110 protein-coding genes and 2 pseudogenes (2 of these 112 only partly in view) are annotated in these 112,945 nt (G+C 67.9%); 47 read left to right on the top strand and 65 right to left on the bottom strand.

The genetic code is table 11. The annotated features are described in order from the left end of the window. Both NFL01S_RS07230 and NFL01S_RS07225 read right to left on the bottom strand, forming a co-directional pair. A protein-coding gene (locus NFL01S_RS07230; RefSeq protein WP_062972817.1) for a hypothetical protein crosses the window boundary here: on the bottom strand, positions 1-369 show its beginning. The gene continues 507 nt to the left of window position 1, outside the view; only the first 369 of its 876 coding nucleotides appear in the window; the start codon lies at positions 367-369; its stop codon lies off the left edge, out of view. Positions 370-645: 276 nt separating this feature from the next. Further along, the gene (locus NFL01S_RS07225; protein WP_157116321.1) at positions 646-1,335 is read right to left on the bottom strand and encodes a TetR/AcrR family transcriptional regulator; all 690 of its coding nucleotides are present in this window, start codon (positions 1,333-1,335) and stop codon (positions 646-648) included. A gap of 109 nt (positions 1,336-1,444) precedes the next feature. Here NFL01S_RS07225 and NFL01S_RS07220 point away from each other — a divergent pair, with 109 nt between their 5' ends. Both NFL01S_RS07220 and NFL01S_RS07215 read left to right on the top strand, forming a co-directional pair. Continuing rightward, positions 1,445-2,128, top strand: a complete 684-nt coding sequence (locus NFL01S_RS07220) for a hypothetical protein (RefSeq protein WP_062972757.1) — start codon at positions 1,445-1,447, stop codon at positions 2,126-2,128. Next, positions 2,125-2,934 carry an SDR family oxidoreductase gene (locus tag NFL01S_RS07215; RefSeq protein ID WP_062972755.1) on the top strand — a complete coding sequence of 270 codons (810 nt, stop codon included), beginning with the start codon at positions 2,125-2,127 and terminating at the stop codon, positions 2,932-2,934. Before NFL01S_RS07220 ends, NFL01S_RS07215 begins: the two co-directional genes overlap by 4 nt. 268 nt (positions 2,935-3,202) lie before the next feature. Here NFL01S_RS07215 and NFL01S_RS07210 read toward each other — a convergent pair whose 3' ends face one another. The 3 genes from NFL01S_RS07210 to NFL01S_RS07200 all read right to left on the bottom strand — a co-directional run bounded on the left by NFL01S_RS07210 (position 3,203) and on the right by NFL01S_RS07200 (position 5,777). Beyond that, entirely contained in the window at positions 3,203-3,922 is a 720-nt protein-coding gene (locus NFL01S_RS07210) for a dienelactone hydrolase family protein (RefSeq protein ID WP_063915881.1), read from the bottom strand. A gap of 589 nt (positions 3,923-4,511) precedes the next feature. Then, positions 4,512-5,264, bottom strand: coding sequence for an SDR family NAD(P)-dependent oxidoreductase (locus tag NFL01S_RS07205; protein WP_062972751.1), 753 nt, complete (start codon positions 5,262-5,264; stop codon positions 4,512-4,514). Between the two features lie 42 nt (positions 5,265-5,306). Continuing rightward, the gene (locus NFL01S_RS07200) at positions 5,307-5,777 is read right to left on the bottom strand and encodes a MarR family winged helix-turn-helix transcriptional regulator (protein WP_062972749.1); all 471 of its coding nucleotides are present in this window, start codon (positions 5,775-5,777) and stop codon (positions 5,307-5,309) included. A gap of 54 nt (positions 5,778-5,831) precedes the next feature. Here NFL01S_RS07200 and NFL01S_RS07195 point away from each other — a divergent pair, with 54 nt between their 5' ends. Further along, complete coding sequence (locus tag NFL01S_RS07195; protein WP_157116319.1) at positions 5,832-7,778, top strand: hypothetical protein; 1,947 nt, start codon at positions 5,832-5,834, stop codon at positions 7,776-7,778. Positions 7,779-7,986: 208 nt separating this feature from the next. Here the strand turns inward: NFL01S_RS07195 and NFL01S_RS07190 are convergent, their stop codons facing one another. The 4 genes from NFL01S_RS07190 to NFL01S_RS07180 all read right to left on the bottom strand — a co-directional run bounded on the left by NFL01S_RS07190 (position 7,987) and on the right by NFL01S_RS07180 (position 10,377). Next, positions 7,987-8,307: a DUF222 domain-containing protein gene (locus NFL01S_RS07190; RefSeq protein ID WP_245670552.1), complete on the bottom strand. Its 321-nt coding sequence runs from the start codon at positions 8,305-8,307 to the stop codon at positions 7,987-7,989. 10 nt (positions 8,308-8,317) lie between these two features. Beyond that, positions 8,318-9,091 (bottom strand): FAD-dependent monooxygenase, encoded by a 774-nt coding sequence (locus NFL01S_RS07185; RefSeq protein WP_210745192.1) that lies wholly within the window; start codon positions 9,089-9,091, stop codon positions 8,318-8,320. Between the two features lie 62 nt (positions 9,092-9,153). Continuing rightward, positions 9,154-9,384 carry an FAD-dependent monooxygenase gene (locus NFL01S_RS36415; protein ID WP_210745193.1) on the bottom strand — a complete coding sequence of 77 codons (231 nt, stop codon included), beginning with the start codon at positions 9,382-9,384 and terminating at the stop codon, positions 9,154-9,156. A 33-nt stretch (positions 9,385-9,417) separates the two neighbouring features. Further along, the gene (locus tag NFL01S_RS07180) at positions 9,418-10,377 is read right to left on the bottom strand and encodes a zinc-binding alcohol dehydrogenase family protein (RefSeq protein ID WP_062972743.1); all 960 of its coding nucleotides are present in this window, start codon (positions 10,375-10,377) and stop codon (positions 9,418-9,420) included. Between the two features lie 70 nt (positions 10,378-10,447). On the opposite strand from NFL01S_RS07180, the gene NFL01S_RS07175 reads away from it, so the two are divergent. Then, entirely contained in the window at positions 10,448-11,083 is a 636-nt protein-coding gene (locus tag NFL01S_RS07175; RefSeq protein ID WP_062972741.1) for a TetR/AcrR family transcriptional regulator C-terminal domain-containing protein, read from the top strand. A 343-nt stretch (positions 11,084-11,426) separates the two neighbouring features. Continuing rightward, a complete protein-coding gene (locus NFL01S_RS35260) occupies positions 11,427-11,603 on the top strand; it encodes a hypothetical protein (protein ID WP_157116317.1) in 177 nt (58 codons plus the stop codon). A gap of 36 nt (positions 11,604-11,639) precedes the next feature. On the opposite strand, the gene NFL01S_RS07170 is transcribed toward NFL01S_RS35260, so the two are convergent. Further along, complete coding sequence (locus tag NFL01S_RS07170; protein WP_062972739.1) at positions 11,640-12,275, bottom strand: hypothetical protein; 636 nt, start codon at positions 12,273-12,275, stop codon at positions 11,640-11,642. Next, complete coding sequence (locus tag NFL01S_RS07165; RefSeq protein WP_210745194.1) at positions 12,272-12,676, bottom strand: hypothetical protein; 405 nt, start codon at positions 12,674-12,676, stop codon at positions 12,272-12,274. The genes NFL01S_RS07170 and NFL01S_RS07165 overlap by 4 nt, the downstream gene beginning before the upstream one ends. Before the next feature lie 38 nt (positions 12,677-12,714). Here NFL01S_RS07165 and NFL01S_RS07160 point away from each other — a divergent pair, with 38 nt between their 5' ends. Together NFL01S_RS07160 and NFL01S_RS07155 are read left to right on the top strand one after the other, a co-directional pair. Further along, positions 12,715-13,887 carry a PEP/pyruvate-binding domain-containing protein gene (locus tag NFL01S_RS07160; RefSeq protein ID WP_210745195.1) on the top strand — a complete coding sequence of 391 codons (1,173 nt, stop codon included), beginning with the start codon at positions 12,715-12,717 and terminating at the stop codon, positions 13,885-13,887. A gap of 187 nt (positions 13,888-14,074) precedes the next feature. After that, positions 14,075-14,623 carry a glutaminase gene (locus NFL01S_RS07155; protein ID WP_084492487.1) on the top strand — a complete coding sequence of 183 codons (549 nt, stop codon included), beginning with the start codon at positions 14,075-14,077 and terminating at the stop codon, positions 14,621-14,623. Here NFL01S_RS07155 and NFL01S_RS07150 read toward each other — a convergent pair. Beyond that, entirely contained in the window at positions 14,611-14,790 is a 180-nt protein-coding gene (locus NFL01S_RS07150) for a hypothetical protein (protein WP_033244190.1), read from the bottom strand. The genes NFL01S_RS07155 and NFL01S_RS07150 overlap by 13 nt on opposite strands. Before the next feature lie 447 nt (positions 14,791-15,237). Between NFL01S_RS07150 and NFL01S_RS07145 the strand changes: the two genes are divergently transcribed. Continuing rightward, positions 15,238-15,549 carry a hypothetical protein gene (locus tag NFL01S_RS07145; protein ID WP_062972736.1) on the top strand — a complete coding sequence of 104 codons (312 nt, stop codon included), beginning with the start codon at positions 15,238-15,240 and terminating at the stop codon, positions 15,547-15,549. Between the two features lie 22 nt (positions 15,550-15,571). Here the strand turns inward: NFL01S_RS07145 and NFL01S_RS35255 are convergent, their stop codons facing one another. Continuing rightward, positions 15,572-16,198, bottom strand: a complete 627-nt coding sequence (locus tag NFL01S_RS35255) for a hypothetical protein (RefSeq protein ID WP_245670558.1) — start codon at positions 16,196-16,198, stop codon at positions 15,572-15,574. Between the two features lie 284 nt (positions 16,199-16,482). On the opposite strand from NFL01S_RS35255, the gene NFL01S_RS07130 reads away from it, so the two are divergent. Further along, the gene (locus tag NFL01S_RS07130; RefSeq protein ID WP_245670551.1) at positions 16,483-17,244 is read left to right on the top strand and encodes a helix-turn-helix domain-containing protein; all 762 of its coding nucleotides are present in this window, start codon (positions 16,483-16,485) and stop codon (positions 17,242-17,244) included. Here the strand turns inward: NFL01S_RS07130 and NFL01S_RS07125 are convergent. Next, positions 17,226-17,801, bottom strand: coding sequence for a dihydrofolate reductase family protein (locus tag NFL01S_RS07125; RefSeq protein WP_062972729.1), 576 nt, complete (start codon positions 17,799-17,801; stop codon positions 17,226-17,228). The genes NFL01S_RS07130 and NFL01S_RS07125 overlap by 19 nt on opposite strands. A gap of 112 nt (positions 17,802-17,913) precedes the next feature. Continuing rightward, on the bottom strand, positions 17,914-18,891 hold the full coding sequence (locus NFL01S_RS07120) for a hypothetical protein (RefSeq protein ID WP_062972727.1): 978 nt from the start codon (positions 18,889-18,891) through the stop codon (positions 17,914-17,916). A 568-nt stretch (positions 18,892-19,459) separates the two neighbouring features. On the opposite strand from NFL01S_RS07120, the gene NFL01S_RS07115 reads away from it, so the two are divergent. From NFL01S_RS07115 to NFL01S_RS07095, 5 genes are all read left to right on the top strand, one after another. Next, positions 19,460-19,828, top strand: coding sequence for an ArsR/SmtB family transcription factor (locus NFL01S_RS07115; protein ID WP_062972725.1), 369 nt, complete (start codon positions 19,460-19,462; stop codon positions 19,826-19,828). Beyond that, positions 19,825-20,892 carry an SRPBCC domain-containing protein gene (locus tag NFL01S_RS37450; RefSeq protein WP_062972723.1) on the top strand — a complete coding sequence of 356 codons (1,068 nt, stop codon included), beginning with the start codon at positions 19,825-19,827 and terminating at the stop codon, positions 20,890-20,892. The genes NFL01S_RS07115 and NFL01S_RS37450 overlap by 4 nt, the downstream gene beginning before the upstream one ends. Before the next feature lie 76 nt (positions 20,893-20,968). Then, positions 20,969-21,382 carry a hypothetical protein gene (locus tag NFL01S_RS07105; RefSeq protein WP_062972721.1) on the top strand — a complete coding sequence of 138 codons (414 nt, stop codon included), beginning with the start codon at positions 20,969-20,971 and terminating at the stop codon, positions 21,380-21,382. Then, positions 21,379-21,576 carry a DUF6186 family protein gene (locus NFL01S_RS07100; protein ID WP_062972719.1) on the top strand — a complete coding sequence of 66 codons (198 nt, stop codon included), beginning with the start codon at positions 21,379-21,381 and terminating at the stop codon, positions 21,574-21,576. Before NFL01S_RS07105 ends, NFL01S_RS07100 begins: the two co-directional genes overlap by 4 nt. A 145-nt stretch (positions 21,577-21,721) precedes the next feature. Then, positions 21,722-22,816: a CapA family protein gene (locus tag NFL01S_RS07095; protein ID WP_062972717.1), complete on the top strand. Its 1,095-nt coding sequence runs from the start codon at positions 21,722-21,724 to the stop codon at positions 22,814-22,816. Between the two features lie 185 nt (positions 22,817-23,001). Here the strand turns inward: NFL01S_RS07095 and NFL01S_RS07090 are convergent, their stop codons facing one another. Then, positions 23,002-24,384, bottom strand: a complete 1,383-nt coding sequence (locus NFL01S_RS07090) for an FAD-dependent oxidoreductase (protein ID WP_062972715.1) — start codon at positions 24,382-24,384, stop codon at positions 23,002-23,004. A gap of 353 nt (positions 24,385-24,737) precedes the next feature. Here NFL01S_RS07090 and NFL01S_RS07085 point away from each other — a divergent pair, with 353 nt between their 5' ends. Genes NFL01S_RS07085 through NFL01S_RS07075 form a run of 3 tightly spaced genes read left to right on the top strand, consistent with a single transcriptional unit; the run spans position 24,738 to position 26,065 of the window. Then, entirely contained in the window at positions 24,738-25,484 is a 747-nt protein-coding gene (locus NFL01S_RS07085) for a DsbA family protein (protein WP_062972713.1), read from the top strand. Positions 25,485-25,499: 15 nt separating this feature from the next. Further along, the gene (locus NFL01S_RS07080) at positions 25,500-25,793 is read left to right on the top strand and encodes a type II toxin-antitoxin system Phd/YefM family antitoxin (protein WP_307614850.1); all 294 of its coding nucleotides are present in this window, start codon (positions 25,500-25,502) and stop codon (positions 25,791-25,793) included. Further along, positions 25,793-26,065 (top strand): Txe/YoeB family addiction module toxin, encoded by a 273-nt coding sequence (locus tag NFL01S_RS07075; RefSeq protein ID WP_062972709.1) that lies wholly within the window; start codon positions 25,793-25,795, stop codon positions 26,063-26,065. The genes NFL01S_RS07080 and NFL01S_RS07075 overlap by 1 nt, the downstream gene beginning before the upstream one ends. A 143-nt stretch (positions 26,066-26,208) precedes the next feature. On the opposite strand, the gene NFL01S_RS07070 is transcribed toward NFL01S_RS07075, so the two are convergent. Both NFL01S_RS07070 and NFL01S_RS07065 read right to left on the bottom strand, forming a co-directional pair. Further along, on the bottom strand, positions 26,209-27,660 hold the full coding sequence (locus NFL01S_RS07070; protein ID WP_062972707.1) for a DHA2 family efflux MFS transporter permease subunit: 1,452 nt from the start codon (positions 27,658-27,660) through the stop codon (positions 26,209-26,211). Positions 27,661-27,668: 8 nt separating this feature from the next. Further along, positions 27,669-28,259 (bottom strand): NADPH-dependent FMN reductase, encoded by a 591-nt coding sequence (locus tag NFL01S_RS07065; protein ID WP_062972705.1) that lies wholly within the window; start codon positions 28,257-28,259, stop codon positions 27,669-27,671. Positions 28,260-28,445: 186 nt separating this feature from the next. Here NFL01S_RS07065 and NFL01S_RS36770 point away from each other — a divergent pair. Continuing rightward, positions 28,446-28,577 (top strand): annotated as a pseudogene (locus NFL01S_RS36770) (ABC transporter); the annotation flags it as partial. A 217-nt stretch (positions 28,578-28,794) separates the two neighbouring features. Here the strand turns inward: NFL01S_RS36770 and NFL01S_RS07060 are convergent. Further along, positions 28,795-29,238, bottom strand: a complete 444-nt coding sequence (locus tag NFL01S_RS07060) for a MerR family transcriptional regulator (RefSeq protein WP_062972703.1) — start codon at positions 29,236-29,238, stop codon at positions 28,795-28,797. Positions 29,239-29,298: 60 nt separating this feature from the next. Between NFL01S_RS07060 and NFL01S_RS07055 the strand changes: the two genes are divergently transcribed. Further along, positions 29,299-29,958, top strand: a complete 660-nt coding sequence (locus NFL01S_RS07055; RefSeq protein ID WP_062972701.1) for an SAM-dependent methyltransferase — start codon at positions 29,299-29,301, stop codon at positions 29,956-29,958. Between the two features lie 31 nt (positions 29,959-29,989). Here NFL01S_RS07055 and NFL01S_RS07050 read toward each other — a convergent pair whose 3' ends face one another. The 7 genes and pseudogenes from NFL01S_RS07050 to NFL01S_RS07020 form a co-directional block, all read right to left on the bottom strand. Beyond that, entirely contained in the window at positions 29,990-30,277 is a 288-nt protein-coding gene (locus NFL01S_RS07050; protein WP_051157105.1) for a hypothetical protein, read from the bottom strand. Between the two features lie 78 nt (positions 30,278-30,355). Then, complete coding sequence (locus tag NFL01S_RS07045) at positions 30,356-30,904, bottom strand: hypothetical protein (protein ID WP_062972699.1); 549 nt, start codon at positions 30,902-30,904, stop codon at positions 30,356-30,358. Positions 30,905-31,138: 234 nt separating this feature from the next. Further along, entirely contained in the window at positions 31,139-32,071 is a 933-nt protein-coding gene (locus tag NFL01S_RS07040) for an aldose 1-epimerase family protein (RefSeq protein WP_062972697.1), read from the bottom strand. A gap of 181 nt (positions 32,072-32,252) precedes the next feature. Then, the gene (locus NFL01S_RS07035; protein ID WP_062972695.1) at positions 32,253-32,540 is read right to left on the bottom strand and encodes a DUF1330 domain-containing protein; all 288 of its coding nucleotides are present in this window, start codon (positions 32,538-32,540) and stop codon (positions 32,253-32,255) included. Positions 32,541-32,694: 154 nt separating this feature from the next. Then, positions 32,695-33,699, bottom strand: coding sequence for an adenylate/guanylate cyclase domain-containing protein (locus NFL01S_RS07030; protein ID WP_062972693.1), 1,005 nt, complete (start codon positions 33,697-33,699; stop codon positions 32,695-32,697). Positions 33,700-34,902: 1,203 nt separating this feature from the next. Next, positions 34,903-36,957: pseudogene (locus tag NFL01S_RS07025) on the bottom strand (CocE/NonD family hydrolase); the annotation flags it as partial. A 143-nt stretch (positions 36,958-37,100) separates the two neighbouring features. After that, positions 37,101-37,712 carry a class I SAM-dependent methyltransferase gene (locus NFL01S_RS07020; RefSeq protein WP_062972807.1) on the bottom strand — a complete coding sequence of 204 codons (612 nt, stop codon included), beginning with the start codon at positions 37,710-37,712 and terminating at the stop codon, positions 37,101-37,103. A 91-nt stretch (positions 37,713-37,803) separates the two neighbouring features. Here NFL01S_RS07020 and NFL01S_RS07015 point away from each other — a divergent pair, with 91 nt between their 5' ends. Both NFL01S_RS07015 and NFL01S_RS07010 read left to right on the top strand, forming a co-directional pair. Then, positions 37,804-38,385 carry a helix-turn-helix domain-containing protein gene (locus tag NFL01S_RS07015; RefSeq protein ID WP_033244170.1) on the top strand — a complete coding sequence of 194 codons (582 nt, stop codon included), beginning with the start codon at positions 37,804-37,806 and terminating at the stop codon, positions 38,383-38,385. A gap of 277 nt (positions 38,386-38,662) precedes the next feature. Beyond that, positions 38,663-39,181, top strand: a complete 519-nt coding sequence (locus tag NFL01S_RS07010; RefSeq protein WP_062972692.1) for a C40 family peptidase — start codon at positions 38,663-38,665, stop codon at positions 39,179-39,181. A 121-nt stretch (positions 39,182-39,302) separates the two neighbouring features. On the opposite strand, the gene NFL01S_RS07005 is transcribed toward NFL01S_RS07010, so the two are convergent. The 7 genes from NFL01S_RS07005 to NFL01S_RS06975 all read right to left on the bottom strand — a co-directional run bounded on the left by NFL01S_RS07005 (position 39,303) and on the right by NFL01S_RS06975 (position 49,095). Further along, entirely contained in the window at positions 39,303-40,469 is a 1,167-nt protein-coding gene (locus tag NFL01S_RS07005) for a thiolase family protein (protein WP_062972690.1), read from the bottom strand. Positions 40,470-40,526: 57 nt separating this feature from the next. Then, a complete protein-coding gene (locus NFL01S_RS07000; RefSeq protein ID WP_062972688.1) occupies positions 40,527-40,814 on the bottom strand; it encodes a Fic family protein in 288 nt (95 codons plus the stop codon). 43 nt (positions 40,815-40,857) lie between these two features. After that, positions 40,858-41,619 (bottom strand): respiratory nitrate reductase subunit gamma, encoded by a 762-nt coding sequence (gene narI / locus NFL01S_RS06995; RefSeq protein ID WP_062972686.1) that lies wholly within the window; start codon positions 41,617-41,619, stop codon positions 40,858-40,860. Between the two features lie 63 nt (positions 41,620-41,682). Then, on the bottom strand, positions 41,683-42,354 hold the full coding sequence (narJ, locus tag NFL01S_RS06990; protein ID WP_062972684.1) for a nitrate reductase molybdenum cofactor assembly chaperone: 672 nt from the start codon (positions 42,352-42,354) through the stop codon (positions 41,683-41,685). Then, a complete protein-coding gene (narH, locus tag NFL01S_RS06985) occupies positions 42,354-44,024 on the bottom strand; it encodes a nitrate reductase subunit beta (protein WP_062972682.1) in 1,671 nt (556 codons plus the stop codon). The genes narJ and narH overlap by 1 nt, the downstream gene beginning before the upstream one ends. After that, positions 44,024-47,719 carry a nitrate reductase subunit alpha gene (locus tag NFL01S_RS06980; RefSeq protein WP_062972680.1) on the bottom strand — a complete coding sequence of 1,232 codons (3,696 nt, stop codon included), beginning with the start codon at positions 47,717-47,719 and terminating at the stop codon, positions 44,024-44,026. The genes narH and NFL01S_RS06980 overlap by 1 nt, the downstream gene beginning before the upstream one ends. 140 nt (positions 47,720-47,859) lie before the next feature. Then, entirely contained in the window at positions 47,860-49,095 is a 1,236-nt protein-coding gene (locus tag NFL01S_RS06975; RefSeq protein ID WP_245670550.1) for a nitrate/nitrite transporter, read from the bottom strand. 395 nt (positions 49,096-49,490) lie between these two features. Here NFL01S_RS06975 and NFL01S_RS06970 point away from each other — a divergent pair, with 395 nt between their 5' ends. Together NFL01S_RS06970 and NFL01S_RS06965 are read left to right on the top strand one after the other, a co-directional pair. Next, complete coding sequence (locus tag NFL01S_RS06970) at positions 49,491-50,231, top strand: RluA family pseudouridine synthase (RefSeq protein WP_062972677.1); 741 nt, start codon at positions 49,491-49,493, stop codon at positions 50,229-50,231. Between the two features lie 553 nt (positions 50,232-50,784). Continuing rightward, positions 50,785-51,561: a metallophosphoesterase gene (locus tag NFL01S_RS06965; RefSeq protein ID WP_062972675.1), complete on the top strand. Its 777-nt coding sequence runs from the start codon at positions 50,785-50,787 to the stop codon at positions 51,559-51,561. Between the two features lie 4 nt (positions 51,562-51,565). Here the strand turns inward: NFL01S_RS06965 and NFL01S_RS06960 are convergent, their stop codons facing one another. After that, positions 51,566-52,618 (bottom strand): AraC family transcriptional regulator, encoded by a 1,053-nt coding sequence (locus NFL01S_RS06960; protein WP_062972673.1) that lies wholly within the window; start codon positions 52,616-52,618, stop codon positions 51,566-51,568. 41 nt (positions 52,619-52,659) lie between these two features. Next, positions 52,660-53,574 carry a cation diffusion facilitator family transporter gene (locus tag NFL01S_RS06955; protein ID WP_280508113.1) on the bottom strand — a complete coding sequence of 305 codons (915 nt, stop codon included), beginning with the start codon at positions 53,572-53,574 and terminating at the stop codon, positions 52,660-52,662. A gap of 80 nt (positions 53,575-53,654) precedes the next feature. Between NFL01S_RS06955 and NFL01S_RS06950 the strand changes: the two genes are divergently transcribed. Together NFL01S_RS06950 and NFL01S_RS06945 are read left to right on the top strand one after the other, a co-directional pair. Next, a complete protein-coding gene (locus NFL01S_RS06950; RefSeq protein ID WP_084492478.1) occupies positions 53,655-55,829 on the top strand; it encodes an ABC transporter ATP-binding protein in 2,175 nt (724 codons plus the stop codon). Next, positions 55,826-56,560 (top strand): CbiQ family ECF transporter T component, encoded by a 735-nt coding sequence (locus tag NFL01S_RS06945; protein WP_062972670.1) that lies wholly within the window; start codon positions 55,826-55,828, stop codon positions 56,558-56,560. Before NFL01S_RS06950 ends, NFL01S_RS06945 begins: the two co-directional genes overlap by 4 nt. 109 nt (positions 56,561-56,669) lie before the next feature. Here NFL01S_RS06945 and NFL01S_RS06940 read toward each other — a convergent pair whose 3' ends face one another. The 7 genes from NFL01S_RS06940 to NFL01S_RS06910 all read right to left on the bottom strand — a co-directional run bounded on the left by NFL01S_RS06940 (position 56,670) and on the right by NFL01S_RS06910 (position 63,229). Next, positions 56,670-57,530 carry a CPBP family intramembrane glutamic endopeptidase gene (locus NFL01S_RS06940; RefSeq protein WP_157116312.1) on the bottom strand — a complete coding sequence of 287 codons (861 nt, stop codon included), beginning with the start codon at positions 57,528-57,530 and terminating at the stop codon, positions 56,670-56,672. A gap of 3 nt (positions 57,531-57,533) precedes the next feature. Continuing rightward, a complete protein-coding gene (locus tag NFL01S_RS06935; RefSeq protein WP_062972668.1) occupies positions 57,534-57,716 on the bottom strand; it encodes an antitoxin in 183 nt (60 codons plus the stop codon). Positions 57,717-57,802: 86 nt separating this feature from the next. Next, positions 57,803-60,022, bottom strand: coding sequence for an ATP-dependent DNA ligase (locus tag NFL01S_RS06930; protein ID WP_062972666.1), 2,220 nt, complete (start codon positions 60,020-60,022; stop codon positions 57,803-57,805). Between the two features lie 51 nt (positions 60,023-60,073). Beyond that, the gene (locus NFL01S_RS06925; protein WP_062972664.1) at positions 60,074-60,313 is read right to left on the bottom strand and encodes an antitoxin; all 240 of its coding nucleotides are present in this window, start codon (positions 60,311-60,313) and stop codon (positions 60,074-60,076) included. 34 nt (positions 60,314-60,347) lie between these two features. Next, a complete protein-coding gene (locus tag NFL01S_RS06920) occupies positions 60,348-61,493 on the bottom strand; it encodes an MBL fold metallo-hydrolase (RefSeq protein ID WP_062972662.1) in 1,146 nt (381 codons plus the stop codon). Then, the gene (locus NFL01S_RS06915) at positions 61,493-62,218 is read right to left on the bottom strand and encodes an enoyl-CoA hydratase (RefSeq protein WP_062972660.1); all 726 of its coding nucleotides are present in this window, start codon (positions 62,216-62,218) and stop codon (positions 61,493-61,495) included. The genes NFL01S_RS06920 and NFL01S_RS06915 overlap by 1 nt, the downstream gene beginning before the upstream one ends. A 153-nt stretch (positions 62,219-62,371) precedes the next feature. After that, a complete protein-coding gene (locus tag NFL01S_RS06910) occupies positions 62,372-63,229 on the bottom strand; it encodes an aldo/keto reductase (RefSeq protein ID WP_062972658.1) in 858 nt (285 codons plus the stop codon). A gap of 100 nt (positions 63,230-63,329) precedes the next feature. On the opposite strand from NFL01S_RS06910, the gene NFL01S_RS06905 reads away from it, so the two are divergent. After that, the gene (locus NFL01S_RS06905) at positions 63,330-63,608 is read left to right on the top strand and encodes a helix-turn-helix transcriptional regulator (protein WP_062972656.1); all 279 of its coding nucleotides are present in this window, start codon (positions 63,330-63,332) and stop codon (positions 63,606-63,608) included. Further along, positions 63,605-64,153, top strand: a complete 549-nt coding sequence (locus NFL01S_RS06900; protein ID WP_062972654.1) for a hypothetical protein — start codon at positions 63,605-63,607, stop codon at positions 64,151-64,153. The genes NFL01S_RS06905 and NFL01S_RS06900 overlap by 4 nt, the downstream gene beginning before the upstream one ends. A 118-nt stretch (positions 64,154-64,271) precedes the next feature. Here the strand turns inward: NFL01S_RS06900 and NFL01S_RS06895 are convergent, their stop codons facing one another. From NFL01S_RS06895 to NFL01S_RS06875, 5 genes are all read right to left on the bottom strand, one after another. Continuing rightward, positions 64,272-66,020, bottom strand: a complete 1,749-nt coding sequence (locus tag NFL01S_RS06895) for a carboxyl transferase domain-containing protein (RefSeq protein WP_062972652.1) — start codon at positions 66,018-66,020, stop codon at positions 64,272-64,274. 72 nt (positions 66,021-66,092) lie between these two features. After that, positions 66,093-66,695 carry a GTP-binding protein gene (locus NFL01S_RS06890; RefSeq protein WP_174555654.1) on the bottom strand — a complete coding sequence of 201 codons (603 nt, stop codon included), beginning with the start codon at positions 66,693-66,695 and terminating at the stop codon, positions 66,093-66,095. Further along, positions 66,676-67,050 (bottom strand): DUF742 domain-containing protein, encoded by a 375-nt coding sequence (locus NFL01S_RS06885; protein WP_033244145.1) that lies wholly within the window; start codon positions 67,048-67,050, stop codon positions 66,676-66,678. Before NFL01S_RS06885 ends, NFL01S_RS06890 begins: the two co-directional genes overlap by 20 nt. Before the next feature lie 7 nt (positions 67,051-67,057). Continuing rightward, positions 67,058-67,471, bottom strand: a complete 414-nt coding sequence (locus NFL01S_RS06880) for a roadblock/LC7 domain-containing protein (protein WP_030522784.1) — start codon at positions 67,469-67,471, stop codon at positions 67,058-67,060. After that, positions 67,468-71,295 carry a sensor histidine kinase gene (locus NFL01S_RS06875; protein ID WP_084492475.1) on the bottom strand — a complete coding sequence of 1,276 codons (3,828 nt, stop codon included), beginning with the start codon at positions 71,293-71,295 and terminating at the stop codon, positions 67,468-67,470. The genes NFL01S_RS06880 and NFL01S_RS06875 overlap by 4 nt, the downstream gene beginning before the upstream one ends. A gap of 313 nt (positions 71,296-71,608) precedes the next feature. On the opposite strand from NFL01S_RS06875, the gene NFL01S_RS06870 reads away from it, so the two are divergent. The 4 genes from NFL01S_RS06870 (at position 71,609) to NFL01S_RS06855 (ending at position 76,255) form a co-directional block, all read left to right on the top strand. Then, positions 71,609-73,549 carry an AMP-binding protein gene (locus NFL01S_RS06870; protein WP_062972648.1) on the top strand — a complete coding sequence of 647 codons (1,941 nt, stop codon included), beginning with the start codon at positions 71,609-71,611 and terminating at the stop codon, positions 73,547-73,549. Between the two features lie 92 nt (positions 73,550-73,641). Next, entirely contained in the window at positions 73,642-74,040 is a 399-nt protein-coding gene (locus NFL01S_RS06865; protein WP_062972646.1) for a hemophore-related protein, read from the top strand. Between the two features lie 143 nt (positions 74,041-74,183). Beyond that, positions 74,184-74,888 carry a response regulator transcription factor gene (locus NFL01S_RS06860; protein WP_245670549.1) on the top strand — a complete coding sequence of 235 codons (705 nt, stop codon included), beginning with the start codon at positions 74,184-74,186 and terminating at the stop codon, positions 74,886-74,888. Further along, complete coding sequence (locus tag NFL01S_RS06855) at positions 74,885-76,255, top strand: sensor histidine kinase (RefSeq protein ID WP_084492473.1); 1,371 nt, start codon at positions 74,885-74,887, stop codon at positions 76,253-76,255. The genes NFL01S_RS06860 and NFL01S_RS06855 overlap by 4 nt, the downstream gene beginning before the upstream one ends. 388 nt (positions 76,256-76,643) lie before the next feature. Here NFL01S_RS06855 and NFL01S_RS06850 read toward each other — a convergent pair whose 3' ends face one another. The 3 genes from NFL01S_RS06850 to pdxH all read right to left on the bottom strand — a co-directional run bounded on the left by NFL01S_RS06850 (position 76,644) and on the right by pdxH (position 79,421). After that, complete coding sequence (locus NFL01S_RS06850; protein WP_033244141.1) at positions 76,644-77,003, bottom strand: FKBP-type peptidyl-prolyl cis-trans isomerase; 360 nt, start codon at positions 77,001-77,003, stop codon at positions 76,644-76,646. Between the two features lie 28 nt (positions 77,004-77,031). Continuing rightward, the gene (locus tag NFL01S_RS06845) at positions 77,032-78,330 is read right to left on the bottom strand and encodes a citrate synthase (RefSeq protein WP_084492472.1); all 1,299 of its coding nucleotides are present in this window, start codon (positions 78,328-78,330) and stop codon (positions 77,032-77,034) included. Between the two features lie 371 nt (positions 78,331-78,701). Then, the gene (gene pdxH, locus NFL01S_RS06840; RefSeq protein WP_062972644.1) at positions 78,702-79,421 is read right to left on the bottom strand and encodes a pyridoxamine 5'-phosphate oxidase; all 720 of its coding nucleotides are present in this window, start codon (positions 79,419-79,421) and stop codon (positions 78,702-78,704) included. A gap of 60 nt (positions 79,422-79,481) precedes the next feature. Between pdxH and NFL01S_RS06835 the strand changes: the two genes are divergently transcribed. Then, on the top strand, positions 79,482-80,627 hold the full coding sequence (locus NFL01S_RS06835; protein WP_174555653.1) for a citrate synthase 2: 1,146 nt from the start codon (positions 79,482-79,484) through the stop codon (positions 80,625-80,627). Positions 80,628-81,286: 659 nt separating this feature from the next. Here NFL01S_RS06835 and NFL01S_RS06830 read toward each other — a convergent pair. Further along, complete coding sequence (locus NFL01S_RS06830) at positions 81,287-82,000, bottom strand: hypothetical protein (RefSeq protein ID WP_245670548.1); 714 nt, start codon at positions 81,998-82,000, stop codon at positions 81,287-81,289. A 63-nt stretch (positions 82,001-82,063) separates the two neighbouring features. On the opposite strand from NFL01S_RS06830, the gene serC reads away from it, so the two are divergent. The 3 genes from serC to NFL01S_RS06815 all read left to right on the top strand — a co-directional run bounded on the left by serC (position 82,064) and on the right by NFL01S_RS06815 (position 85,846). Further along, on the top strand, positions 82,064-83,188 hold the full coding sequence (serC, locus tag NFL01S_RS06825; protein ID WP_062972641.1) for a phosphoserine transaminase: 1,125 nt from the start codon (positions 82,064-82,066) through the stop codon (positions 83,186-83,188). 233 nt (positions 83,189-83,421) lie between these two features. Next, complete coding sequence (gene sepH / locus NFL01S_RS36765) at positions 83,422-84,891, top strand: septation protein SepH (RefSeq protein WP_084492471.1); 1,470 nt, start codon at positions 83,422-83,424, stop codon at positions 84,889-84,891. A 166-nt stretch (positions 84,892-85,057) separates the two neighbouring features. Then, positions 85,058-85,846, top strand: coding sequence for a DUF6928 family protein (locus tag NFL01S_RS06815; RefSeq protein ID WP_062972637.1), 789 nt, complete (start codon positions 85,058-85,060; stop codon positions 85,844-85,846). 39 nt (positions 85,847-85,885) lie between these two features. Here the strand turns inward: NFL01S_RS06815 and NFL01S_RS06810 are convergent, their stop codons facing one another. Together NFL01S_RS06810 and NFL01S_RS06805 are read right to left on the bottom strand one after the other, a co-directional pair. After that, positions 85,886-86,191, bottom strand: coding sequence for a DUF2537 domain-containing protein (locus tag NFL01S_RS06810; RefSeq protein WP_062972635.1), 306 nt, complete (start codon positions 86,189-86,191; stop codon positions 85,886-85,888). Then, the gene (locus NFL01S_RS06805; RefSeq protein ID WP_062972633.1) at positions 86,188-86,991 is read right to left on the bottom strand and encodes a TrmH family RNA methyltransferase; all 804 of its coding nucleotides are present in this window, start codon (positions 86,989-86,991) and stop codon (positions 86,188-86,190) included. Before NFL01S_RS06805 ends, NFL01S_RS06810 begins: the two co-directional genes overlap by 4 nt. A 77-nt stretch (positions 86,992-87,068) precedes the next feature. Between NFL01S_RS06805 and NFL01S_RS06800 the strand changes: the two genes are divergently transcribed. Further along, the gene (locus NFL01S_RS06800) at positions 87,069-87,485 is read left to right on the top strand and encodes a YccF domain-containing protein (protein ID WP_062972631.1); all 417 of its coding nucleotides are present in this window, start codon (positions 87,069-87,071) and stop codon (positions 87,483-87,485) included. On the opposite strand, the gene NFL01S_RS06795 is transcribed toward NFL01S_RS06800, so the two are convergent. Next, positions 87,486-87,923, bottom strand: coding sequence for an Rv0880 family HTH-type transcriptional regulator (locus NFL01S_RS06795; protein WP_062972629.1), 438 nt, complete (start codon positions 87,921-87,923; stop codon positions 87,486-87,488). A gap of 60 nt (positions 87,924-87,983) precedes the next feature. Here NFL01S_RS06795 and NFL01S_RS06790 point away from each other — a divergent pair, with 60 nt between their 5' ends. Then, positions 87,984-88,223, top strand: a complete 240-nt coding sequence (locus NFL01S_RS06790) for a DUF2530 domain-containing protein (protein WP_062972627.1) — start codon at positions 87,984-87,986, stop codon at positions 88,221-88,223. A 125-nt stretch (positions 88,224-88,348) separates the two neighbouring features. Then, positions 88,349-88,975, top strand: a complete 627-nt coding sequence (locus tag NFL01S_RS06785) for a TetR/AcrR family transcriptional regulator (RefSeq protein ID WP_063915882.1) — start codon at positions 88,349-88,351, stop codon at positions 88,973-88,975. 18 nt (positions 88,976-88,993) lie between these two features. Here NFL01S_RS06785 and NFL01S_RS06780 read toward each other — a convergent pair whose 3' ends face one another. Continuing rightward, positions 88,994-91,816: a sacsin N-terminal ATP-binding-like domain-containing protein gene (locus tag NFL01S_RS06780; protein WP_062972789.1), complete on the bottom strand. Its 2,823-nt coding sequence runs from the start codon at positions 91,814-91,816 to the stop codon at positions 88,994-88,996. Positions 91,817-92,136: 320 nt separating this feature from the next. Further along, positions 92,137-93,159, bottom strand: coding sequence for a DUF3027 domain-containing protein (locus NFL01S_RS06775; RefSeq protein ID WP_062972625.1), 1,023 nt, complete (start codon positions 93,157-93,159; stop codon positions 92,137-92,139). Between the two features lie 17 nt (positions 93,160-93,176). Here NFL01S_RS06775 and NFL01S_RS06770 point away from each other — a divergent pair, with 17 nt between their 5' ends. The 3 genes from NFL01S_RS06770 to NFL01S_RS06760 all read left to right on the top strand — a co-directional run bounded on the left by NFL01S_RS06770 (position 93,177) and on the right by NFL01S_RS06760 (position 97,158). After that, entirely contained in the window at positions 93,177-93,950 is a 774-nt protein-coding gene (locus NFL01S_RS06770; protein ID WP_062972623.1) for a glutaminyl-peptide cyclotransferase, read from the top strand. A 1,055-nt stretch (positions 93,951-95,005) separates the two neighbouring features. Beyond that, the gene (locus NFL01S_RS06765; protein ID WP_157116325.1) at positions 95,006-96,655 is read left to right on the top strand and encodes an MFS transporter; all 1,650 of its coding nucleotides are present in this window, start codon (positions 95,006-95,008) and stop codon (positions 96,653-96,655) included. Next, positions 96,652-97,158 carry a DUF2771 domain-containing protein gene (locus NFL01S_RS06760; protein WP_062972621.1) on the top strand — a complete coding sequence of 169 codons (507 nt, stop codon included), beginning with the start codon at positions 96,652-96,654 and terminating at the stop codon, positions 97,156-97,158. The genes NFL01S_RS06765 and NFL01S_RS06760 overlap by 4 nt, the downstream gene beginning before the upstream one ends. A 57-nt stretch (positions 97,159-97,215) precedes the next feature. Here the strand turns inward: NFL01S_RS06760 and NFL01S_RS06755 are convergent, their stop codons facing one another. Next, complete coding sequence (locus NFL01S_RS06755) at positions 97,216-97,635, bottom strand: cold-shock protein (RefSeq protein WP_174555657.1); 420 nt, start codon at positions 97,633-97,635, stop codon at positions 97,216-97,218. 206 nt (positions 97,636-97,841) lie between these two features. On the opposite strand from NFL01S_RS06755, the gene NFL01S_RS06750 reads away from it, so the two are divergent. Together NFL01S_RS06750 and NFL01S_RS06745 are read left to right on the top strand one after the other, a co-directional pair. Beyond that, positions 97,842-98,090, top strand: coding sequence for a hypothetical protein (locus NFL01S_RS06750; RefSeq protein WP_062972619.1), 249 nt, complete (start codon positions 97,842-97,844; stop codon positions 98,088-98,090). 378 nt (positions 98,091-98,468) lie between these two features. After that, positions 98,469-99,122, top strand: a complete 654-nt coding sequence (locus tag NFL01S_RS06745) for a transglycosylase family protein (protein ID WP_062972617.1) — start codon at positions 98,469-98,471, stop codon at positions 99,120-99,122. A 73-nt stretch (positions 99,123-99,195) separates the two neighbouring features. On the opposite strand, the gene NFL01S_RS06740 is transcribed toward NFL01S_RS06745, so the two are convergent. Continuing rightward, on the bottom strand, positions 99,196-99,384 hold the full coding sequence (locus NFL01S_RS06740) for a hypothetical protein (protein ID WP_062972615.1): 189 nt from the start codon (positions 99,382-99,384) through the stop codon (positions 99,196-99,198). A 133-nt stretch (positions 99,385-99,517) separates the two neighbouring features. Between NFL01S_RS06740 and NFL01S_RS06735 the strand changes: the two genes are divergently transcribed. Continuing rightward, entirely contained in the window at positions 99,518-101,788 is a 2,271-nt protein-coding gene (locus NFL01S_RS06735; protein ID WP_062972613.1) for a helicase-associated domain-containing protein, read from the top strand. A 10-nt stretch (positions 101,789-101,798) separates the two neighbouring features. Here NFL01S_RS06735 and NFL01S_RS06730 read toward each other — a convergent pair whose 3' ends face one another. From NFL01S_RS06730 to NFL01S_RS06720, 3 genes are all read right to left on the bottom strand, one after another. Further along, positions 101,799-103,202 carry a M1 family metallopeptidase gene (locus NFL01S_RS06730; protein WP_062972611.1) on the bottom strand — a complete coding sequence of 468 codons (1,404 nt, stop codon included), beginning with the start codon at positions 103,200-103,202 and terminating at the stop codon, positions 101,799-101,801. 147 nt (positions 103,203-103,349) lie between these two features. Further along, positions 103,350-104,018, bottom strand: coding sequence for a DUF3239 domain-containing protein (locus tag NFL01S_RS06725; protein ID WP_062972609.1), 669 nt, complete (start codon positions 104,016-104,018; stop codon positions 103,350-103,352). A gap of 39 nt (positions 104,019-104,057) precedes the next feature. Beyond that, positions 104,058-105,728, bottom strand: coding sequence for a DNA repair helicase XPB (locus NFL01S_RS06720; RefSeq protein WP_062972608.1), 1,671 nt, complete (start codon positions 105,726-105,728; stop codon positions 104,058-104,060). 395 nt (positions 105,729-106,123) lie between these two features. Here NFL01S_RS06720 and NFL01S_RS06715 point away from each other — a divergent pair, with 395 nt between their 5' ends. Continuing rightward, positions 106,124-106,768 carry a LysE family translocator gene (locus NFL01S_RS06715; RefSeq protein WP_062972606.1) on the top strand — a complete coding sequence of 215 codons (645 nt, stop codon included), beginning with the start codon at positions 106,124-106,126 and terminating at the stop codon, positions 106,766-106,768. 107 nt (positions 106,769-106,875) lie between these two features. Here the strand turns inward: NFL01S_RS06715 and sigJ are convergent, their stop codons facing one another. After that, positions 106,876-107,805: an RNA polymerase sigma factor SigJ gene (sigJ, locus tag NFL01S_RS06710; RefSeq protein WP_084492470.1), complete on the bottom strand. Its 930-nt coding sequence runs from the start codon at positions 107,803-107,805 to the stop codon at positions 106,876-106,878. A 92-nt stretch (positions 107,806-107,897) separates the two neighbouring features. On the opposite strand from sigJ, the gene NFL01S_RS06705 reads away from it, so the two are divergent. Further along, on the top strand, positions 107,898-108,473 hold the full coding sequence (locus NFL01S_RS06705) for a GNAT family N-acetyltransferase (RefSeq protein ID WP_062972604.1): 576 nt from the start codon (positions 107,898-107,900) through the stop codon (positions 108,471-108,473). A gap of 225 nt (positions 108,474-108,698) precedes the next feature. On the opposite strand, the gene NFL01S_RS06700 is transcribed toward NFL01S_RS06705, so the two are convergent. From NFL01S_RS06700 to NFL01S_RS06690, 3 genes are all read right to left on the bottom strand, one after another. Next, positions 108,699-109,790, bottom strand: a complete 1,092-nt coding sequence (locus tag NFL01S_RS06700) for a 3-deoxy-7-phosphoheptulonate synthase (RefSeq protein ID WP_062972602.1) — start codon at positions 109,788-109,790, stop codon at positions 108,699-108,701. Between the two features lie 256 nt (positions 109,791-110,046). Continuing rightward, complete coding sequence (locus NFL01S_RS06695; RefSeq protein ID WP_062972600.1) at positions 110,047-110,514, bottom strand: carboxymuconolactone decarboxylase family protein; 468 nt, start codon at positions 110,512-110,514, stop codon at positions 110,047-110,049. Positions 110,515-110,615: 101 nt separating this feature from the next. Continuing rightward, positions 110,616-111,494, bottom strand: a complete 879-nt coding sequence (locus tag NFL01S_RS06690; RefSeq protein ID WP_062972598.1) for an oxidoreductase — start codon at positions 111,492-111,494, stop codon at positions 110,616-110,618. A 433-nt stretch (positions 111,495-111,927) separates the two neighbouring features. Here NFL01S_RS06690 and NFL01S_RS06685 point away from each other — a divergent pair, with 433 nt between their 5' ends. Next, positions 111,928-112,945 carry the beginning of a glycerol-3-phosphate 1-O-acyltransferase gene (locus NFL01S_RS06685; protein WP_062972595.1) on the top strand. 1,475 nt of this gene lie beyond the right edge of the window, so 1,018 of the gene's 2,493 nt are visible here — the first part of the coding sequence; its start codon is at positions 111,928-111,930; its stop codon lies beyond the right edge, outside the window.

Below are 112,945 nucleotides of genomic sequence, written 5' to 3'. Positions count from 1 at the left end.
GAGCGCCACCTCCAGCATCGGGATCACCGTTGCCTGATATTCGAACGGGGCTGTGTCCGCAATCTTGTCCATGGTGTCCAGGGAATGGCAGATCATCACCCCCGGAAGGGGGATCTCCCCCTCCTCCAGCAGACCCCATCGCTTCATGAGGGCGAGTTCGGCATTGGCATGCTTCTGTTCCTCGGCATGAAAGTAGCGGTAGATCTCCTTCAATTCCTCGGTGGGCGCGTGCAGAGCCAATCCGGCAAAGGCGCGGGCGCCGACATGCTCGATCCACATCAGATCGGCCATGAACGCCTTCAGATTCGCGCGTTGATCATCGCGGATCAGCTCCGCCCCGGGCGCATCCCAATCGATGTCACTGAGCATCCACTGGCGGTCCTTGATCGTTCTCAGCGTTTCCGTGAGGTCCAGCGTGGTCACTTCTCACTCCATTCGATCGTTGCGAATGCCGCGCCACCGTGAGACGGATTCGTCCGCCCGGACATGTACGGCCGACCATTGTCGAGACAGTGTCATTGATTACTGTGCCAGTTGTCAATGGTAATGTTTGCCGTTGACAACCCTCGGATTCCGAACCCCTCCGACTGGGGCGAGGCCCGGCAGCCACCCCGGGCATCACTGCGACACAACAACTCCCATTGGTCAGTCTCCGGCCGTGGACACCTGCGGTTCTTCGAGCCTCGAGCGGGCGATACCGGCCGCGCTTTCGCCCAACGCCAGCCACAGCGAGGCGATATCCTCGACGAGCCGGCCCCGGTCGACGGCAGCGGTACCGTCCACCCAGGACAGGATGGCCTGTGCCGTGCCACCGATAACGAAGGCCGGCGCGGTCGACGCGAGCGAATCGGCTTCCAATTCGACACCGTGCACGCTGCGGGCATGGCCGACGAGAATGGCAGTGAGCCCCTTCATCGCATCATTGCGCCGCATATGCGCGGCGGGGGTGTCGGCCACGCCGCCGAGTAGTACCAGCGCCTTGCGCGGGTCGGCCCCGAAAACACCGACCACCGCATCGACCGCGGCGCGCGCCTGATCAGCCAGGGTGAGCTCGACCGACCCCAGATAGGCCGCGACAGCGGCGTGACCGACCTCCACCGCGACATCATCGATCACCGCACTCGCCACGGCGTCGAGATCGGTGAAGCTCTCATAGAAGTACCGCTTGTTGAGTTGCGCCTCGGCGCAGAGCCCGGCGACAGTCGCCGACCGCCATCGATTTGCGGCCATCGCCGTCAGAGCGGCATCGATCAGCCGGGAGCGTCGGCGCCGGGCACGTTCCGCCGCGGACTCTCCTCCGTAACTACGTACACCGGCTGAAGACACGCGCGCCATTCTCGCACCTTCCGCTGCGTCCGCTCACCGTTGACAGCCCTGGGCAATTCTGGCACAGTTCCGTACCAGTTGAAAAAGGTACCAACCTGTACCAGATTCTGGAGGCGGAATGACCGCAAATCTGAAAGGCGTCGCCGAGCCCGGCACCGCCGCACCTCCCCCGAACGCCCCGGCGATACTGGCCGAGCTCCGCACACTCGCCGAGCACAGCCCGGTCCGTGCCCGTACCGAAATGTGGTCCTATCTGCGAACACTGGGCAGCCGAGACGACCGCGCCGCATTGTCACAGCTGTTCGGCGCCGGCACCGAGCCACGCAACCTGGACGGCAAGCTAGAGGGACAGATCGTCGGAAAGCTGTTCGGCATCCCCGAAGCCAGGCTCGCCAATCCACTCATGAAAATCGACCCGACGTGGCGGGGCAAAACCTTCGACCTCGCCGCCGGAACCGGCCTGAACCGGCTCTCCCCCATCGCCATGGTGGCGATGCCCGTCATCACCTTCGGCTACCTCGGACTCCGGATGGTCGACGGAGAAGCGGAAGGATTCCATTTCGACCATGCGGTCGACCGCGGCCTCATCGAACCACGAGTGACTGTGCGCGCCCTGGATTACGGCGTGCCGCAGTACAAGAACCCGAGCATCCGCACCTTCCCGATCCGCCGGACCCGCGACGAGATCGTCGAACTGACGCCCGGCGTCTACCTCGGCCGCGCCCTCCTTTTCGAGAAGGCCGACGAGATCCGGCTCATCGCCTACTTCGCACTTCGGCATCCGGTGGGGAGTCCGCTGTGATCGAACTCGACGGAGCGCGGGTCTGCGTAACCGGCGGCGCCCGCGGTATCGGGCGTGCCACAGCCGCGGAGCTGGCCGAACGCGGAGCCACGGTCTGGATCGGCGATCGCGACCTCGCCGCCGCACAGGAGACCGCCGAAGCACTCGGCGTCCACGCCCACCACCTCGACGTCACCGACGAAGCCAGTTTCCGGGACTTCCTCGGGGCGGCGTCCGCGGACGGACCCATCGATATGCTGGTCAACAACGCGGGCATCCAGCTCATGGGCCGCTTCGTCGACCAGGACCTCGGCGCCCTGCAGCGCGAGCTGGCGATCAACCTGGGCGCGGTGCTCACCGGAACCCGTCTGGCGCTGCCCGCCATGCTCCTGCGCCGACGCGGGCACATCGTGAACGTGTCGTCGATGGCGGGCAAGATCACCACGCCCGGGATCGCCACATATTCCGCGTCGAAGTTCGGAGTCGTGGCCTTCTCCCGCGCGCTGCGCGCCGAACTCGCCGGAACCGGCGTCACCGTGACCACGATCATGCCCGCCGCAACCCGAACCGATCTGACCTCCGGGGTCCTGCTACGTCTGCAGCCCACCCTGGAACCCGAAACCGTCGCCGCCGCAATCGCCGACAGCGCCGCCCACGGCCGCGGCGAGGTCACCGTACCGCGTTACCTGGCCCCGATAGGGCTGCTCGAAGAACTGATCCCCGCGCCGCTCATGTGGCAGCTCAAACGATTCGTCGGCGGCGCCGACTACGGTGCCTACGACCCTGCCCAGCGGCAGGCCTACCTCGACAGAACCGGGCCATCCTGAATTCCGGAAAGCCCCGGCGGAGCGAATCGCGCACCGAGCCGATGCGAAAAGCCGGCAGCGGAATCATCTCCGCGAGATCGTCGATCCGCCGATCCCGGCAGACCCCTCGACGGTCTGGCCCACACTCGACCCGTCACCCGCCATCGCCAACGTCGTCGCCACCGCCCGACGCTACGCGGAACACAACAGATGGCTACGCAACCCCAACAGGTAATGCGTCCAACAGGTAATACGTGGAGCTGCGAACCACAGCCTCGATCTCCCCATATCACTGCGCGCCGGCGAGGACCTCCTGCAGCAGCGCGACCGTACCGGCCCAGGACACCGCCGCGGCGACAGGGTCGTAGCCGGTGCCGGGCACCTTCCCGGCACCGGGATCGGTGAAAGCATGCTGGGCGGCGCTGAACACCGTGACCGAGCAGGGCGCCCCCGCCGCCGCCATCTCGCGGCGCAGCGTCTCGATATCCTCCGGCGGTGCGTACGGGTCCCGGCCACCCGCATAGACGGTCACATAAGAGGTGACCGCATCGCGTTCGGCGGGTTGCGCGGTGGTCAGCAATCCGTGGAAGCTCACCACTGCACGCACGTCGGCGCCGGCGCGTGCCAGTTCCAGTACGCATTGCCCGCCGAAGCAGTAGCCGATGGCAACGGTCCTGGTGGCGTCTACCTCGGGTAGCTCCCGCAATGTCCGGAACCAGGCCATGGTCCGGGCACGTATCCGCCCGGGCGCAGCCTGGAGCGCCGCGAAGTCGCCACCGGATTCCCGGGGCTCGGCGAAATAGCGTCCGCCACCGTACATATCCACGGCCAGCGCGGCGTAACCGAGGCGGGCCAGCAACTCCGCGCGCTCGCGTATCCACGCGCCCAAGCCGACGGCGGTGGGCGCGACGAGTACCGCCGGGTGTGGTCCGGGGCCGGGCGGCAGCACCAGTACACCGGCCAGATCCGCGCCCTCGTGCTGCAAGGTCACCGTCCGCGAAGTCGTCATATTTTCCGAGTCCTAGTCCCGTGGAGAATCGCCGGCACGATTGGGGCGGGGTCAGCGCGGCCGGAGGTCACGCCTGGCCGCCCACGCGACGACGCCTACGCGCCGCCGGTGGCGGGTTTGCGGGGCCCGAGGTGCCGCCGAGAGCACGAATCTACCTATATTAGAATCTGATTCTCATTCTCGTGCACGAACACACGAGTTCGCCACAGGTGATTTTCAGACCAGGATCTTGCGCCCAGCCGGCCACCAGCCAGGATTGCGGCGTGCGGGGTCGGCCCGCGGGTGCTCCGTCCGACGGCTGCCGCGAGTGCTTGCCAGCGCCTACCAGGCGAGGCCGGTCAACACATCAGAACGCTCGCCCTCGGGCATGTCCGGAACATGGTCCATGTCCGCGAACTGGTGGGCCATATGATACACAAGGCGCGCCGCGACCTCACCACCGGCGAACTGGACCGGTTGGCGCAACGGGTAGGCGTAATGGTGTAGCGGTTACGTCCCCTTTCGAAGCGCCCCGCCGAGGCGCCGTCCGGACGGCACGAACATCCGAGAAGGGCCTGCTGTCGGGTGCGGCGCAGCGTTTGCCCGGCCATTATCCGGCGGACCAGCCCGCGTCGACGGGGACGATGGCGCCGTTGACGAACGAGGCGGCGTCGGAGGCGAGGAAGACCGCGACGGCGGCCATCTGGTCCGGCTGGGCGAGACGCTGCTGGTTGAGTTCGAGGATGGGGCGCAGCCGGGCAACGCCTTGCGGGTCGAAGTCCGGGGCGATACCGGTCATGGTGGGTCCGGGCAGGATCGCGTTGCAGCGGATGCCGTCGCCGGCGTGGGCCCAGGCGATACTGCGGGTGAGGCCGATGACGCCGTGCTTGGAGGAGGTGTAGGCGATTCCGGCGGCGCCGCCGCGGATACCGGCCTCGGAGGCGGTGTTGACGATGGCGCCGCTGCCGCGGCCGAGCATATGGGGCAGCACGGCTTTGGTGAGCAGGAACGTGCCCGTGAGGTTGATATCGATGACCCGTTTCCACTGATCGACGGTGGTGTCGGCGGGTAACGCCATGCGGTCCATGATCCCGGCATTGTTGCACAACACGTCGATACGGCCGTATGCGTCGATGGTGCGGGTGACCAGCTGTTCCACAGCGTCCGGATCACTGATATCGACGCGGGCGGCGAGCGCGCCGGTGCCGAGTTCGGCGACGGTTTTCGCGGCACTGTCCTCGTCGATATCGACCACCACCACTCGGTTACCGGCCCGGGCGAAGCCATGGGCCATCGCCCGGCCGATACCCGATCCGGCGCCGGTGATCACGGTGACGCGTGAGTCGATGTTCTGGTCGGTCATCGAGAGTCCTTTCGTCGGTCCCCCGGGATGAGTAGGGCGGCGTCACGAGGCCGGGTTCGCCGGGTCGTTTCCGGTCGGGGCGCCCGGCGCTCGCGGTACCGGATCGGTCAGCAGCAGTGCCGCGAGCTTGCCGAGGAGTTCGGCGGCTTCCTCGGCTTTGCCCGGGTCCCCGAGCGCGGCGGCCAGCGTCTCGTCGATGGGCCGCCGGCGCCGTTCGACACCGCGGGTGAGCGGTACATCCGGGTAGACGAGCGTGCGACGGCGATCGGCGGGGTCGGTGTCGGTGCGAAGCAGGCCGCGTTCGACGAGACCGGCCACCAACGCGGAGACGTGACTCTGCACGAATCCCGTGCGTTCGCAGAGCTGGCGGATCGAACACCCCGGGTTCTCCACGACCTCGCCGAGAACCGCGGTCTCCCCCGAGGAGGGAATCCGATCACCCGGATAAGTGCCCGCCACGCGTGCCAGCTCGATCAGCCGCCGACCGAGTCTGTTCAGCTGCCTTCCATCCATGTCTTACATCCTAAACAATACATCGTTTACGATACATCTGGTACAGATGTATCTGTGAGATCGCGAACAACGACACAGCACGGGACCGCGCTCATTCGGCGGTGGGGCGCGGGTTCGGGCGGATTGGCAGCGCTGGTGGCCGTGGTGCTGACGGCCGGCTGCTCGGCGCAACCGGCCGAGCCGGAACCGATACGGAAACCGATCAGCGACAGTGGCGGTGTCCTGACAGTCGACCCGTCGGCCCGGTTGCAGCAGGAGGTCACTCTCGCGCAGCTACCGGCACCACCGACCGCCCCCTCGACAGAAGCCGGCGCCTGCACCACCGAGGTCAATCCCCGGGGAACCGGGTGCGTGGACCCGGGATGGGGCGGGCTCGGGTCCATCGGAACCTACTGGCCCGACAGCGATCACATGCTCGTCGGCGTGAATTTCACCGGTGCACCCGCGACGGGTCCGGGTGCGGCGTACACCGGCCCGCAGGTGCTGCTGGTGAAGACCGACGGGACCACATTCACCAACGGAGACGGGTACAAATGCCTGACCTGCGGGCACCCGGCGCCGACGCCCCCGGCGGGCCCGCACTCCGATTTCGGCAATTCGGTAGCGCTGACCTACCCCATCAACGGTTTCCGTGACGGTAGCCGCGCATTGGCCGGAACCAACATCATCGACTGCGGCGAATATCGATTCGCCGACGACCAGTGCACCCCGGATCGATTGCAGATCTTCCCGCTGGAATGGGACGCCGGCATCGGCCGCGCCGGTATTCTCCGCGAACCCCGCCTGAACCCGGACGACAAGCACATCGGGTTCAGCTATATGGTCGCCCACGACGACAGGTACGAGCAGATCCCGTTCATGGGCGAACTCGTCTTCGATGCCGCGGGCGAGCGCTACACCGTCGAAAATGTGCGGGCGCTGCACAACCCGGATCCGCGATACCAGCCCTATGTGATCGACGGGAACGAACTGCGCTTCAACCCGGCCGGGATGATCGGCGAGTTCCGCGGATGGACCCACGACGGCACCGCGGCCCTGGGTATCCAGCATCATCAGTCCGGCAGTATCGACGCGTGGGCGACCGACAACGCCACCGGACGGTCCCGGGTACTGACCCCGTTCGCCGGATACACCGACCCCATGGCCGCGTCCCCTGACGGCAAGTACTTGCTGGCGGAACAAGTGATCGGTTCCGGGCGGGTCGATTTCCTCGCCGGGATTCCCGGTATCCCGCCGATCGTCGAACAGTTGCCCACCACCGGCCATGTTTCCGGGATCCGCAACAACGGCAAACGCCGTTTCTTCGCCCCGTACCTCGTCGACCTCGAATCCGGAAAGAGCCTGCAGGTCAACGCCGGTGGCGACCCGAACTGGAACGCCGCCGCCGACCCCGCCTGGCTGCCGGACAGCACCGGGGTGGTGTGGGCGGAGAATCTGGTCACCGCGCCCGCCTGCGGCCGCGCGAACCCGCTCCCGTGTCCCGAGTCCGGTGAACCCGGCGGACGACGCAGCCGGCTCATGATCGCCCATTTCGACAACGCGAACCCCACCGCTGCGCAACCGGTCGCACCGGCGCCCGCAGCGACGTGGGGCGTGGAGTACCACCCCGGCGACCCGCTGCCGCCGCGCCCGCATCTGCCCGCCGGCACCTACACCATGCGCGGCGCCGACCAAGGCAGCGCCGAAGTAGTGATCACCGAAAACCCCGACAAGACCATGATCACCGGCATCAGCGTCACGTACACCGATTACAGCGACCGCGACGGCATCGTCGTCGACGGCACCGAAAGTGTGCACCGAAAAGGTGACATCGGCTTCGAACCCCTCACCTGGCACAGCGATCTCACCATTTCCGGCACCTACACCGGCACCCGGCGCACCAGCGAGCCCGGCGGATTCACCCTGCTTCCCGCGACCATCCGCAATGATTTCGAAGCCACCGGCACCATGACCACCACCCTCGACGGGCACACCTACACCCAGCCCGCCAACGGCATGTGACGGCGGCCGATCGCACGCCGTCATCGCGAATGCGGGCCACTTGCTTCAGGAAGACGCACCGGAAACGGTCGCGGCTGCCGTGAACCACTTCATCCGCACCACCCGCTCAGCGTCGCCCGGCCGATAGATCCGTCTCCGGATTCGACGGCGCGTATGGCTGCGCGCGCCGCAGATCCGGTCGATCGTCCGGCTGCCACCGGGCTCGGCCTCAGCTCACCGCCGCCAGCGCCCTCCACGGCTTTCTGGAACGCGATCGAGGCCGCGGAGCGGCGCGTTCGATTCGCCGGTTCGCCTCGGAGGTACTGATCCGCAGCAGATCACTCAACAGTTCCGCTGTGTCCCGGTAGCCGGTGTCGGCGGCGAGACCTCGGCGCTCGGCCTCGGCGACCGCGGCGACCATGGCCGCACCCAGGCGCCGCCGGTGGCGCTCGGTTTCGACCAGAGTGCGCAGCAAATCGACATCGGCCAGGTCCGACCATCGCCGCGTCGGCGCATGCGGTGCCCGTGCAGTCGAATGTTGTGTGTTCACCCCGCCGACCCTACCCCACGCATAGAACATATGTTCGATAACATGGTGTGCCAGCTTGCCGTCGGCAAGGTAAGCGGGGATCGAGCCGACCCGGTCCAGCAACTGCTGAGCATCGGCGGGCACCGGGGTGCGACCGTGGTCCCCGACGGGCGGGACCGGCGCCCATTCCCGAGTACAGGTTCGGGCACCATGCCGCATCGCCGATGAGCACGACCCGTCCTTTGCTCCACCGAGGCATCTTCACTTGGTGCACCGAGTCGAACAGGAAATCCGGTGTCTGTTCCAGAGCGTCCAGGACATGCCGCACCGCAGGGTCGTCCATACCCGAGAAGACTGTGCGCAGCCGCTCGATCCCGGACCCGCGGCGCCGGCCTTCGGTATCCCCGGTGCGGTAGGTCAGCAAGGCGGTCGGGGGCCGGTCGGCGAATCCGAACACCCACACCGCACGGCCCGCGCGGGCACTGATGATGCTGTCCGACCCGGCGAAGGACGGCACCTGCTCCCGGAGCTGGAACGCACACATCATCGCGTTCCAGTCCGTCATGTAGTTCTCGTGCGGGCCGAAGACCAGGCGGCGCACGCCCGACCGCAGTCCGTCGGCGCCGACGACGAGGTCGAAGTTCGCACGGTAGCGAGCGCCGGCGGCCTCGAGTAGCACCCGCACCTGATCGCCGGTGTCGTCGATCTCGACGGGTTTCGTCGCGAACCGTACCTCGATGGGCTCGGCCGTCGCGTCGCCACGAATGCCTTGCCAGAGAGCGGCTTCGATATCGCCGCGGACCACCGCTACGGGGCTGCCCGGCTGATGTAGGAATCCCAGCCCCGGCTCGCGGCCCCCACGCCGGTTCAGCGACCACGCCTCCCGCCGTCGGGTGGATTACGGGTGTGCAGATGGCCGTCGATACCGAGGTCGGCGGCGACTTGCATGCCCGCCGCCGACAGACCGACGAAGTAGCCGCCTTTCCGGCGCTGCGGAGCCCGTTCGACGATCACCGGCTGCCAGCCGGCCTGCCGCAACCCGATGGCCGCGGCCATACCGGCGATCCCGAGCCCGACGACCAGTGCGCGGTTACACATGATGCCGTTCCCCTGCCGCTCCGATCTGCCCGGTCAGTCCGGGACGACCACGGCCCGGCTACGACCCTGATGCGCCCAGGCTTCGCCGATGCGGCCGAGCGGGTACGCGGTGTACGGCGCGTCGAAGGTACCGTCGGCGAACCGGGCGAGAACGGCGGGAAACTCGGCGATCATCTGTTCCTTCGAGACCGAGCCCAGACCACTGCCGCTGATCCGGATCCGGCGACTGCGCAGTAGTGCCGCGGGCAGCGACGCCTCGGTTCCGGCGAGCGAACCGATCTGCACGTAGTCGACCGGCACGCTGTTGCCGGCCGGGCCGGAACTTCCCAATACCGCGAATGCAGCCTCGGCCACGGTGCCCCACACATAGTCGAGGACGAGGGTGGGCTGCGCGTCGGCGACGGCCGCACCGAGGGTGGCCGGCCAGGAAGCGGGTGCGTCCGGTGCGAACGCAACGGTCACTACTCCCGGGCCGCGCAGCCGCTCCAGCGCTGCGTGGTTGCGCCCGGCCGCGACAACCTGTTTCGCGCCGAGGGCCAGCGCGGCCCGCACCGCCAGGCCGCCGGACGCGCCGGTCGCGCCGAGCACGAGCACGGTGCCGAGCTCTCCCTCCTCCTCGCGGCGGCCGACCAGCGGCATCCAGCCGGAGAGGGCGGGGTTCATACCGGCGGCGACGGCGAGCGGATCGGCCCCGGCGGGAAGCTCCGCCTCGAACGGCGTGACCATCCATTCCGCCATGGTCCCCCACGGCGCCCGGGCGAACCCCGTGTAGACCAGCCGCCCGTCCTCGGTCCGGGCCACGGCATCGATGCCCGGTACGAGGGGATGCGCCCGGCCGCCGCCGTAGTGGCGGCCGGAGGCCTGCCCGCGGACTACGTGGTGCAAACCGGCGCCGACCAGCCTCAGCGGCGCTCGTCCGGGGTGCTGTTCCGGATCCGGGAAGTCCGCGCAGACGGGTGTCGCGTCGGGGGCGTTGACGACTGCAGCACGCATGCGATGTCTCCTTAACAAAGTTAATCTCTGATGCCGACAACGGTGCCTTAACTTTGTTAAGGTGTCAACCGTGGCAAAAGGAATCACGCGGGAGCAGATCGTGACGGCGGCACTCGAACTGCTCGACGAGCAGGGCATGGACGCCCTCACCGTCCGCGCGCTCGCCTCCCGGCTCGACGTGAAAGCCCCCGCCCTGTACTGGCACGTCCGCAACAAACAGGAACTTCTCGACGAGATGGCCACATTCGTCATGCGACGCGTCACCGACGCCCTCGCGGCGATCCCGCGCGCCGGCGACTGGCGTGACGACATAGCCGCCTACGCCTGCGTCCTGAGGTCGGAGTATCTGAGGCACCGGGATGGGGCGCGCATCTTCAGCGGCACACGGTTCGCCGACCCCGAAGTGGTGAGGGCGAAACAATCGTGGCTCGAACGCTTGACCACGGCCGGGTTCTCACTGCCCGAGGCGGACGACACCCTCGATCTGGTCACCGCCTTCGTGGTCGGCTTCGTCATCGAAGAGCAGGAGCGCAGCCCGGCCGACGGAACCGGCAGCGCTCGATACTCGCTCGCCGGGCGGGATGCGTGGCTCGGCGACGGCGCCGAACTGGTCAAGGCCGCCGGGCATCTCCGCGACGACGGCGACCCGAGGTTCGAACGGCAGCTCGGCGTTCTCCTCGACGGGCTCGCGACCCGGCTGCACTGACTGCCGGCCGGCCGGACCGCCACAACAGGCGGCCACCAGGGGTCCAGTCCCCGAAGGGGCACCCGCCTCGAGACGGGGCGGCCGATCCCGTGATCGATATCAGTAATCTCGGGCGGCCCCTGCTGCTCACGCTGCTCGTCATCGTGCTCGCCACGGGAGCGACGCAGAGCATGGACCAGCTCCTCGCCCTGATCGCCCCGGTCTCGCACGAGCAGCAGCTCGGCTACGGGCTCGACGCCCAGGACCTGCTGGGGCTGCTGTTCGGGATGCCCGCCGCCGGGGTTGTCGTCGACGGAGTGCTCTCGGGCCGGCTCGCGACCCGGATCCGGACCGGCGGCCACACTTGGCCGTCGCCACGACGGTCGGCGCTACCGGCGCCGCGGGGATGCTCACCGGGGCGTCCTGGCTGCCCGCGTACACCTACATCGCGATCGCGACCGCCACATTGGCGATCGCCGTCGGCTCGTCCCGTCGGCGACCGTCCGAGCTCACCGCCCCCGATGGCCGGCCACGCCCGTGAGGGCGATCGCGGGCCGGACCCGGTGACACAGCGTCGTCATGTTTCGTCTCGTCGATCGATGCCGAGGGTGGCGATGAGGTCTTCGTGGAGTTGGAACCAGACACGATGGCAGGAGTCTCTGTCGGTCTTGTCGATCCAGCCGGACAGTCCGTCTCCGGCGTTCCGCAGTGCCTCGCCGTAACGGGCCGCGTACCCGTCGAATCGCGCGAGGACGCGCGACAGGCGCTCCTCCAGCGGAGCGAGTGCGGCGCCGACCGCCGCGAGCTCGTCGAGGATGCGCTGATCCCGGGCACTGTCGGTGCGATCGTTCGGGGCGAACCTGCCGGCCTCTGCCGGCGCGATCTGCCAGTCGGTGACGGCGCGGAGGAGCCGGGCGTTGAGCGGGAGGAAGTCACGGTGAACGGCCGGGATCACGCCCTCGGGGTCGGCGCTGCTGCGTTCGGCGGCGAGGTGTCGTTCGTTCTCGGCCTTGCCGGCTTCGGTGAGCGACCAGCCGTCTACATCGAAGAACGCTGAATGCTGCACCCAGCCGTTGCGGTCGGCTGCCCGCAGCAGCCGTAGCGTCTCCTCGTGACTCGTATCGAACCGTGCTGCGATCGCGGCACTGCCGGCGAAACCGAGGAGGCGTACCGCGTGCAGTATGAGCAGCTCCGGCGCCGAAATGCGGCTCATCTCTCCTTGTCCTGCCTCGTGGTGAGACGGTTCACGTGCTGTTGACACGCCTGCGGGGAGCGGAAGCCCATCGCGTCGGCGATCTGCGCCCACGTCAGCCCCCCGTTCCGCGCGGCGAATATCAGCCCGGCCTCCACGCCCTCGACCTCTGCCCGTGCCGCCGGGAGCAGCGCCAGCGCGCTCATGATGTCCGCCGGAGCGAGGTGCGCGGAACGGTAGAGCGCGTACTGCGTCAGGTCGACCGCGGTCGGCGGAACCGGGGCGGGCCGCCACGGGCGCGGCTCCAGCCGATCCGCGCCCAGGTTCAGGAGCCGATCCCGGGCGTCGCGCTCGCGCTGCGCCCGCGCGTGGTCGTCCCTCCCGGAGAGGGCGACATCGTGCTTACGTTCCATATCGGCCATCCTGCTAGCATCAACATAATGTTGTCAACATATCGTTGATGGATGGTGTGATGCTGATCCCCCTCTTCTGTGCGACTCGCTCGCACTGCGGCAGCAAGGCCGGGACGCTCGGCGTGCTGCTGCACCACGGGCTTCCGGTCCCCGACGGATTCGTCGTGCCGTCTACTGGTGAGGCCGCGGCCGGGCCGGCGCTCCATTCCGCGGTCGCTCGCGAGCTCGACCTACTGGGCAATCCGGTCCTAGCGGTGCGCTCCTCTGCCGCCACGGAGGACACCGCGGACGCGTCGGCGGCCGGCCAGTACGAGAGTGTCATCGGCGTACAAGGAGTGGACGCTGTCTGCGCGGCGATAACCGCGTGCCGGGCGTCCGCCCACGCCGCAAGAGTCGGCGACTACCGGCGACGGACAAACGGCCATACTGCGGATGCCGCGCACGGAATGGCCGTGCTGGTGCAGCGCGTAGTCGAGGCCGACGTGTCAGGTGTGCTGTTCACACCCACGCAGCCGGGGGACCCGATCCGGGTCGAGGCATCCTGGGGCCTCGGGCTCGCTGTGGTGGACGGGATCGTCACCCCGGACACCTATGAAGTGGCACCGGACGGAAAAGCTACGTGCACGACCGGTAGCAAACAGATCCGCATCGACCTGCACACCGAAACCGCCGGCGTCACCACGAGCGCTGTCGCAGACGAGCGGCAGACCGCGCGGACGCTCGATGACCGCATGGCCACGGTGCTGGCGGGCCTGGGAAACCGGATCGCCGGATTTCTCGGCGGCCCGCAAGACATCGAATGGGCGGTTGCAGACGGCAAAGTATGGATTCTGCAAGCGCGCCCCATCACCGCCGTCCCGCCCGCGTTCGCCGCACCGGCGCCGGACATTCACACCGAGACACTTTCCGGGACACCCGGTTCCCACGGCACAGTGACCGCGACAGCGCGGGTAGTGCACGGCCCGGCGGATTTCGTGGCCGTCCGGCCCGGGGAGGTCGTGGTCTGCCCCTACACCGATCCGGCCTGGACACCGCTGTTCACCATCGCCACCGGTGTCGTCACGGAAACCGGCGGCGCGCTCTCGCACGCCGCGATCGTCGCCCGCGAGTACGGCATACCCGCAGTTCTCGGCGTCGCGAACGCAACGAAACGCATCGAGACCGGCGACCCGATCACCCTCGACGGCACCGCCGGATCCGTCACCATCCTCCCGTCCTGATCCGTATCGGAGCGGTGATCTCCCAGCGGTTCTTCCCGGTTCAGGACCATATTCACCGTTACGCTCGGGCAATCCATGGTTTGACGTACCTGGTCTGCTACGACCGGAAGCCGGTAGCACCGACTGTGCAGCGCCGGGAAATACCGGGCAACCCACGCCGGGCAGGGACGAGGTGGAGGAGGCCACGATGTTCGAGGCGGATGTGCTCGACGTCGCACAACACGCATTCACCGGCGATCTTCCCACCGAACCCCGAGTCGGCGAACTCATCGACGAAGCCCACCGGCGCTATGCCGGCCTGCACGACGGCCGGGTCGCCGACTACATCCCGATCCTGGCCGAAGCCGACCCGAACTGGTTCGGCCTGACGCTGGCCGGGACGAACGACCGTACCCACTCGGCCGGTGACACCGGGCTCGCGTTCTCGATCCGGTCGATTTCGAAGGCCTTCGTATTCGCACTGGTCTACGAGGCATACGGGCACCAGGCCGTACACGAACGCGTCGGCGTGAACAACACGAGGCTGCCGTTCAATTCGGTGATGGCGGTCGAACTCAATGGCGGCAGCCCGATGAATCCGATGGTCAACGCGGGCGCGATAGCGACGACGGCACTGATGCCCGGCGCGACACCGGCGGCCGGCCGGGCGAAATCCCCGCACCCCACTGACGCCGCGACAGGGCGTCGCCCGGGGAACCGGGACGACCATCGATATTCGCGACGTCAGCGGGAGTAATCCCGGAAGGTCATCACGCCGCCCACCAGGAAAACCATCACCGCCAGGATGTAGACGGTGACGCGGAACCACGTCGGCCCGTAGTAGCTGACCGCCATCGCCGCACCCAGCGCCGCGAGAATCAGTACCACCCCGTAGAACGGTGTGCGCTGCTCCCTGTCAACCATTCCTTCAGTGTCCGCCGGTGGCGTCCCGCTAGCAATGAGCATCACGCAGATCGTGACCTGACTGCTGTTCCATGCTGGAGGCCGTCCCTGAACGGATCGTGCGTGTTTGCCGATCAGCCGCGGTTGTGCGGCCAGTACACCGCCCAGACCAACACGAGCACCGGCAGGCCGAGCACCACCAGCCAACCCAGGCCGATCACCGGCCGGCGTTGCACATGCCGAAGGAACAGCCGAGAAGATCGCCGCAGATGTTCGCACAGTGGGCGAGATCGAAACGTATGGAATGCTTCACTTGCAAGCTTCCCTGGTCACCGCAACTCTCGGCGGAGATCCGGTACCGCTCTGAACGAAGCCGCCGAACAAGCGGGAAGGCTGGCGAATGCCGAGCCGGGCACGTCGATACTTCGAAATCCCACATTCGGTCCGGCGAACGTCCAGTTGTGGCGAATGTCGGCAGCCATGGAACGACGCGAACCCGATGAGGTGCTCGCGCCGGCTCCGTCGCTGACCCCAGAAGACCTACCCGCACAGGGCCGCCGCGCACAGTACTTCGTGGAAATCGGCCGGGCCTACGCGCAGCAACGCAACTACCGCGATACACCGCATGCGCTGTTACGTGCCGAACACTCGGCGCCGCAACATGTCCGGAACATGGTCCACGTCCGCGAACTGGTGGGCCACATGATGCGCAAAGCCCGCCGCGACCTCACCACCGGGGAACTGGGCAGGTTGGCCCAACGGGTAGGCGTAGTGGCATAAGGCTCCACGAATTCACTGCTGGTCACAGACGTCCGTGCCGAACCTCCGCAGCCCGGTTTCGCATCCCTGTGTGAGCGGTGCACAGCGAATCCGCTGAGTGTTGATGGGCGTCCCGCGCCACCGTCGGCGGACCGTGTTGCCGAGCCGTTCGGCATGCGGCCCGCTTGCCGCGCAGGCGACAGCTCGTATGGCAACCGGGCGGGGCATTCACCCGCGTGAACAGGCAGCGGACGTGGTCGACAGCATCTGCGCCGACTGGGCCGTCCCCGCTGCCTCGTCGGCCGAGGAGCCCGGGGCGATCGGCAATTGCACCGATTCGGCGGGCGGAGCGGTTACCTCGGTTGCGAGCGGCAGCGGCAGCCCGGTGCCGACACTGTCGTTTTCCCCCAACTCGGGCGGCCCGGGCCGGGCAAGCCGCTTCGGCTATCGCATGACCCCCGTGTGCCCGGTGGAGTAACGGCACCACATGCTGCGGTTCCACACCACCGGCCGAGAAGGTGTCTATCACCTGGAAGGTCGCGGGGTCGATCACCGAGACATCATGGGATCGACTGTTCGGGACATACACCAGTTCGCGATGCTCGGCCACCGCCGGACTCAGCTCCCGGTTGTCCGCGTAGATATCGTCGAACCGCAGCGGCGGGGGCATTCCCGGTAGCAGATTCGCCATATGTGGCGGTGGCGGCGGTGCCGCGCTCGCGGAAGTTTCCGAGGCCCGGCCGGATTCGTCCCACGATACCGCCGCCCCCGAAGAGCAGCCCGTCATCGCAACGAGGACGGCAGCTGCCGCGGTGAGCCGGACCGAATGGTCACGCCGCAGGGTGGTTACTGACACCGATGTCCTTTCGTCCTGCCGAGTGTTCACCAGGTCGAAGGAGATGCCTCGAGTCAGAGTCTCTTCCGGGCACATCGGTGGCAACACTCGAGCGCAATATGAGACAACAGTTCGTGCACGATTTCCGCATCCGGAAGCGTAGTGGAGAAATGGGACTGCTGTTCGAGACACGGGTATCGGATTCGCCGTGGGTGGAGTCGGTGTGGACCTGCCGGAGCGAGCAGGTCGCGGAGATGACATCGGTGGCAACCGAGACCTGGGGTCTGGTGTTCTGGGAACAGGAGGGGCGCCGCCATGCGGCGATCACCGGACCGGAGAGCCGCACGGGTACCGCACCGGTGCCGGAAGGCGCGCAGTTCGTCGGTATCCAATTCGCGGTGGGGACATCACTGCGTAGGACGGCGACATCGGCCTTGGTGGACGGCGGGATCCCTCTGCCCGATGTGACGGGCCGGACCTTCTGGCTCGACGGCGTCCACCGGGAAACCCCGCGGGCCGACGATGCCGAGGCGCTCGTCGACCGGCTGGTCCGCGAGGAAGTCGTGATCCGCGATCCCTTGGTCGCGGCGACACTGGCGGGTGCGCCACCGGCGGTCGCCGAGCGGACTCTGGAACGACGGTTCCGCGCGGCGACCGGGCTCACTCAGGGCGCCGTCCGGCAGATCGGACGTGCCCGCACCGCCGCGCTGCTGCTGACCTCGGGCGAAACGCCCGGCGATGTCGTCGACAAACTCGGGTACTACGACGAACCCCATCTCGCTCGCGCTCTACGCCGGTACGTCGGCCGGACCGCTCAGGAGTTGCGCGCCCGGACAGGTGGCGCGCTCGCCCTCGATCCCGGTCAGTGTGCGACCTCGTAGACGAGTTTGGTCACTCCGTTGGCGTAGGTCGCCGAATCCCGCAACCGCAGCGGCTGTTTATCGCGGTCCGACCGGGCGAACAGGCTCTTCCCCGCCCCCAGCAGGACCGGGAATACCAGCAGGTTGTACCGGTCGATCAGGTCGGCGTCGGCGAGACGGCGGGCCAGTTCGGCACTGCCGTGGATGTAGATCGCGCCGCCGTCGGCCTGTTTCAACTTCGCGACATCGTCGGCCGATCGCAGGATCGTGGTCGGACCCCACCCCTCGATCAGGGAGTCCTCGCTCAGTCCGGCGGAGACGACGTACTTGGGCAGATCCTTGTAGGCGGCATGATCGTCCGAATCTCGCCAGACCGGGGCGAACGCCTCGTAGCTTCGACGGCCGAACAGCAGCGCGGTCGTATCGGCCAGTTCCTCGGCTTTGAGGGAATACGCTTCGGGTACGAACTCGGTATCCATCACCCAGCCGCCGCTGCGGTGCCCCTCGGCCGTACCACCGGGCGAGTCCACGACGCCGTCCAGCGACATGAAACCCGTATAGACCAGTTCGCGTGTCATCAATTCCTCCAGGACATGGGCAGCGGGTTCGGGCTGAATCAGCCTAGGAACAACCGCTGCCGATGTCTTGGACGAAACCGACACCGTCTACCGGGCGACGACGCCGCCGTGTTCACCCGGGGATGAGCCGGCGGCCCGATCGGGGCGACCCACAGTTGCCGGCCGAACGCTTCGCGGAGGCGGCGGCTCCACTGCCGGGCTGCGGTGTGGCGGCGGGCCGGTTGGCGGGGCGAGGCCGGACGCGGCGGGCGGTAGGCCGGTCGCGGCGCACAGGGCCGTCGGTCCGACGGGGCAGTTCGGCACGGGCCAGGAGGCGTTTACCGACTCCGAGGTCGTCGTGATCGGGCCCGGCCGCACCGAGCAGTACGGGCTGGTACGGCAGGGCGATATCGAGCCGGTGTTCGAGGACCGTCACACTCTCGCGAACCGCGAGGCCGGCGTCCGCCGGTAGCTCGGCAGTGCCGGGGCGGGAAACTTCTGCCGGTACCACGGCAGCGCCGGCGCCCGCCCGTATCGAATTCCGCATGCTGAGGGCGAGCACTGCGGCGAGCACCGCGACCAGGCCACAGACGAGTGCCTGGTTCGTCAGCGCCGCGGTGGCCGCCGGTGCCGTATCGGCCCCGGATTCGCTACCGCCCCCGAAGAATTTGCCCAGGAAATCGCCGAGCGCGGTTTTCAGTTCGTCGTGGTGTTCGGTCATCGCGCGCAGCTCCGGCGCTTTGTCGTTGATATGCAGCAGCGCCGCCGGGACGAGTACGGCATTGGCCGCGCCGGCACCGACCATCATCGGCAGTCCGATTCCGAACATCCGGTAGGACCACGCAGCGACCACGGTGATCACCGCGGCTGCGGCAGCCAGGATGCCCCACAGTCCACTGATGGAAACAACGCTCTCGGTGAGGCGTTCACCGACGTTGCGGAGCGCGGGAACGGAGCCGTCGAGCCGGCCGAAAGCGTCCGCCTGCACGTCGCCGTATGGCCCCGAAGCGGTGAGCCAGGGCTGGAACAGCAGGACCAGAGTGAGCAGGCCGAGCGCAGAAATAGCCCAGAATTTCCAATCGGATGGAAATTGCGAACCCGGTCGTTCCATATTTCCGATCCTGGGTTGTGGTGAGTTTTCCGACGTATTTCTGGTCTCGACCCTGTGGTCCACCGTTTCGCCTTACCGCGCGAATGTCAGGGGTGCGGAACCGTATCCGGCCACATCCCCGATGAGCCCTTGCCGCCCATCGACTTTCAACAGTTTAGAACACCACACCCGCAGGTCAAGGGCCATTCGGGCGATAAAGAGAGCTGTGCCACAATACCTTTCGGTAACATAGCGTCACGCCGAGTCGACCATATGCCGGAACATTCTTGTGAAATAGCTTGAAATACGCGATGTTCGGGCGAAATCGCACACCGGGAGGCACCACCACCCTCGCGCGCCCGTTGTGACCGGTTCCACGAACGACAGTCTCTTCGTATTCTGTGAGCCGGCGCACCGCAGCCGGAAATCACCCGGCCGGCCACGGCGAGGCGATAGGTCCAGGGCGGAACTCGCAATCGACCTCGCGCATGCCCGCACCGGACGACGTCTTCGTTGTCAACCAAAGGGTTGACTAAACCTCATCTACCGTCCTAGGTTGTTAATCAACCAGGAAGTTGAGGACGGTCGTATGGACGAATCCGGGGAACGGCTCAACCGCGTGTTCGCGGCACTGGCGGATCCGACCCGGCGCGCACTGGTCGCCCGGCTGGCGGCGGCGGATGCAACGGTGAGCGAACTCGCCGAGCCCTACGAGATGAGCCTGCAGGCCATCTCCAAACATGTGAAAGTCCTCGAGGACGCCGGGCTGGTGACCCGTAGCAGAGACGCCCAGCGGCGGCCGGTGCACCTGGACGCCGAGATATTCGACCTGATGACCACATGGATCGAGCGCTATCGACGCACCGCGGAACAGCGCTACCAGCGCCTGGACGCGGTGCTGGCCCAGCTGGCCGACGACGAACAGCCGCAGGTATTCCCGCCGAAGGAGGCATCATGACCACAACCGGGTACGACACCAGGATCGTCGCGGACGAGAACGTTCCCACGATCGAAATCATCCGCGAGTTCGATGCAGAGCCCGCCCAAGTGTTCCGGGCACATATCGACCCTGCCCTCTACGCGCGGTGGGTCGGCCCGCATTCGCTGAGCACGAAGATCACCCGCTGGGACGCCCGTACGGGCGGCGCGTGGGCATTCGCCAACGAAAGCGACGGCGTGGAGATCGCCGCCTTCTACGGCAGTTTCCACGAGGTACGGCCGTCCGAACGAATCGTATGGACATTCACCTACACCGGCGAACCGGACGGCGTCGCGCTGGAGACGCTGACCTTCGAGCAGGTCGGCGAGCGACGCACCCGGTTGCGGACGTTGAGCGTAGTCGCCGATTTCGCCACCAGGGACGGCATGCTGGCCAGCGGTATGGACACCGGTGTGCGCGAGGGCTACGAAAAACTCGACCAATTGCTGGCACCGGAGTCCGGAACACCCGCGGTGGCGGGCCCTGCGACCCGGCATTTCGAGGACGCGGCCCGGTTCACCGCACTCGTCGAATCCGCCTCCGCCGGGGACTGGACACGTCCCAGCCCGGTCGCGGAGTGGACGGCGCTCGATATCGTGCGACATCTGATCGAATGGTCGCGCGGGTTCCTCGGCGGCGCCGGAATCGAGCTGCCAACCCTGGATATCGCAGGCGACCCGGTGGCGGCATGGAAACGGCACGTCGCCGATATCCAGGATATTCTCGACAATCCCGCCGGACGGGTACACAGCAACCCGCACACCGGGGAACAGCCGGTGGACCAGGCGATCGACACCTCCTACACAGCCGACGTCTGGATGCACACCTGGGATCTGGCCAAGGCGCTGGGCCGCGAACCCGATCTGGGCGAGCAGCGCTGCCGCATCGCGCTGGAGGGTATGGCACCGATGGATCGAATGTTGCGCGAGAGCGGGCAGTACGGACCGGCCGTACCGGTCGGCGAGAACGCCTCGGCACAGGACGAACTGATGGCTTTCATCGGGCGGGATCCGGCCTGGCAGCCGCCCGTCACCACATCCTGAACTGGAAGGCGCCGACGCGACCCCTTTACCCCACACAGCCCCTGGTCCCCGCGGCAGTGGCGGTACGCTCCCGGACATGGCAGCCGAATCGAGCCGGCCGGCCGATGAGGACTCGCTTCCACCGGCGATATGGGTGGGTGCCGCGCTCGTCGTCGCCACGCTCGGCGCCCTGACCCGCCCCTTCGAATGGGCAGCAACAGGTGTGGTCGTGATCGCTGCCGGCGTGGTACTCGTATACGCCGTCCGCCGACCGTCCGAGCCGATTTCGCCGGGGCCCCGCCTGCGCAACGGCCTGTTGCTGTGGACGCTTCTGCTGCTGGCGGTTTCGGGCTGGGAACTGTTCGCATTGTCACGGCAGGAGTCGTGGACCGTACCGGATCAGTCCCATCCCACCCTGTCCACACTGCTGGATCCGGCGCTCGAACAGGGCCCGGGACGTTGGGCCGGCTGGCTGATATGGCTGGCCGCCGGATGGCGGCTGCTGCGATGACCGACCGGGCTCTCGTTCTTCTCGGGTTCGCGGCACTCGCTGTGGCGTGTGTGCTGGCCGAGCTCACGGCACGCCGCACACAGCGCTGCACCGCCTTCGGGGAAACCCTCCGCTCGTTGTTGCGGTCCCGCGTGCTGCGAATTCTCACCATCCTGGTGTGGGCCTGGCTGGGCTGGCATTTCCTGGCCCGGTAAGCGAGCGCCGGATCCACGCGAATAGGCGCTGACCAGGCTCGATCAGGTCAGTGCCCAGTGGTAGCGTTTCTCGTATGGAGCTCGGTGCCCGACCGGCGGGCCGAGCCGGTACGGGTGAACCGATATCGCCGGATCCGGCGCCGCCATGACGGTCACGGTCCTGCTCGGTGGTGATGTCATGCTCGGCCGTGGCGTGGATCAGCTCTTGCCGCACCCGGGGCATCCGGGATTACACGAACCGTGTGTCCGGGACGCCCGGCGCTATGTCGAGCTGGCCGAGCAGGCCAATGGACCGATCCCCCGGCCCTACGGGTTCACCGGCCCCTGGGGGGCGGCGGACCGCCTCCTCGCGGAACTCGCGCCCGATGTGCGGCTGGTCAACCTGGAAACCGCCATCACCACCGACGGTAGTTTCGCGGCCGGCAAAGAGGTCCACTACCGCATGCACCCCGGCAATCTCGCGGCGCTCACCGCATTCCGGCCCGACGCCTGCGCATTGAGCAACAACCATTCCCTCGATTTCGGTATCCGCGGACTGGCCGACACCCGCGCGGCGCTGACCCGCGCCGGTATTCGCGCCGTCGGGGCGGGCGTAAACCTCGCTGCCGCGCAGCGACCGGTGGCGGTACCGGCTCCGGGAGGCCACCGAGTACTGATCGCGTCGGTATCGACCCTGTCCAGCGGCGTTCCCGCAGACTGGGCCGCGGGCCGCGACAGCCCGGGAATCTGGCTGATCGACCGCCCCTCCGTCCGGCACGCCGACGAGGTCGCGGCCCGCCTCGCACCGCTCACCCGCAACGGTGACCGCACCATCGTGTCGGTGCACTGGGGGCCCAACTGGGGCTATGGCACCGGCCTCGGCGAGCAGGAGTTCGCCCACCGGCTGATCGACGCGGGCATCGATATCGTGCACGGCCACTCCGCACACCATCCCCGCGCGATCGAAATCTATCGAGGCAAACCCATCCTGTACGGCTGCGGCGATATCGTCGACGACTACGAGGGGATCGGCGGTCACGAGTCCTACCGGCCGGAACTCCGGCTGCTCTATCTCATCGGCCTCGATCCCGGTGGTCCCGCCGAAGTGCGCATGCTGCCGCTACGCATCCGCCGTATGCGGCTCGAACGGGCCGGGCCCGCCGATACCCGATGGCTGAGAACCACGCTCGGCGAGATCAGCGCCCGGTTCGGCACACGAATCGGCACCGGACCCGACGGCTTACTGACGGCATCCCCGTAGAACGGCCCCTGCACCGCACCGGCACGCAGGGCGGTCGCGAGTTCTTCGGCCGGCTGCCGCCGGGGCAGGCAGGGGGCGGCCGGCGAACCGGTCCGCCGTCGTTGCGATCTCCGTCCAGGCATCTCACCTCCCGGTTCGTCTCGGCCGGTGTCACCGTCCGGACCGGGCGCGCGGTGCGAACACGCTCAACCCGCGTTGTGAATTGTGCTCGGCAGATCGTTCGGGTCGGTCAGAGACGGGTCCGGCTGCCGCCCGGTGGACGCCCATTCGGCGATGGTCTGCCGCACGGCCGGTTCTTGCAGCCCGGAGGGATCCATGTAATAAGCGGCCCGCCGCATAGCCTGAGCGACAGCGGGATCGGTGGTGGCAGCGGCCACGGCGAACGCTTCGCCCGCGGCGGCTTTCGGATCCGGCGGGGTGTAGTTCACGAATTCGGCGCCGGGGAAGAAGGAATCGGTGTCGGCGGCCATGGCGAACGCGTAGTCGGTCCAGGGCGCCAGTTCGGCCGTGAATTTCTCCGCGACCCCGGTGATCGAGCCGTCCGCGGAGGCGAGGACCTGCGCGAGCAGGGCGGCACCGATGGCAGCGATCGTCATCCCCTGGCCGTAGACCGGGTTGAATGCCGCTACCGCGTCACCGATGACGACGAATCCCTCGGGCCGCCGATCCAGCCGCTCCCACAGTCTGCGCTGATTACCCGGCATCCGGTAGGTGCCGGGTTCGACGATCAATTCGGCGGCGCGCACGGCCCGGCCGAGGAGCGGGCTCGGGGCCTCGTCGAGGTAGTCGAGCAGTTCCGTATGCCCGGCCGGCGGGTAGTTCTTCGACATCCCCATGGCCGCCACGACATGCTGACCGTTACCGCAGGGCAGAATGGCTCCGCCTTTGAGATGCCGGGGATTCGGAGTGGCGGCGATTCCGCGGAATCCATCCGGTAGCGCCCCCTCGGGGAAGCGGACCACCATCGTGGCGTAACCGGGGTACGACCGTACATGCTGTTCGGCCGGGGGTGTGTACCCCAGTTCGCCCAACCAGTTCGGCGCCTTGGATCCGCGGCCCGTCGCGTCGATCACGAGATCGGCATCCAGTTTCTCGCCGTCGACCCCGGTCACCGTCACTCCGGTGACGGCGGTACCGTCCGCACCGGCCAGCAGCCCGGTGGCGATACCGCGCACCGCGCGCACATTGGGCAGCGCCAGCACCCGCCGCCGCAGCACCCATTCGAAGGTCGGCCGGAGGAAACCGATGACCTCCATACCACCCGCGACCCGGGCCGCCCAGCCCAGCGGATACAGGACCGCGACATCGCGGTCGATCTCGTAGCGTTCACAGCCCTGTTCGAGAAGCTCGTCGCCGAACCCGGGGAGCAGCTCTTCGATCCGCGTCAACCCGGCCGGCATCAGCTGATGCACTTGGCTGCCCTGTGGCACACCGCGGCGCGTCGCGGTGTCATCGGAGAGCTGATCCCGTTCGACGATCGTGACGGTGTCGAAGCTCTTGCTCGAGGCGGCGGCCGAAAGCAAGCCGGCGACACTCGCGCCGAGTACCACGGCATGGGAAAGGGACATCCGAAGCCTCCGAAACAGATTCGAGATCACGCACACGGCCACTGGTCCGCCGGGACGACCCCGGGGACCTGCCGAGATCATGTTCGGGACCGTACCCGATCCACGCGGACGACGGTATGGAGTCGTGTACTTTCCCTACATAACCTTATTGGAGCGCAATGACATTGAGCGATCCGCGAGCGGGTATTCACGATCGCCGCCGATGCCGCTTCGCTGAGCAGCCGATACGGCGAAACAGCCTGGTTCGTCCGGTGATATTCGGTGTACCGCCGCCGAACCGCCGAGCGCCGCCGGGCCGCATCGCCGCGCACTAGTGTGTCGAGGAGAATGTCCGGCGAGCAGGGAGCGACGATTTGAGCACCTATCCGGGCGGGTGGCCGCCGCCGCAGAACCCGGGGCCGAACCGCCGGCTTCTCGTCGTGCTGCTTCCCCTTGTCGCTGTGCTGCTGGTCGGCGCCGCGGTCGGCGCCGGATTGCTGGCCCGCAACGCGATGGCGGAGACGATCCCCGGTACCGCGGCGGCGGTCGGTAGCGGCTCCGGCCCCGCGAACGTCCTGGCCGACGGCGCGGTCCGGATCGGCGAACCGGACGCCGAGGTGACCGTGCGGGTCGTCATGGATCTGCAGTGCCCGTTCTGCAAAGCCTTCGAGGACGCCAACGGCAAGGTGCTGGAGGACGCCGTGCGCGACGGCACCGCGGCGGTCGAGTACAGCGTCATCTCCTTCCTGGACCGCGCCAGCACTACCGAGTACTCGTCGCGAGCGGGTAACGCGTCGTTCTGTGTCGCGAACTCGGGGCTGGACAGTTACCAGGCCTGGCTGGCGGAAATGTTCGCCGAACAGCCGGCGGAAGGCGGCGCCGGCCTGCCCGACAGCGAGCTGATCGCTATCGCCGAATCCACCGGCTACCCGGATGGCGCGGTGGCGGAGTGCATCACCGACCGCCGGTACGACACCTATCTGCGCACCAAGACAGACGAGGTACTCGCCTCCGGCGTCAACGGCACCCCCACCGTCTACGTCGACGACGAGGAGGTCACCGACTCCGAGGCTCTCCTGGGCCAGGACGGCCTCGCCCCGGTCATAGCCGCCGCCCGCTGAGCGAATCGTCGTACAATAAGTTGTACGACTTCGAGAGGGTGTCGCAATAACCAAAGCGCTACCCATATCCACCGTTGGCCAGACCTCTTCGGGCTGGTACAGCAGGTCAACGACGACCACGACACCGTGACAGTCGTATCCAAGAGCGGCGAGAACGCCGCACTCATGGCCGAAAGCGATTACAACTCGCTGATGGAAACGCTGTATGTCCTGCGTACCCATGGCGGTATGCGATTGCTCCAATCCGCCGAGGATGCACGCGCCGGCCGCACGGAAGCCCATCCGCTCCTCGACCCGGACGACGAGTGATGCCCGGCGAACGGAAACTCACCTTCACAACTCGAGGCTGGAAGTCGTACACGAGCCGGCTCGCTACGGACCGGTCCGTGCTCCGAGGGGCGAACAAAATGATCGACGCCGCCCTGCGCGATCCGTTCGCGGGGATCGGCAAACCCGAACCACTACGGCATCGGCTCGCCGGGCACCGGTCGCGAAGGATCACCCAGGAGCACCGGCTGGTCTACTTCGTCACCGATACAGAAATCGTTGTGGTGCAGGTGGGCTCACATTACGAATGCTGAAACCCGAGGCGACCGGCAAGGCGGACGACCCGGTACGTGCAGCGAGACGGAAGCCGCCACGGGGCTGACGCGTCGGCGGCAGGATGCCCGATAGACCATGCACTGAGCCCCGGGAGTCACTCCCAGGGCTCAGCCGGCCGGCTTCACCGACGCGGCAGGAACAACGCGGGTATCACCGCGAGCGCCATCAGGACCGGCGCGATCAGGTAGACACCCCGGAACGCCTCCGCCAGGGCAGGTGCCAGTGCCGCGTACGCGGCGGGATCGAGCCCATGCAGCGCCTGCAGACCACCGGCGATCGGCAGCAGGGTGGAGAGCACCACCGCCACCACCGCGGTACCGATGGCCATGGCCGTGGTGTTGATCAGGTTCACGGTTGTGCTGCCGCCCGCCTGCTGTTCGGGTGTCAGAGCGCGGGTCGCGGTCGTGATGGCGGGCATCATCGTGCCGCCACCCCCGGCGCCCATCAGGAGCATGGCCGCGCAGAGGCCCCAGTAGGACGAATCGGTATCCAGTTGGGCACGGAAGAGCAGGAACCCCGCTATCCCGACCGCGATCGAGAGGGGGAGGTAGCGGCCCGGCGGGAACCGGTCGATGAGCCGGCCCGCGACCTGCATCGTGATTCCGGAGGCCAGCGCGAACGGGATACCGAGAGCTCCCGCCACCAGCGCCGATTCACCGCGCACCACCTGGAAATACAGGGGTTGCAGCAGCATCGCGCCGAAATAGCCCGCCGCGAACAAGCCGAGCAGCGTCGCGGCGGCGCCGACTTCCCGGCGGCGCAGGATCCGCAGGTCCAGCAGCGGCTCCGGGGCGGTGAACCCGCGGTGCACGAAGACCGCCACCAGGGCCCCGCCGGCTACCAACGGCACCACGACCTGAACGAACGGGAAACCGCCGTATTCGCCCGCGGTGGTGATCCCGTAGATCAGCAGGGCAAGGCCGGGCGACATCAGCGCGACCCCGATCGTATCGATCCGCCGCCGCGGTTGCGGCTCGTCGGCCGGGAAGACCCGCGGGGCGAGGAACAGCACCGCCGCGGCGACCGGGACGTTCACGTAGAACATCCAGCGCCAGGACATCTCGTCGATGAGATAGCCGCCGAGTACCGGGCCCGCGAGCGGCCCCACCAGGATGGCCAGTCCCATCGTGCTCATCGCGCGACCCAACCGCTCCGGACTCGCCGCGCGTAACAGCACGGTCATTCCCACCGGCATGAGCAGCCCACCGCCGAGGCCCTGCAGCACCCGGAAGGCGATCAGGGATTCGATGTTCCAGGCCATGCCGGCCAGCAGCGAACCGACCGCGAATATCGTGACGGCCACCAGGTACAGGTTTTTCGCCCCGAATCGACCCATCGCCCACGCGGCCACGGGGACCACTGCGGCGACTGCGAGCGCATATCCGGTCGACACCCATTGGATAGTCGCCAGCGGCGCGGTGAATTCGGCGGAGAGCCGGTTGATCGCCACGTTGACGATGGTCTGGTCGAGGGTGGCCATGATCGAGCCGGCCACCAGGACCAAGGCAACCGTCATCGGGTTACGGGCCGCCGGTTCCGGCCGGGCCGGGGCCGCCGACACACTGTCTCGCATCACGACCCTCACTGTCCGTAGGGCCGGGCGGCACGGGCCGCGCGTAGCGCCTGGCCCCACCAGACCAGCTGATCCAACAGGGTTTTCGCGGCCGTCTCGGCTTCCTCGGTGGCGATCGGGTCGGCCTGGGCGGCGCCGTCACGCCACGGATTGTGGAAGCTGACGGTATCGCGCACGGTGACCGCATGGAGTTCGGCGAAGACGCCGCGCAGATGTTCTACGGCCCGCAGGCCACCCGAGATCCCGCCGTAGCTGACGAACCCTACGGGTTTCGCCTGCCATTCCCGGCCGTGCGCGTCGATGAGGTTCTTCAGCGCTGCGGGGTAGCTGTGGTTGTACTCGGGTGTGACGATGACGAAAGCGTCCGCGTCGGCGAGCGCGGCCCGGGTTTCGGCGGCTCGGGGGGTGGGGGCGCCGAAGATATGTGGCAGGTCCAGTTCGCCCACGTCGACGATGCGGACGGTGAGGTCCGGTCGCGCGGTCGCCTGTGTGTGGAACCAGCCGGCCACGGTCGGCGCGAAACGTCCCTGCCTGCTGCTGCCGATCACGAGGGTCAGCCGCAGCGGTGCTGCGAGGGTGGTGGTCGATATCGTCGTCATCGGTTTCTCCCCTACTGCGTTCGGCGGCTCCGTCGGCCACCCGCAGACCACCTTGCTTCCTCAACTAATGTTGAGGTCAAGTTCCCGGGCCGAAATCTCCGGTGAACCACGGCCGGACACCCGTATCAGCGCAGATGTCAGCCCGCCGTCAGGCCGATATCAGCCCACGCGGCGACTGTGTGTTCCCTGAGTAGTTCAGCAATCGCGGTCTCGGGGCTGCGGAAGGCGTACGGGGACAAAACCGTCCTCGGCGGTATCGACCTGAATATCGGTGCCGGCACGATTTTCTCCCTGCTCGGCCCCGACGGCGCGGGCAAGGCACACCCGGCGGGGAGCCGGCGACCGACTTCACGCCCCCGAAGGGGCGCCAGGAAGTGTCCTGCGTCAGCTTCTCCGCACTCACCGGTCGGGTGCCGAGATGCCCCAGCGGTCACGACACCAGTGCGAGTCGGCCTTCGGCAATCGCGACTCAGCTCTCAGCCGTTCCGGGCACCGATGCTCGCACCGGCCGCAGCTCTTTTGCGCGCTGCCAGGTCTAAGGCTGAGCACGGTGCGCTGCGAGGCCGACCACGGCCGTGACGATCTCCTCCTGGAAACGGGGGCATTCGGTGAAGTCCTCGTGCCGGCAGGTCAGCACGTGGGTGATCAGCTGTTTCGACGTCTGGATGCGCTCGATCTGCTCGTCGAGAGCGCTCAGTTGGGACTGCAGGATCCGGCGGCGGCCGCGGCCGTCGCAGGCGTCGAGCAGGTCGCGGATCTGCGCCAGGCTCAGACCGATCTCCTTGCTGCGCAGGATCATCGCAACCCGGGCCAAATGTGCCCGGGTATAGCGCCGCCTGCCGCCGGCCCGGGTGGCGGGAGTGAGCAGGCCGACGGATTCCCAATGCCGCAGTACATGCGGCGCGAGGTCGAAATAACCGGCGATCTCACCGATCGAGTATGTCGCGTCGTGCACGCCGCTGGTCGGGCTTGACTTCATGTTCACATTAACTTGCACAGTGGGCTGTGTCGTCAAGATATCGCCACCGAGGAGTGACAGATGGAAATCCGGACACCGGCCGAAGTGTGGAACGAGCGCTATACCGAACCGTTCGCCTCCTACGGCACCGAACCCAACGACTATCTGCACGAAGTCGCGGAGCGGATCCCCGCCGGGCCCGTGCTGTGCTTGGCCGAAGGCGAGGGACGTAACGCCGTCTACCTGGCGGCCCGCGGCCATTCGGTCACCGCGGTGGACCTGTCCGAGGTGGGCTTGGCGAATGCGCGAAAACTGGCTGCCCGGCACGGGGTCACCGTCGATACCGTCGTCGCCGACCTCACCACCTACGACTTCGGCGATAGTCACTGGTCCGGAATCATCTCCATCTGGGCGCATATGCCGTCGGCGGCCCGCCCTGCGCTGCACGCGGCCTGCGCGCGAGCCCTCCGGCCGGGCGGTGTCTTCGTCCTCGAGGCTTATACCCCGCGCCACCTGCATCGACCCGGTGTCGGCGGGCCACCGGTAGTGGACGCACTGCCGACCCCCGCCGAACTGCGTCGCGATCTCGCCGGCCTACAACTGGAACACTGCCGGGAGGTGGATCGCGAGATCACCGAGGGGAAATACCATCATGGTCCGAGCACCACGGTCCAGGTGCTGGCATTCAAACCGCCGGCCGGCGCGGCAGGGCAGGATTCGCGCGACGACCGGCGGTATTGATCGATCGGCGCCCCTTCTCGGGGCGCGGGACTCAGCCCATCCAGCCCTGGGAGAGCATCACGTGCGCGGCCAGGTCTTCGATCGTCATCATTTCCGGATGGCTGTAGTACACCAGCTCGAAGCGGCGCCACCGCCACTGCACCGGGTCCATTCGCCCCTCGTGGCTGGTATCGCACAAGGCTTCCAGCCGGTCCAGGTCGAAGGGCTCCTTACCGCGGGCATGTGCGTCCGCTTTGACCGCGGCCAGCCGTTCCGGCCCGGACAGATCCGGGCGCCGCCATATTGCACCCGCGAACCGACGGGCGCCCTCGACATCCATTCCGTTCCCCTGCCTGCCCGCGGATTCATCCGAACCCGCTGCTGTCGAGGATAGAGCCGTCCGGTCCCGGACCGGCGTTCAGGAGGCAGGGCGATCGGACAAGGCAGGTAGGCATTTTCGCCCGGTGACCAAATCGCGGGCGAGGGCCTCGTAGGCGATGTATTCACGGACGAGCCGCCGGCGGTTCGGCCCTTCGGGCCCGTCGAGCACGAAGCGGTCGAAACTGATCGTATACAGATGTGCCATCCGGCCGAATACCGCGCCGAGCCCCTCGCGGTGTGGCATCGAGTCGGGGCGCGGCGGTCCGAGAATGCGGCGGGCCTCGAGATCTATCGACAGCATATGGCGCTGTACTTCATCGCAGGCACAGGCGAAAGGGTCGGTATCGGAGCCGGTTTCCACTGCCGCCGGCGGCTCCCCGGGGTGGCCCCAGGGCAGCACGATATCGTCCCAGACCGGTCGCGTCGCGGCCATCCTGCGATGCGCCACCACGAGGCCCGCCAGTGATTCGAGCATGGCGCAGCCGAATTCTGCGGCGGCGGACCGATCGAATTCGGCCGCACCGGTGAATACCGCCGAGATGATCCGGCTGCTCGGGAACGGCCCCAATTCATCGGCGTCGCTCACCCCTGTCCCCTTTCGTCCCCCGGCGATGCCACTGAAACGTCGGGCCCCCGGGCATGCTCCGCGGCCGGCTTCCCACTCCCCGGCTCCCCTGGCAGATTGCGGACTACAGACTAGCGAGTTCTGGGCGATCGATAGGGCTGTTCGACAGTTACCGACAATCGAATTACCGCTTGGGACAATGCTTTCCACAAACAACTGATTGCTCGTGGACCACCGTGGCCACGCCCCGGAATATCAGCCGGAATCCGTGCCGCCGGGGACGAACCGCACGATCCAGCGCCCCTCCCACGTCTCCCCCGGCTCCACGCAACGTAAGCCGTCACCGGAATTGAGCGCGTCCGGTGCCGCGGTCATGGGCTCCAGCGCGACCGCGAGCCCGGGCCCCGCCGGTCGCGGAAAATCTTTCGCCGTGAACACCTGGAGATAGCGCCAGTCGTCGTCGAGGACAAGCTCGACCCGCGCCCCGTCCGGCGCGGTGAGCCGGGCGGCGACCCCCGGAACCACTCCACCGAACGGGGTGTCCAGCGTCAGATCCGCCAGCGCGGCCCCGAGCCGCAGATCGTATGGCGTGCCTTCGACAGAATGCTCCGCGACGGGATTCATCCGCGCGTCGACCTCGTAATAGGTGGTCGCGGCGACCGCGAGTTCCAGTCGCTCCACCGCCACCGCGCCGACCCGGAAATACGGATGCGCACCCACCGCATACGGCGCCGGCCGGTCGGAATGATTGACGACCCCGTGAGTCACCGCCAGCCCGTCGGCGCGTAATTCGTAGCGCACCCAGGTATCCAGCAGAAAAGGCCAGCCGTGCTGAGGCGGTATCAGCGCGCCGAGGGTCACCGAATCCGGCGCCTGCGCCCGCACTTCGTAATCGGTGTTGCGCAGCAGGCCGTGGATGGCGTTCGACCGCGAGACCTCGGTGATATCGAGTTGCTGCGGCCGGCCGTCGAGCATCCAGACCGCATCGCGTACGCGATTGGGCCACGGCGCCAGCACGATGCCGGCGGCCATCGGCGGGGCGGTACCGGCGGGAAGTGGTTCGGTCACCGCGATACCGCCGACGGTGAGGCTGCGCAACACGGCGGCCACCGTCCCGATTTCGGCGCGCACCCCCGCCGCTGACAACACGATCGAACGGCCGGTCGCGGAGGGGCGTGATGCGGTCACGACATCAGCCTAGATTCCCGGGGCCCCGGGTGGGCGCCGGCGTGGCCGCGCAACGGCAGCCGATACCCCGATTATCCCGGGTATCCGGTGGGTCCTGTGCGGCAGCGCAAAACAGCCCCGCCACGCTGGGCGATACGGTCTCCGCAACGACCGCCGGCGAATCAGTGCTACTGCGCCGCGGCTACAGGCCGTTGACGATCACCGCATTGCAATCGGCCGCCGCCTGCCGCAGCGGAATCGCGGCCTGGTATTCCTCGGATTCGTACCAGGCACGGGCAGCTTCCGGGGATTCGAACTCCAGTACCACGGTCTGGGTGGCGGGCCATTCCCCTTCGAGGACCTGCGCTTTCGTATCCACCGCGAGGACTTTCACGCCATTGGCCATCGCCTTTGCGGCGGCTTTGCCGTATTCGGCCATCCCCGCCGGATCCTTGATCGACTCGGTCACGATGACATAGCCCTTGGCCATCCCGGAACTCCTCACTCACACACGAGCCGGATACTTCCGGCTCCCCGACGACCATACTCACAACGTGATTTCCGAATGAGGGAATCTCATATGGTGAAACCGGCCGCCGCGCTCTCGACGGCGGGCGTCGCGATCCGGACAGCTTGCCGGATGTTCAGGACTTGCCGTTACGCCGGAGCAGATGCGGACGCAGCCGGTTGAAACCCCGGACCCGGACGCTGCGCAGATGCCGGATGCTGAACTCCGCCTCCCCTTCCAGCTCCGCGGCCGCGCCGTCGTCGACCAGGATCGTGCCCGGGCGGGCGACACCGGTGAGCCGGGCCGCCATATTCACCACCGACCCGTACAGGTCCCCGAAACGTTGCAGCACCGGCCCGTAGGCGATCGCCACCCGCAGTTCCGGAGTGGTACCGACAGTCATGGTGGATTCCTGGATCTCCAGCGCGATCCGGGCCGCGATCAGCGGGGATTCGGCCGCATACATGACCTCGTCCCCGACGTTCTTGATCACCCAGCCCCCGTTTTCGGTGATCGCAGCGGTGGTGGTGGATTCGAACGCCTCCAGCAGCGTGGACAACTCGTCGGGATGCAGATGCCGGGTGAGCCGGGTGTAGCCGACCATATCGGCGAACCCGACGGCCAGTGTCCGGGTGGAGTCCTGGGTCGGCCCGGTCTCCTGCAGATGGCGGATGAGCGCCGCATCCAGATGGCGCCGCCAGGCATAGGACAGCAGGCTTTCCATGAGCTCCACCGTTTCCGCGGTGGCATTGCGGGTGATCTCGTCGGGGTCGGCTCCCGGCCCGGCCGCCGCGACCCGCCGGTCGATCTCCTCGAGTACCAGGTCGACCTGCCATTCGGCCAGCCGCGCCATGGCCTGTCCGATGGTGCGGGCGGTCGCGGCCTGCTGCCGGGTACCGGCAGCGGACAGCACCTCGACCTCCCGGAACCGATGGATGGCCGCGATATCGGAATCGGTGTAATCGGGCGCGCTGTCGTCCTCGCTGGCCGGAAACCCCAGCGATACCCACAATCGGCGCGCCAGCTCGGGTGTCACCCCCGCCTTCTCCGCCACCTCTATGCGGTTGTACCGCCGGCTGCCGGCCAGCAGGCTCGTCTCCGCCGCCGACCGAACCAGTTCGGACCTCTCCTGCGACCCCATGCGCGCCACATTACGACCCACCGCCCGCTCCGCGGGCAAACCGGGCAGATCGACCGGTGATCTGCGTCATGCCACCTGTGGGCACCGGCCGGAATGCGTAGCCGCAAGCGCCCACGGCCCGTCGGATGGGCGCAAAGAGCCGCGGCCGCGGCGAAACCACGCCATCCACCGCGCCGCCTCGCCGGAGAATCCGGCAGCGACAGCGGTACCCGAGCCGACTGCCACAAGTCCGGCGTCGTACCCGTCGGGCGGCGATTCGGGAGGGTACCGGCACCACGGCAGCGGATGAGGTGTCGTGTCGTCGAGTGAGGAGTGCGGCGGCGACCGTGACGAACGCACGAACCACAGCCAACGGGCCCGGCCCCGGTCACGCCCGCCCCGTTGGCGCCGGATGGTCACAACGCCGCACGATCGGAGCGCGGTCGATGGCGCTCCCCTTGGGGAACGATGCCTCCCGGGCGCTGGGGCCCGGCCGAACTCACCGGCCGGAGATTCAGGACGGCCTCGGCACCCGGGCCGCAGGTGCGTATCGCGGCGCCGAACGAAGAGGGCGGTGGCGACCGACACAAGTACGCCGACCACTCCCGTCGGACGTCGGCGGCACACCCACAGCGGTGATGGCGGGCGACGATGACGCCGAGTAACTGCAGCGCCGGGTTATCGGACGGTGGTCGGTGAGATTCCGGGGGCGAGACCGTCCCGCACGATTCCGGCGGCGAGACCGTCCCGGGCGACGGCGGACCCGACCGATTGCGGCGCGGGATGGGTGCCGGGTGGATGCTACGGCTGCGATGTCGCGGATCGCGGTGAGGTGTACTCCGGGACCGGCGCGGGCGATCGGGACGGCGGGAGGGTGGGCTGCGAGCCCGGTTCCGCGGGCGCAGGGGGCGGGGAGTTGCGTACCGCCGGCGGCGGGGGTTGTGTGCTCTCGGCGCCCGGAACTCCGGCGGTCCGGGGTGTTTCCACCGACGGGGCAGCCGGTCGCGGCCCGCCGGGTTCGGTCTGCCCCGCGGTCGGTGCCGGAAGTACCGGGGCGGTGGGAGCGGCAGGGGAAACCGGCGCTCCTGCCGACTCCGGCGCACGTTCCGGGCGCGCGGTCGGCGCCGCCTGCCCGGGCGGAGCGGTGGACGTGCTCGGCGTCGAGGGGCCGGCAGGTTCCACCGCAGGTTGCGGAACAGCGGGCGGGCGGCCCGAAGTATCCGGCAGCGGGCGGTCGGTGGGGAGGTTGACGAAGCTGGGAGCGGCCGGGTCCAGCGCGAGATGCTGCGGTTTGAGTTCGGTGTCGTTGAGCATCGGCCGGAAGGCCAGCGCCTTGGGGGCGTTGGCGGCGAATACGTCGAGGCGCAGGCGGTGGCCGGGTTCGAGCACTGCCTGGGTGGGGATCACCCCGATATCGAGCGCGACCCGCTCGCCCGGCGGGACCGGCTGCACACTGTCGAGAGTGATCGGATTGAACGGGGCGGTGAGGTCGCCGTTGGGCGAGCGGGTGCTGCGGGCTTCGTCGATCGCGCGCAGGGAGGCGGTGAGCTGGCCGGTGCTCAGCACGGTAGAGGTACCGTCAGGCGAGACATCGTTCACCGTAACGCTCCAGTAGCCGTCGGCAGCGTCGTGCACCGTATTGAGATGCACGTTGATCGGGCCGGAAATCACGGTCCGTTCGGTGACTTCGGCGCTGGTGAAGGTGAGGGCACCACGTTCGGCAATCCGGGAATCCTTGGCGCACGCATCGAATACCGCACCGATCCCGGCCGACCCCTGCGCCATATCCCGCGAACAGAATGTGGCCAGGCCCGGCGCCACGGTGAGCTGGGCCTTGTCTCCCGGCCGGCCGATCAGCGATCCGTCGTGCACGCTTTCGGCGCTGGTGCCGCTGGGTGCGCCCGACAGATACACCCGCCGGTGCGCCATTCCGGGTTGCGGGAATTGTTCGAGGAAAACCCAGCCGCCCCCCTGTTCCCAGACGATCACGGGCCCGTAGTCGGCGATCCCGTTGTCGATATCCTTCAGCCAGTGGTCGAACCAGGCCCGCTGCAGGACATCGAGCCGCGGTGGTGCGCCGGGCCGCCCGGTGCCGGCTCCGGGATTGGCGTGATAGGTATCGCCGACGACGAGTTGTTTGTGGCCGGGCGGGAGCTGGATGTCGTTGTAGAGGGTGGTGGCACTGTTGGCGAAAATATCGTGCCAGCCGCCGTAGACGAAGGTCGGGACGGTGATCTTCGACGGATCGCCCATGATGCCCTGCCGGAAGGGGCTGTTCTCGTCCAGCGCCGCGGCCAGCGTGGGAGGCATCTTGTTCAGCGACGGTGTGAGCAGTGCCTGAGCGAGCAGGTCGTAGTTGGTGGCGGGATCGGCCAGCCGGTCGGCGAGCCACTGCCAGTCGAAGGTGCCGTTGAGCATCGACTGCACATCCGGCATGAGTTTGGCCTGATTCACCTGGTTGAGCCACAGTGGCAGAAAGGTCACACCGACACCACCGCCCGGCGCCACGACATCGCGCATGAGATCACTGCCGGGTTCCACCGGGAAGATGGCCTGCAACGGTGCCGGGGCGTTCTCGGCGGCGCGCAATTGGTTGATGCCGGAGTAGGAGCCGCCACTCATCGCGACCCGCCCGTTCGACCACGGTTGCTGCGCCGACCATTCGATCACCTCGCGGGTGTCGAGTTGTTCGCGCGCACCGAGGGTGTCCCACAGACCCTGCGACTGCCCGGTACCGCGTACATCCACCGAGACCACGGTGTATCCGGCGCGTACGAGTTTGCTGTCGAGTCCGAGCACCGTGGCGACGGTGCCGCCGTCGAGGGCGTGCAGCAGATCCTCGAAACCGCTGATCGGAGTACCGGACAGGTTGATCCGGTTCACCAGGTCCATGGTGAACCGCTGCGCCTCGGGGTTGTTCATCGCCGAATCGATGAGCGCGGACATCATTTTCGAGTACGGCGTCATCGTGACGATGGTGGGCAGCGGTTCCGTCTCCACCCGGTCGCCCGCGTGGGCGGGCCGGTACACATCGGCCTTCAGCACGACACCGTCGCTCATGGTGATGTGCACATCTTTGTCGATATGCACCTCGGGGTAGGGCTGCGGGCCGTCGTGGGTGCCGGTCCACTGCTGCGCGAGTTCGGCCGGAGATGCGGCCGGCGCGGTGTCGCGGCTGACCGGATGCCGGGCGGCCTGCACTATCACCAGGACTACGGCGAGGGCGACAACGGTGATCGCCGCTGCGGCCGCGAACCCGTGGATCCGGTACAGCCGCATGAACAACCCTCCACCTCATGGTTCCGGTTTCCGCGCACAGATGCCGCCGACGATAGCAATCAGCTCTCGCCGCAGCGTGTACCGACGCGCGGAGTCCGGATCCGGGTGGTGGTGGCGATATTCCGGCGCAGGCCGCCGCGGCCTCAGTTCGCGCGACGCAACCGGAGGACGAGATCCTTGATCTGATGGCCGGCCGCGGGACGATTACGGTCGCGTCGCTCGTCCACCTGCACCGTCCACCGGTCGTCGAGCAGGCCGAGGATATCGGCGGGCAGGTAGTAGGCGTAGGGGTCGAACCGGGGCCCATGCCCTTCCTGCTCGTGCGAATGTTCGTCCGGTTCGGGGAATTCGGTCGGGTCGTGAGCTACGAACAGCAGCGTGCCACCCGGTGCGACCGAGTCCAGCAGACCGCGCACGGTGGCGTGATCGGGTTCGTGTGCGATCGGGAAGTAGTGCGCCGACACCAGATCGAACGAGCGGGCCGGCAGCGGCGTGACGGTGATATCGGCCTGCCGCCACGAGATCTCCGGATGCCCGGCGGATGCGCGTTCGATCGCCACCTTCGAAATGTCCACCGCGGTGACCTGCCACCCACGCCCGGCCAGCCAGTAGGCGTCGGCTCCTTCACCGCAACCGAGGTCGAGAGCCTGACCGGGTGTCATCCCGGTCACCTCCGTGACCAGAGCGTCATTCGGCAGGCCGCTGAATCTCTGCTCGCTCTCGCCGTACATATCGTCCCAGAACTGCTGGTCCATCCGTATCTCCTGATCTGCTCGGGGCTTGTTCTCCAGCATCCGGAGGTAGCGACATCTTGACAAATAAATTTGCCATAACTGCAATAGAGGCATGGATCCGGAGTTCGGCGATGTCATCGACGCAATCGGCCCACGGCTGCGTGAGCTGCGGCGACGTAACGGCACCACCCTGGCTGCGCTGTCCGAACTCACCGGCATACCGGTGAGCACGCTGTCCCGCCTGGAATCGGGCCAGCGTAAACCCAGCCTCGAACTGCTGCTACCGCTGGCCAAGGCGCATCGCGTCCCGCTGGACGAACTGGTCGCCGCGCCGGAAACCGGCGACCCCCGGGTCAACATCCGCCCGATCACCCGGCACGGCCAGACCCTGATCCCACTCACCCGTAAACCCGGCGGCCTGCAGGCCTACAAGCAGATCCTGTCCGGCCGGTCCTGGGCCGAACCCGATCTGCACACCCATGAGGGATATCACTGGCTCTATGTACTCAACGGCAAGATGCGCCTGATCCTCGGCGACCGGGATATGGTGCTCACCCCCGGTGAGGTCGCCGAATTCGACACCCATCTCCCCCATTGGTTCGGCAATGCCGACGAACATCCCGTCGAATATCTGAGCCTCTTCGGACCGCAGGGCGAACGTTTCCACATCAAGGCGCGGTACCGCCCGTCGTAATTCCGATACGCCTCATACGCTGGACCGATACAAACCGTTACCGTTCCGTTAGCCAACTTGTCCGTGTCGTTTCCGAAGCCTGCGCGACGGACGGCGAAACATGACTCCCCGGGTTTGCAGGACCGACATATAGCTGTGGTGTATTTCCAACGCTGTTCGAGTAGTCGGTGAATTCCTAGCCGCGTAATCGGCGGTGAAAGTCTTTGCGATCCACCGGCTCTCGACCTGAGCACGGAGGACCGCAATTATGGAGTCAGTACCGCTAGTCCGAAAACGTATGGCCGTCATGGCCGTTCTCGCCGCGGCGGCGGCAGGTTCCGTTCTCTGCACCGCCGCACCCGCCGAAGCCCGGCCGGTCACAGTGCCCGGTCTAGGTGTTTTCGAAGTTCCCGACCATATTCCGCTACCGTCCGGGGTCCCCGGTATCACCACCCCGGAACCGGCGCCACAATTCACTCCCGCCCCGGGCGATCTCGCAATCCAGGCGGCGCGCAGCAAACTCGGCGCACCGTATGTCTCCGGCGGCACCGGACCCAACACCTTCGACTGCTCCGGACTGGTGAAATGGGCGTACCAGCAGGCGGGCGTGGATGTCCCCCGCACCAGCTGGTCCCAACTCTCCGCCGGCACACCGGTCCCGCTCGACCAGCTACGTGTCGGTGATGTGATCTCCTACAGCGGCGGCGGGCATTCCGCCCTCTACGCGGGTGACGGGCAGGTCATCCACGCCGCGACCACCACCGTAGAGATCTCGCCCATGTCGTATTCGCCCGTGGTCGGAGCACGCCGCTACTGACCCGCGGCCGCGTCGTGGCCCCCTTCGCCGGCCGCAAGCCCGAACCACAGCCGGGCCCGCGACGCACCGATGGACCGCCACCTCCCGGCCGTACGGCCGGGAGGTGGCGGTCCGTCCGGTATCAGAGCCGTTCGACGATGGTGGCGTTCGCCAGTCCACCCGCTTCGCACATGGTCTGCAGCCCGTAGCGGCCACCGGTCTGCTCGAGGTGATTGACCATGGTGGCCAGGATCCGCACCCCCGAGGCACCCAGCGGATGCCCCAGCGCGATCGCCCCACCGCGCGGGTTCAGCTTCTCCGGATCCGCGTGCAGTTCGTGCTGCCACACCAGCGGCACCGGGGCGAAAGCCTCGTTCACCTCGTAGGCGTCGATATCGTCGATCGTCAGACCGGCCCGGTCCAGCACCTTCTTCGACGCCGGGACGGGTGCGGTCAGCATGAGCAGCGGATCGTCGCCGAGCACCGCGAACGAATGGAAACGGGCCCGGGGGGTCAGGCCCAGCTTCGCCGCCATCTGCTCGCTCATGATCAACGCCGCCGAGGCGCCGTCGGTGAGCGGCGAGGAGTTACCGGGAGTGATCGACCAGGTGATCTCCGGGAACCGCTGCGTGTACTGCTCGTCGGCGAACGCCGGCTTCAGCCCCGCCAGCTTCTCCGGGGTGGATCCGGCCCGGATGGTTTCGTCCGCGGCGAGTTCCCCGGCGGCCACCAGCTCCCGGTCGAATCCGCCCGCCGCCGCGGTCTCGGCCGCCAGCCGATGCGAACGCGCCGCGAAGTCGTCGAGGGTCGACCGGTCCAGCTTCCACCGCGCGGCCAGGATCTCGGCCGCGATCCCCTGCTGCACCAGCCCCTCCGGATACCGGTGCGCGATCGGCCCGCGGTTCGCGTCCTGTCCCTGCGCGTTGGAGAACATAGGCACCCGGCTCATCGACTCCACGCCACAAGCGATAGCGATGTCATAGGCCCCCGACATCACGCCTTGCGCCGCGAAATGCGCCGCCTGCTGACTGGACCCGCACTGCCGGTCCACGGTCGTCGCCGGCACCGACTCGGGGAACCCCGCCGCCAGCACGGCAGTCCGCGAAATATTGAACGCCTGCTCACCACTCTGGGTGACACACCCGCCCACCACATCGTCGACCAGCGCCGGATCCAGATCGTTGCGCTGGATCAGCTTCTCGAGCACCCCGGCCAGCAGGGTCGCCGGATGAACCCCCGACAACCCCCCGCCCATCTTGCCTTTCCCGGACGGCGTGCGAACCACATCGACGATGACCGCGGACTGCATGGATCCCTCCTGACCTGCTCGGCACGACCACAGAGTTAGTGACCGTTCGCGATTAAGTTAACACTGATTCGCATCCGTTGGCCAGAATCGGGCGCTCCGTACCCACCCGTCCGCCGGCCCACGCCGCCACTGCCCCGCCGGCTTTTGCGTGGAATAGCGATGTCGCTGCAACATCCGATGCAGAGCATTGAACAGGCCATTGCTGAAACCGAAATCCCCGACATCGTGAAGCGTTCGGATGTATGTCAACATCTGCTCATCGGCGAGCGTCTCCGCCCGGTCCTCTTCGGAGACATCCACGTCACGCTCACCCGCCATCAAGCCTTCGACATCAATGGTGGGCAACCTCGACCCCTTCGATGGAATTCGACGTCGGCCCCTGGACTTCCTACTGAATCCGCTCCCAGCCGCGCCGCTCACGCCGGGACCCCAGCTCCACGTCGCGACTCCGGTAGACGATATAAGGCCTGGTCAGATAGCCGACAGGCATGGAAAACACGTGCACGAGGCGGGTGAACGGCCAGAAGCCGAACAGGATCCAGGCGGCTATCACGTGGAGCTGGAAGCCGAGGGGGGCGGCGAGGATCAGGTCGGTATCGGGGCGGAAGGAGAGGATGGAGCGGAACCAGGGGGAGACGGTGTGGCGGTAATCGTGGGGCCGGCCGATGGCATTGCTGATCACGGTGGTGCCGAAACCGAGGACGAGGGTGCCGATGAGCAGAACGTACATGATCTTGTCGTTGCGGGTGGTCGCGGAGAACACCGGCCCCGTGGTGCGGCGGCGGTAGATGAGGATGGCGGCGCCGATCAGGGTGGCGGCGCCGGCGAGGACGCCGAGGCCGACGGACAGTGCGTGGTAGACGGGTTCGCTGATACCGACGGCTTCGGTCCAGCCCTCGGGGATGAGCAGGCCGACGATATGGCCGAGGATCACCAGCAGGATTCCGAAATGGAACAGCGGGCTGCCCAGGCGCAGCAGACGGTTCTCGTAGAGCTGCGACGAACGGGTGGTCCAGCCGAACTTGTCGTAGCGGTAACGCCAGTAGTGGCCGACGAGGAAGATGGCGATGGAGGCGTAGGGCAGGGCCACCCACAGGAGAATGTCGACTGTGGTGAGCTGTTCGGCCGCCGCGTGGAAGGTTGTATTCATCGACGCACCTCCGTGAATTCGGCGTCGCCACCGGCGGCGTGGGGTCTGGGATACCTATCCGGGTCAGCGAGGAACACGGCTTCGGCGCTCTCGCGGCATGGCTGGGTCGGGAAGGTATTGAGGTGGAGTGAAGGGGGCCAGACCGACGGATTCCTCCGGGGGTCCTTCGGCGATGAGGCGGGCGATGGCGTCCTCTTCGCGGCCGGCCAGGGCCGGGAGGGTCGCGAGTACCGAATCGAGCACATCGGCCCAGGGCGAACCGGTTTCGTGGAGTCCGCGGCACATCAGTTCCAGGCCCGCGCGATGCTCGGTGAGCAACCGCACACCGGTTTCGGCGTGCCCGGAGGCCGCGAATTCCAGAACCACGCAGAGATGGTCGGGTAGCTCTTCCTCGCTCAACCGGAGCCCTGCCGCCTGGTAGGCCTGTTTGAAACGCAGCAGCGCCACCCCGCGTTTACGGGTATCGCCGTAGGCGAAGTAGGTGAGGTAGGGGCTGAAGCGTTTGCGGTGGTCGAAGGTGGCGACATAGTCGGCGGCCAGTTCGAACAGGGAACTGCGTTGCACGTGGGCGAGAAACCGGGCCAGCGGATCGCCGACCGGTGGCGGCAGGGTCGCGGCGACCGCGCCGAGCAGGTGCAGGTTGCGGTGCAGCGTTTCGTCCGGATACCCGACCAGCAGCGATTGCGCCTGCCATGCGGCGGACCGGCGGGCCGGGTCGATCTTCACGGTTTTCATCAGGGCCGCTCCGATCCGGACGGGGTGTCGTCGGTGGGCGGGAAGAGGCCGTCGGGGGCTTTACCGTCCCAGTTGAGCAGGTTGACCCGGCCCTGCCCGCGCACCGCGGTAGGCGCGTCGGCGGTCTGCCGGTTGCGCAGCATATGAAAGTTCTCGACGGCGATCGGTGCCGGTCCACCGGAGCTCTCCCCGAACGGACCCGACGCGGTCATGCCCGGGCCGCCTTCGTAATCGAGGCTGCATTCGGTGGCGAGTTCTTCCAGACCGTGTGCCTGTTCGGCGTGTGCGGGCGGAATAACGTAGCGCTCGTCGTATTTGGCGAGCGCGAGCAGGCGGAACATATCGTAGACCTGCTCGCCGGTCATCCCGACCGCCTCGGCTATCCGCTCCCGGGGCTCGCGGCCGAAATTGATATCGCGCATATAGCTGCGCATGGCGGCGAGCCGGCGCAGGACATCGGTGACCGGGGCCGGATCGCCGGCGGTGAACAATTGGGCGAGATAGTCGACCGGGATGCGCAGCGCCTCGATGGCGGCGAAGAGGTTGTCGTAATCCTCCGCGTCGTGACCGGTGTCGCGGACGATATCGACCACCGGTGACAGTGGCGGGATATACCAGACCATCGGCATGGTGCGGTATTCCGGATGCAGCGGCAGCGCGACCTGGTAGGTGTTGATGAGCGCGTATATCGGTGATCTGTCCGCGGCTTCCACCCAGTCGTAGGGTATTCCGGCGCGTTCGGCTTCCCGCCGGACCTCCGGATCGGCCGGGTCCAGGAACACATCGCGCTGCGCCTGGTAGAGCCCCTGTTCGTCGGGAGTGGCGGCGGCTTCCAGCACCTTATCCGCGTCGTAGAGCACCAGGCCGATATAGCGCAACCGGCCCACGCAGGTTTCCGCGCAGACGGTGGGCAGCCCCACCTCGACCCGCGGAAAGCAGAAGGTACATTTCTCGGCTTTTCCGGTGCGGTGATTGAAATACACCTTCTTGTACGGGCAGCCGGAAACACACATACGCCAGCCGCGACAGCGGTCCTGATCGACCAGGACGATCCCGTCCTCGCTGCGTTTGTAGATGGCGCCGGAGGGGCACGATGCCGCGCACGACGGGTTGAGGCAGTGTTCGCAGATCCGGGGCAGGTAGAACATGAAGGTCTGTTCGAATTCGAACCGGACCTTTTCGGCGAGTTTGCCCAGCAGCGGATCGCGGTCGCCGTATTCGGTGGCGCCACCGAGGTCGTCGTCCCAGTTCGCCGACCATTCGATTTTCGTATTCTTACCGGTGATCAGCGATTTCGGCCGGGCCACCGGAGTGTGCCGCTGGGCGGGTGCGGTGGTGAGGTTCTCGTAGTCGTAGGTCCAGGGTTCGTAGTAGTCGCCGAGTTCGGGCAGGATCGGGTTGCTGAAGATGGTGAACAATTTCCGCCATCGGCCGCCGCCTTTGAGTTTCAGGTTCCCGCGACGGTTCAGCTCCCAGCCCCCGCGCCATTTCTCCTGATCCTCGTAGGTGCGTGGGTAGCCCTGTCCGGGCCGGGTTTCCACATTGTTGAACCAGACGTATTCGACACCGGATCGGTTGGTCCACGCCTGCTTACAGGTCACCGAACAGGTATGGCAGCCGATACATTTGTCGAGATTCATCACCATCGCCATCTGCGCCATGACCCGCATCAGTAACTCACCTCCTGACCGCGACGACGGATCACCGTCACCTCGTCGCGTTGATTTCCGGTGGGACCGAGATAGTTGAACGCGAAGCTGAGCTGGGCGTAGCCGCCGATGAGGTGGCTGGGTTTGATCAGCAGGCGGGTGAGCGAATTGTGGATACCGCCGCGCTGCCCGGAGGTTTCGCTGATCGGGACGTCGATCAGCCGGTCCTGCGCGTGATACATGTACACCGTGCCGGCCGGCATCCGATGCGAGACCACGGCGCGCGCCACCACCACACCGTTACGGTTGACCGCCTCGACCCATTCGTTGTCCGCGACCTCGATCTTCGCCGCGTCCTGCGGTGACATCCAGATCGTCGGACCGCCCCGGGACAGGCTCAGCATGAACAGGTTGTCCTGGTATTCGGAGTGGATGGACCATTTGCTGTGCGGGGTGAGGTAGCGGACGGTGACGCCGAGTTCGCCCACCGAGCCGATACCCGGTTCACCGAACAGCGCCGCCATATTCAGCGGCGGACGGTAAACGGGCAGCCCCTCGCCCAGTTCGGCCATCCAGTCGTGGTCGAGGTAGAAATGCTGGCGGCCGGTGAGCGTATGCCACGGTTTGCGGCGTTCGACATTGATGGTGAACGGGGAGTACCGCCGGCCACCCGACTCCGATCCCGACCATTCCGGTGACGTGATCACCGGGACCGGCGCGGCCTGGGTATCGGCGAAGGTGATGCGTTTGCCCTCGTGTTCTGCGGCCAGATCGGCCAGCGGCACGCCGGTGCGCTGCTCCAGCGAGCGGAAACCTTCGGTGGCGAGGCGGCCGTTGGTGGTGCCCGACAGCGCCAGGATCGCCTCGGCGGCCTGGATTCCGCGCTGTAGTGACGGTCTGCCGTCGGCGGGGCCGCCGCGGATCATGCCGTTCTTGTGCCGTAGATAGTCGACCTCGGGGGCGAGGTCGAAGGTGACGCCCTTGGTGGTGGCGCCGAGTTTTTCCGCGAGTGGCCCCAGGGCCCGCATCTTGGCGCCCACAGCGCCGTAATCACGTTCGACCACGACGAGTTTCGGCATGGTGACGCCGGGGACCGGTTCGGTTTCGCCGTACTTCCAATCCGCGACCCGGCCGTGCGGTGTGGCGAGTTCGTCCGGGGTGTCGTGCAGCAGCGGTACCGCGACCACATCCTTACGCACCCCCAGCCGCGGCCCCGCGAGCTCGCTGAACTTCTCGGCGATCGCCTGGAAGGCGTCCCAGTCGCTGCGGGTCTGCCAGGGCGCTGCGATGGCCGGGTTGAACGAATGCACGAACGGGTGCATATCGGTGGTGTTGAGGTCGTGCTTCTCGTACCAGGTGGCGGCGGGCAACACGATATCGGAGAACAGGGTCGTACTGGTCATCCGGAAATCCAGGGTGAGCAGCAGATCGAGTTTGCCGCGCGGGGCCTCGGGCCGCCACACCACATCGCGGGGCCGAGCACCGGCCGGGGTGGGCGAGGCGCGCAGCGACGATTCGGTGCCGAGCAGATGTTCCAGGAAGTATTCGTTGCCCTTGGCCGACGAGCCGAGCAGATTCGCCCGCCACACGCTGAGTACACGCGGGAAGTTCTCCGGCGCGTCCGGATCCTCGCAGGCGAACCGCATCCGGCCGGCCCGCAGTTCGGAGACCACGTACCCGGCCAGTGATCCGCCGTCGGCCGCGGCCGCGTCGACCAGGTCCAGCGGATTGCGGTCGAAGGTCGGATAGGACGGCATCCAGCCGAGCCGCGCCGCCTGCGCGATCACATCGGCGGTGGTCATATCGGCCAGGCGACCGCCGCCGTGCGCGGCCGAGAGGGTGTCGGCGCCGAACCAGTCGTAGCGGAATTGATCGGAATGCAGGTACCAGTAGGCGGTCTGGATCATCTGCCGCGGCGGACGCGACCAGTCCAGCGCCGACGCCAGCTGGGTCCACCCGGTCACCGGCCGGCATTTCTCCTGACCCACATAGTGCGCCCATCCGCCGCCGTTGACGCCCTGGCAGCCGGTGATCGTGGTCAGGGTGAGGAACGCCCGGTAGATGGTGTCGGAATGGAACCAGTGATTGGTGCCGGCGCCCATCACGATCATCGAACGGCCGTGGCTCTCCTCGGCGTTGGCGGCGAATTCGCGCGCGATCCGCAGCACCGCGGCCGCTGGAACCCCGGTGATCGATTCCTGCCAGGCCGGGGTGTAGGGCTGGGCGGGGTCGTCGTAGTCGACCGGCCACAGCCCCGGCAGACCTGCACGGTGCACCCCGTACTGTGCCAGCAGCAGATCGAAAACCGTGGTGACCAGGTGCCCGTTCACCCGGCGTACCGGGACGCCACGCTGTACGGTCGCGCCTTCACCGCCGGTGGTGTCGAAACGCGGCATCAATACGGTGACCGCATTGTCACCCAGCAGGGTGAGCTGCGGCCGGACCCCTTCGAGGTCGAGATTCCAGCGGCCGGCCCCGCTTTCACCGAAGCGATACCCCAGCGAACCGTTCGGCACCACCGGCCTGCCCTCGGTGTCGAGCACCACGGTCTTGAATGCCGGGTTCTCGGTTCCGAGGTATTCGTCCAGATCGGCGGCGGTCAGGAACTTTCCCGGTAGGTAGCCGCTGTCACTCTCCTCCAACCGCACCAGGAACGGCAGGTCGGTGAACTGCCGGATATAACTGGCGAAGTAGGGCACCTCCCGTTCGACGAAGAATTCCCGCAGCACCACATGCCCCATCGCCATCGCGAGGGCGCCGTCGGTGCCGGGGTGCGGGGCCAGCCATTCATCGGCGAATTTCACGTTGTCTGCGTAATCCGGGGATACCGCCACAACCTTCTGCCCCCGGTACCGAGCCTCGGCCATCCAGTGCGCGTCCGGGGTGCGGGTCACCGGCAGATTGGATCCCCACATGATCAGATAGCCGGCATCCCACCAGTCCCCCGACTCCGGCACATCGGTCTGGTCGCCGAACATCTGCGGTGACGCGACCGGCAGATCGGCGTACCAGTCGTAGAACGACAGCATCGCCCCGCCGATCAGCGATACGAACCGTGCCCCCGAGGCATGCGACACCATCGACATGGCCGGGATCGGTGAGAAACCCGCGATCCGGTCCGGGCCGTACCGCTCGATGGTGTGGATATGCGCGGCGGCGATCATCTCGGTCGCCTCGTCCCAGGTCGCCCGGACCAGGCCGCCCTTACCGCGCGCGGCCTTGTAGCGCCGGGCCGATTCCGGATCCTCCACGATGGAAGCCCAGGCGCGTACCGGGTCACCGATGGCATTCTTCGCCGCCCGGTACATCTCCAGCAGCACGCCGCGGATATACGGATACCGCACCCGGGTCGGCGAATAGGTGTACCAGGAGAACGCGGCACCACGCGGGCAACCGCGCGGTTCGTATTCCGGTTTGTCGGGGCCCACCGACGGATAGTCGGTCTGCTGCGTTTCCCAGGTGATGATCCCGTCCTTGACGTAGATCTTCCACGAACACGACCCCGTGCAGTTCACACCGTGTGTGGACCGCACCACTTTGTCGTGACTCCAGCGGTCCCGGTAGAACTCGTCCGCCTGCCGCCCACCGGTTTCGAACATCGACCGCCGGTCCGGCGAGACCTCGGCGCGGGTGAAGAACCGCCGGGTGCCCACGAGCGCGTCGGTGAGCTCCCCGTCGAGCCGTGTCCCGCCGGAGCCGCGTCGCCCACCGGTCATACGACCTCCTCGCAAGAGTGCACCTGTGATTCACGCAGACCGATACGGGGGTGACGCATCGCGAGACCTCCCGGGAGCGGGGTACATCGGTGGAGGTGTCGCATCATCGGTACTCCTTCTGCATCGTCGATCGGGACGCCTCAGCTCCGTTGCCGGGCAACTTCACGCCGCACGACTGTGAGGGTGAAGACGAGCGCGGCCAGCGCGACCGCGGCCAGCGCGAGCAACCCCGGGCCGTAATCGGCGGTCGATTCGTAGATGGCTCCCATCACCAGCGGCGGTACGAAACCGCCCAGACCGCCGGCGGCGCCCACGAACCCGGTGATGGACCCGACCTTTCCGGGCGGCGCGATCTGCGCGACCAGTCCGAAGGTTGCCCCACTACCCGCCCCGAGGGCCGCGGCCAGCACGAGGAAAGCGATGGTGCCGACCGGTATCAGGTCCGGGGTGGCGGCCTGTACAGCCGCGGCGGCGACCACGAAACCGAGGGTGGTGGCGAGTACCACCGGTCCGTTGAACCGGTCGACCAGCCAGCCGCCGACCGGCCGCATGATCACCGCGAGCAGCACGAACCCGGCCATTCTGTTGGCCGCGTCCGCCTGGGAAAGGTCATAGGCGGTGCGCAGATAGGACGGCAGGTACACCGAGAACGCGACGAACCCGCCGAAGGCGACGGCGTACAACGCCGAGGCCTCCCAGGTAGCGGGCAAGCGCATGGTCTGCTTCAGCCGAGTGGTCATCGACTCGCTGGGTGCGGTCCGGCCGGGAGCGTCGCGCAGCAGGAACCATGCGACGATCGCGTAGACGGCCAGCGCGGCGGCGCACAGCAGGAACGGGGTGGCGGTATCGCCCATATCGACCAGTTGCACGGTGGTGAGCGCGCTGATGGCGGTACCGCCCATCCCCATCCCGTACACCCCGATCGCCAGTCCCTGCTTCTCCGGCGGGAACCAGCGGCTCACGAACGGCACCCCGACCGCGAACACCGTGCCGCCGACTCCGAGGAAGAATCCACCGATCAGCAACGCCGCCAGCGCCGAATGGCCGACCAGCCCCAGGAACAGCACCGGCACCACGGTGATCAGCGAAACCACCGGGAACATCAGCCGTCCGCCGTAGCGATCGGCCAGCGCCCCGACGGGGATCCGGCCCAGCGATCCCACGATCACCGGAACCGCCACCACCAGCGACTCCTGGAACGAACTGAGTCCCAGTTCCTCCCGTAGACGCGGTGCCAGCGGGCTGAGCAGGGCCCACGCCCAGAAGTTGAGCGCGAACCCCACGGTCGCCAGGACCAGCATCAGGGTGCGTCCGCCGGACACGGTGTGATCGCCGGCGACGGCGCGGACGGCGTTCAGCGGAGTCGAAGAGGCCACCATTGCTCCCGGGAAGGGTCGGTCCGGCAAGCTCTTTGCGCCCAGTCCACAACCGCTCGACGGGCGATTTCGGTCCAACGCGACCGGGGACCACGATCCCGTCCCGGGCCGCCGTGTTGCGCTATCGGTGACTCATGGCCGTACGGTCGATCCGCCCGATGGATACGGCCCGGCTCGCGTCGCGCGGCCGGACACCGGGCGGAACCGAGCCCCGGCGACAACCGGGTGGCTCCATCGGCCGCCTCCACTCGACCTGGGCGAAGGCGGCGGCACGCCATATTCTGCCTGCAACATTGCGAAGTTGTCGGCCCATCCAGGATTCCGGGAGTTTCGTGCGGACGGCTGATCGCGGTCCCTGCCGACCCCGGCTCGGGCCCCGGCTCTACGCTCGACCGGTGGATATCGACTGGCCCGAGCTGCGGGCGCGCTGCCTGCTCACCGAGGACGAGGCGATTCTGGCGTTGAACAAACCCGCCGGGATCTCGGTCACCGGGGAGCGGCACGACACCGATATCGTCGCCGCCGCCGAGGCCACGGGCGAGAAGTTGTATCCGGTGCACCGGATAGACAAGGTCACTTCCGGTCTGGTGCTGCTGGCCCGGCAGCTTCCCGCGCACGGACAGCTGACCCGCCAGTTCAACAAGCAGACGGCCGAGAAGACCTATCTGGCCGTGGTCGCCGCCGGACCGGAACCGCTGCCCGACCGCGGGGTCGTCGAACTGCCGCTCAGCGTCGGCCGGAAGAACCGGGTCCGGGTGGCCGCGCCTCGCGAGACGATCCAGCGCACCGGGGACCGCTGGTCCGTCGCCGACGCCGACCTGCTGAACACGAAGAACTACCCTTCTCGCACCGAGTTCGCCGTCGTGGCCCGGCACAACGAGCACACCGTCGTGGCCCTGCACCCGATCACCGGCCGCCGTCATCAACTCCGCGTACACCTGGCCTGGATCGGCTACCCCATCACCGGCGACCCCCTGTTCGACCGCACCGGCACCCATCCCCGCACCCACCTGCACTCCTGGCGCCTGCGCCTCGGCGCGGACTGGCGTCCCGACGGCCGGCTCGACCTGGAAGCACCGCCCGACCAGGATTTCTGGACCCCGCTCCCCCACCCACCTGTCACCTTGCCCGTTTGATCACGGACAACTTCGATCGGCCACCATATTCATCCCCGCGCTCAGCCGGTCCGTACCAACCGGCGGTGGGCCGACACCGATTCCGCGCCACACGGCGCACCGTGTCCACCGCGACTGTAATGGACGTCACTGGTCGTCGGCCCGTACACCGGCCGTGCTACGAGCACGCACGCTGGTCGGTCGGCCATATGTCCGCCGAGGACGACGACCGGCTTGCCGCGCTCACTCGCCGCGGGTGCTCTCGAGCGGGGACAGCACCCGGTACACGCGAGATCGTGCGCACTGTGTCGACACCACCCGATTCAGGGCGGGTAGGGCTCCTGGGCACACAGCGGCTGTCGGACGGCGGCCGCGTCCCGGGACAATACACACCGGGACAGGTAGTGGCGTGCCTCATATCCCTGCCGTTGCCGCCGGCCGACTGTCCTAAGCTGGGTGGCGTGACATCGGCTCACGGAACCACCGTGGTGCCGAGTTCAGCGAGGCCCTGGGGGGACGCCAGAGGGGCCGGACCTCGCGCGCCGGAGGCGCGCCAATAGACACAGGAGCACCGATGATCCTGGTGGCTCAGGTCAGCGATACACATTTCGATCTCGGTACCCGTAATACCGAGCGCGCGCAACGGGTGATGGCCTATCTGGCGGATCTGCGGCGGCGGCCGGATGTGATCGTGGTGACCGGCGATATCACCGATTCCGGGAAACCCGAGCAGTATGCCGAGGCCCGGATGTCGCTACAGGCCGATCTGCCGGTGCTCGCGATTCCCGGGAACCACGACGAACGGGCGGCGTTCCGGGAGGTACTGCTGTCCGGTACGCCCTCGGACGATCCAGTGAATCAGGTGCACCGGATCGGCGCGCTGACCTTGATCATGCTGGACTCCAGTGTCCCCGGACAGTCGGGCGGCCGGCTGTCCGACGAGACCTACGACTGGCTGGACGACACCCTCGCCGCAACCTCGCCCGACTCGGCAGTGCTGCTGGCCCTGCACCATCCGCCGGTTTTCCTGCACAGTCCGATCGTGGACACGATCGCGTTGGACGATCCGCAGCGGCTGGCCGCGGTGATCACCGGTGATCGGCGCATCATCGGGACCATGGCCGGGCACGCGCATACCGCCGGGGTGAGCACTTTCGCAGGCAAACCACTGCTCATCGGCCCGAGCACGGCCTCGGTGCTGGGCGGCGAATGGGAACTCGCACCACCCGAGCGGGTGATGGACTACGGGCCGGATCCGTCGGTCGCCCTGCACGTGATCGACGACGACCACCGGCTGATCACCCATTTCCGCAGCGTCCCGATGGGTGGGTGGATCGCGAGCCCGTACTGATCGTTCAGTACCGTCCGGCGCGGGACCGCCGGTAAGCGGCGGGGGTCGCGCCGGTCCAGCGTTTGAAGGCGTAGATGAAAGTGGAGGCCTCGGCGTAGCCGAGCCGGATCGCCACATCGCTCACCGACAGCGGGGTGGTGGTGAGCATTTCCTCGGCCAGCGCTTGGCGTACCTCGTCCAGCAGCGCGCGGTAACTGGTACCCGCGGCATCGAGGTGCCGGCGCAGGGTGCGGGTGCTCAGGTTCAGGTCGGCGGCGACGGCGTCGATACCGGGCGGTGCGGTGAAACCGTCCAGCCCGCCCCGGGGCACCAGCCGGGCCCGGACCTCGGCGGCGATCCCGGTGCGGGCGCGGCGCCGATGGACCAGGTCGCGGCATTGCGCCAGGCAGATGGCCAGGGTGTGTTCGTTGGCCTGCGGGAGCGGCTGATCCAGAATCGCGGGATCGAGGGCGACCAGGTTTTCCGGGCGTCCGAACCGCGGCGGGGCCACGGTGACCGCGGCGATCCGGTCGGCGTAAGCGGGTTCGGGGAAGCGGAATTCGGCCCGGATCAGTTCCAGGTGCCGGCCCAGCAGATCGCTCATCACCTGATGCATGGCGGTCACATCGCGTTCCACCAGGAACTGCCGGAGATCGGCCGGAACGGAATCGTCGAGGATCCGGCCGACGAATTCGCCGTCCTCCCACTGCGTCACCGGCAGGCAGAAGGCGAAGCTCAGTTCCATATAGCGCAGGGCGAAATCGATCGCCTCGGCCAGGGTGGGACTGCTGACGCAGGCGAAACCGAAGATACCGAAGGTGGTGATGCGGTAGCGGCGGCCCACTTCGATCCCCATACCGGGACGGTCGAGCTGACGCACCAGATTCCGGACCACCGCGAGTTCGGTATGGGCGTCGATCTGGGCGTCGGGGTCGCGCAGGCGGGCCTCGGTGAGATCGGTGCCGCGCAGCAGGGCCGCGGGCGCAACCCCGTGTTCGGCCCCGTATCCGACCATCAGCGCGACACTGGCGACACCACGCGGGAAATCCCAGTCCCGGACCGACGGACGCTGCACCATACCGTCATTATGGCCGAATATCTCTATCGGCCGGACGGCGGCTACCAGGACAGTTCCGTACAGCGACGCGCGGTGTCGGTGGTCTCGATCTGCAGGGTGGCGTGCTCGATATGGAAACGCTCGGCGAGCAGGTGCTGGGCGGCGCGCAGGATTTCGTCGCGCATATCCGGACCGGACGTGGTGATATGCGCCGAGGCGACCTCCATTCCGGAGGTCAGGGTCCACACGTGCAGATCGTGGACATCGCAGACCCCGGGTACCGCGGCGAGTTCGGCCGCCACGGCCTCGACGTCGAGTTCTTCCGGGCTGTGCTGGAACAGGATCCGCAGCGAGCGGCGCGCCAGCAGATAGGTCCGGGGCAGCACCCACACACCGATCGCCACACCGACGACCATATCGGCGTAGTACCAGCCGGTGGTGAGGGTTATCGCCGCCGAGATCAGCACCCCGAACGACCCGACCATATCGGCGAGGACCTCGAGGTAGGCGCCGCGCACGTTGAGGCTTTCCGCCGCGCCGCGCCGCAGCAACAAGAAGGACACGATATTGGCGGCGAGACCGGCCACGCCCGCCAGGAGCACCGGCACCCCCGGGACCTCCGGCGGTTCGCCGAAGCGGCGCACCGCCTCCACCAGGACATAACCGGCCACTCCGAACAGCAGGACGGCATTGGCCAGCGCGGCGATCACCTCGGCGCGGTAGTAGCCGAAGGTGCGGGTGTAACTGGGCCGGGTGTTGCGGGCCAGCAGGATGGCCGAGAGCGCCATCGCGATACCGACGACATCGGTGAGCATATGCGCCGCGTCGGAGAGCAGTGCCAGCGAACCGGTGGCCAGCGCGACCGCCGATTCGACGAGCATGAATGCGGCGCCGATGGCCAGCGCCAGCGCCAGGCGTCCGACATATTTCCCGGAGGCACTTTCGGGTGATATCCGATGCGTATGATCATGTCCCACGCAGACAACATATGCGTTGATGCGCATGCTTGCAATACCGTCGATTCGCGCCGGGCCGAGCGGCTGGCAGACTTGACGTCGTGAGTGATCAGCCCGCTACCGCCCGGCCCGGCGCATCCGACCGGCCGGCCCGCGACCCCCGAGCCGCGGCATTACGGCCGATCGAGCTCGCCACCGGCGCGGTACTGGGCGGCGCGACCGTCGGACTCGTCACGGTCGGCTCGGTGATCCCGTTCGCCGCGGCACTCCAACTCGTCGCTGCCGTCCCCATGGGTCTGCTGGCACACCGGTATCGGTTTCGTGCCCTGTTCACCGCCTCCGTCTCGGCGGCCCTGGTCACCTTCGTCGCGGCCGGACTCACCGCCGCCATGGCCATGGTCGCCACCGCGACCATCGGCGGTATCGTCGGCACGGTCAAACGCCGCCGCGGCGGCCTCATTGCGGTCACCGGACTATCGGTCGTCGCAGGTCTCGCCTGGGGCGCATTCTCGATTGGTTTCCTGCTCGTCTTCTCCGCCACCCGTGACCTGCTGTTCGACAACATCCGCAATACCGCCACCGGCCTGGCCGACCTCACTTCCCGGCAAGCCCAGCTGGCACCACTGGGTCGCGGTGTACTCGACGTGGCCGAGGTCGTCCTGCAGTGGTGGTGGATCTACATCGGCGCCACCGTCGCCATCGGCACTGTGGTCACCGCACTCGTTTCCTGGTTCGTGCTCGGCTCCGTGCTGGACCGGCTCACCTGGCTCCCCGGCGCCGACCGGCTGGACGCACCCGCCGACGATCGCCCCATCGCGCCGCTACCGGTCACGCTGCGCGGGGCCGGCTACCGCTATGCGGGCGCGGACGACCATGCGCTGGCGGGGATCGACCTGCGCGTGGCAGTCGGCGAATTCGTGGCCGTGGTCGGGCACAACGGCTCCGGGAAATCCACCCTCACCCGGCTGCTGGCCGGTCTGCCACCCAGCAGCGGCACGGTGGACCGGCCCGGATCGGCGGGCCTGGGCCATCTCGGGGGCACCGCCCTGGTGCTTCAGCGACCGGAAAGCCAGACCCTCGGGGTGCTGGTCGCCGACGATGTCGTCTGGGGACTGGCCACCGAACTGGCGGCCGAGGTCCGGATCGACGATCTGCTGCGCGAGGTCGGGCTCGACGGAATGGGCGCAAGAGAAACCGCGACCCTGTCCGGTGGCCAGCAGCAGCGACTCGCCGTGGCAGCCGCGCTCGCCCGGCGGCCGGCGCTGCTCATCGCCGACGAAGCCACCTCCATGATCGACCCGGACGGCCGCCGCGAACTGGTGGCACTGCTGACCGAACTGCCGAAACGACATCCCATGGCAGTGGTGCTGGTGACCCACCACGAAGCCGACGCGGCCGCCGCCGACCGCGTGATCCATCTCGCGGACGGCCGGATGGTCGACCGCCTGCCCGCCTGGCCGAAACCGGCCCGCGCGCACCGCCGCCACCCCATGGGCGCTCCGATTCTGGAGCTGCACGGCGTCCGGCACACCTACAACCGCGGCACACCGTGGGAAGCGCAGGCCCTGCACGGGATCGACCTGACGGTCTCCCGCGGGGAAGCGCTGCTGGTGGTCGGCGGGAACGGATCCGGAAAATCGACCCTGGCCTGGATCATGGCCGGACTCATTGCCCCCAGCGCCGGCCGTTGCGAACTGGCGGGGAAACCCGTCAGCAAACAGATCGGCCGGGTAGAACTGGCCTTCCAGCATTCCCGCCTGCAACTGCAACGCCATACCGTCGGCGAAGAGATCGCCGACTGGGGCGGAGACGGCACCGGATCGGGAACGGTCGGCAAGGCCCTCGACGCCGTCGGCCTGGACCGCTCGCTGACCACCCGCTCCATCGAAGAGCTCAGCGGCGGTCAGGCGAAACGGGTGGTGCTGGCCGCCATCGTCGCCAGTCATCCACAGGTGGTGGTGCTGGACGAACCGCTGGCCGGCCTGGACCCCGAGGGCCGCGCCGATATCGTCGACCTGCTGGCCCGGCTCCGCGACTCGGGGCTCACCCTGATCGTCATCTCACACGATGTCGAGGATGTCGCGGCCATCTGCGACCGCACCGTCCACCTGCAGGCCGGACGTATCCCGGAAACCGAAGCCGCACACATCCCGGCCCCGGAACCGGACGCCGATACCGCGCCCATCCCACCGGTCCACTCACCCGGACAAGTGCGCCACCCCGCCCCGGGCGCGGCATGGCGGATACCCGGCGACGCCCGAGGAGGTGCCCGATGAGCACGGTACTGCTGCGCCAGGTCCCGGTCGCCAGCCCGATCCACCGGCTCTGGGCCGGCACCAAGATGATCGGTGTCTTCCTGATCAGCCTGCTGCTGATGTTCCTGCCCAGCTGGCCGATCCTCGGCGTCACGATCGTCTTCCTTATCGCGGTCGGAGCCCTCGCTCGCCTCCCCCTCGGCGTCGTCCCCCGGCTACCGTGGGTGTTCTGGCTGCTGATTGCGCTCGGCGCGGTGATCAGCGCACCGGTCGGCGGGGTTGCGCTGCTGCGCTACGCGCAGGTAGTGGTCTTCGGGCTCATCCTGCTGTCGGCATCCATGCTGATCGCCTGGACCACCCCGATGAGCGAAATCGCCCCCGCTCTGGCGACCCTCGGCCGCCCACTGCGCAAACTCCGGGTCCCGGTCGACGAACTCGCCGTCGTGGTGGCACTCACTCTGCGCGGACTACCGCTGCTGCTCGAAGAGATCCGGGTCCTGCGCGCCGCACGCCGGCTACGCCCCAAACCGGATCTACTGCACCGCACCACCGACCCGCTGATCGATATCCTCACCGCTGCCATGGCTGTGTCGACCCGCCGCGCCGGCGAACTCGGCGAAGCCATCACCGCCCGCGGCGGGACGGGCCGGCTCACCGCCCGCCCGGCCGGTCCCGGCCGCAACGATGCGGTCGCCCTGGCCGTGGTCGTGGTCGTATGCGCCGGAGCTCTCACGCTCGACCTGCTGACCTGAGCCGACCCGGAACCTGGCTCACGGGGCACGGCTCACGACGTAGACGCCCGGATCTACCGGTACGGCCCTCTCGGCAGACGCACCGATGCGTCCCGTACGCCGTGGTAGTTCAGCTGTTCCGGGCCGGCAGCAGGCCGCGCCGATGCCCGATAGACAACAGCAGCACGGTCGCCGCCGAGCAGACCAGTACCGAGACAACGCTCGCTTCCGGACCGAAACTTCCCCCGGACAGCCAATCCGGCCCTGCCGTCACCGCGGTAACCAGAGATTCGCGCGCCTCGCTCCCAGAAGTGACGGTGCCGAAAATCCCGACCGTAGCGGCGTTCCAGCCGAAGTGCAGGCCGATCGCCAGCCACAGCGAGCCCGTGGCAAGGTAAGCAGCACCGAGCAGCAGGCCCGCCTCGACGGCAATCGCGATCGCGCCCCAGACCGAAGCATCGGGATTGATCAGATGCACGAGGCCGAAGAGCACGGCAGAAACGACAAGCGCGACCACGGTCCCCCAACGCCCCCAGAGGAGCCGGAAGACGATACCGCGGAAGAAGACTTCCTCCGCGACCGCGATGGCGCACATGGTGCCGGCGACCGCGAAAGCACCGAATACCGACCCCCACCCGCTGATTCGGTACACGCCGGCGAGGGCAAGGAAACCGATCGCCACCGCCGCAAGGCCGATTCCGGCCACTGTGCCGACCACGAGGTGGAGCCCGCCGCCGCGACGAGGGAACTCGACAACACGACGCCGCTCGATACGGCGTCCCGCCCATATATAAAGCCAGATCACCACGCACGCCAGCACAGGACCGACGAGGACAGCAGCCATCGGGTGACGAACCGATGAGGCAATGGAATTCGAGACGAGCATCACGACGGCGAACCCGACGACCATGATGGCCACCCGGCCGATACCCGGGCCGTTCGGAACGCCCGCAGCAACCCGCGCCCGGGACTCCCCCCGGGCGGAGCTCACCACCTATTTCTGCTGATCACGTACGGCCTTTCGGGCGGCCTCCTGCGCCTTGTCCACCTGCGACGCGTATTTTCCGCCGGTCTTCTTGTCCACCGCGTCGCCGACCTTCTCGATCAGCGGGTCGACCTTGCTGGAGTTCTTGCGTGCCAGACTCAGCGCTTTGTCGGCCAGCCCTTTGAAATCCATGGTGTGCTCCTCATTCCCACTCGCTACAGAGGTAACGATACCCAGGGGGGTCACGGCGAGCGGGGGAACTGCGGCAGCGACGGCTGTCACACCTCGCCGAGCCAGGCCGGATGCCAGAAACGTCCACCGTCGGTCCAATCCATGTAGCGAACAGTGCCTTTGATCTTCGGTGTCACCCAGATCGCGTCCCGGAGTTCGTCGGCCGACATCTCGTTGGTGAACGGCGGCGTCTTACGTTCCGACCGGCGCAGCCGTGCGGCCAGCTCGGCCATTTCCGCCTCGTCGAACCCGGTCCCGACCCGGCCCGCGTACACCAGGCCGTCCTCGGCGGGTATCCCGACCAGCAGCGAGGCGAACGGTCGCGCCTTACTGCGCCGCATACCCCCGATCACTACCTCCTGGGTGCGCCAGTTCCGGTGCTTCACCCATGAATGCCCGCGGGTCCCGGGCAGATACACCGCATCCAGCCGTTTGGCGATCACGCCCTCGGCGCCTTCTTCGTCGCTGCGGCGCAGAGCCTCGGTGCCGTCGCCCTCATAGCGCGGCGGCACCCGGAGTTCCGTGGTCGTCGCGGCCAGCGCCTCGAGCACCTGCCGCCGATCGCGGTAGCGTTTGCGCAGCAGCGAGGTGCCGTCGAGGAACAGCAGATCGAACGCCAGGAATTCGGCGCGCCGCGGATTCGCCTTCAACAGCGCGATATTCACCGCGCCGTCGGGCCCGCGGACGATGAGCTCACCGTCGAGTATCACCTGATGGCCGGCCAGCTCCTCGGCCAGTACCGACAACTGGGGATAGCGTGCGGTGACGTCGTTACCGGCCCGGCTGCGCAGCCGCAGTTCACCGGCATCGATTTCGACGAGCAGCCGGTAACCGTCCCATTTACGTTCGAATGCCCATTCCGACTCCGGCAGCCCGGCGACTTCGCCACTGGTGGCCAGCATGGGGGTGAGTCCACGCGGCAGTTCCGCGGTCGCGGGCTGGTCCTTCATGAGATGCATCAGCCATTGATCGCCCTCGGTCCGGATCATGGCGTACCGGCCGTTGAGCCGCTCGCCCCGGAAAACCACGATCACCTCGTCATCGCGCCATTTCTCGGCGCGGTAGGTGCCGGTATCCCAGACCGACATCTCCCCTGCTCCGTACTCACCCGCCGGGATCGTGCCGTGGAAGTCCAGGTATTCCAGTGGGTGGTCCTCGGTGTGCACGGCAAGCCGATTCTGCCGGGTACTTTCCGGTGGCCCCTTGGGGACCGCCCACGACACCAGCACTCCGTCGCGTTCCAATCGCACATCCCAGTGCAACCGCCGGGCGTGGTGTTCGTGGACGACATAGCGGTCGCCGGGGCCGGGCCTGGGCGAATGCGGCGGTACCGGCTCCGGTGTGCGCGCCGGGTCGCGCATCGAGCGGTACTTCGTCAGCGCATCGTTCAGAGGTGTATCGAGGCCGGCCAGCAGATCCCCCTCGGACCGATAACGCTCCAGAACTTCGTCGAACCGCAGTTGCCGCAGTTGACGGGCGTCCTCGAGCTCCGCCCAGTGCCGCGGTGCGGCGGCGTTCGGCTGCTCACGCCCGCGCAGCGAATACGGTGCGATGGTCGTCTTGGACGGGTTGTTCTGACTCCAGTCCAGGAACACCTTCCCGGCCCGCACACTCTTCGCCATGGTGGCGGTGACCAGATCGGGAAGAAGTTTCTCCAGATTCGTGGCGACCTGTTTGGCGACCGTGGATGCCCCGCCGGGGCTCAGTGCCCGGTCCAGCGGGACGTATAGGTGGATACCCTTGCTACCGCTGGTCAGCGGAAACGCGAGCATCCCGATTTCGGCGACCATATCCCGCACCCCGAGCGCCACCCGCGCGCATTCGGGCAACCCGGCACCGGGTCCGGGATCGAGGTCGAACACCAGCCGCGTCGCGGGCCCGCGCGCATCGCCGTCGAAGCGCCACTGCGGGACGTGGACCTCCAGGGCGGCCTGCTGCCCCAGCCAGACCAGGCCGGCCTGCGACGAGATCACCGGATAGTGCGCGGTGCGATCGGAATGTTCCTGGGCACGACGCGGTAGCCACGACGGGGTACCCGCGCCGAGGTTCTTCTCGAAGAACGACGATTCGGCCACACCGTTCGGCCACCGTTTCCGGGTGATCGGCCGGCCCGCGATATGCGGCAGCATCGCCGGGGCGATCTCGGCGTAATACTCGATGACCTCGCCCTTGGTGGTGCCGGTCGCCGGATAGAGCACCTTGTCCAGGTTGCTCAGCCGGACCTCGATATCCGGCTGCCCCGGTTCACCGCCGAACGCCCGGTGCACGCCCGGGTCACCAGCGTGCGCGGGCGGCCCGGTACGGCACCCGGCAGCGGATCACGGGCGCGGGCCGGGCCCCGGCTCGCCGGGCTGTCCCGGACCCCCCGGCTGGTCGGGCGGAACCACCTTGCGAGCGGCTTCCTTCCCCTTCTGGATCTTGTCCGAGTATTTGCCCTTGGTCCTCTGGTCGAGGAAATCCCCGGCCTTGTCGACCGCCTGGTTGATCTTGTCGGAGTTCTTGGCCGCCGCTTCCTGGCCCTTGCCGGCCAGATTCTTCAGGTTGTCCATCAAGCTCATTGCCGAATTCCTTCCTGTCGCCGAGCGGTTGTGTTCACTCCATATCCTCCCACCAGGAACGCCCGGGCGGGAGATCACGGATATCGAGCCGTTGCCCGGGGACCGGTACCACGATGTCGGTTCCGGCCGCGGCCGCGGCCGCCACCAGCCGGCGAACCGGTTCGTCCCAGGGGTGCGGAGCCAGATTGAAGGTCGCCCAGTGGATCGGCAGCAGCACGCCGTGGCCCGGATCGCCGCCGGACAGGTCGGCGTGGGCGCGCACCGCTTCCTCGGGATTCATATGGATATCGGCCCAGCTGTGGTTGTAGGCACCGATGGGCAGCAAGGTCAGGTCGAAGGGGCCGCACTGCGCCCCCGTTTCGGCGAACGCCTTGGTGAACCCGGTATCGCCGCCGAAGTACACCCGGTGCGCCGGACCGGCCAGCGCCCAGCCCGCCCACAGGGTGGTGTTGCGGACCAGGCCGCGGCCGGAGAAATGGCGGGCCTCGGCGCAGGTGATCGTCAGCTCGCCACCCGACCCGTACCGGGCGGGCAGCGAATGCGAGTGCCCCCAATCCAATTCGACGATCCGCGATTCCGGCACGCCCCAGTGCCGCAGATGCGCGCCGACCCCCAGCGGGACCACGAAAACCGCGCGCTGGGTGTACAGCAGGGTGGTGATGGTATCGGCGTCGAGATGGTCGTAGTGGTCGTGCGAGATGACCACCGCGTCCACCGGCGGCAGCTCGGTCAGCTCGACCGGCACCGGATGGATCCGGCTCGGCCCCACCAGCCGTGAGGGTGAAACCCGCTCACTCCACACCGGATCGGTGAGTACCCGGAAGCCGTCGATCTCGATCAGCGCGCTGGCATGCCCGTACCAGGTGGCGGCCAGATCGGCGGCCGCCGCCGGACGCTGTGGTTCGGCCAGCGGCACGGCCCCTTTCGGCCGCCCCGCCCGCATGGCGGACACCATCGCCAGCAGCCCGGCGGGATTGTCGGGCACAACGATCGGCGATGCCGGCTCGGTGTTGTGGAACTGACGGTTGCGGTAGCTGCGCGCCCCTGTAGCGGTGGGCGCGATCGCCGACACCGAGGCACCCAGCGCCGCCGGTAGCCCGTCCAGCGCGCGCAGTACCCAGCCCAGTGCGGTCATCCCGGCCAGCCCCGCCACCGCCGCGGGCAGAATACGGGGTCGCATCACCGGCCCACGAATTTCGGGGAACGCTTCTCCTTGCGAGCCTGCCGGCCCTCCTCGGCGTCCTCGCTGTTCCATGCTGCCTCCAAGGCGGACTGCTGTTCCTTGGGTGACGGCCCCCGGGTGCCGTCGTCGTTGAGTTCCAGCTTCAGATGCCGAAGCGATAGCGGCGCCAGTTCGGCGACCGATTTCGCCCACGTCTGTGCGTCCGCCAAGGTGCCGAGACGGTTGGCGAAGCCAAAGGTGTAGGCGTCGGCGGCCGAGATGGGTTCGGCACCGAGCAGGACGGTACGGGCCGGTCCGCCACCGACCAGCGAGACCAGCCGCCGGGTGGTCCAGCGATCCACGGAGATACCGAGTTTCGCCGCGGGGATCGCCAGATACGAATCCGGCGCCATCACCCGCAGGTCCGCCGCCATGGCCAGCTGCACACCGGCACCGAGCGCGGGCCCGTTGAGGGCAGCGATCACCGGCACCGGCAGCGACTCGACCTCGTGCAGCATCTCCAGCAAGGTGTCGAGGAATTCGGTGGAGTACACACCGTCGAGATCCGCGCCCGCACTGAAGACCGGCCCCCGGCCGGTGATCACGATGACGCGGGCGTTGTGAGCCGCCTGCAGGAGCGCCTCGCGCAGTTGTACGACCAGATCCAGGTTCAGCGCGTTACGACGCTCTTCACGCTGCAGTTCGATGGTGACGACGTCGCCGTCGCGGCTGACCCCGAGCATGTGTGTCCTTCCCCGCTCAACGAATACCGATCCAACAGCCAAAAACGAAGCGTTACCGACCACTCTGCCACAGCAACGGGCGAGCCCACCCGGCACGACGCGGGGAGGCGCTCGCCGGGGACGGTGTGGTGGCGGGGCGCGAAACGTACGGGCTCAGGTTTCCAGGCCGACCGCGAAGGTCGCCGGATCTGCCCCGGTCCGGGTGCCGCTGTCCAATCCGGTGATGGCGTTCATCTGCTCGGCGGAGAGTTCGAAGCCGAAAACATCGAAGTTCTGCTCGATCCGGGCGGGCGTCACCGATTTCGGGATGACGATATTGCCGAGCTGCAGATGCCAGCGGATGATCACCTGCGCCGGTGAGCGGTCCACCTCTCCGGCGATCCGGGTGATCACCGGGTCACTGAGCATGGTGCCCTGGCCGAGCGGGCTCCACGCTTCGGTGGCGATGGCGTGTTCGGCGTGGTATTCGCGCAGTTCGCGCTGAACGAGCCGGGGATGCAATTCGATCTGGTTCACCGACGGCGTCTCCCCCGTTTCGGCAACAACCCTTTCCAGATCGGTCACGCGGAAATTCGAGACACCGATGGAACGCACCCGGCCGTCGGCCTTCAGGCGCTGGAAGGCACGGAAGGTGTCCACGAATTTGTCCGCGGCGGGAACGGGCCAGTGGATCAGATAGAGGTCCAGGTACTCCAGGCCCAGCCGGTCGAGGCTGGTCGTGCAGGCGCGCAGGGTCGAGTCGTAACCCTGCTCGGAGTTCCAGAGCTTGGTCGTGACGAAGACCTCGTCGCGGGGTAGGCCGAAGTGCCGGATGGCGCGGCCGGTGCCTTCTTCGTTCTCGTAGGCGGCCGCGGTGTCGATACTGCGATACCCGGCGCGCAGCGCGGCGGTGACGGTATCGAAGACCTGGCCCGGCGGTACTTGGAAGACCCCGAAACCGAGCTGCGGAATCAGGCTCCCATCGTTGAGCACGATGGGCGGGACAACACCGATCTCACGTCTAGTGGTCACCGCCTCGACGGTAGGAGCGGTTCGGCGGCAGGTCAACGAATCCGGGCCTCGTGTCCGCATCACCTTGACAGATCGTTGTGTTTTTACAACACTCTGTTGCGTGAGCCCAGTAAGACGCGGGGAAACCCTCCCGATCTACAACCGCATCGCAGTACTGCGCGCGGAACACCGGATGTCGCGGGCCGCGCTGGCGGAGGCGGTGAACGTCAACCCACAGACCATCGGCGCACTCGAACGCGGCAACCACTACCCCAGCCTGGACCTGGCCCTGCGGATCTGCGAGGTGTTCGGGCTGCCGGTCGAGGCGGTGTTCTCCCGCACCGAATTCACCCCGCTGTCGGCCGAGCTCTATCCGCGCGAGAAAGGAAAGCTGCCATGACCGCAGCCGCCGAACCGTCCACCCTGCTCGATCGCTACCAGGCCTACCGCGTCCGGCGGTGGCTCGCCCGGGAGAAACAGCTCGCCGGAATGCTGCCCGGCTGGCGTACCCGCGGCCGCCGGCGGGCGCTGGTGATCACCGTCGCCGTGGCGCTCAGTGCGTTGTTCGCCGCCGGAGTAATGTGCGCGTTCGGCCTCGAATGGGCCGCACTCGCCGGCGGCCTGAGCGCCCTGATCTTCCTGCCGTCCTGGACCATGGTGCGGATCGTGTCGCACGCACAGGACAACGCACCCGCCGAAACCCTCGACGAACTCGAGATGGCCCAGCGCGAAACCGCCCGCTCGATCGGCCTCACCATTACGCAATCACTCTGCATCGTCCCGGTGATGTACCTCATCTACAGCGGCGCGCTGTTCCCGGAGGCCGATGCCTTCCGCACCGCCTACGCCGGCGGGGTCATGCTCCTGGCGACGCTGCTGGCCGGCGGCTGCGCACCGGCAATGATCCTCGCCTGGTCCAATCCCGAGCCGGAGCCGGAGGGTTGAGCGAAGGCGGTCAGCGGTTCGTCCACCCGGTACGCGACAGGCGGCACCTCCGCCGGGCGGACGAAGCCACTTTGGGGAAACGGCGGCGTGGCCCCCCTCGTGGCGAAGGCGCGGCACACTACCGATCCGCAAGCCCCAGGCGGCGGTAACGGAGATGCCGGATCTCCCGCAACCGCTCCACCGGCTCCGCCGATAGCGCAGCCAGTTCCTCGCCGAGGGCGGTGACCATGCGGCGCGCGAACTCGTCCGGCTCCGCTGCGGCGTCGGGATTTTCGGGCACTATCCGGTCCACGATCCCGTCGGCCAGCAGATCGGCCGATCGGATCCGCTGCTGCGCAGCCAATTCCGCGGCATGCCCGGTATCGCGGTGAACGATAGCGCTCGCACCTTCGGGCGGCAGCGGTGCCAGCCAGCCGTGTGTCGCGGCCAGCACCCGGTCCGCCGGTAGCAGCGCCAATGCGCCGCCGCCGGTCCCCTGGCCGAGCAGCACCGAAACAGTGGGTGTATCCAGAGTGACCAGATCGGCTATGCAGCGGGCGATTTCGGGCGCCAGCCCCCGTTCCTCCGCCTCCTTGGACAACGCCGCACCGATCGTATCGATCACCAGCACCAGCGGAAGCCGCAGTTCTGCGGCCAGCTGCATACTGCGCCGCGCCGACCGCAACGCGGCCGGGCCCATGGTGTGCTCCGGATCCTGGTGTGCGCGATCGTGTCCGAACACAACGCACGGACGGCCCTGGAAGCGGGCCAGCGCGAGGACCACCGTCCGATCCGTTTCGCCCTGGCCGGTTCCACTGAGCGGCACCCGCTCCCGGCTCCGGCGCAGAAGTTCGCGCAGTCCCGGCCGGTCGGATCGCCGGGAAATTCGCACCGACTCCCACGCTTCGACCGGTTCCATGGCGCGGCTCGACCGGTGACCACCGCCGGGCCGCACGGTCCTGCTGCCCAGCACTCCGGCGTCCTCGGGCCCCACAGCACCGCTCGTGACCTCCGGCGTCTCGGTCTCCCGAGCGGCCTGAGTCTCTCTCCCTCGAGTCGGGGAAACCGCGGTACTCGCGGCCGACGAGGTATCGCCCACCGAATCCGGCCGTCCGGCGGCCCGGCTCCGATCCGGCGATGCGGCGGCCGGTATCGGCTCGGCACCGGGATAACGCTGCCCTGCTGTGGATTTCGGCTCATCCGGAATCCCACTGAACACGCTCAGTGCCCGATGGGCGATCCGCCGGAAGACCGATACCTCGACGACCCCGTCGATGACCCCGCTCCGGTACAGGTTCTCCGCGGTTTGCACACCGGGCGGGAACGGCTGCCCGTACAGCGCCTCGTACACGCGCGGGCCGAGGAAGCCGATGAGTGCGCCGGGTTCGGCGAAGGTGATATGCCCGAGCGAACCCCAGGATGCGAAAACCCCGCCCATGGTCGGATTCCGCAGGTAAACGACGTAGGGGTGCCCGGCCGATTTATGCGCGGCGACCGCACCGGCGATCTTCACCATCTGCACGAAGGCAACCGTGCCCTCCTGCATCCTGGTGCCGCCCGAAGTCGGTGACACGACCAGCGGGAGCCCCTCCGCTGTCGCACGCTCGACCGCGCCGACGATCCGCTCGGCGGCGGCGACTCCCACCGAGCCCGCCAGAAACGCGAACTCACAGGCGATGACCGCGATCCGCCGTCCGCGCAACCGCCCTTCGCCGGTGCGCACCGATTCGTCGGTACCCGCCGCGGTGGCCGCCTCAGCCAGCACCGACCGATAGGCGCCGGTCTGCGCCACCGCTATCGGCGGCGCATCCCAGCTCACGAATGTCCCCGGATCCAGCAGCGCGTCGAGTAACTCGCGCGAGCCGATCCGGCGCTTGGCCGGCGTCATCCGAGCCGTCCCGGGCCGTCCGGCACCTCGACTGTTCCCAGCAGCACGCCGACCAGTATGACCAGCACCGGATCAGTAGCCGCGGGTGACCTTCTGCAGGGCGTACTCGGTGAGCCGGACCAGCGCCTCTTTGGCCGGTTCCCGGCGCCGGGCGTCGATCGGCATGATCGGCACATCGGCGGGAACCGCCAGCGCCTGCCGAATATCCTCGATCGGGTACTGCGGGGCATCGTCGAACTGGTTGAGCGCGACGAGGAACGGCAGGTTGCGTGCCTCGAAGTAGTCGACCGCCGCGAAGCTGTCCTCCAGTCGCCGGGTATCGATCAACACCACCGCGCCGATCGCGCCACGGATCAGGTCGTCCCACATGAACCAGAAGCGGTACTGGCCCGGAGTACCGAACAGGTACAGCACCAGATCGTCGGCCAGGCTGATACGGCCGAAGTCCATGGCCACCGTGGTGGTGGATTTGCTCTCGATACCCGCGAGACTGTCGATCCCGGCACTGGCATTGGTCACCAGAGCCTCGGTTCTCAACGGGACGATTTCCGAAACTGCCCCCACCAGCGTCGTTTTGCCCACGCCGAACCCGCCCGCGACCACGATCTTCGCCGAGGTCGGCTTGCTGACACGGGTATCGACCTGCGCCGTCGAATCATATACGCCGGAGTCCACTGAGAACCCTTTCGATCAGCTCGCGACGTTCATCGTCGCTGGAATCGTCTTTCAAAGTCGCCGAAACGCGGACATGCCCGGCTTCGATCAGGTCCGCTACCAAAACACGCGCCACCCCGATCGGTATACCCAGTCGCGCCGCTAGTTCGGCGACCGACGGCGACTCCCTGCACAACTCGACTATCGAGTTCTCGATATTGCTCAGTTCGTACTGGCGTTCGAGCGGAATGGGATGGGACGCGACGAGAGCCTCGAGCGCCAGCTCCACCTTCGGCCGGGTACGACCGGCGGTCAGCGAGTACGGGCGCACGAGACTGGGCTCGGAGCCTCCCACGCGGTGATCCTCTATGTCCATCCCACCATCAGGAACCCATTGTGACGCGCGGAGTGGCCTGAACAGTCTGGCCCACGCGTTCGACCAACAAAGCCATTTCGTATCCGACCTGTCCGATATCGCAGGACGTATTGGTCAGGACAGCGAGGTATGACCCGTCGCCTACCGCCATCAACAGCAGGTAGCCGTGTTCCATTTCGACGACGGACTGCAGGACCGTCCCGCCCTCGAAGAGATTGGACACACCCACCGAGAGACTGGCCAGACCGGCCGTAACAGCGGAGAGCTGTTCGGCCCGATCGACCGGTAGCTGGGCACTCGCCGCCATCAGCAGGCCGTCGGCCGAGACCAGAACGGCATGGGCTACGCCAGGAACCTCGCCTGCGAAGTTCGAAACCAGCCAATCCAACTGACGGTTCGTACCACCTAGTTCGGGGTTCATCGGTCTCCTTTGTCTCCGGTTAGGTTCATTGCTCGCATTGCACGGCCATCCCGAACACCTTGCTGGTGCCGACTCAAACTAGACCGGATCGTTTCGGGATTGCGACTCGGCGTCCGCTCCTGGGCGCCGTTGACGGCGCCGGGCACCAGCCGGCCGCCCGGATTACGTTGTGGAAGACCGGCCGCGGTACGGGTTTCGGGTTCGGCCTCGCTGGCCCGCCGAGCAGCCGTCCAGCCCTCGTCGCCCGGTGATTCGAAGGAGGCGACGGCCTGGGAACGGTCGGCGTTCGGATCCGACAGCCAGGCCGACATCATCTCCGCGAAAATGGGCGTACCGCCCATTACGCTGTCGGTTTCCTCGGCCGGCTGCAAGCGGGTCTGGAAGAACGAAGCGGTCTTCGCCGGATTGGACTTGTAACTGTGCCGCCCGGGTTCGCGGGCGGGCGCCGAGTCGTCGGCGGGTTCCGGTTCCCGGGGCAGCGCGACACCCGGAGGGTTGTCGAACCGCTCGGCGGTGTATCCACCCGGTTGCCGTCGCGGCAGCCCACCCGATTCATCGGGGCGGGGCATCGCGGTGTTCTCCCGTTGCGGCAGGCCGTTTTCGGACCCGGCGGGCCGGGGTCGTCCGTTACCGGCCGGGCTGCGCTGCGGCAGACCACTGCCGCCGGCACCTCGCTGCGGTAATCCGTTGCCCGGGGATTCGTGCCGGGGCAGCGGACCGCCGGCGGGGCCCCGCTGGGCGGGAAGTTCACCGGAAGGTTCCCGCGACGGCCGGCCGTCGGCCGTACCGCGCTGCGCCGGCAGTTCACCGGACGTATCGCGGGACGGGAGACCGTTACGTGTGGGTTCCCGCCGGGTGGGCAGAGCACCGGACGCGGTACCGGCCTGCTGCGGCGGTTCCTGGTCGCGTCCGGCTTGATCGCCCGCCGGACGGCGCTGGGGCAGACCTGGACCACCGGGTTCGCGGGCACCGTTCGTACCGGGTTCGCGTTGCGGCAGCCCGGTGGGCGCCTGCGGGGCCGGGCGCCGCACCGGTCCGGCGGGGCGCTGCGGGGCCGCCGGATCCGACGCGGTCTCGGCGGGGCGCCCGGAATCGGGACGCGCGGGCGGTGTCTGGGGATTTCCGGGGGCACCGTTCGCGCCGGGACGACGCTGCGGCAGACCTCCGGAACCGGAGGGCGATGCGTCACCGCCGGTCGGCTGCCGCTGCGGCACACCGCCGGGTCCGGATTGCGGTGCGTCACCGGCCGGCTTTCGCTGGGGCAACCCCCCGGGCCCGGATTGCGGTGCGTCACCGGTCGGCTGCCGCTGCGGCAGGCCACTCGGGCCGGGCCGCGGTGCGTCACCCCCACCCGGCTGACGCTGCGGCAGACCACCCGCGCCCGGCTGCGGCGACCCACCGGTGCCCGCCTGACGCTGCGGCAAACCGCTGGGGCCGCTCTCCGCGGGGCGCGCGCCGCCCGCGGGCGAATCACCCGGGGTACGCGGCGGCAGAGTCGGGGTCGCGCCGCCACCGCCGGGGCCGAGATTGCGTTTGGGAAGGTTGGCGGCGGCGAGTTTGCCGCGTTGCGCGGTACTGCCCGCACTGGCCTGACGCAGGCTCGTGGTGCCCTGTTCGCCGTCACGCAGACCGCCCGCCATCGCGGAACCGGGCTGCCGCTGCGGCAGGCCACCCGGACCGGCCGGCGCCGGGCCGCCCGGACGCTCCCCCGGCTTGGAACGTTCGACCTCCGGCAGCGGACCGCTCATCCCGGGATCGACGGTGACCATCATGTTGCCGTCGGCGGTACGACTGATACCGCGGGTCTGCATGGGCTGGCCACCGGCATTGCGCAGTGCCGCGGCAGCGGCCTCGTCGGCCGATTCCTCGGGCCGGGGCTTCTTACCGCCGTCGCTGGGCACCAGCGGCTGCGGGCCCGAACCGGTCGCCAGCGGCAGGATCTGGGTTTCGCCGGCCACGATCAGGCTCATAGGCACATGCACGGTGACCGTGACGCCGGGATCGCGGGCGGTATCGAAGGTCGGCCGCAACCGCACGTTGAGACCGTGCCGTTCCGCGAGCCGGCCGACGACGAACAGGCCCATATGGCGGGCGGTGTCCGGGCCGGGTTCGGCGGTGTTCTCCAACCGGCGGTTGATCTCGGCCATCTCACTCGGCGGCATACCGATACCGCGGTCGGCGACCTCGATCAGCAGACCCTGGTCGTGTGCCTGCGCGAAGGTGAACTTCACATCGGTTTCCGGCGGCGAGGCCCGCAGCGCGTTGTCCAGCAGCTCCGCGAACAGATGCGCCATATCGGAGGCGGCCGGTTCGATCAGGGCACCGCGCGGAGTGGCACCCAGCTTGACGCGTTCGTAGTCCTCGACCTCGGAGATCGCGGCGCGCAGCACATCGGCGATCTCGACGGGCGCCGATTTCGCGCGGCGCTGTTTGGTACCGGCCAGAATCAGCAGGTTGTCGCCGTTACGGCGCATACGGGCGGCGAGATGGTCCAGCCGGAAGAGGTTCTCCAGCAGTCGCGGATCCTTCTCGTCGTATTCCATCGCCTCGATGAGGCTGAGCTGATGGTCGACAAGCGATTTACTGCGCCGCGCCAGGGTTTCGAACATATCGTTGACCTGCGAACGCATCTGCGCCTGGTCGCTGGCCAGGCGCAGCGCCTGACCGTGGATATCGTCGATCGCGCGGGCCAGCTGGCCGATCTCCTCCTCGGACCGGATGGGCATCGGTTCGAGTGGGACCTCTTCCGGTGCGGCACCGGTCCGCAACTGGGCGACCTCGTCGGGCAGATCACTTTCGGCGACGCGCAGCGCGGCCAGCCGCAGCCGGTGCAGCGGCACGATCATCGAGCGGGCCACGAATACGGCGAGCAGCAGGGCCGCGAGGATGGTCAGCAGCACCACGATGGAGTAGATGACCGCGTCGGACAGGGCCCGGTCGGCCATCCGCTGCACACCGTTGTCGATCTCGGTGGTGGCCTCGCCGATGAGTTTGTCGGTGGTCGAGGTGCTCGCCAGCAGCGATTCGCGGGCTTCGCCCAGCGGTATCCGGCCCGCTTGCGCCTCCGGCGTATCCAGCATCGCCTGCCGGGTTATGACGCCCTCGCGCAGGGCCACGATATCGGGGTCTTCGGCGTTGTAGCGCTGGCTCAGAATGTTCAGCAGCGTGAGTTCGGTATCGGTCGCGGCCCGGTATGCCTGCTCACCGGTTTCCTGATCGCGCAGTAGCTCGGCGGCGGCGGTGATCTCGCCGACCATGGCGGAACGCAGATTGAGCGCGTCGACGAGGCGGAGTTTGTCCGGGTCGATCGACGGGTCGCCGACCTCGCCGATGATCTCTTCCACGGTGCGGACACCGGCGTTACGGGCTCGGTCCAGCTCCGCGACCGCCTCGTCCGGTGAACCCGACGGCGCCAGGCCGCCGGCGCGAACCTGCACCGCCTGATCGATCATCTCCGACAGCGCCTGGTGGGCGCCCGGTAGGTCGTCGAGGTCGACCAGCGCATCCTTGGCCGCGGTGATGGTCTGGTCCAGGGTTGTCAGGTTTTCCTCGGTGACCATGGACCGGTTGGGGGCGATCGCGATGGCCTGCGAACCCGCGACGGTCGACGTGGCCGAGCTGAGATCGAGGACCGCCGGAACGAGACTGACGTTCTCGGCCGACGAGCCCAGCCGATTCGCCTCGCTCCATTGCGCCGATATCCTCGACACACCGAGTCCGACCGCGACCGCCAACGGCACAGCCAGGACGGCCGTAACCTTCCAGCGAAGGTCCCAGTTACTCAGCGCCCAGCGCTTCGTGCCGGACCTAGCGGCGTCACGCATTCCCACTCACTTTCCAACCTGGCCCCAGCCATGCACCACAGGGGAACTCCACACTCGCATAGTGGCTCGACGGGTGGAGCTGCCCGTGGGTCGCGGCTGGCCGAGAAATTGCGTCTACGACGGACCGAATTCGTGTCATCAGATTCTAACGGATCAATAACTTCTTGGTGTACTAGGCCCGGGTTGGCGCACACTGACCAGCCGATTACAGGCATAAGCCATGGTCGCGACACCCGACAGGGGGTCGCGTGAAGTCTGCCACAATCGTGCTGATCTATCGAGGCGAGGATTGCTGCGAGGCTAGGGAGCACGGGTGAACGCGAGGAACGAGTATCGACCGGTCTATCAGACCAGTTTGGTCGATCCGGCCGAGTTCTGGTCCCGGGCTGCGGCGGATATCGACTGGGATACCCCACCGGAACAGGCACTCGACACTGCCCGCCCGATTTCGCGCTGGTTTCCCGGAGCCCGCCTCAATACTTGCTACAACGCGCTCGACCGGCATGTGATCAGCGGCGGCGGGGAGCAATCCGCATTGATCTACGAATCGGCGATGACGGGCGAAAGCCGGGTCTACACCTATTCCGAACTCCTCGACCGGGTAACCCGATTCGCCGGCGCCATGCGTGACCTCGGGGTCCAGGCCGGTGACCGCGTCGTCATCTATCTGCCGATGATCCCCGAAGCCGTGGTTGCGATGCTGGCCTGTGCCCGGATCGGGGCTGTGCACTCGGTGGTTTTCGGCGGGTTCGCCGCGCCCGAACTGGCAGCACGCATCGATGACGCGGAACCGGTGTTGATCGTGACCGCTTCGGGCGGGCTCGAACCCAACCGCACCATCGATTACCCCCCTATCGTGGCCCGGGCACTGGAACTCGCGGAGACCGCGGCCCCCGGAACCGTCCTGGTGAAACGGCGAGCCGGCTTTCCCGAGCACGATTTCGGTGCGCTTTCCGGCGGTACGGCGCGCTGGCTCGACTGGGATGCCACGGTGCGCGATGCCGCCCCCGTGGACCCGGTATCGGTAGCGGCGACCGATCCCTTGTACGTGCTGTACACCTCGGGTACGACCGGTAAGCCGAAGGGTGTGGTGCGCGACAACGGCGGGCATGCCGTCGCTCTGACCTGGTCCATTCGCAATATCTACGCTGTCGGGCCGGGTCAGGTGATGTGGGCCGCCTCCGATGTGGGCTGGGTGGTCGGCCATTCCTATATCGTCTATGCCCCGCTGCTGGCCGGGGCCACCACGCTGCTGTTCGAGGGCAAACCCGTGGGCACCCCGGATGCCGGCGCATTCTGGAAGGTGGTCGCGCGGCACCGGGTGCACACCCTGTTCACCGCGCCCACCGCGCTACGGGCCATCCGCCGCGCCGATCCCACCGCCGAAACCGCCCACGAGCACGATCTTTCATCCCTGCGTGCGTTGTTCTGCGCGGGCGAACGGCTCGATCCCGCCACCTTCACCTGGGCCGACGAAACATTGCTCGCCGGCCGCGACGACTGCCCGGTGGTGGACCACTGGTGGCAGACCGAAACGGGCTGGCCTATCTGCGCCAACCCACTGGGCATACAGCGGCTGCCGATCAAACCGGGTTCCGCCTCGGTGCCGGTGCCCGGCTACCGGCTGCGGGTGCTGGACTCCTCGGGTAATCCGGTCGCGGCGAACACCGAGGGCAATATCGTTATCGGCCTACCGCTACCGCCCGGCGCCCTGACCGGCTTATGGCACGACGAGGAGCGGTTCGAACGCTCCTACCTGGCGGCGTATCCGGGTCATTTCCTGACCGGTGACTCGGGCTATTTCGACGAGGACGGTTACCTTTTCGTCCTCGGCCGCAGCGATGATGTGATCAATATGGCGGGTCACCGGCTTTCCGCGGGCAGTATCGAAGCCGCCGTCGCGGGCCACGAAGCCGTGGCCGAATGCGCGGTGATCGGGCTTCCGGATGAACTCAAGGGGCAGCGGCCGATCGCTTATGTAGTACTGAAATCCGATGCCCGGATAGATATCGAAACGCTGCGCGACGAACTGAGTGAGCGGGTGCGGACCCAAATCGGCGCCGTCGCCGGACTGTACGACGCCGTCGTCGTTCCCGCCCTGCCGAAAACCCGATCCGGAAAAATCCTGCGCAAAACCATCCGCCAGATGACGGCGGGCGAGAATTACGAAATACCTTCCACCATCGAGGATCCCGCGGTGCTCGACGAACTGTCCCGGATCATCCAGCCGCCACAAAGCACAAAGTCCTCTTAAGAAAACCTCAGAGTCGGGCCAACACTGCCCCATACGGTCTGAGGGGTCCACGAGCCACGGCTCGACTCGACACGTAGGAGGCAGTAGTCCCCATGGCACACACCACGAACCGGCGGTTCGGCAAGTTCGGTCTCACTACCCTCACTCTGGGAGCGGCCGCCGCGGCCACCGCCTTCCTGAGCCCCGCCGTCGCCTCGGCAGGCCCCATGGAGATGGCAGAACCCCTACTGACCAGCGACTGCTCATTCGCCCAGGTCGATGCCGCACTCCACGACCAGGCCCCGGAACTCGCGGCCATGCTGGACGCCAACCCGGATGCGAAGGCTCAGCTGCAGGCGAAGTTCGATCAGCCGGTCGAACAGCGCCGGGCCGAGTTGCAGCAGTACATCGAGCAGAACCCACAGGCCGCCCAGCAGGCCCAGGACGACCCGCGTGCCCAGCAGATGCAGGCGACGCTGCAGGGCGTGGCCGACACCTGCCACAGTTACTGAGCTGTGTTTACCGGCGCCGCCGCTGGGCACGTCGGGTCCGCGGCGGGCCGGACCTGCAGGTCGCTTCGATGGGCCCCTCGTCCGGTGTGAACACCTGGACACGGCGGGCGGGGCGCCCCGGATACGTCAATACACTGGGCGGTGTGGAGCGGACCAACAAACCCGCGGTTCTGGTTGTCGACGACGATGAGGATGTCCTCGCGTCGGTGGAGCGCGGTTTACGCCTGTCCGGGTTCCAGGTGAGTATCGCCCGGGACGGGGCGGCGGCGCTGCGGGCGGTGGCCGACAACGGGCCCGACGCGATCGTGCTGGATATGAATATGCCGGTGCTCGACGGCGCGGGGGTGGTGACGGCCTTACGCGCGATGGGCAACGAGGTGCCGATCTGTGTGCTCAGCGCGCGCAGTTCGGTGGGCGACCGGATCGCGGGGCTGGAATCGGGGGCCGACGACTACCTGATCAAACCGTTCGTCCTCGCCGAACTTGTGGCCCGGATCAAAGCGCTGCTGCGCCGCCGTACCGATACCACACCGGCCGGGCCCTCCGACACCATCGTCGTCGGGCCGCTACATGTCGATACGGCCGGATACCGGGCGGTCCTGGACGGCCAGGAGATCGACCTGACCAAACGCGAGTTCGAACTGTTGTCCACACTGGCCCGCAACGCGGGGGTGGTCCTGAGCCGAGAGCGGCTGCTGGAACTGGTGTGGGGCTACGATTTCGCCGCCGATACGAATGTGGTGGACGTTTTCGTCGGCTACCTGCGCCGCAAACTGGAGGTCGACGGCACCCCGCGGCTCCTGCACACGATCCGCGGCGTCGGGTTCGTCCTGCGGGACGCCAAGTGAGCGAAGGCGTCACCAGCCGGCGCCGCAGATCGTATTCCCTGCGCACCCGGGTCGCGGGGGCGGCCGCCGCGGGATCGATACTCATCGTCGCGCTGGTCAGTGCCATCGCCGTACCGGCGATCGAACGCAACAACTTGCAACAGACCGATCAACAGCTGCGTATCGCGTCCCGGCTGGTGGTGATCGACCCGGTGATCGCGGTGGGGATCGTGAACCTGGTGGGGCCGGATCGTGATATGGCGTTGACCGTCCGTGACGACGGTCAGGTGGTGGCCTCCAGCGTCACCCGGTTACCGGAGCTGGATCCCGGATCGCGCACGGTCACGGTGGACGACACCCCGTACCGGGTGCTGACCACCACCGAGAACCAGCCCATGGGCCGGACGGTGTCGCTGGGTATCCCCGCCACGGACGCCGCGCAGGCGACGGCCGACCAGCAACGGTGGCTGCTGTTCGCGGGGCTGGCAGCTATCGCCGCGTCGGCGGCACTGGGCTGGTTGTTCGGCGGCCGGGCGGTCCGGCCCATCGTCGTACTCACCCGCCAGGTCGGCGCCCGGACCGGCTACCGCGACGCCACTCCGGAACCGGTGGACAGTTCCGGGGTGCTGGAGGCCGAGCAGTTGGCGGACGCGGTGAACACCATGCTGCGCCGGGTCGACCAGGCCCAGAGCGAAACGGCGGCCGCCCTGGAGACCGCGCGGGATTTCGCCGCGGTCTCGGCGCACGAACTGCGCACCCCACTCACTGCCATGCGCACCGACCTGGAGGTGCTGGCCACGCTGGACCTCAGCGAGGACCAGCGCACCGAGATCCTCGCCGACCTGCAGCGCAGCCAGGAAAGGGTGGAAACCACCCTGGCCGCACTGGAACGACTTGCCTCCGGCGACCTGACCTCCGAACGCGACCATATCGACACCGATATCGCCGAGCTCTGCGATCTGGCCGCCCACGACGCGATGCGTCACTACCCCGGCCTCGCCGTCCGCGTCGATACCGATGCCGAACTGATCACCCGTGGCCTGCCCGCGGGCCTGCGGCTGGCGGTGGACAACGCCCTGAAGAACTCGGTGAAACACGGCGAGGCCACCACGGCCGTCCTATCGGCCCACCGCCACGACGACGGCACCATCGTCATTTCCGTCGACGACAACGGCCGCGGGATCCCCACCGGCGAACGGGAATCGGTTTTCGCCCGCTTCGCCCGCGGTACCGGCGCGCACAAGGGCGGATCGGGGCTCGGTCTGGCACTGGTCGCCCAGCAGGCCCAGTTACACGGCGGCCGGGCCTACTTCGACGACGGCACACTCGGCGGAGTCCGCCTGGTACTCGTCCTTCCGGACGACCGGCGCGACGGCGTGCCCGAGTAGACCCCCATCGGGCGCCCAGCGACAGAGAAATCGAACGGGTCCGCTTCCGAACCGGTGGTGGGTAGTCTCCGCGCCGCAATCCGCAGAACGAGCCGGGGCCACCGGGTACAACTCGTATAGACGAATGGCCGGCCGCCTACGTCTACGAGCGATCCGGCCGCACGGTGAGCGCGCGGCGCCCGAACCGGTGGTTGCGCCGAGATCGACAAGGCACCCGAGGTCTCACCCATCCGGCTCACACTGCCCGAAGTGCATGGGAGACTGCCGCGAGTCGCGAGCGGCAAGGTGGCCGCCCGCGTGCGGGTGCGCCGGAAACACAGTCCCTCAACGCATCGGCGCGCACCTCCTGGGGAGGTGCGCGCCGAGCAGAACTCAGGTTCGGCCGTGTCTACTTCGCGTCGAGCAGATCGATCACGAAGACCAGGGTCTTACCGGAGAGCGGATGACCACCGCCCGCGGGGCCGTAGGCCAGCTCCGGCGGGATGGTGAGCTGACGGCGGCCGCCGACCTTCATCCCGGGGATGCCGTCCTGCCAGCCCTGGATCAGGCCGCGCAACGGAAAGCTGAGCGATTCGCCGCGATTCCACGAGGAATCGAACTCCTCGCCGGTATCGAATTCCACGCCGACGTAGTGCACTTCTACGGTGCCACCGGGCACCGCTTCCGGACCGTCACCGACGGTGATGTCCTTGATGACCAGCTCGGTGGGCGGCGGACCCGCCTGGAATTCGATTTCCGGTTTGCTCATGCCTTGAATCCCCTTCGATTCAATCGGTTCAGCGGTTGGTGATCTCGGAATAGTCCCGTGCACCGTAACCGGTGTAGATCTGCCGCGGGCGGCCGATCTTGATGGCTTCGCTGTGCATTTCCCGCCAGTGCGCGATCCAGCCCGGCAGCCGGCCCATGGCGAACAGCACGGTGAACATACGGGTCGGGAAGCCCATGGCCTTGTAGATCACGCCGGTGTAGAAGTCGACGTTCGGGTAGAGCTTGCGCTCGACGAAGTAGTCGTCGGTGAGCGCGGCCTCTTCCAGAGCCTGGGCGATATCGAACAGCGGATCGCTGCCGAGTTTGCTGAGGATGGTGTCGGCGTGCTTCTTGGCGATCGCGGCGCGCGGATCATAGTTGCGGTAGACCCGATGCCCGAAGCCCATCAGCTTCACACCGTCTTCCTTGTTCTTGACCTTACGGATGAATTCCTTGACGTCGCCGCCGGCCGCCAGGATACCGTCCAGCATTTCCAGTACCGCCTGGTTGGCGCCGCCGTGCAGCGGGCCCCACAGCGCGTTGATACCGCCGGATACCGAGGTGAACAGGTTCGCGTCGGAGGAACCGACCAGCCGGACCGTGGAGGTGGAGCAGTTCTGCTCGTGGTCGGCGTGCAGGATCAGCAGCATATCCAGGGCGTTGGCGATCTCCGGATCGACCCGGTAGGGCTCGGCCGGGAAGCCGAAGGTCATCCGGAGGAAGTTCTCCACCAGCGACAGCGAATTGTCGGGGTAGAGGAACGGCTGGCCCACCGACTTCTTGTACGAGTACGCGGCGATGGTCGGCAGTTTGGCCAGCAGCCGGATGGTCGACAGCTCGACCTGTTCGGGGTCGCGGGGGTCCAGCGAATCCTGGTAATAGGCGGACAGCGCGTTGACTGCCGAGGAGAGCACCGGCATGGGGTGTGCATTACGGGGGAAGCCGTCGAAGAAGCGCTTCAGGTCCTCGTGCAGCAGCGTGTGCCGGCGGATCTTGTCGGTGAAATCCTCCAGCTGATCCTGGGTGGGAAGTTCGCCGTAGATGAGCAGGTAACTGACCTCGATGAAGGTCGAGTTATCGGCCAACTGTTCGATCGGATACCCGCGGTAACGCAGAATTCCCTGTTCACCGTCGATATAGGTGATCGCCGATTTGGTCGACGCGGTATTGACGAACCCGGGGTCATAGGTCGTATATCCCGTGCTGGCCAGCAGCTTGCCGAGATCGATACCGTCGTTTCCTTCGGCGGCCTCGGCGATCGTCATGGGGTACTCGCCACCCGGATAGGTCAGAACCGGTTTGGCGTCATTGATGTGATTCTCCGGCACGGAAGGTTCCCTCTCAGGCTATGACCGTCGGCATCGCATGCGGTCGGCACGCGGTGCGTTATCGGTAGACGCTAGTCCTTGCTCCGACGGGACCGGCGGTGAGGGTACCCGCGTGGCAATCTCACAATACGATCCGCGCGGACGTGCGTTTCGGCCTGCCGGATACCGGCCGGCATCGCTGTGACCGGCCGCATTGCGAACCTGCGCCGATGCGGGGCGACCCCGGCGTAACGATCTGCGCCGCGGCGGGCGAACCGCCGCCATGCCGGGTAGCAATACCGTACCCACGGCACGAAAAACAAAACCGTGCGGAATATCACCGAAAGGCCTGCACACAGGATGTCACCGGCGGTGACGGCGGACGATCCCCCTCACGGCTGCAGACGCTGCACCGACATCCCGGTTGGGCCGACCCGGACGAGTATCCGGTTGTGCAGCCGACCCCGGCGTCCCTGCCAGAACTCCGCCTCGTCGGGCCGTAGGAGATAACCGCCCCAACGCGGAGGCACGGGAATCTCGGCGGCGGTAGCGAAGCGGGCGGTGGCCCGAACCAATCGACGATCGAGCTCCTCCCGCGAAGCGATCGGTTGCGACTGCTCCGATGCCCACGCACCCAGCTGCGATTCCCGGGGGCGCGAGCGCCAATACTCCTCGGTGGTTCCGGCCGGCACTCGCTCCACCCGGCCGCGGAGATGGACTTGGCGGGCGAGTTGCGGCCACAGGAACGTCGCCGATGCGTACGGCACCGCCGACAGTTGCGCACCTTTGGCCGAATCGTAATTCGTATAGAAGACGACGCCGTCGGGGGAAAGCCCTTTACACAGGACGGTGCGGGTCACCGGCCGGGCGACAGGCCCCGCCGAATCGAGCGTGCCGAGCACCATGGCGTTGGGTTCGGCAATACCGGCCGCGGTGGCCTGATCGATCCACTGCCGCAGCAGCGGCTCCCAGCCACCGGCCACCGAATTCTCGTCGAGCTCGGTATCGCGCACACCGAGCAGCGGCCCCTGTTCCGGCGAACGCGGATGGGCAGCACCGTATTCGGCACGCATCGCGGCGAGGGCGGCGCCGGACTCCTCCACATCGGACATGGGCCAGACGTTACTCCTGAGTAGCAAAGCGCTAGAGTTCTGTTGAAAGGAGAGTCGCGTATGACCACCAATTCCGGCATTTCGGGGGCCGGCCAGGTCCCGGACGATTTCGTCAGCGGCCTCGAGGGGGTGGTCGCGTTCACCACCGATATCGCCGAACCCGACAAAGACGGCGGCGCCCTGCGCTACCGCGGCGTGGACATCGAAGATCTGGTCACCAACCGGGTCACTTTCGGCGATGTCTGGGCATTGCTGGTGGACGGCGAATTCGGGCACGGCCTCCCGCCGGCCGAACCGTTCCCGCTGCCGGTGCACACCGGCGATGTCCGGGTCGATGTGCAGGCCGGTCTGGCCATGCTCGCCCCCATCTGGGGTTATCAGCCGCTGCTGGATATCGATGAAGCGACCGCGCGGGAGAACCTCGCCCGCGCCTCGGTCATGGCGCTGTCCTACGTCGCGCAGTCCGCGCGCGGTATCTACCAGCCTGCAGTACCGCAGCACCGGATCGACGAGTGCACCACGGTCACCGAACGGTTCATGACGCGCTGGAAGGGCGACCCGGACCCGCGGCACACCGAGGCCATCGACGCCTACTGGGTATCGGCCGCCGAACACGGGATGAACGCCTCCACGTTCACCGCCCGCGTCATCGCATCCACCGGTGCCGATGTAGCGGCATCGCTGTCCGGCGCCATCGGCGCGATGTCCGGCCCGCTGCACGGCGGTGCACCGGCTCGTGTGCTGCCGATGATCGAGGAGGTCGAACGCAGCGGCGACGCGCGTGCGATGGTCAAAGGCATTCTCGACCGCAAAGAAAAACTCATGGGCTTCGGCCACCGGGTCTACCGCGCCGAAGATCCGCGGGCCCGGGTGCTGCGCGATACCGCCCGGCGCCTGGCCGCCCCGCGCTACGAAGTGGCGGCCGCCCTCGAACAGGCCGCACTGGCCGAACTCCGCGAACGGCGTCCCGATCGCGCCATCGAAACCAATGTCGAATTCTGGGCGGCGGTCATCCTCGACTTCGCCGAGGTCCCCGCCCACATGATGCCGGCGATGTTCACCTGCGGCCGGACCGCGGGCTGGTGCGCCCACATCATGGAACAGAAGAAACTCGGCAAGCTGGTCCGCCCGGCCGCCATCTACACAGGCCCCGCCCCGCGGTCACCACAGGAGGTCGCAGGCTGGGACAGCGTCGCAGCCGTATAGGTCGCGACACGTCCGGCGGCGCGGGCTGTCCCGTTCGATACCTGGGTTCTGGCCGCGATACCCGCGGGCAGAACCCAGGGACGTGCCGAATCGTCCGAGCGCGTCGCAGGACTCGGCGCCGCTTGTCACGCGAGTTCGGTGCAGGCCGAGACGTCGCGCCGACCTCCATGGCCGGGAATGTCAGCGCCACGGATTCCGGTGACTGGCCCAGGCGTTCGCTTACCGAATTCGCGCTCGGCCGGCGCTCGCGCCCGTCGTTATCCACCACGCTGCCGCCCAGCGACGATAAACAAGACGATCAGGCACCGCGGCCGGCGAGTGAGGTACCCGCGCCGAGCAGCTCCCGCAGGACCGCGCGCAACAGCGGCATTTGCCCGCGATCCCCGACTGCGAACTCCGGGTGCAGAAATCTCCGAATTGGGTGCCCACGCCGGTCAGTGCACCGCCTCCCCTCACCCGCGGCCAAGCAGGCACGCGGGCAAGCAGGCAAGCAGGCAAGCAGGCAAGCGGGCAAGCGGGCAAGCGGGCGCGCAGGCGCGAGCAGATGCGGAGGCGAGCAGATGCGGAGGTGGGGAGGTGCGCCGACGGGCGAGCGGGTGCGCAGGCGAGAAGGTGAGCAGCCTCGCCACCACACGCGCGAGCGGGCGCGGCTCCTTCCGTCAGACGCAGTCCGGGTCCGCTTCCCAATCGATCGCGACCGAATCGCCGCTGTCGACTGTGAAGAACGCGACCCGGAGTTTCGCGCCCAGGTCCAGCAGTTCTATCGCGGCCAGGGGCACCGGCTGGACCACCCGCACATGCCAGGGGTCGGGTTCGTCCCAGGCACGTAATTCCAGGTCCAGGCGCATCACCGGATCGTCGCAGCCGCAGTAGTCGACTTCGACGGGGTTCACCGCCAATACGGTCGCGGTGGCCCGGCGGCCGTCCGCCAGAATTTTCGCCAGCGCGGCCCGGCCCGGATCGGCCTCCCCGGGTGGATACAGCACCATGCGGTCGCGGTCGTCCGGGTCCACCCGGCAGCACACCAGATCGCCGGGGCGCATCCGGTCCAGTTCCGTGCCGGAGACGCGCTGCCGGACCTGCGCCTCGTAGGGTGGCCGCCCGGGCAGTCGGACGCGGACCCGGAAGGTATAGCCGGGTTCACGCTTGCGGGTACCCGCCGCCAGTACCGTGGCCGATCCGGCCGTGCCGTAGGTCAGCAACTCCCGGCGATCGGCGCCGCTGGGCGCCTCACCACGGCGGCGGAAACGCCGCGGCAGCAGCCGGCGCAGCCACCCGCCCGGCGCCGGTGGACCCGGTTCATCGCCGTGACCACCGCCACGGCCGTCATCGGATCGATCTCCGGCAGCGCCCCTCGACGACCGCATGCTCATACCCACTCACGTTAGCCGGAGTGTGGTACGCGGCACAGCAACGGCGCGGTTACGCTGTTGGCCATGACCAGTGCGTTCCCGACCATCCCCGATGAGCTCAAGCCCACCGACGGTCGTTTCGGTTGCGGCCCGTCCAAGGTCCGCCCGGAGCAGCTGCAGTCCCTGGTGGAGGTGGGTGCCTCGGTGTTCGGCACCAGCCACCGGCAGAAACCGGTCAAGGATGTGGTCGCCCGCGTGCGCTCCGGGCTACGTGACCTGTTCTCCCTCCCCGAGGGTTACGAGGTCGTCCTCGGCAACGGTGGCACCACGGCGTTCTGGGATGCCGCCGCGTTCGGTCTGGTCCGCGAGCGCTCGCTGCATCTGACCTACGGCGAATTCAGCTCGAAGTTCGCCAGTGTCACCAAGAAGAATCCGTTCGTCGGCGATCCGATCGTCGTATCGGCCGATCCGGGTAGCGCGCCGGAACCGGTCGCCGACCCGGCCGCCGATCTGATCGCCTGGGCACATAACGAAACCTCCACCGGTGTCTCGGTTCCGGTACTGCGGCCCGCGGGGTCGGACAACGCACTCGTCGCCATCGACGCCACCTCCGGCGCGGGCGGACTGCCGGTGAATATCACCGATGCCGATATCTACTATTTCGCGCCGCAGAAATGCTTCGCCGCCGACGGCGGTCTGTGGATCGCGCTGATGAGCCCCGCCGCACTGGCACGGGTACAGGAGATCAAGGATTCCGGGCGCTGGACCCCCGATTTCCTGTCGCTGCCGATCGCGATCGAGAACAGCCTCAAAGACCAGACCTACAACACCCCGGCGCTGGCCACCCTGCTCATGTTCGCCGATCAGATCGACTGGCTGAACCGCAACGGCGGCCTGGACTGGGCAGTGAAGCGGACGCTGGATTCTTCCTCCCGGCTGTACGCCTGGGCCGAGGCCAGCGAATACGCCACCCCCTTCGTCGGCGATCCGGCACACCGCTCCCAGGTGGTCGGCACCATCGACTTCGCCGATTCGGTGGACGCCGCCGCGGTCGCCAAGACGCTGCGTGCCAATGGAATCGTCGATACCGAGCCGTACCGGAAACTGGGTCGCAATCAGCTGCGCATCGGCATGTTCCCGGCCATCGATCCGGAGGACGTGGCTCAGCTCACCCGCTGCGTCGACTGGGTGGTCGAGAAACTCGGCTGAGCCGGATCACCTGCGAATTCGGGCCCGTCGCGCGTGTTGCGCGGCGGGCCCGCTGCCTCGGCATCCGGTTCATCCGGAATCGACTTGATACACAAGGGAATAGAGCAGATTAGCCGTAGATGACGGCCACAGGGTACATTTCGGTGCCGCGTGTCTTGCCACACGAATCCCAGAAGTGCACTACTGTTCCAGAACGTGGGCGGTATCGCGAGCGACGCGATAAGGAGGTAACGGTGCGTGAACTTCGAGTGATCGGGGTGACGCCCGACTCCGCCCATATCGTGTGCGTCGACACGGAAAGTGGCCAGAAATTCCGGCTTCCCGCCGACGACAAACTCCGTGCCGCGGCCCGCGGCGACCTTGCCCGATTCGGCCAGATAGAGATCGAAATGGAAGCAACTATGCGTCCTCGCGATATCCAGGCTCGAATCCGCGCCGGCGCCTCCGTGGACCAGGTGACCCAGGAATCCGGGATGCCGTTGAGCCGGGTGGAACGTTTCGCCTATCCAGTGCTGCTGGAACGCGCACGGGCCGCCGAACTCGCCCAGAAGGCCCACCCGATCCGGCCCGACGGTCCCGCGGTGGAAATCCTGATCGATGTGGTCACCGCGGCGTTCACCGCCCGCGGTCATACCCTCGACAATGCCGAATGGGATGCCTGGAAAGACGAGAAGGGCTTCTGGGTTGCGCAATTGCAATGGCAGAACGGCCGTTCGGAGATCGCCGCGCATTGGCGTTACCAGCCGGACGCGCACGGCGGCACGGTATCCCCGCTCGACGATCCCGCCACCGATCTGATCGATCCGGATTTCGGCCGGGCGCTGCGCGGACTGGCCTCTATTCTGCCGGTCGAAGCCGAAGCACCGGCCGCCCCGGAACCGGTTGTCGCCGAACCCCGCCGGGAGCCGGCGCGTCCGGCCGCGGTGGACAACTTCTACGAGCAGCGCGCCGTGGCCGCGGGCGGTAGCGCGACGCTGCCCGCTCCGGCCCCGTTGTCGCCCGGGACCGGCCGGCCCACCGGCACGGCCGCCCTGCCCGCGGGTACCGGCGCGGCGAGCGCCGCTCCCCCGCCGGCTCCCGCCGAACCGTATCGGCCGCCGGCAGCGGAGGTGCACCGTCCGCCCGCGGCCCAGGCACCGGTGGCCGCCGCGCCCGTCGACCCTCCCGGTGCCGCCGACTCCGAGCCCGCATCTCCGTATTCCGTAACGGAACCGGAAACGCCGGCGCCCGAACCGGCCGGGCCGGCGCCCGTCGAACCCGAGGCTGCTCCGGCAACCAGCGGATCCGCCCCGGCAACCGGAGATTCCGCCGCGACCACCAGCGATTCGGCCCCGGCGGCCGGTGACCCAGCCGCGACAGCCCCCGGCCCCCCGGCTGTCGCAGACCCCCCGGTCGAAGCCATCCCGCCGGTCGACGCCGCGGAGTCGCCGGCCGAACCCGCCGCGGAGCCGACCACCGGAGACGCTACGACAGGTGCTTCCGAGGCCCCTGCCGCGGAAGCCGGGGAAAACCGGAGCACCGATATCGCCGACCCCGAACCCGCCGAGGCGAAACAAGCCCCCGAGTCCGAGCCGGCCGCCAAACCCGCTGCCAAGAAGGCTCCGGCCAAGGCCACGAAATCCACCTCGCGCAGCAAACGCGGTAAGGCGCCCATGCCGTCGTGGGAGGACGTACTGCTCGGGGTCCGCAGCTCGGGTCACTGAACGGCCGCGCACCGGCGTGTTTCCCGCGACAACAGCCCGATCCACCCGGTCGGGCGAGTAAGTTCCGCTGTACGGCGACACGGTCGATGCCGGGCTGTCCCGATAACGACCGAGGTGCACGCCGAGCAGTTCACGACCCGGTTCGTGCGCTTTCGGAGGTGGGTGGATGCTGTCCAAGATTTCCTCGGTCTGGTACGTCGATACGCCCGACCCGGTCGTGGTCCTGGGTGCCGACCCGGATCCCGACCCGGCTGCGGCCTACGCACTGGCCCGGCAGTTGCATCCCGATCTCGAGGTCGAACCGACCTCATCGGCGACCCTCCGGGACGCCACCGGACCGCGACCCGACGAACTGTTCATCGGCTGCTACCCGGGGCTGAACCTGCTGTGCAGTCCTTATGCCTCCCGGATACATCCGACCGAGATCCCGGATCTGCTCGTACGGCCGCTGGCCGAGGAGCATACGTATCTGGTGTCGTTCGATCTCGAATACGGCTGGGGCTCGTTCGCGCACTGGGAACGCGGCGAATTGCGCCGGGCATTCAGTTCCACTCGTCTCAACATCCTGCAAGACCAGGGTCTGCCGCATATCTGGGAGCGGCCGCACTGGGCCGGTGAACATCCGATCCGCTGGCGGCTGGGCGAACTCCCGGATCCATTGGTGCTGCCGTTCGATCCGCCCGGTTTCGCGGATACGGCGAACTACGAATGGCTCGGATTCCGCTACTTCCCGACGACCGCGGCAGCACCGGAGCAGCCGAGCCCGCAGGATTCCGAGGCGAACCGGCCCACGGTGACCCCCGGCGATATCCGGGTCTGCGGTTTCCGGCTCCACCCCAAAGACGAGGGCACGCACCACGATCCCCGGCCGCCGCGCAACCGTGCCGACCATGAACGCAAGGGTCTGCTGTCCTGGCTGCGCGGCCACGATGCCGCGGTACCCGCCGAGAAGTAACCGCCGCGTTCCGCCGGGAAAGTAACCTCCGCGTTCCGCTCAGAGACCGGCGAGCAACCCGATCCAGCCGAGCAGTACACCGGCACCGGCACCGGCCAGGACCCAGCGGGTCACCGGACGACGCCGCCAGCGCCAGGCGGTGGGCGCGATCCCGACCGCCGCGACCACGTTCACCGCCAGCGAGAACAGCGGGTGCACCTGGGTCAAGGCCGCACCGAAGGCGAACACTCCGACCGCCGTGATCGCCGCGACCAGCGCGGCGACCGTGATCCCCGCCGCCCACGGGGTCGGTTCGCCCGGCGGGCCGGAGTAGCCGCCGTAGCCGGGACGGCCGACGGGGGTCACGAGGCGCGTACCCGCTCGTAGAAGGCCATCGCCGCCGCGGTGGCCACGTTCAGCGAATCGGTACCCGCCGACATCGGGATCCGGGCCCGGATATCCGCCGCTGCCATCGCCTCCTCGGTGAGACCGGGACCTTCGGCGCCGAGCAGCAGCGCCACCCGCGGGCCGGTGAATGCGGCGGCAAGGGGCACGGCCGTGGGATCGGGGCTCAACGCGATCACCTGGAAGCCCCGGCGGCGCAGCACGCCCACACCGTCGGGCCAGTCCGGTATCGGCGCGAAGGGCACCCGCAGTGCATGTCCCATGGATACTCGCACCGACCGGCGGTACAGCGGATCGGCGCAGCCGGGCCCGAACAGTACCGCGTCCACGCCCAGCCCCGCCGCATTGCGGAACATCGCGCCGAGATTCTCGTGATCGTTCACTCCCTCGAGTACGGCGACCGTCGTGGCGCCGGTGAGGAGATCGGTGAAATCGCGGGCCGGCGGCCGGTGGGCCACCGCGAGTACACCTCGGTTCAGGTGGAATCCCACTACCTGCGCCATCACCTCGGCCGGGGCACGATAGAACGGGATATCGAAATCCGCGAGATCGGTGGCGAGTTCCCGGCACCGCTTGTCCACGCCGAGCAAGGCATGCGGCCGGAACGGCGATTCCAGCATGCGCCGGACCACCACGGTCCCCTCCGCGATGACCAGTCCCCGCCCGCCTGGACGGTCGGGTCTGCGGTCCGCTGCCTTCAGATCCCGGAAATCGTCGACGCGCGGATCGGTAGCACTGTCCACATCGAGAACCACGGCCACGCGCCTATCCTGCCAAGCCGCGCCACACGGTCCGCGCTGTGGGTGCGGATATCGCGCCACTCGGGCATGCTTGACGTATGAAGCCGATCCAGTTGCTGCTCAATATTCTCTGGCTGATCCTGTGCGGTTTCTGGATGGCGCTGGGATATTTCGTCGCGGCCCTGATCTGTTTCGTCCTCATCATCACGATCCCGTTCGGGATCGCGGCGATGCGCAACGCCCTCTACATGCTGTGGCCGTTCGGCCGCACCACCGTCGAGAAGCCGGGAGCGGGCGCGGGCGCGCTGCTCGGCAACATCATCTGGTTCGTGGTCGCCGGCTGGTGGCTGGCACTGGGTCATCTCGGCACCAGCATTGCACTCGCCATCACCATCGTCGGAATTCCGTTCGCCTGGGCGAACCTCAAACTCATCCCGTTGGCCTTGTTCCCGCTCGGCCGCGAAATAGTCGACAGCGACCAGCCGTTCGGGGCGGGCTACGGCGCCGCCCGCTGACTATTCGGAGTCGGCGACGATCTGATTGAGGATCGATACGGCCTGTTCGAGTACCGCGAGCTGATCGGGGTTCAGGTCCGCGAGCTGGTCACTCATCCAGGCTTCGCGGGCGCTGCGCTCATCGGCGAGGAGAGCATGCCCGGCATGGGACAGCGAAACGATGATCTGCCGGCCGTCGGTCGGATGCGGGTCGCGGTCCACCAGGCCCAGATCGGTGAGCGAGGCGATCACCCGCGTCATCGACGGGGGCTGGACGCGCTCCTTCGCGGCCAGTGAACCGGGCGTCATGGCACCCTCGCCTGCGAGAGTGGCCAGAACCGAGAGCTGGGTCAGCGATATCTGCGATTCCGCACGCCGTCCCCGTAGATGCCGCGTCAAACGCACCACCGCCAGCGAGAGGTCGCTGGCCAGCGCCCGCACATCCGAGTCCGTATTCACAAAGTGAACCTTACGTGACACGCTGCGAATCGGCGCGCGTACTGCGGTTACGCTGATCGGATGAACGCCCGGCTCCCGCAGTTCCCGTCGTGGCTGACCGACCCCCGCCCGGTGCTCGCGCTGGGCTCCGCATTGTTCGCGATCGCCACTGTCGTCGTCTGGCTCGGCGGCGACCGCTGGGCGACAGCGCGGCCGGTATGCTTGATGGGTCTGGCCGTCGGTCTGCTCGGCTATACGATCTTCGTCATACAGCGCCGGGGCGCCCGCCGCGGCGACAAGGGCGCGCAGACGGGATTGTGATCACCGACCCCGCATAATCCGAGGCAGCAGGGCCGACGGGCTGTCGGTGTGCCGGGGCCCGGACGGGTCTCGCAGAGCGCGACCGAGAATTGACTGTTCGCACCCGGACCGCCAAACTCGCTCGTGTGTCCTCCCGATTGAGCGTCGAAGAACGACGGGCCCACCTTATCGAGGCCGCGATCGGCCTTGCCGAGAAAAAGGGGGTCGCGGGCGTCACCACCCGTGATGTCGCCCAGGCGGCGGGCGTATCGCTAGGTGTGGTGCATTACTGCTTCGAGAACAAAGACGCGCTGATGACCGAGTTGGTCAAGGCGCTGTCGATGGAACTGCGCGATTCGGTGGACGCCAACGAATCCGTCTGGCGGCAGGCCGGTAGCGGCACCACCGCGCTGCGCGATCTGCTGCGCGCCGGGCTGGAACTCATGTGGCTCAATATCGAGGCCACCCCCGAACGTCAGCTGCTCACCTACGAGACCACCACCTACGCCCTACGGGAGGGCGAGCAGACGCCCGCCAAACTGGCGATCGCCCGGGAACAATACGACTTCAACGATTCCACGGTCGCCGATATTCTCGACCATGCCCGCGATGCCACCGGCAGCACCTGGAAGGTTCCGGTGCGTCAGCTGTCGCGGTTCACACTGAGTGTGATCGACGGAATCGTGTTGCGCTGGCTGGTCGACGACGACAGCGAAAGCGTGCGCACCCAGCTCGATCTCCTGGCCGCCGCACTGGCCGAACACGCCGAATAGCAGCACCGGGCCCCATTCTCAGTGCGCCGGACCCGGGCGCAGCACATGCACCGTATCGCCGTCCTGCCACCACGGCACCCGCACCGTCCGCGTCACCGCACCCGAAAGCCGGACCCGTAGGTCGTCGTGCATCCGGAGCGTGCCCGGCTGCGGCCCGAGCGTGAACATCCGGCGCAGCACCACGCCGAGCGGTTCGCGATCCCAGCCGGTTTCGTGGCCCTCGTCGAGCACTTCGGCATGTACCTCTTCCGAGACCGGAGGCAGATCGAGCAGTACCGACAGGTCCGCCGCCGTCTCGGGGTCGGCAACCACCAGCCGGTCCGGGGGGACCGCCAGACCGAACCACGGCTTGTCGAGCACGAGCGCGTCCCCGGCGTCGATCACCGCGCCCGAGAGCGCACGTACCCGGTCGGGCGGGTCCAGGGCGGTGATATCGAGCCGGTGTACCGCCGCGCCGAGCCGGGAGTGCACCCGGGCGACCACTTCCGGAGCCGGTGTCTTCGCCGGGTCCGCCAACGCTTCGAGCAGCGTTGCGGCAAGCGTGAGGTCCAGGGCGGCGAGGGCGGCCAGGCAACCGCCGAGCGCGTCGAGATCCGGGCCGGACAGCCCGGTGATCGGCAGTTCCGGTAGCAGTCCCGCTAGTTCGGTATCGGCCGGATGCCGGTAGCCGCCGAGCGCGACCCCGTCGATCCGCGCGTACCTGCGCAACCACCACGCGGTGTAGCCGTCGGTGTCACCGAGCAGCGGCCGGGTCCGCTCGCCGGACAGCAACCGCCACAGTGCCTCCGGCCAGGCGGCATCGTCCACCAGGTCCAGATCCCGGATCGCGATCAGCTCGGGCGGATCCTCGGAAAGCCCGGCCCACCAGGTCTCCTCGTCGTCGAGATGATGGTCGGGACCGGTGGGGTCGGTTTCGGTGACGATCCCGAAATCCCAGCCGACACCGATCGCCCGTAAGGCCTCGGCGCCGTATTCCTCGGCGGCCTCGGTGGTTACGACCCCGAACGGCGAATCCGGTACCAGCAATTCGATCAGCGGGGCGTCGGGCAGCAGTAGCTCGTCGGCCGGGCGGGTACCGCCCGCGCTGTCCGGTAGTTCGAGCATCCCCAGCCAGGGCGGTAAGGCCGCCCTATCGGCCACCACGGCCGCCAGCCGCAAAACGGATTCGACCGTATCCGGGTCGCCGGGATGATCGGTCAGCTCCGCCTGTAGCGCGGGATCCGACAGCAGATCCGCGGGGGTCGCCCGCCGGGCACCGAGCCGGGCCAGCAGCGGGTGCGCTGCCGCGGGATGCACCAGGCGTGCCCAATGCACGGGTACCGGCTCCGCGAGCGCGGCCAGTTCATCGTCCAACAGCACTGTGCGCGGGCCGGTGACCGTTCGGCCGTCGGCCAGCGGTACCGCGAGGGCACCGAGTTCCTCGACCGCCAACTGGTCGGTGACGAAGGGTTCGAGCGCGGTGTACAGGGCCGACCACCACGACGGCGGCCGATCCAGTCCCGCGGACAGTTCCGCGACCCGCGCCGATCCGATCCGGTGCACTCCCACCGTCGCCAAGACATCGGCATACCGCGGGCCGGACAGGTCGGGAATCAGCAGTGGATCGAGCACATCACCGAGCAGTTCGGCCAGTTCGGCGGTGAGATCGGGGAAAACGCTGGTGCGGCTGGGTGCCGCGACCCGTTCATCGGGTCGGTCCGGAACGCCGGGATCGGCCGCGAAAACCGGAAGCCAGGGATTGTCGCGCAACTCCTCGAGAATCGACTCCCGCAGCAGCCCGTCCACCTCGCTGCGGGCGAATCCCGGGGCCGGGATCAGCAGCGGACGCGAGGCCGGCGGCAACGCACGGGCGAAATCGGCGTACCCGGCGGCCAGTTCACGCAACCGGGCACCGGGCAGCACCCGGCGGCGGTCGGGTTGCATGGGGATATCGGCGATCAGCAGCGCCGGTAACGTCAGTTCCTCGTCCGAACGGGTGGGGGCGCGCAGCACATCGGGTCGCGCGGCGACGGGCCGGCCGTCGCGGACCGGTACCAGCCAGCGCGCCCGCGCCGTCCGATACTCCCACCAGACCTCTTCCGTTCCGGCCACGTCGATCCGGATTTCCCGCAGACCTGTCTCGCCCATAGCCCGGGCCACGGCTCGAACCGCGAAGTCCTCGATCCGGATCTCGCTCAGCGCGGGCAGCTCCAACAGCAGATCCACTGCCTCGGCGCGCATGGCTTCCAGCAGCGCCACCGGATCGACATCCGGTCGCAGCCGCAGCACGATTTCGCTGTCCGCACCGGCACCCGGTGTCGCGGCGTGCGGCCAGGCCAGCCGCAGCACCGGTGGCGTGAAACCGCCCTCCGTCTCCGGAACGGCGATACCCGCGGCTGTGAGCTCGGCCCGGGTCTCCTCCCGGGAGAACCGCAGCGATCCGCTCGTCGACCGGAACTCGATCTCCTCGCTCACCGTGAGCACCGCGGTGAAACCGACCCCGAACCGCCCGACTTCCCCGGTACCCCCGGTTTTCCCGGAGGAACGCAGCGCGGTCAGGGCGTGCACACCCGCCAGGTCGAGCGGGGCGCCGGTATTCGAGAGGGACAGCGTCCGATCAGTGCACCGCACCACGATCCGCCCCGGCACCCCCGCCGCGGCCGCGGCATCTGCGGCGTTCTGCGCCAGTTCGGTGAGCAGCCGGTCGCGGTAACCGGCACGCACCAGGTCGGCTTCGGTCGCCGCGTCCTCCCGCAACCGGGTCGGCGAATCCCGCCAGGCCGCCAGTACGCCGGCGCGCAGCCGCGCGGTGCCGAAGGGGTCGGCGGAGTCGTGCCCCGTGGCAGAAGCCGATCCGCTCATATCGCCCACCGCACCGGTCTCACTCACCGCCACAGCGTACGTCGCCGCGAACCACCGGCCGAACCCACGCCTCAGCCGTTCCGGCCCGGCGCCGGCACGCCCCGCACCCGGCCGACTTGCCCGCCATTACCCCTGTCCCCCAGCACTATTCACCGGTACACGCCGCACGTCCACCCCGGCCGGCCCTGCGGCATCGGTTGCGCCATCGTCAGCGCCAGGAAATCACCCTGCCGAATAAGGGCTCGGAGCCGGCCCCGCGCCGGAGCTCACGTCTCGTATCCCGGTATTCCGCGGGCCGCACCCACAGCGCTTTCCGATATCTACTCAGCGGCTCCCGCGTCCGGGGCAGTCGACGGATCCGTGTCCTCGTTCTCCGGTTCCGGTGCAACGGCGGTGGACGCCGGAGCCGTACCGGCATCGTGCGCCGAACTGCTCGACTGCTCGGGTACGGCGCCGGTCACGTCCCCCGGTCCACCTACCGACTCGGGATCCCGGTGTTCGGTGGTGGAAACCGGCTCGTCTTCCACGGTCGCGTCCGAGGCCGCGGATTGCACGGACGCGGCGGCAGGTGCCGCCCCGGCCTCCGCGGGTTTCGTCGATTCGGCCGGGTAGACCTCGACCGCGGCATCGTCGTAGGCCTCGTACAGCGGCGACCCGGCTCCGGCCGGCAGCGGCGTTTCCGAATGGGCTCCACAGCCGTAACCCATATGCACGACATGGCCGTCGGCACCCATGGCATTGGCGCAGACACCGAAGGCGGCGCGCAGCGCACCGGCCAGCGGTACATAGAAACCGCAGCTCTCACAGGAGGCGGGCGCTGATTTCGCCATATCGCTGTCCGGGCCGTACTCCTCGTACCACCGCTGCGCGGCGTCCACGCGGCCCTCCAGGCTGAGGACCTGTTTGCGCCCCAGCCCGACCTGGTAGGCCATCTCGTCGATCTCCGGATCGCCGGTCGCGGTGTAGCCGGGCACCAGGCGCGGGTCGTCCGCCGGTGGTGCGAGCAGATCCCCGGGGGCCAGATCGCCCGGGCGGACCCGCTGCTCCCACGGCACGAACTCCGGCGCGATCAACGCGTCGGGGCCGGGCAGCAGCGCTGATTCGCTCACCGTGACCCGGTCGGTATCCGGGGCGGAGGCGACCACCACGGCCCATTGCCAGCCGTGGTAGCCGGGGAGAGTTGCCTCGAAGCAGTGCGTGGCGGCACATTCGTCCTCGGCGCGGACGCCGACATGCGCGCCGACCCCGGAGGGTTCCAGCTCCAGGAGCGCACGACGAGCCAGGTCGACGGCCCCCGCCAGAATCGACCGTACGTCGGTGTCCGATACAGATACTGCGCTCACGGTCTACATTTTGCCGTATGAAGCACACTCGGCGTACCTGGGTCGTCACCGCGCTGGTCTGCCTGCTCGTACCGGGCGCCTGCGCAAACGCCGATGATGCCGCTGAGCGCCGCGCTGTCGAAGTACTCACCACTCATCCACACGACCCCGGCGCGTTCACCCAGGGCCTCGAAATCGATGGTGAGGTCCTGTACGAGGGCACCGGTATGGTCGGACAGTCCGATGTGCGCAGTGTCGATCGGAGCAGCGGTGCGGAACTGGCCCGCGTCGAACTGCCACCGCCCTTCTTCGGGGAGGGCATAACCCTCGCCGGTGACACTCTGTGGCAGCTCACCTGGCAGGAGGGCGTTGCCTTCGCCCGCGACCCGCGCACGCTGGCCGAAAAACGGCGGGTCTCGTACCAGGGTGAGGGCTGGGGGCTGTGCCACCAGGACGGACGGCTGGTGATGAGCGACGGATCCGCGACCCTCACCTTCCGCGATCCGGTCACCTTCGCGGTCACGGGTTCGGTCGCGTTGACCAGCCATACCGATACCCGCCTGAACGAACTGGAATGCGCCGAGGACGGTTCGGTCTATGCCAACGCCTGGCCGACCGAGCAGATCCTGCGGATCGATCCGGACGCCGGGCGTGTCCTGTCGGTGATCGATGCCTCCGGACTGCTGCCGGCGGATCGGCGCGCGGGCACCGACGTTCTCAACGGTATCGCGCAGATACCGGGCACCGATCGTTTCCTGATCACCGGAAAGTACTGGCCGACGGCCTTCGAGGTCCGGTTCGTACCGGCCTGATACCGCCCGGCGCGGAAGCGATACAGCGCACTTTCGGCCCGCCCTGAACAGGGCGGGGTTTCGCCGCGGTCGCGGTGGGCCAGAATTGAGGAGTGCCCACTTCCCGCGAGCCCTCCGGTTCCGATCGCGGTCAGTGGCCCGCCGGCGAGTCTCCGCCACCCCAGCGGCATCCAGGTTTCGACCGCTACCCCCCGCCGAACGTGCCACACCGCAATCGCGAACCCGACCCCGGCAACCCCCGGCCCGCCCCGCCGCCGACCCGGCCGCTTCCGCTCGACGACCCCGGCCCCGCGCGTGATCACGGCGGATCGGTGCCGCGCGCGGCCACGCCGGCGTCCGGCGAACCTCCGGCGCCGGGGCGAGTGAGCCGTTTCGCCCGGGTCTTCGGTGCGCTGGGGTCGCGGAGTTCCACGCAGCGCTCCGGCGGGCAAGGGGCCGCCGGGGCCGGTGAAGGCAGCCGGCCCGTATCCAGGCGGGAGAGCGCCGCACCACAACGGGACGGCCGCCGGGATTCCGCCGAACCGCGCCGGTCCCCACCTGCCGCGGCATCCGGCGCCGGTTCCGGCGCACGCGCGGGCCGGCCCGGCGCAGATTCAGACGCTCCGGAGTGGCGGTCGGGCCGGCTCAACGACGCCCAGGGTGCGTGGGCCGCGAATTCCGCGGACCGCGCCGGCCATCGGCATGGAACCGGATCCGAGCCGCGAGCCGGCCAGAACGAGCACTTCGTCGCCGGCTCCACTTCGCGCACACCGGCCGGCTCCGGAACCGGGCGCACACCCGGCCCACTCGATGCCACCGGGCGTGACCGCTGGACACCGCGTGACGCTGAACCCTGGAGTGGGCACAGCCCACTCGATGCCGGCCGGGGTGGCCGCCGGACGGGAGACGCCGGCCCCGCTGGTCCGTCTGATTCTGGATACCGCCCGGGAGACGAGCGCCCGGGCGGACCACACCGGCCCGGCGGCGAGCCCGGCCGCCGCTTCGGTGCCGACGAGTCGACAAGCCGCTTCGATGCGACAGTGCAGCCCGGTGCCGACGCTGTCCCCCCGCCCCCGATGGACCGGGGCAAGTACCGGGCCGAGAAGGGGCGGTCCGCCGGAAACACTCCCGACGGTGATCGCTTGTCTCGGGACGCGGCCGATCCTGCGGCCGACTCGCGGTACGGGCGCGGGCGGCAGTTCCCGGACGAACCCCGGTCCGGCCGCCCTGGAACCGGCGAACCCACGAAGTCGTACCGCATCGGAGACTTCGATGCCGAGGACGACTCCGACGGCCGGCGGCTCCCCCGCAAACTCACCGTCACCCGGGTGGCGGCGATGCGCGGCCGCGAACTCACCGGTAAAGGTATCGCCACCTTCCGGCGTGCCGCGGAAGCCGACGGGGCCGACAAATCGGGGCTCACCGCGCTCACCTACGCCACCATGGCGAATTTCGCGCTCGACGCGGCGATCGCGGTCGCGTTGGCCAATACCTTGTTCTTCGCCAGCGCGACCGCGGAGAGCAAATCGAAGGTCGCGCTGTATCTGCTGATCACCATCGCGCCGTTCGCACTCATCGCGCCCCTCATCGGGCCCGCGCTGGACCGATTGCAGACCGGGCGCCGCTTGGCCCTGGCGGCGTCGTTCGCGGCTCGCGCCGTCGTAGCGGTGGTGTTGATCTTCAGTTTCGACAGCTGGGTGCTCTACCCCTTGGCCCTGTGCATGATGGTGCTCAGCAAATCGTTCGCCGTGTTGAAGAGCGCGGTGACGCCACGGGTGCTACCACCGGATATAGACCTGGTCCGCACCAATTCCCGGCTGACCGTATTCGGTTTGGTCGGCGGCACGTTGGGAGCCGGCGGGATAGCCGGGGCCGTCGCCGCGCTCACCGGTTCGACCGGCGCCTTGATCCTGGCCACCGGTATCGCGGTGGGCGGTGCCTATCTGAGCTGGAAGATTCCGCGCTGGGTGGAGATCACCGAGGGCGAGGTCCCCGCCACCCTGAGCTATCACGGCGACGACCCCCAGACCGAAGTGCTGGAATCCGGCCGCGAATCCGCGGTGCCGCCCCGTAAACGCCGGCAGCCGCTGGGTCGCGCGGTGGTCACCGGGTTGTGGGGCAACGGCAGTATCCGGGTGCTCACCGGGTTCCTGACCTTCTATATCGCCTTCGTCGCCAAGGCCACCGAACACCGGCCGGTGCAGCAGGCGGCAATGCTCGGCTTGGTCGGGGCGGCGGCTGCGGTCGGCAATTTCGCCGGTAACGCCACCGGCGCCCGATTGCGGCTGGGCCGGCCTTCACTGATCGTGGTGAATTGCACGCTGGCCTGCACGGCCGTCGCGTCGGTCGCGCTGATCCTGGACAACTTGCTCGGGGCGGCGCTGGCCGCACTGATCGCGGCGGGTGCCAGTGCGCTGGCCAAGGTTTCGCTCGACGCCTCGATCCAGGACGATCTGCCGCCGGAATCGATCGCGTCCGGGTTCGGCCGCTCGGAAACCGTGCTGCAGCTGAGCTGGGTCGTCGGTGGCGCGGGCGGCGTCCTGCTGCCCACCGATTATTGGAAGGGTTTCGCGGTGGTCAGTGCCGTCCTCGCCGCGGGCCTCGTCCAGACTGTGCTGAGTTCGCGCGGGCACAGCCTGCTGCCCGGTTTCGGCGGCCGCCGCCCGCTGCACGCCGAACAGGAAATACCGCACCACGACCACCCACGAGGAGAAACCGCCCGGTGAGTACGAACAGATTCCGCACGACTCTCGCGCTGGCCCTGGCCGGAATCCTGGTGTTGGTGGCCGGGACCGCCGGTGTGGTCTGGCTGCTGGCGCGCGATGCCGAGCCGCACAAACCGGAGCTCACCGCGTACGCGCACGGTGAAGCCGTCACCGTGCCGCCGTTCTACTTCTGCACGGTGCGGATGGAGAACTGCGAACAGGGCGACACCGTATTCCTGGAGGTTCCGGCGGGTAACCCGCTGCAGATCTCGCTGCCGTCGGAAATCGTGGGCACACCGTGGGAATTGCTACCGCTGTATGCGAACGAGAACGGCGAGGTGGTCGAGAAGCCCAGCAGCTACCGCGACCACCCGGACGGAACCCGGGCGCTGACCGTCGACTCGGACCCCGAACCGGGGCTGGAGCTGATCGGTGTGGAGTTGCAGGTGATGATCATCGCGATCGATGAAACCGGCCGGGAATTCTCGATTCCGCACGCGATCTGGTCGATCAAAACCGCCTGATACGCGTACGGGCCGGTCCGGGAGTCCGGACCGGCCCGCCACCGGTTACTTCTCGGATCAGCGATCGAGTTCCCGCGCGACCGCGCGCACCACCTCGGAGATCCGCTGCGCCGTCTTACGGTCGGGGTAGCGTCCCTTGCGCAGATCCGGCTGCACCTTCGCTTCCAGCAGCGTGATCATGTCCTCGACCATGCCGTGCAGTTCATCCGGGCTGTGTTTGCGGGCCACGGGCTCCCTGCGGGCGTTGCGTTCCTGGTTCTGCCGGACCGACGGCGGCGCTTCGACCAGTTTCAGGCTCAGCGCCTGTGGGCCGCGGCGCCCGGCCGCCATCCCGAACTCCACCCGCTGTCCGGGTTTCAGCGTTTCCACACCCTGGGGCAGCGCAGACGAGCGGACGTAGACGTCCTCACCCTCGTCCTGGGAAAGGAAGCCGAAGCCCTTTTCCACGTCGTACCACTTCACCTTGCCGGTCGGCACTGCGCTCACCCGTTCGTCGTTCGGCACCCGGCCCGCGGGCCCGGCGCACATGTCTGCTGAAACCCGCCGGTGGGCGGGTCCTGGCCTTCTCTCGAAAGCTCTGCCTGCACTCGAAAAACGCGCCCCGCAAGCATGCAGGACGCGAGATCGCCCCCGAGTCTACCCCGGTGGGCAGGACGCCAGCACATCAGTTTTACCGTCGACAGGTGACCAACCCCGCTGATCCCCGGCCGTCCACCCCACCGCCCGGGCGTGCCCCCGGCAACTGGCTCCTGCGGTTGGCGCTGGGCCTGTTCACCCTCGGACTGCTCGCGATCGTGGCGATCTTCCTCACGCCGATCTTCACCGAAGGCAGGCCCGGATTGTGGTTGTACCTGGGCGCCATGGTCCTGACCCCGCTGGGCTTCCTGCTCGCGCTGACATTCGCGCTGTTGTCCGGTCGGCGAGCCAAGTGACTTCCATGCGGTACCCGGGCGGATCGCCCCCCGAAACCGTTATGTGATGATAATCACATAACGGAATAATAACGCCTATTGCGGGGAGTTGACACCCCGCGGCGCGAGCCCACTAGCTGCACAGAGTCTCCGAGAGCCAGTTGTGACCACTCCGCAACCCTGCCGCACACGCCGGTTACCAAAAAGTGATTTTTCGCCGGATCCGTCGTACCGTCTATCCCAGCCGGGCACTCCGGCCCACCGGCCCGCCGCACCGAACCTCGCCCCGCGGGTACCGGACCCCAAGGAAACGACAGGGGCGAGGGCGGGACGGGCACCCTCTCAGCCTGGACCCGAGCGAATCCCTCGCAGGTGCGTACGAGAGGAAGACGAACCCGAATGAGTGGACGCCATCGCAAGCCCACCAATACCGGTCGCACTGTCGCCAAGGTTGCCGTCACCGGCGCCATGATGAGCGGTGCGGGTGCAGCCCTCGCCGGTAACGCCAGCGCGGCACCCGACTCCGACTGGGATCGACTCGCGCAGTGCGAAGCCGGTGGAAACTGGGGCATCAACACCGGCAACGGCTATCACGGCGGACTGCAGTTCTCGCAGAGCACCTGGCAGGCACACGGCGGCGGAGAGTACGCACCGACCGCCAACCAGGCCAGCCGCGAACAGCAGATCGCCGTGGCAGAAAAGGTCCTCGCCTCACAGGGCTGGGGCGCCTGGCCCTCCTGCTCCTCCTCGCTGGGCCTGAGCAGCGGCTCGACCCCGCGCGAAGTGCCCTCCGATACCCCGGCCGTGCAGACCCAGAACCAGAGCACACCGGCCGCCCCCGCTGCCCCGCAGCAGGCCCAGGCCCCGGCCCAGACGCAGACCCAGGAGGTCTACACCGCGGTCGATCGCGCCCTCGCCACTGTCCAGGCGCAGGGTGTTCAGGTCCCCCAGCCCGCGCTGGACCTGTTCGAAGCGGTCAAGGCCGGCACCCCCCAGCTCGATCCCGCACTGCTGGGCTTCTACGAGTCCAACAAGGGCCTGCTGCCGAACTGAGCGGCACAACCCCCTGCTACGAAAGAACCCCGTATCCGAAGTTTCGGATACGGGGTTCTTTCGTTCCGCCCGCTCAGCGGTTGATCACCGTATGCGGGTGCACGTACGGCAGCTGCTCGGCAGCCACCGGGAATTCGGTGTCCTCGCCGAACGGCGAGAGGTTACCGGCACGCGTCGCCGACAGTTCGGTCACGGCGTGCTCACCGTCGGCCACTTCGGGCCAGCCGTTGTCGACGTAGGGTTTCTTCGATTTGTTCACCACGCACTCATTCTGGCATGTCTGCCCCGCAGCCTCGCACGACAACCGCCGTCGACGGGCCGGGTATCGCGCGCTTTGCCCCTGTTCCGGCACACAGGTCGCCGCCGACAGCACGGATAGGCCTAATCTGGACCGGATGACCGGCCCAGACTCGTATACCGCCTGGCTCGGCGGCCGTTCCGATGCCCAACTGGTGGCGCTGCTCGAACGGCGACCCGATCTCGCGGTACCGCTGCCCGCTTCGATGGCGGTGCTCGCCACCCGCGCCGAACAGCGCGCCTCGGTGCTGCGGGCCGCCGACGATCTGGACACAGCGGCCTTCGGGATAGTGGAGGCGCTGGCCGTACACACCTCGGCCGGTAACGAGCCACCGACACGTACGGAGTTGAAACGCGCGCTGCGCGGCCGCGCGAAGGCCGCGACAGTGGACGCGGCGCTCACCGAACTGGCCGACCGGGCCTTGCTCTGGTTCTCCGGCGACCGGGTCCGGCTCGTACCCGCCGTCGCCGAGGCTCTGCCGTGGCCGCTGGGTAGCGGAACCGATACCGATACCCCGGACGAGCAGGAAATCGCCGCAACGCTCGCCGGCCTGCCGCCCGCCGAACGGGCTCTGCTGGACAAACTGGCCGAAACCGGCCCGCGGGGACGCACCCGCGATGCGGCACCCGACGCCCCGGCCGACCGCCCGGTTCCCCGGCTGCTGGAGCGCCGCCTGCTACGGCGGATCGACGACGAGACAGTGGAGCTGCCGCCCGCGGTCGGCCAGTTGCTGCGAGGCGAACCGGTCACCGATCCGCGCCGCCTCACCCCACCTGAACCGGTGGTCACCGTGCATGCCCTCACCGAAGTGGACGGTGTGGGCGCCGGTGAGGTCGGCGAACTCCTGCGGCATTGCGCCGCGATTGTGGAAGTGCTGGGTCAGGCACCCGCCCCCGCGCTGCGCGCCGGTGGCCTCGGGGTGCGGGAAATACGCCGGATCGCCCGTGCCGCCGGTATCGAGGAATCACGCGCAGGGTTGCTGGTGGAATTGCTGGCGGCGGCGAAATTGATCGAGAAGGGTTTTCCCGATCCGCCGCCGGAGGCCGATGCCGACGAATTCTGGGCACCCACACCCGCCGCCGATTCGTGGCTGGAGGCCCCGCCTGCCCGCCGCTGGGTACCGCTGGCCCACAGCTGGCTGGAACTGGACCGCTACCCCTGGATGATCGGCCTGCGCGATGCGGCCGATAAACCGCTGGCGGCGCTCGCACACGAACTACGGGTGCCCTACGCGGTCCGGGAACGCCGGACCGTTCTCGAAGCCCTCGCCGAACAACCCCCGGGTACAGCGATGGCCCCCGCAGATATCGGCCGGCTGCTGGCCTGGCGCGCACCCCGGCGGCGACGACTCTACAAAGGGCAGGTCGTGGACAACACCCTGCGCGAAGCGGCCGCGCTCGGCCTCGTCGGCCGCGGCGCGCTCACCGCCGCGGGACGTGCTCTGCTCATCGAGCCGCTATCGGCCGCCGAAGCCGCACTCGAGGCGGCGCTGCCCGACCCCGTCGATCATGTGCTGGTCCAGGCGGACCTCACGGTGGTGGCACCCGGGCCGCTCACCGCCGAACTACAGCAACGCATCGCCCTGGTTGCCGATGTGGAATCGGCGGGCGCCGCAACGGTCTACCGATTGTCCGAAACCTCACTGCGCCGGGCACTCGATGCGGGACTCACCGCCGCGGAACTGCACCACCTGTTCGAGCGGCATTCCCGCACACCTGTGCCGCAGACACTGACCTACCTCATCGACGATGTGGCACGCCGCCACGGGCGGTTACGCGCCGGGATGGCGCAATCGTTCGTCCGCAGTGAAGATCCCGCGCTGCTGGCCCAGGTACTCGCTTCCCCGGTGGCGGATACGCTGGCGCTACGCGGGATCGCACCGACGGTCGCGATCTCCCAGGCACCATTGGGCGAACTGTTCGAGGAACTCCGCTCGGCCGGGTTCGCGCCCGCCGGCGAGGATTCCTCCGGCGCGATAGTCGATCTGCGGCAACGCGGGGCCCGGATCAATGTGCGTCCCCTGGCGCGGCAGCCGTACCGCCCCGCGCCCCCCACCACGGAACAATTGGAACTCCTGGTCACCGAACTGCGGGCCGGTGAGCGCGCCGCAGGTGCGACATCCGGGAAAACAGTGCGCAGCGACGGCAGTCGCACCAGCACGGCCGCTGCCCTGGCCCTGTTACAACTCGCCGCGCGGGTGCATCGGCAGGTGCATATCGGCTACGTCGACGCGAAAGGCACCGCGATCCAACGGGTGGTCGAACCGGTGCGGGTCGGCAACGGGCAGCTCGAAGCGCTGGACGCGGTCACCGGCGCTGTCCGGCAATTCACGCTGCACCGGATCTCGTCGGTCGCACTGCTCGAATAGCCGTGGCTGCTCAGCCACGCAGACCACCCGGATACAGGAACTGGTCCGGCGGTGGGGTGGTGCCGTGCAGCCAGGCATCGAAGAAACCGGTCAGGTCGACCGGCGATTTCGACTGCATGAAAGCACGGAATTCCGGCATCGAACCGTGCCCGTAGGCATGGGCGCTCACGAATTCCCGTAGAGCCCCGAAGAACACCGCATCGCCCAGCTGTTTACGCAGGGCGTGCAGGAACAACGGGCCACGGTAGTACACCGAGGTAAACATCTTCTCCGGCCCCGGGTCCTGCAGCGGCACCGCCCAGAACTTGGGCTTGTCCATCACCTTTCGGATCGTTTCCCGATATTCGGCGTCCACATCGACGCCCTCCATCCGCTCCGGCCACAGATAGTCGGCGGTATAGCTGGCGAGGCATTCGTTCAGGCAGATATCGGACCAGCTGTACACCGAGACAGAATCACCCCACCACTGATGGGCCACCTCGTGCACCACCGTGTTCAGGTCGGCCCAGTCGGCGTAGACGGGCCGGGTCTGCGTTTCCAGCGAGAACGGTAGCGGGGCGGACAGATAGATACCGCCCGCGTTGTCGAACGGATAAGGACCGTAGAGACTTTCGGTGAAATCGAGCACTTCCGGCAGCCGCTGCTCGTGTGCGCGCAGTTGCTCGGCGCCGGGCGCGAAGGCACTCAGCAGTGGCGTACCGTTCGCGCGCCGCTGCTCCAGATATTCGAATCGGTCGATGGCGACGGTCGTGAGATAGCCGATCACCGGATGCCGCTGTTCCCAACTCACCGTGCGGAATCCATCACGCACCTCGTCGCGCACCCGGGCACCACCGGACATCACCTCCCATTCCGCCGGGACGGTGGCGTGCAGGGTGAAGGTGGCCTTGTCACGAGGGGAATCGTTGAGCGGGTACCAGGTAGCAGCCGAATGGGGTTGTCCCGCCGCAAAAGCGCCACCGGTCGGGGCGTAGGTCCAGCCTTCACCGGCGGTATCGGCGGCGACACCCGCGTACTCGACGGTGACGGTGAAGGGCAGTCCCGGCAGCAGCGGCAGCGCCGGGGTGACGACCAGCTCGTGCGGGTCCTGCCGGACGAAACCGGCGGGCATATTGTTCACCCGGACCGCGCTTACCGGTGGCCCGTCGAAGTCGAGGTTGAATGCGGTGAGCGGCTGGGTGGCATGTGCATCGATACGCGTGGATCCCGTGAGCTGGTGGCCGACCGGATCATACCCCAGTGTGACCTCGTAGTGCCCGACATCGTACCCGCCGTTGCCATCCTGCGGAAAGTACGGATCGCCCAGTCCGTCCGCACCGGCCAGGTTCGCGGATTGGGCATGCCCTACCGCGGGTGTCGGAGACAGACTCGACAGCACGACCACCCCGGCGATCAGCCAGCGGGTGAGTTTCATGCGGTTCCACCTTCCGTGGTTCGGCGTGATCACAGCGACATCCCCGTTCGACGACGTTAGTCGCAGATCCCACCCGATAGACGCATGCGGCCCGGCGCGCTGCCGGTTTCGCCGAATACGGCGCGTACGAGCGTAACCCGCGGCGGATCAGGCGCCGAGCCCCTCCGGTAACTGCCCCGGGTCGAGCAGGAGGCGTTTGGTGGAACTGTGCTGTACCCGATCGGCCAGCGTGAGATTATCGGCGAGCAGCCGCCATTCGATCTCGTCGATTGCCGCGCCGGCCCGCTCGATCACGGCGCCGTCCGGGGTTCCCCAGGCGATCGGCATGGTGTCGACCGGTAGCCAGCGTTCGCCGATCGTGCGTGCGGCCCGGTCGCCGTGGACCGCGATCGCCGGTACTCGCTCGCCCGGCGCGAACCGGTGCCCGGGTAGCCGGCGCACCTTCTTGGTGACCAGCGCGTACCGGGATTCGCCGGTATCACGACGTGCCACATTGACCAGCGCGAGCAATACCGCCCCGCGGGAGTGGAAACCGGAGACGACGGCCGGGATCAACTCACCGTCGGCGTAGAGCCGGGCGATACCGGTGCGGCGCGGCGCCCATAGTGCGACCCACAGCGCTGTCGCGGCGCCCAGCGCGCAGGCCAGTGCCAGGGGATAGGACCAGGCGTGACCCAACCGCACCAGGTACGCGGTGGCGGTCGCGCAGACCAGTGCCGCGATCAGCGCCGCCAGGCGCAGCCGGCGGCGTCTCGCGAACACTTCGTTGACCGCCTGCACATGCCGGCGATCCACTGTGAAGTCGAAGTGCCGCACTTCGCCACTCCTTACGCAGTCGGTCGAATCCGCGGGACCTTACTGGTCGTTCGGCCCGAACGCAGGCCCCAGCAGATCATCGGCATCGGTTATCCGATAGGCATATCCCTGTTCGGCGAGGAAACGTTGCCGGTGCGCGGCATAGTCCGCGTCCAGCGTGTCGCGTGCCACGACGGAGTAGAAATGCGCCTGACCGCCGTCCTGTTTGGGCCGCAGCAACCGGCCCAGCCGCTGGGCTTCCTCCTGGCGGGAGCCGAATGTCCCCGAAACCTGCACGGCCACCGAGGCTTCCGGGAGATCGATGGAGAAGTTCGCCACCTTGCTCACCACGAGAACCGGAATCTCCCCGAGGCGGAACGCCTCGAACAACGCCTCGCGTTCCTTGTTCTTCGTGGACCCTTGGATCACCGGGGCGTCCAGGGCGGCACCCAGTTCGTCGAGCTGATCCAGATAGGCACCGATCACCAGTGTGGGGGCGTCACGATGCCGATCGAGGACGGATTTCACCACCGCGATCTTGGTGTGCGCGGTGGAGCACAATTTGTAGCGCTCCTCCGGTTCGGCAGTGGCGTAGGACATCCGCTCGGCATCGGTCAAGGTGACTCGCACCTCGATACATTCGGCCGGCGCAATCCAGCCCTGGGCCTCGATATCCTTCCACGGCGCGTCATAGCGTTTCGGCCCGATCAGCGAGAACACGTCGCCTTCGCGGCCGTCCTCGCGGACCAGTGTCGCGGTGAGGCCGAGCCGGCGCCGCGACTGCAGATCGGCCGTCATCCGGAACACCGGGGCGGGCAGCAGATGAACCTCGTCGTAGATCACCAGACCCCAATCACGGCTGTCGAAGAGTTCGAGATGCTTGTACTCGCCCTTCGATTTACGGGTGATCACTTGGTAGGTGGCGATGGTGACCGGCCGGATCTCCTTGCGTTCGCCCGAGTACTCGCCGATCTCCTCATCGGTGAGCGAGGTCCGCGCCAGCAGTTCGCGCCGCCACTGCCGGCCCGCGACGGTATTGGTGACCAGGATCAGGGTGGTGGCCTTGGCCCGGGCCATGGCGGCCGCGCCGACCATGGTCTTCCCGGCACCGCAGGGCAGCACCACCACGCCGGACCCACCGGCCCAGAAAGAATCGGCGGCCATCTCCTGGTAGTCGCGTAAGTGCCAGCCGTCGCCGTGATAGTCGAGATCGATGGCATGGGCCTCACCGTCGACGTAGCCGGCCAGGTCCTCCGCCGGCCACCCGATCTTGAGCAACTGCTGTTTGATATGCCCGCGTTCGGAGGGATGCACGACCACCGTGTCGTCGTCGAGACGGTCGCCGAGCATCGGGGCGATCTTCTTGTGCCGGAGCACCTCGGCCAGCACCGCCGAATCCAGGCTCACCAGAGTGAGCCCGTGCGCGGGATGTTTGACCAGCTGCAACCGCCCGTAACGGGCCATCGTATCGACGATATCGACCAGCAGCGGCTGCGGAACCGGGTACCGGGAGTGGCTGACCAGTGCATCCACCACCTGCTCCGCGTCATGCCCCGCGGCGCGCGCGTTCCACAGGGCCAGCGGGGTGATGCGATAGGTGTGCACATGCTCGGGCGCGCGCTCCAGTTCGGCGAACGGGGCAATCGCCTGCCGCGCCACACCCGCGAGCTCGTGATCGACCTCCAGCAGCACCGTTTTGTCGCTTTGTACGATCAGTGGCCCATCCGCCACGGGGCCCTCCTCACCTCGACTTCTGCCCATTGTCCCCGAAGCCACCGACAACGCCGGGTGAGGAAGCCGACAGCGCGCCGGGGCCGGGCACGACCGGCAATCCCACCGGCTCCGCGCCCGCCCGGCAAACACCCCCGTAACCGCCGGTCGAGCCCGTACACCCGCGACCGGGCGAGAGGCGTGCATTGTCACCGTATCGTCGCGCCGGTCCGTGTCCGGGTGTCCAGCGCCGAATCAGCCGCGGCGTCGAAGCCGTGATCGGCCGCGTGGCCGGACTCGGAGCCTCGGCGGCGCGGCGCATCCGGACCTCCGATCGGGAGCAGATGCGACCCCGCCCGGCCAGTAGGCACCGACTGGACCGAGACAAGGCCACATATCGTCGCAAGTATCACTGCATGATCGAAATCTCGGCGGTGGCCGGTGTCGCGGTGGCGGCACTCGGGTTGGTGCTCACACCCGGCCCGAACATGATGTACCTGGTCTCGCGCACGATATCGCAGGGGCGCGCCGCCGGCCTGATCTCTCTGGCCGGAGTGGCCGCAGGGTTCGCGGTGTACCTCACTGCTGCCGCCACCGGGATCACGGCGGTATTCGTGCTGGTCCCCGAGCTGTATACGGCGCTGAAGATCGCCGGCGCCGGTTATCTGCTGTGGCTGGCGTGGCAGACGCTGCGGCCGGGCGGTACGTCGGTGTTCGCGCCCGCCGACCTCCCTCGCGACCGGCCGGGCCGCCTGTTCACCATGGGCCTGGTGACCAATCTGCTCAATCCGAAGATCGCGGTGATGTACCTGGCGTTGATCCCGCAGTTCGTCGCACCGGCGGCCGGTCCGGTGTGGTTGCAGAGCCTGTGCCTGGGTGGGGTGCAGATCGCGGTGGCGCTGGCGGTGAACGCGCTCATCGTGTGCACGGCCGCTACGGTGAGCCGTTTCCTGACAGGCCGGCGGCTGTGGTTGCGGGTGCAGCGACTGTTGATGGGCACGGTACTGGGCGGTATGGCAGCACTGCTGCTCACCGACCGGACCCGGCCGGTACCCGCCTGAACCGAACCTCGCCGGGTCGTATGCGCCGTTCCGGCGGCAGCATCCGACCTCGGTGATCGCCGGCGCGGGAGTTCGGGCAACGGCTCATCGCCTCGGCGAGCGGACGATCAGCGCACCCGGACCCCCGTGAGTTTCGCCGGGTTGGCGATATCGTAGGTGCCCTGGACGCGACCGTCCACAACGGTGAAACCCATTACCCGCGCCGGGAAACCGGGGTGGGTGCCGTCGCCCGGGTGAGCCCGGACTAGCGCGCCCAGCTGGCCGTTGACCCGGACGAATTCCACCCCGGTCGCCAGGAAGTCCTCGCCTGCCCTGTCCAGGCCGTAGCGGCGGATGAGACCGAAGAACAGGCGGGCCACCCTGTCCGGGCCGACGATCACATTGCGCGCGGTCGGCGTGGTACCGCCGGAATCGCCGATCATCACCGTGTCCGGATGCAGAACGGCCGCCACGGCCTGCGCATCGCCGGTATTCAGCGCGACCAGCAGCTTCTGCACCGCGGCCTCGTGCTCCCCGTCTGCGGCAGGTTGCGGTGTCTGTTCCCGGACCGCCTTCCGTGCGCGCGCCGCCAACTGCCGCGCCGCCTCGGCGGTGATATCCAGGATCGAGGCAATCTCGCCGTAGGGCACCCCCAGCCCTTCGTGCAGTACGAACGCGACCCGCTGCGGCGGCGTGAGCTGATCGAGCACCACAAGTGCCGCCAGCCGGAATTCCTGCCGCAGCACCACCGTTGCCAGTGGATCGGCGGCGCCTGCCCCGGCCACCGGTGTCACCACCGGTTCCGGCAGCCACTGCCCCACGTAGCTTTCCCGCCGGACCGCGGCGCTGCGCAGGCGGTCCAGGCAGAGCCGGGAAACCACCGTGGTCAGCCAGGCCCGCAGATCCTCGATCTGGGATTGCGAGGCCCCGGCCAGGCGTAGCCAGCTCTCCTGCACCGCGTCCTCGGCATCCGATACGCTGCCGGTCATCCGGTAGGCCACCGCCAGCAGATGCCCGCGATGTGATTCGAACTGGTCGGCGAGAAGCGCGGCTACCACCGCTCGAATTCTACGGAGAGCCGGACATCGCGTACGCGCCGCACCCGGAAAACCGGATGCCGCGCGGACTGCCACGATGCGAAAATCGGCCGGTGGAGGAACAGACGCTGACCGACGGCACGGTGTGGCTCGACCGGCCGATCGCCGACGATATCGACGCCGTCGCCGAGGCCTGTCAGGATCCGGCGATCGCCGAATGGGTGACGATCCCGTGGCCCTACGGCCGTGCCGATGCCGAGGATTTCATCGGTACAACGGTCGCGGACGGATGGGCGGCGCACAGCCCGATCTGGGCCGTCCGAACCGCCGAGCGGGGCCGTTTGGTCGGCACCGTGAGTCTGGGCACCCGCCCGCGCGACGAAACCGCCGCAGAAATCGGGTTCTGGCTCCATCCGGAATACCGCAGGAAAGGGATCATTTCCCGGGCGGTCGCACTCACCTGCGACTTCGGCTTCGATCCGGCGGGTATGGGACTGATCCGTATCCACTGGCGGGCCTTCGTCGGCAACCATGCCTCGGCCGCGGTCGCACGCAAACACGGGTTCCGGTACGAAGGACTGGCCCGGCTGGGCAGCGATCATCGCGGTACCCGCCGCGACCACTGGGTGGCCGCCCGCTTGAACACCGATCCGCCCGGCCCGGCCGGCGGATGGCCCGTCGAGGTCTGAACTCCCACTCCGAACGCATCGGAAACATCGAGGTTGCCGCCGAGCGGGGCCACCTCGCAGGATCGGGCGATTATCTGGACGCGACGCGGAAACCGCGAACACCTCGGGGATCTGCCGGCGTGACCTGACCACTCACCGACCGCGGTACCCGACCGGCCCCCCGCGACCCACCGCGCCCACGGACCAGGTGCCGGCCCGCGGCGGCGCGGCAGAGTGGCCGGCTACTCAGCCTGCCCGGCGCTCGCGGACCGCTTCGGCCAGCCGGTCCAGCTGGGCGGCGGTGGTGTCCCAGTCCATGCAGGCGTCGGTGATCGACTGACCATAGGTGAGGTCGCCGGCCCGGCCGAGCGTCAGATCCTGGCGGCCTTCGACGAGGAAGCTCTCCAGCATCACACCGACCACACTTCGTTCACCCGCGGCCATCCGCTCGGCGATATCGGCGACCACGATCGGCTGGCGTTTGTGGTCCTTGTTGCTGTTGCCGTGGCTCGCGTCGACCACGATCCGCTGCGCCAGCCCGGACTTCTCCAGCCGAGCGCACGCGTCGGCGACCGAGGCGGCGTCGTAGTTGGTGCCGTTGGAGCCGCCGCGCAGGATCACATGGCAATCCTCGTTTCCGGCGGTCTGGATGAGCGCGGACCGGCCGTCCAGATCGGTACCGGGGAAGACGTGGCTGGCCGCGGCCGCCCGCACCCCGTCCACCGCGACCTGCACGTCACCGTCGGTGCCGTTCTTGATACCGACCGGCATGGACAGCGCGCTGCTCAGCTGCCGGTGTACCTGGCTGGCTGCGGTGCGCGCGCCGATGGCGCCGTAGGTCACCAGGTCGGAGATGTACTGCGGGGTGATGGGGTCGAGGAACTCGCAGGCCACCGGTAAGCCCATGGCGGTGATATCGAGCAGTAACTGGCGGCCGATCCCCAACCCGGTGTTGACGTCGAAGCTGCCGTTGAGGTGGGGATCGTTGATCAGTCCCTTCCAGCCGAGGGTTGTCCGCGGCTTCTCGAAGTACACCCGCATGACCAGGTGCAGCCGGTCGGACAGGGTTTCCTGCACGGCAGCGAGCCGGCGGGCGTAGTCCAGGGCGGCCGCGGGGTCATGTACCGAGCACGGCCCGACGATCACCATGAGGCGGTCGTCCGCGCCGTTCAGCACGTCGACGGTGCCGCGGCGGCCGGCGCGCACCGTGGCGGCGTGTGCATCGGTGATGGCGTGGACGCGGCGCACTTCCGCGGGGGAACGCAGCGGGCTCACACTGAGGGTTCGCTGATCGTCCAGATCGCTGTGGTCGGCATCGATATCGACTGCGATGGTCATCGTGGGTGGTGTCCTTCTCGTTCAGGCCGACCCACGGAAAAGAAATCCCCGTCGAGCCGGTCGTCATCCGGCTCGGGGTGTATTGGTCAGCGCGCGTGGTTGCCGCAGACCGACCCGCCCCGGGCCGGCTTGCTAAACCAGAAATACACGCGCTGCACGATGTGCGAGGCTACCAGGCGGTGAACCGCGGAGGTCGGCCCGGGGCAGAATCGGGTGAGAGAAAGTGACACTCAACACAATTCCGCCCCGGAGTGCCTCAGAACTGCCCGGGCTCGTAACTACCGGCCGGAGTGTGAGCAATGGCGTTGATCCGGTTCCAGGCGTTGATCGTGGCGATGGCAGCGATCAGCCCGCCGATCTGCTCGTCGTCGTAGTGTTTGCGCACCCGCTGCCAGGTGTCCTCACCGATCCCGCCGCCGTCGGCCAGCCGGGTAGCCGCCTCGGTGAGTTCCAATGCGGCCCGTTCGGGTTCAGTGAACACCGTGGCTTCCCGCCAGGCGGCGACCAAGTTGATCCGGACCTGGGATTCACCGGCGTGGGCGGCGTCCTTCGTGTGCATATCCACGCAGAACGAGCAGCCGTTGATCTGGCTCGCCCGGATCTTCACCAGCTCGTAGACCGCTTTGGGCAGACCGGAATCGTCCACCACCTTCCCGGCCGTGACCAGGCGCTTGCTGAAGCCGGCGGTGACTTTGTTGGCGAAGAGATCGATCCGGGGTTCCATGTCGAGTTCCTTTCGTGGTGCGGTCTCGTGGTGTCGACGATGCACGCACTCCAGGTGTGACATTCCGCGTTGATTTTCTTTTCCGCCAGGCGGCGGGCGTCTCAGCCGGTGAAGTCGAACTTCACCCCGGTGAGCCGTTCCGAGAGATCCCAGAGAGAACGGGCGGTGAGCTCGTCCTTCGCCCGCTGGGAACAGCCGGAGGGCCCCGGGTATCCACGCGTTCCCCCGAGCCCGGTCGGTCCGTAGTAGCCACCGGGTTCCACCGGCGCGGTGGCGGCGAAAAGTTCCGGTAGTGCGCCCATTTCGGCGCTCTGAGCGGCGAGTTTGTTCCCGAGGGTCATGACCTTGTCCAGAATGGATTCGGTATGCGATTGCAGGCCGGTGGCCGCGTAACCCGGATGCGCCGCGACGGCCAGTTTCGCCGAACCGGCCGCGGTGAGCCTGCGCTGGAGTTCGAAGGTGAACAGCAGATTCGCCAGCTTGGACTGACCGTAGGCGGTCCAGCGCTTGTAGGGGCGGCGCTCCCAGTTGAGGTCGTCGATATCGATGGCGCCGATGGTGTGGGCCCCACTGGAGACGGTGACGATCCGTTCGCTGATCTTGCCGAGCAGCAGGCCGGTCAGCGCGAAATGGCCGAGATGGTTGGTGCCGATCTGCATTTCGAATCCGTCGGCGGTGCGACGCAACGGTACTGCCATCACCCCGGCATTGTTGATCAGGACATCCGCACCGTCGACCCCCGCCGCGAACTCGCGAATCGACGAGAGATCAGCCAGGTCCAGTCGCCGGACCCGCGCGCGATCCCCGATCTCGGCTGCGACGGCCTGCCCCTTGTCCACGTTCCGGCAGGCCAGGATCACTTCCGCCCCGGCGCCGGCCAGAGCACGCGCGGCGACCGCCCCCAAGCCGCTGTTCGCGCCGGTCACGATCACGGTCCGGTCCTGCTGATCGGGGATATCCCCGACGCCCCAACCACTCATGGGGCGAGTCTAATCCGCCCGGCCGCCGGATACCCGGCGTGCGGCGCAGGGATATGCCGGACCGCCGGTATCCGTGGCGAGCACCGCGTGGCGCGCCCGAAAGTGACCCACCCCCTTCCCAAATTAGATAGGGTTGCCTAACCTATTGAGGGACCAGAACGCGCCGCACACAACTTCGAATCCCAGTCCTCCACGAGGCCTGTCGCAACCACCTGTCCGATACCCACGGCGAGCAACGCAATGCGGAGTAGAGCCTGCGACAGCTCCGGCAAACCGCCCCGTACGGCGCGCGAACCGTCCATAGTGGTCGCATGGAGTAATTTCGAATTCCACTGCCACCGGCGACCGGCTCCCCGGCGAACGAGCCGCGCACCGACCGCCCCGGACAGCACAGCCGCGAGCCCCTCCGATCGGACGCAGAGGATCCCACACCATGATCGAGAACCTCGGCGGCGCACCGTCGCCGGCCGACGATCCACCGGAATCGGTGGTAGCGCTGGTGGATTCGGCTTCGGGTACCGAACGCGAGCTGATCGGCCGGTGGATCGCCGAGGGCGGCCTGGCCGCCGAACTCGGCGTCCGCGCCCCCGTCACCCAGCTCGATCTGGATGCCGCTGCCGTGGCCGGCCGGCTCACCGGCCGCACCGACGATCCCCTGGTGGTGCCCGTGCGGGTGCTGTGGCTGCCGCCCGAACGCGACGGCGTCCGGCGGGTGACCTTCGGCGATCTCGCCCTGCTCACCAACCCGCGCCGCCCCAACCGGCTCGCGCAACGCCGACTGGTCGGCCGGGCCCCGGACCGGCATCTGATACTCACCGGCGCTGGCGCCCGGCTCACGCAGTTACGCGCGAACCATCCGGAAGCGGCAGCATTGCACCGGACCGGCAGTGCCGAACCCTTCGCGCGTGCGGTCGTCCGGGCCGCGGTGGTCGCGCTGGAACGCGCGGAACGCACCGTGATCGGCGACCGCTACAAGGTGCCGCGGCTGGTGGCCGAGGAGATCATGGACTCGCCGGAGTTCCTGCGTCGGCTGGAACGCATCGCCGACGAAACCGGCGCCGACCCTCAGGACGTGGCGAGGCGCGCCGAAAAAGCTCTGAACGAACTGGTCGCCGCACAGAGCCGCACCGTTTCGGACCTGTTCACCCAGGCCATGCGCCCGGTGCACGCATCGACCTGGAAGGTCGACTGCGACGAGTCCGGTCTGGCCGCGCTACGCGATCTCAACCGGCGGTATCCGCTGGTGTTCCTGCCGTCGCACCGGTCGTATGTGGATGCGTTCGTACTGGGCGATGTACTGGCACGCAATGATTTCCCGCCCAATCACGTCGTCGGCGGGGCGAATCTGCGGTTCTGGCCGATGGGCCCGATCGCGCGACGCACCGGCACGATATTCATCCGGCGCAGTTTTGCCGGCGATACCGTCTACCAGGCGGTGGTCGAAGAATACT

The organism is Nocardia flavorosea NBRC 108225, assembly GCF_001613385.1.
Lineage (GTDB): Bacteria > Actinomycetota > Actinomycetes > Mycobacteriales > Mycobacteriaceae > Nocardia > Nocardia flavorosea.
The sequence above is the reverse complement of the archived record's forward strand: the minus strand, read 5'-3'. Positions and strand labels throughout refer to the sequence as shown.

What these genes read in the sequence shown, in the direction of transcription:
- NFL01S_RS06895 (WP_062972652.1), bottom strand. Translation starts at nt 66,020, where the DNA reads ATGACGCCGGCCAAGCGCCGGATCGGCTCGCGCGAGTTACTCGACGCG.
- NFL01S_RS07035 (WP_062972695.1), bottom strand. Translation starts at nt 32,540, where the DNA reads ATGGCCAAGGGCTATGTCATCGTGACCGAGTCGATCAAGGATCCGGCG.
- NFL01S_RS07030 (WP_062972693.1), bottom strand. Translation starts at nt 33,699, where the DNA reads ATGGGGTCGCAGGAGAGGTCCGAACTGGTTCGGTCGGCGGCGGAGACG.
- NFL01S_RS06765 (WP_157116325.1), top strand. Translation starts at nt 95,006, where the DNA reads ATGGACCGGGGCAAGTACCGGGCCGAGAAGGGGCGGTCCGCCGGAAAC.
- NFL01S_RS07180 (WP_062972743.1), bottom strand. Translation starts at nt 10,377, where the DNA reads ATGCGTGCTGCAGTCGTCAACGCCCCCGACGCGACACCCGTCTGCGCG.
- NFL01S_RS07150 (WP_033244190.1), bottom strand. Translation starts at nt 14,790, where the DNA reads ATGGTTGACAGGGAGCAGCGCACACCGTTCTACGGGGTGGTACTGATT.
- NFL01S_RS07050 (WP_051157105.1), bottom strand. Translation starts at nt 30,277, where the DNA reads ATGGATGTCGAGGGCGCCCGTCGGTTCGCGGGTGCAATATGGCGGCGC.
- NFL01S_RS07105 (WP_062972721.1), top strand. Translation starts at nt 20,969, where the DNA reads ATGGCAGCCGAATCGAGCCGGCCGGCCGATGAGGACTCGCTTCCACCG.
- NFL01S_RS07015 (WP_033244170.1), top strand. Translation starts at nt 37,804, where the DNA reads ATGGATCCGGAGTTCGGCGATGTCATCGACGCAATCGGCCCACGGCTG.
- NFL01S_RS07170 (WP_062972739.1), bottom strand. Translation starts at nt 12,275, where the DNA reads ATGAGCCGCATTTCGGCGCCGGAGCTGCTCATACTGCACGCGGTACGC.
- NFL01S_RS07100 (WP_062972719.1), top strand. Translation starts at nt 21,379, where the DNA reads ATGACCGACCGGGCTCTCGTTCTTCTCGGGTTCGCGGCACTCGCTGTG.
- narJ (WP_062972684.1), bottom strand. Translation starts at nt 42,354, where the DNA reads ATGAAAACCGTGAAGATCGACCCGGCCCGCCGGTCCGCCGCATGGCAG.
- NFL01S_RS35255 (WP_245670558.1), bottom strand. Translation starts at nt 16,198, where the DNA reads ATGCCCCCGCCGCTGCGGTTCGACGATATCTACGCGGACAACCGGGAG.
- NFL01S_RS07125 (WP_062972729.1), bottom strand. Translation starts at nt 17,801, where the DNA reads ATGACACGCGAACTGGTCTATACGGGTTTCATGTCGCTGGACGGCGTC.
- NFL01S_RS06835 (WP_174555653.1), top strand. Translation starts at nt 79,482, where the DNA reads ATGACCACCAATTCCGGCATTTCGGGGGCCGGCCAGGTCCCGGACGAT.
- NFL01S_RS06800 (WP_062972631.1), top strand. Translation starts at nt 87,069, where the DNA reads ATGAAGCCGATCCAGTTGCTGCTCAATATTCTCTGGCTGATCCTGTGC.
- NFL01S_RS06900 (WP_062972654.1), top strand. Translation starts at nt 63,605, where the DNA reads ATGACCGCAGCCGCCGAACCGTCCACCCTGCTCGATCGCTACCAGGCC.
- NFL01S_RS07220 (WP_062972757.1), top strand. Translation starts at nt 1,445, where the DNA reads ATGACCGCAAATCTGAAAGGCGTCGCCGAGCCCGGCACCGCCGCACCT.
- NFL01S_RS06830 (WP_245670548.1), bottom strand. Translation starts at nt 82,000, where the DNA reads ATGAGCATGCGGTCGTCGAGGGGCGCTGCCGGAGATCGATCCGATGAC.
- NFL01S_RS06790 (WP_062972627.1), top strand. Translation starts at nt 87,984, where the DNA reads ATGAACGCCCGGCTCCCGCAGTTCCCGTCGTGGCTGACCGACCCCCGC.
- NFL01S_RS07205 (WP_062972751.1), bottom strand. Translation starts at nt 5,264, where the DNA reads ATGACCGACCAGAACATCGACTCACGCGTCACCGTGATCACCGGCGCC.
- NFL01S_RS07225 (WP_157116321.1), bottom strand. Translation starts at nt 1,335, where the DNA reads ATGGCGCGCGTGTCTTCAGCCGGTGTACGTAGTTACGGAGGAGAGTCC.
- NFL01S_RS06735 (WP_062972613.1), top strand. Translation starts at nt 99,518, where the DNA reads ATGACCGGCCCAGACTCGTATACCGCCTGGCTCGGCGGCCGTTCCGAT.
- NFL01S_RS06745 (WP_062972617.1), top strand. Translation starts at nt 98,469, where the DNA reads ATGAGTGGACGCCATCGCAAGCCCACCAATACCGGTCGCACTGTCGCC.
- NFL01S_RS07200 (WP_062972749.1), bottom strand. Translation starts at nt 5,777, where the DNA reads ATGGATGGAAGGCAGCTGAACAGACTCGGTCGGCGGCTGATCGAGCTG.
- NFL01S_RS07120 (WP_062972727.1), bottom strand. Translation starts at nt 18,891, where the DNA reads ATGGAACGACCGGGTTCGCAATTTCCATCCGATTGGAAATTCTGGGCT.
- NFL01S_RS06770 (WP_062972623.1), top strand. Translation starts at nt 93,177, where the DNA reads ATGAAGCACACTCGGCGTACCTGGGTCGTCACCGCGCTGGTCTGCCTG.
- NFL01S_RS07160 (WP_210745195.1), top strand. Translation starts at nt 12,715, where the DNA reads ATGGATGGTGTGATGCTGATCCCCCTCTTCTGTGCGACTCGCTCGCAC.
- NFL01S_RS07070 (WP_062972707.1), bottom strand. Translation starts at nt 27,660, where the DNA reads ATGCGAGACAGTGTGTCGGCGGCCCCGGCCCGGCCGGAACCGGCGGCC.
- NFL01S_RS07065 (WP_062972705.1), bottom strand. Translation starts at nt 28,259, where the DNA reads ATGACGACGATATCGACCACCACCCTCGCAGCACCGCTGCGGCTGACC.
- NFL01S_RS06945 (WP_062972670.1), top strand. Translation starts at nt 55,826, where the DNA reads ATGAGCACGGTACTGCTGCGCCAGGTCCCGGTCGCCAGCCCGATCCAC.
- NFL01S_RS06850 (WP_033244141.1), bottom strand. Translation starts at nt 77,003, where the DNA reads ATGAGCAAACCGGAAATCGAATTCCAGGCGGGTCCGCCGCCCACCGAG.
- NFL01S_RS06695 (WP_062972600.1), bottom strand. Translation starts at nt 110,514, where the DNA reads ATGGAACCCCGGATCGATCTCTTCGCCAACAAAGTCACCGCCGGCTTC.
- NFL01S_RS07010 (WP_062972692.1), top strand. Translation starts at nt 38,663, where the DNA reads ATGGCCGTCATGGCCGTTCTCGCCGCGGCGGCGGCAGGTTCCGTTCTC.
- NFL01S_RS07165 (WP_210745194.1), bottom strand. Translation starts at nt 12,676, where the DNA reads ATGGCCGATATGGAACGTAAGCACGATGTCGCCCTCTCCGGGAGGGAC.
- NFL01S_RS06690 (WP_062972598.1), bottom strand. Translation starts at nt 111,494, where the DNA reads ATGAGTGGTTGGGGCGTCGGGGATATCCCCGATCAGCAGGACCGGACC.
- NFL01S_RS07020 (WP_062972807.1), bottom strand. Translation starts at nt 37,712, where the DNA reads ATGGACCAGCAGTTCTGGGACGATATGTACGGCGAGAGCGAGCAGAGA.
- NFL01S_RS07075 (WP_062972709.1), top strand. Translation starts at nt 25,793, where the DNA reads ATGCCCGGCGAACGGAAACTCACCTTCACAACTCGAGGCTGGAAGTCG.
- NFL01S_RS07115 (WP_062972725.1), top strand. Translation starts at nt 19,460, where the DNA reads ATGGACGAATCCGGGGAACGGCTCAACCGCGTGTTCGCGGCACTGGCG.
- NFL01S_RS06700 (WP_062972602.1), bottom strand. Translation starts at nt 109,790, where the DNA reads ATGACCATCGCAGTCGATATCGATGCCGACCACAGCGATCTGGACGAT.
- NFL01S_RS07005 (WP_062972690.1), bottom strand. Translation starts at nt 40,469, where the DNA reads ATGCAGTCCGCGGTCATCGTCGATGTGGTTCGCACGCCGTCCGGGAAA.
- NFL01S_RS06980 (WP_062972680.1), bottom strand. Translation starts at nt 47,719, where the DNA reads ATGACCGGTGGGCGACGCGGCTCCGGCGGGACACGGCTCGACGGGGAG.
- NFL01S_RS06925 (WP_062972664.1), bottom strand. Translation starts at nt 60,313, where the DNA reads ATGAGCTTGATGGACAACCTGAAGAATCTGGCCGGCAAGGGCCAGGAA.
- NFL01S_RS06960 (WP_062972673.1), bottom strand. Translation starts at nt 52,618, where the DNA reads ATGGTGCAGCGTCCGTCGGTCCGGGACTGGGATTTCCCGCGTGGTGTC.
- NFL01S_RS07130 (WP_245670551.1), top strand. Translation starts at nt 16,483, where the DNA reads ATGAGACAACAGTTCGTGCACGATTTCCGCATCCGGAAGCGTAGTGGA.
- NFL01S_RS06880 (WP_030522784.1), bottom strand. Translation starts at nt 67,471, where the DNA reads ATGAACCCCGAACTAGGTGGTACGAACCGTCAGTTGGATTGGCTGGTT.
- NFL01S_RS06715 (WP_062972606.1), top strand. Translation starts at nt 106,124, where the DNA reads ATGATCGAAATCTCGGCGGTGGCCGGTGTCGCGGTGGCGGCACTCGGG.
- NFL01S_RS06815 (WP_062972637.1), top strand. Translation starts at nt 85,058, where the DNA reads ATGCTGTCCAAGATTTCCTCGGTCTGGTACGTCGATACGCCCGACCCG.
- NFL01S_RS06730 (WP_062972611.1), bottom strand. Translation starts at nt 103,202, where the DNA reads ATGAAACTCACCCGCTGGCTGATCGCCGGGGTGGTCGTGCTGTCGAGT.
- narH (WP_062972682.1), bottom strand. Translation starts at nt 44,024, where the DNA reads ATGCGGGTCATGGCGCAGATGGCGATGGTGATGAATCTCGACAAATGT.
- NFL01S_RS07095 (WP_062972717.1), top strand. Translation starts at nt 21,722, where the DNA reads ATGACGGTCACGGTCCTGCTCGGTGGTGATGTCATGCTCGGCCGTGGC.
- NFL01S_RS06875 (WP_084492475.1), bottom strand. Translation starts at nt 71,295, where the DNA reads ATGCGTGACGCCGCTAGGTCCGGCACGAAGCGCTGGGCGCTGAGTAAC.
- NFL01S_RS06865 (WP_062972646.1), top strand. Translation starts at nt 73,642, where the DNA reads ATGGCACACACCACGAACCGGCGGTTCGGCAAGTTCGGTCTCACTACC.
- serC (WP_062972641.1), top strand. Translation starts at nt 82,064, where the DNA reads ATGACCAGTGCGTTCCCGACCATCCCCGATGAGCTCAAGCCCACCGAC.
- NFL01S_RS06935 (WP_062972668.1), bottom strand. Translation starts at nt 57,716, where the DNA reads ATGGATTTCAAAGGGCTGGCCGACAAAGCGCTGAGTCTGGCACGCAAG.
- NFL01S_RS06920 (WP_062972662.1), bottom strand. Translation starts at nt 61,493, where the DNA reads ATGCGACCCCGTATTCTGCCCGCGGCGGTGGCGGGGCTGGCCGGGATG.
- NFL01S_RS06965 (WP_062972675.1), top strand. Translation starts at nt 50,785, where the DNA reads ATGATCCTGGTGGCTCAGGTCAGCGATACACATTTCGATCTCGGTACC.
- NFL01S_RS07155 (WP_084492487.1), top strand. Translation starts at nt 14,075, where the DNA reads ATGTTCGAGGCGGATGTGCTCGACGTCGCACAACACGCATTCACCGGC.
- NFL01S_RS07060 (WP_062972703.1), bottom strand. Translation starts at nt 29,238, where the DNA reads ATGAAGTCAAGCCCGACCAGCGGCGTGCACGACGCGACATACTCGATC.
- NFL01S_RS07210 (WP_063915881.1), bottom strand. Translation starts at nt 3,922, where the DNA reads ATGACGACTTCGCGGACGGTGACCTTGCAGCACGAGGGCGCGGATCTG.
- NFL01S_RS06885 (WP_033244145.1), bottom strand. Translation starts at nt 67,050, where the DNA reads ATGGACATAGAGGATCACCGCGTGGGAGGCTCCGAGCCCAGTCTCGTG.
- narI (WP_062972686.1), bottom strand. Translation starts at nt 41,619, where the DNA reads ATGAATACAACCTTCCACGCGGCGGCCGAACAGCTCACCACAGTCGAC.
- NFL01S_RS07055 (WP_062972701.1), top strand. Translation starts at nt 29,299, where the DNA reads ATGGAAATCCGGACACCGGCCGAAGTGTGGAACGAGCGCTATACCGAA.
- NFL01S_RS37450 (WP_062972723.1), top strand. Translation starts at nt 19,825, where the DNA reads ATGACCACAACCGGGTACGACACCAGGATCGTCGCGGACGAGAACGTT.
- pdxH (WP_062972644.1), bottom strand. Translation starts at nt 79,421, where the DNA reads ATGTCCGATGTGGAGGAGTCCGGCGCCGCCCTCGCCGCGATGCGTGCC.
- NFL01S_RS06780 (WP_062972789.1), bottom strand. Translation starts at nt 91,816, where the DNA reads ATGAGCGGATCGGCTTCTGCCACGGGGCACGACTCCGCCGACCCCTTC.
- NFL01S_RS06915 (WP_062972660.1), bottom strand. Translation starts at nt 62,218, where the DNA reads ATGCTCGGGGTCAGCCGCGACGGCGACGTCGTCACCATCGAACTGCAG.
- NFL01S_RS36415 (WP_210745193.1), bottom strand. Translation starts at nt 9,384, where the DNA reads ATGTGTAACCGCGCACTGGTCGTCGGGCTCGGGATCGCCGGTATGGCC.
- NFL01S_RS07090 (WP_062972715.1), bottom strand. Translation starts at nt 24,384, where the DNA reads ATGTCCCTTTCCCATGCCGTGGTACTCGGCGCGAGTGTCGCCGGCTTG.
- NFL01S_RS07145 (WP_062972736.1), top strand. Translation starts at nt 15,238, where the DNA reads ATGTCGGCAGCCATGGAACGACGCGAACCCGATGAGGTGCTCGCGCCG.